Below are 114,497 nucleotides of genomic sequence, written 5' to 3' on the forward strand. Positions count from 1 at the left end.
ACGCGTCGCTCGGCGGCATCAAGGAAATGAACCGCCTGCCCGACGCGATCTTCGTGATCGACATCGGCCATGAAGACATCGCGATCAAGGAAGCCAAGAAGCTCGGCATCCCGGTCATCGCCGTCGTCGACACCAACTACGACCCGGAGCTGGTCGACTACGCGATCCCGGGCAACGACGACGCCATCCGCGCCGTGCAGCTGTACGCCCGCGCCGCCGCCGAAGCCGTGCTGGAAGGCAAGGCTGCCGCTCCGCAGGCCGCTGCGGTCCGCGAGGAAGACTTCGCTGGCGCCGAGGGTGCTGAAGGCGCCGAGGACCGCAAGGGTCCGCGCCGCGCTCCGGCCAAGAAGTCCGCTCCGCGCAAGGCCGATGCCCCGGCCGCTGCAGACGCCGCCGCACCGGCTGCCGCAGCAGCGCCGACCGCGGAGTAAGGCGTTCTACCCGGCGGCCACGCGCGACGTGGCCGCCGCGGTTTCGAGTTTTACGTGACAGCCGCCGTCGGCGCCTGCGCGTCGTCCCGCGTTGCGGGACACCTTCCCCATAAGAATGAGGTTACGTCCATGGCAGAGATCACTGCTTCCCTGGTCAAGGAACTGCGCGAGCGCACCGGCGCCGGCATGATGGAGTGCAAGAAGGCACTCACCGAGAACAACGGCGACATCGAAGCGGCGGCCGACTGGCTCCGCAAGACCGGTCTCGCCAAGGCCGACAAGAAGGCCAGCCGCGTCGCCGCGGAAGGCAAGATCGTCGCCGCGCAGACGGCCAAGACCGCGCTGCTGGTCGAAGTGAACTCGGAGACGGACTTCGTCGCCAAGGACGCGAACTTCCTGACGTTCGTCGACGCCGTCGGCCAGGCGGCCCTCGCCGCCAGCGACGTTGACGCGCTCAAGGCCGCCAAGCTGCCGTCGGGCGAGACCGTCGAGGAAGCGCGCGCAGCCGTCATTTCGAAGGTTGGCGAGAATGTTCAGGTCCGTCGCATGGCCCGCATCGACAGCGACAACACGCTCGCCGCCTACGTCCACGGTGGCCGCATCGGCGTGATCGTCGAGCTCAAGGGCGGCAACGCCGAGCTGGCGCGTGGCATCGCGATGCACGTTGCCGCGATGAACCCGCCGTACATCTCGCCCGCGCACGTTCCGGCCGAGTTCGTCGCGAAGGAGAAGGAAATCGCCCTCGCGCAGGTCAAGGACACCGGCAAGCCGCAGGAAATCCTCGAGAAGATGATCTCCGGCAAGGTCAACAAGACCATCAACGAGATCTGCCTCACCGGTCAGGCCTACGTGCTCGACACGAACCAGACCGTCGAGCAGGCCGTGAAGGCCGCCGGCGCCGAAGTCGTCAACTTCGTCCGCCTCGCCGTCGGCGAAGGCATCGAGAAGCAGACCGACGATTTCGCGGCTGAAGTGATGAAGCAGGCGGGTCTGGCGTAAGCACCATTCGCTGCATGCAGTAACGAAAAGGCCGCGAGCGATCGCGGCCTTTTTCTTTTGGGTGTTGGCGGTCTGATCAGTCCTGCGACTGCAGCGCGCGGATCAGCGGCTGCAGCTGTCGTTCGTACGGCGCCCACTTCGGGATCCCGCGCACCTGGATCCCTTCGCGCACCTGCACGGCGCTCGCCGTTGCGACGCTCCGCTTCGACGCACGCGTATGGGTCATCGACGGATCGAAGTCGAGACCGCAGAAGTGAGCGACCTCGCGCATCACCACTTCAGGCTCTCGCGTGAGCCGTCCGTAGTCGACGTCGAGGATGCGCCCGGGAAACGCGTGGTGCCAATGCGCCATCAGACGCCGGTATTGGCCATGGAAGTGCGCAAGTTCTTCGAGGTCGTACGAATACGGATTCGCGTCGGAAAACAGCTCGCGCAGGTTCGAGAAGCAGGTTTCGACCGGGTCGCGCACCATGTGCAGGATTTTGGCGTGCGGCAGCGCGTTGGCGATGTAGCCGATGTTGAGGAAGTTCGACGGCAGCTTGTCGGTGAACCAGCGCTCCGATCCCAAGCGCCATTCCATTCGTTGGAGATAGTGCACACCGACCGGGGCAAGGTCGATGCTACGCGCGCGTTCGACCAGCGTCGCGTCGATGACGCCGCGACAGTGGTGATCCGTCGCATACCGCATCGCGCTGGTGAAATACGTAGAGTTCGCCGACACCGTGCACATTCGGGTGACCCGCGAGCAATTGCTCGAGCAACGTCGTGCCGGAGCGGTGCATGCCGGTGATGAATACGGGGATGCGGCCGGATTTCGAGGTCGATAACGTCGGGCCGCCGCCGAGCGCGTTTACCTGCATGAGCGACGAAACGAGAGCTTCCGTATCCGCCGGGCGATACGCGAGCGTCGAACGCTTCGCGCGACAAGCGAACTCCAGCGCCTGCCACGCGCGCCCGTAGTCGCCGATCCGATCGAGTTCCGTGTGCAATGCGAAGCCCAGTGTCGCCTGATCTTCGGCGCTTAGCCCGGCGCGTTGCAGTGCCTCGACGATCTTCGGCGCAAGGCGTTCGTCGTTCTGGCCGCCCTTCAGCGTGGAGCGAAGCCAATAGAGCTGCGGCACGCCCGGCGCGCGGCGCTCGCAACGATCCAGATCCGTCGCCGCTTCGGCGAAACGGCCGAGATAGATCAGCACCTGCGCACGGGACAACAATGTAGGGGGATAGTCGGGATCCGCTCGGCGTGCTTCGTCGAGGAACGGCATTGCCCGCTCTGCGAGATTGAGATAGCTGAGCTGTGCAGCGATGGCCAGAAGCACCGGAATCGGCACGCGATCCAGCGGCTTCATCCGCTGCGCGCATTCGAGCAACGCCGCGCCCTCGTTGAACGTTCGCAGCCGTGCGACGAGTTCCTTGACGATTTCCGGCCGTGCGGGCTTCAACGCATTCGCGTCGATGGCGAACGATCGCGCCTGTCGATAGTGCCCCGCCAACGAGTGCATGTACGACAACTGCAGCAGCACGTCGGCGTCGTTCGGACTCAACGCGCGCAGGCGCTCGAACGCATCGATCGCGCCCGTCCAGTCGCGTGCTTCGGCGCACGTTTCCGCATGACGACGGAGCGCCGCGCGGTTCGCAGGTGACACGGTCACAGGGCTACGCCGCGTTCGGCGAGCGCGATTTGCAGCGGCTCCAGCAGCCCGCGATAGCGCGTCCATGCTCCGACACCGCGGGCGTGGATGCCCTCGCGCACCTGCGAACTGCTCGCCGTCGCGACGGGCGTCGTGTTGTTCTCGATACGTTCGCAGCCTTCTTCGTAGTCGAGACCGCAGAACGACAATACCCGCTCCGCATGTTCGGCAGGGTCGGCGACGAGCGCTTCGTAAGACACTGTCATGAAGCGCCCCGGCAGCGCGGCTTCAAAGCTGTTGCGCATGGCGTCGAACCACGCGTACTGCGATGCGACCGTGGCGATGTTGTAGCTGTAACCGTATGCATCGCCGTCGAACAGCTCGCGCAGGTTCGAAAAACACGCATCCATCGGCGAGCGCCGCAGGCAGAGGATGCGTGCCTCAGGGAGTGCGCGCGCGATCGCGGCTGCGTACAGGAAGTTCGCCGGGTTCTTGTCGACAACGACACTCTCCCCGTTAGCGAACGGCGCGATGGCGCGGCGATACAACTCGCCTGCCACGCCTAGATGCGTATCCGGCGGCGGCATCCGCGTGGTGCTCGGCGCGGTAATGAAGGTGTCGTGGCTTTCGCAGAGCGCCGCGTGGAAGGCGTTGAGCTCCCCCGCGGATCGCACGCGGCTGTGGTTGCCGAGGATGCGTTCGAGAACTGTCGTCCCCGTTCGCGGCATGCCGACAATGAAAACGATCGCCGGCTTCGCGGCGTCACTGATCGGCGCATCGACAGGCTTGACCGGAAGCGCGTCCACGGACCACGGCCGCGGGTCGAGGGACTTCGACTTCTTTCGCATACCTGCCGCGAGCCATCGCCACGCGTCGTCGTCGCGCCCTGCCCGTTCGCATTCGCGATACAGGGCGTAGTGAAGATCGATCGCGTCGGCCGACGAAGGCAACGCGCGGTCGAGCGCGGCGCGCACGCGGGCCAGATGGGCTTCACCGACGGGATGATGGAACGCGAGCGACCAGTGCGCCGGCGCGAACGCCGGATCGATCCAGATCGCGCGCTCGAAGTAGGCCGTGGCACGGTCCGCCTCGCCGAGATTGCGCGCAGCGAGCGCTGCGATGTATTCGAGGCGCGCATCCGGTGCCAGCTTCGGCCGCACCGCGTCGCAAAACCGCAGCACGTCCGCATCGGCGCCGGCAAGGGAAAGGTGTTGCGCGAGCACCGGCGCCTGACGCGCGATGTCGTCGGAGTTCCAATCCGACTCGCCGATCAGGCTTCGGACGCGATGGATCTCATCGAAGCTCAGCAGCCCGAGCGTTACGTAGCCGAGTTGCCGACGATCGCCGCTTGCAACCGTTGCATTCGCCGCCTCAAGCGCCGCAGCGCGCGCAAGTCGATAACGACCGCGGTGAATCTCGATGTCACATAGCGCGCGCCACGCCGCCACCGTATGCGGCGCAGTCGAAACGAGCGAGAGAACGGCGACGCGCGCAGCGTCGACGTTTCCGGCTGCGAGGTACCCGTTGATACGTTTCCACTGACGATCGGCGTGCATTTTCCCTCCCCGACGCCGATCGTACCGCGAAAAAAAAAGCGGCCGCTGGTAGCGGCCGCCAAATGTTGCGGATCGAGAGAATCGAGAGCTTAGAAGTCGTACTGGACCATGAAGCGCACGCTACGCGGCGCCTGGAACGAGGTCGGCAGCAGCCAGGTGTCGAGAACCTGACCCGAGCTCGCGTCCTGCTGTACTTCGCTGACGCTGGTCACCTTCTGCGAATTCAGGACGTTGAAGACGTCCATCTTCACCTGCAGCCCCTTCACGAATGCCGGGCGCCACGCGAGATTCAGATCGATGCTGTTGGTCCAGGGCAGACGGCCTGAGGTACCACGCGGCGAGCGGATGACGGTGCTGTCCTGCACGCCGCCGTAGCGCTCGGAGGTCGCGCAACGCATGAACGACGAGCCGTACGGATGCGGTGTGAAGTTCTGCGTGACGACATTGCCGTTCGCAGGGTTCAACACCGGCTCGGCCGGGTTGAGATCAAGCGTACCGAAACAGTTGAGCGGGCGACCCGACTGCACGATCAGGTTCGCGCCCATCGACCACTCGTCGTTGAACTCGTAGTTGCCGAACACCTTCAACGTGTGGCGGCGATCGTTCGGCAGGTAGCCGAACGTGTCGACGGTCAGCACCTTGTAGTCGAAGTCCTGCGTCACGCTGGTGTCGGCCTGGCCGATGTCGGACTTGACGCCGCCCTCGGTGTTGCCGCGGCTCTCGGCCCACGTATACGAGGCCTGCAGGAAGAAGTGCTGGTACGTGAGGTCGGTGAAGAGTTCCAGCGCCTTGTACGTACGGCGGGCCTTCGGGGACAGCACATCGCCGGGCACGGTGGTGCTCTCGAGCGTGCCGTCACCAAAGAAGTCGGTCAGGAACGTCGCGTCGGCACCCGGGTTGAACATGCGGCAGTACGGGAAGCCACCGCCCGGAAGCTCTGCCGTGCGCCCGCCACGGGTCCAACTACCGTCAGACTGCTGCGTAAAGCCGGCGGTGTCGAGAATCGCCGCGTAGTCGCAGTTGTCGTCGATCGCCGTCTTCAAGTTGCGATAGATGCCGCGCGCACCGACGTTCATGTGCGACGACACCGCCTTCTGGAAGCCCAGGATGTATTCGTCCTGGTACATCGGCTCCAGGTTGTTCGAGGCGATCGTAGCCGGGTTCTTCGGCGCACCGAACTCACCGTTGATGTAGCTCAGCTGGCCCGGGCCACCAGCGCGCGGCGTCAGGCCGATCGGGGCACCCGTGACCGGATCGACACCGGTGAAGGTGAACTGCTGACGCGTGAACAGCGACGCGCTTGCACCACGAACGGCGACGCTCGGGGTCAGCGGAAGCGCGTACCGGCCTGCGTTGCCGTAGACCTTGAACGTCGAATCGCCGTTGACGTCCCACGAGAAGCCGAGGCGCGGACCGAACTGGTTGCTGACCTTGACGTAGGTCTCGCCGAATCCGTTGCGGTTCTCGAACGTGTCCCAGCGCCCACCGAAGTACGCCATGAAGTTGTCGGTGATGTGCCAGTTGTCCTCGACGTAAAGCGCGCGCTGCTTGACTTCGACCGTCGAACCCTGGGTCGTAACCTGCTCGCGCACGATGTCCTGACCCGTCGCCAACGTCGAGTAACGCCAGATGCGGCCGCCTTCGATCGACTGACCGGCAATGGACGTGTAGTCGTCGATGTCGATGCCGAAACCGATCTGGTGGTCACCGAGCGTCCAGTCGCCGTCGACGCGGAACTGATCACGCTTGTCACCGGAATCGACGCGATCGATCGACGTGCCAGTGATGTTGCAAGTGCTCGTATACGTCCCCGTTACCGCACGACGAGCCGCAGTGCGGGCGTCGGTGATGACCGGACAGCCCGTGGCGGGCTGGTTGATGTTGCCGTTGTACACAACGTCCAGACCGTTCGCCGTGCGCAGATGCTCGCTACGCGAGAACTCGCCGTGGCCATACAGTGCCGACAAGGTGAAGTTGTCGGTGAAATAGCCCGTATAGCGGAGGACGTAGTTATCGCCGCCCTGTTCGGAGAAGTCCGTACCGATGAGGCTACCGCGCGCAGTCACGCCCAGCGCGTTGCGATAGACGTCAGTCGCGATGTTGCGCTTGTCGGAGAACGTCGTGAACTCGAGGAGGTTCGAGTCGTTGATGTTCCAGTCGAGCTTGACCAGATAGGACGGCTGCGTGCTGTGCTGCGTCGTATTGGTCGACGACGTGATGCTGCCGAAGGTGTCGAAATCCTGGCTGTTGTACTGCACCAGGCCGTAAGCGAACAGGCGGTCCTTGACCAGCGCGCCGCTCGCCCACAGCGAGCCAACGTAGCCGCCGGCGGTGTCGTGCGAGTTGTCTTCGCGGAACGCGCCGTTGCGGTAATACACGTCGCGACGGTCCGCGCGCAGTTCGACGGGCGACCAGAAGACGTTGCCGCCGGCGTGGAAGTCGTTCGTACCGCGCTTCGTCGTCTGGCTGACCACGCCACCGAGCGAGCGGCCGAATTCAGCACCGTAACCGCCGGTCTTGACCTGCTGCTCGGCGATCGCCTCGAACGGCACCGACGAGAAGTTGAGGCTGCGGAACGAGTTGGTGATGTTGAAGCCGTTGACGAAGTACTGGTTTTCCGCGACCGACGAACCGCCGAAGGACGCCAGGTTGCCGAACACAGCGTCACCGCGGACGGTGCCCGGCGCCAGCAGCGCGACGCTGGTGGTATCGCGCGGAACCGGAATCGCCGCGATCTGTTCAGCCGTCAGAATCGTGACGGATTCCGTCGACGACACGTCGATCGGGTTGACCGCACGTGCGCCCACGACGCTCACGGTGCCGAGCGTCGGCGAGCCGCCGTCGCCGGCGTTGGCAGCAGTCGTGCCCACCGAGGTGCCTACGCCCGCGTTTACGACGACATCGCGAGAGGTTGCGGCGCCGTTCGCCCCACGAATCTGGACGTGGTACGTGCCCGGCTGGAGGGAAGTCAGGCGGTACGTTCCGTCAGCGCCAACCGTGACCTCACGATGGAAGCCGGTGGACGCATTGTCGATTACGACGGTAGAGCCAGCGGCGGCGTTGCCGAACACCGAACCGGCGGCCTGCTGGGCCATCACGGGTCCGACGAAGCACATGCCGAGGGCCACGGTCAGCGCGCTGCGACGAAGCGCGCGGTTCATCTGAATTCTCTTTGACACGGAAAACGTCCCCTTGGTATCCCGCCGGACGGCGATCACGGCGACCATGACTTTCGCCACCCAGCGGGGTCAACCGTTAAGGGAACATTTACATCGTTTTGTGATGAACTTCACATTTGATCAACAGGCCGCACTTGCCGACCCGCCGCTTTTTTGTGCAACGCACCACGGCGCGTGAGAAAACCGTTAGCCCTTACAATTCCCGTCGCCCCGCACGGAAAACACCCATGACCGACCTCGCCTATCGCCGCGTCCTCCTCAAACTGTCCGGTGAGGCGCTGATGGGGAGCGAGGACTACGGAATCGACCCGAAGGTCAGTTCGCGGCTGGCGCAGGAGGTCATCGAGGCGCAACAGGCGGGCGCCGAGGTCGCGCTGGTGATCGGCGGCGGGAACATCTTCCGTGGCGCCGGTCTGGCGGCCGCGGGCATGGACCGGGTGACCGGCGACCACATGGGCATGCTGGCCACCATCATTAATGCCCTCGCGATGCAGGACGCCCTGGAGAAGCTCGGCGCGCGCTGCCGTGTCATGAGCGCGCTGAAGATCAACCAGGTCTGCGAGGACTACATCCGTCGCCGGGCCGTGCGTCACCTAGAAAAAGGCCGCTTGGTGATCTGCGCCGCGGGCACGGGCAACCCCTTCTTTACGACCGACTCGGGCGCCGCGCTTCGCGCCATCGAGATCGGCGCGGACGTCCTGCTCAAGGCCACCAAGGTCGACGGCATCTACGACCGCGATCCGAAGAAATTCCCGGACGCGACGCGCTTCGATTCGTTGACTTACGACGACGTGCTGGCCCGCGACATCCAGGTCATGGACACGGCCGCTTTCGCGCTATGCCGCGACGCGTCGCTTCCGATTCGCGTGTTCGACATGGAACAGCCCGGCCAGCTGCTGCGCATCCTGCGCGGCGAGCAGATCGGCACGCTCGTCCGCTCGGCCTGACCGTGGGCGGCAGTCACGCCCATCACGGGCACTCGCACGGGCATTCGCATCACGCCGTTCCCGTCCACGCGACGCGGGCATTCGCGGTCGCGACGCTGCTCAACCTCGCCTACACCGGCGTCGAAGCCTGGTTCGGATTCTCAACCAACTCGCTGGCGCTGCTCTCGGATGCGCTGCACAACCTCGGCGACGTCGCGGGCCTCGCACTCGCCTGGGCCGCGGCGGCGCTGGCTCGACGGGCGCCGACCACGCGTCACACCTATGGATGGCGCCGCGCGACGCTGCTGTCGCCGCTCGCCAACGCACTGCTGCTGGTCGCCTTCGCAGGCGCGCTGATCGGTGAGTCCATCCAGCGGTTCAGCGCGCCACCGCAGATCCCCGGCCTGCCGGTAATGGTGGTGGCCGCGATCGGCATCGTGGTGAACCTGGCGGCGGCCGCGATGATGCATCGCGGCAAGGATCACGACCTCAACCGTCGCGCCGCCTTCGTGCATTTGATGGCCGACGCCGGCGTCTCGCTCGCCGCCGTTCTGGCCGGCCTCGGCATGACGACGCTCGGCTGGGAATGGCTGGACCCGGCGACTGCAGTGCTGGTCAGCGTCGTCGTCGGCATCAGCGCGTTCGGCCTGCTGCGTGAGAGCTTCAATGCGGCGATGGACGCAGTGCCGCGCAGCATCGACCACGGCGAAGTCGAGGCCTTCCTCGCCGGGCTCGACGGCGTTGCCGCCGTGCACCACGTGCACATCTGGCCGATCGGCGCCGGCGAAATCGCGATGACCGCGCACCTGGTCCGTCCGCAGCTGGACGATCACGACGCCTTCCTCGACCGCGTCACCCACGACCTCGATCACCGCTTCGGAATCAACCATCCGACGCTGCAGGTCGAGCACGGCGCGGGTTGCGAGCACGACCTTCACGACCGCGCGCCGCATCACTGACGCCGAAGCGGCCGTCAGCGCGCCTGCCCTATAATCCGCGGCCGACCGAAGACCCGACACGGAGCCCGCGATGCTCAACGAGATCAAGAACGACACCAAGGCGCGCATGGCCAAGAGCGTCGAAGCGTTCCGCCACGACCTCGTCAAGATCCGCACCGGCCGCGCGACGACCTCGATCGTCGACCACATCAAGGTCAACTATTACGGGTCGGAAGTTCCGCTGTCGCAGGTCGCGAGCGTGGCCGTGAGCGACGCGCGTTCCCTGACGATCACGCCGTGGGAAAAGCCGATGGTGAGCGCGGTCGAGAAGGCGATCCTCGGCTCCGACCTTGGCCTGACGCCGAACACCGCCGGCATGGCGATCCGCCTCAACCTGCCGCCGCTCACCGAAGAGCGCCGTCGCGACCTCGCGAAGGTGGTCCATTCGGGTGGCGAAGACGCGAAGGTCGCGATCCGCAACATCCGTCGCGATGCGAACCATCAGGTGAAGGAACTCCTGAAGGACAAGAAGATCACCGAGGACGAGGCAACGCGCGGCGAAGCCGACATCCAGAAGATCACCGACGAGGCGATCAAGAACGTCGACGACGTCGTGAAGGCGAAGGAACAGGAGCTGATGGCGGTCTGACGGCCACGGCGCCTCAGGGGATGCACGAGCGGCCCGCACCTTCATCCGACGACCCGACGTGACCTCTTCCGCACCCGCTGGCGCGAACCGCCTGCCGCGCCACATCGCGATCATCATGGACGGCAACGGCCGCTGGGCGCAGAAGCGCCGGCGTCCGCGCCTGATCGGTCATCGTGCGGGCGCACGCGCGGTCAATCTCTGCATCGACTTCTGCCTCGACCGCGGCGTCGAAGTGCTGACGCTATTCGCGTTCTCGAGCGAGAACTGGGATCGCCCGCAGGACGAAGTCGGCGGGCTGATGAAGCTGTTCACCGGCGCTCTCGAACGCGAGGTGGACGAACTCGATCGACGCGGCGTGCGCGTGCGGTTCATCGGTGATCGTTCGCGATTCACGGACTCCATCCGTGCGCGCATGGCGCAGGCGGAATCGCGCACGACGGGCAATCGCACGCTCGATCTTGTGATCGCCGTCAGCTATGGCGGTCGCTGGGATATCGCGAACGCGGCGCGCTCGCTGGCAGAGGATGTCGCTGCGGGTCGCCTCGATCCATCGGCCATCGACGAAGCCATGCTGGGCTCGCGCATGGTGCTCGCCGACCTGCCCGCGCCCGACCTGTTCATCCGCACCGGTGGCGAGCTGCGCATCAGCAATTTCCTGCTCTGGCAGCTGGCCTACACCGAACTGTGGTTCACCGATTTGTTGTGGCCCGACGTCGATGCGGCGACACTTCAGGCTGCGCTGGACGACTACGCGCGCCGTGAACGCCGATTCGGCCTGACCGGGGCACAGGTCGGCGGCAATCCCGAGACGTCCGAATGACCCGTACCCGCGTTATTGCAGCCCTGGTGATGACCCCCGTCGCGATCGCGGCGATCCTGCTGCTCAAGACGCCGTGGATGATGGTCGCCGCCGCCATCGTGTTCCTTGCCGGCCTGTGGGAATGGTTCGACCTCGCCGACGTCGAGGATTCGCTCGCCAAGTGGGTCCTGCTGATCGCGAATCTCGGCCTGATGGTCGCGATCGTCTGGGCATCGCATTCGCGCGAAGGCGGCACGCTTGTGCTGTATCAGTTGGCGACGATCGTCGGCATCGTCTGGTGGGCCTTTGCACTGTTGTGGCTCGGCCGATACGACTTCGGCAGCAACCACGAGTCGTGGGCACGCGCGTTGAAGCTCGCTGCGGGCACGCTCGCGGTCGTGCCTGCGTGGTGCGCGCTGACGTGGCTGCACGCGGACGGTCTGCACGGCGATCGATGGCTGCTCACCGCACTCGCGACGATCTGGGCCGCGGACACCGGGGCCTACTTCGCGGGTCGCAAGCTCGGCCGACACAAGCTCGCGCCGCGCATCAGCCCTAACAAGACGGTCGAAGGCCTCGCAGGCGGCGTAGTCGTCGGCACGATCACCGCGATGGCGTTTTCGCTCGTTGCCGGTGCGTCGACGCAGGATTTGTGGAAGGTCGCGGTCGTTGCCGCAGCGTCGGTGCTGGTATCGGTGATCGGTGACCTGTTCGAAAGCCTGCTCAAGCGTCACGCGGGCAAGAAGGATTCCGGCACATTGATTCCGGGCCATGGCGGTGCGCTCGATCGCATCGATGCCGTGCTCGCTGCGCTTCCGGTGTTCGCGCTCGGCAAGGCGCTGCTGGCACTGTGATGCGCCGCATCGCCGTCCTCGGCGCAACAGGATCGATCGGCGCTTCCGCCCTCGACGTCATCGCACGACATCCCGATCGTCTCGCCGCGAACGTGCTTGCCGCGGGTCGCAACGTCGATGCATTGGTCGCGCTGTGTCATCAGCATCGGCCGGACCACGCGGTCATCGCGGATCCGGATCTCTTCAGCGAGTTGCGCACCAAATTGGCCGACGCGGGCGTGCCGACGCAGGCGCACGCGGGCATGCAGGCGATCGATGAACTTGCCGCTGGCGAAGCATGCGACACCGTTGTCGCTGCGATTGTTGGCGCGGCCGGCCTCGATTCAACGCTCGCAGCCGTGCGCGCGGGCAAACGTATCGCGCTGGCAAACAAGGAGTCGCTGGTGCTCGCGGGCGAGCTGGTCATGCGCGCAGCACGCGAATCGGGTGCGCAGATCGTGCCGGTCGACAGCGAACACAATGCGATCTTCCAGTGCCTGCCGGCGCGCGACGGTAATGCGGCACGTGATACGCGTGGCCTGCGTCGCCTCGTGCTCACCGCGTCGGGCGGCCCCTTCCGCGGACGCTCGCGCGAATCGCTGCACGACGTCACGCGCGAAGAAGCGATCGCGCATCCGCGCTGGTCGATGGGCCCGAAGATTTCGGTCGACTCCGCAACGCTGATGAACAAGGGCCTCGAAGTCATCGAGGCGCACCATCTGTTCGGCATCTCGCCCGATGCGATCGACGTGCTCGTGCATCCGCAGAGCCTTGTGCATTCGCTGGTCGAGTTCGTCGATGGCTCCACGCTCGCGCAGCTCGGCCTTCCGGACATGCGCACCGCGCTCGCGGTCGGCCTTGGTTGGCCGGAGCGGCTCGAATCCGGCGTCGGCGGGCTGGACCTGCTCGCGCAGGGCGGCCGCCTCGACTTCGAAGCGCCCGATTTCGACGCATTCCCCTGCCTCGCCCTCGCCTACCGCGCACTGCGCGCGGGCGGCGCGGCGCCGGGCGTGCTCAACGCTGCGAACGAGGCGGCGGTCAGCGCGTTCCTGGCCGGTCGCATTGCCTTCCTCGACATCGCCGCACTGGTTGCGTCGGCACTCGATGCGCACGGAACCACACAGGCCGACGACCTCGCCGCACTACGCGACGCCGACCGCCGCGCCCGTGCCCACGTCGCAGAACGGCTCGACCACAACCGATGACCGCACGACGACTGCCGTTCATCGAAGGCGCCTCGGACTCGGCCACCATCGCCGATGGACTGAACCATCGGCCGGTCCTGCGGTCTGCTTCCGCAGCCGCGGCCGGTCGTCGCGGGAGAACGCCTTGAAAGAGTTGCTCGGTTCGATCTGGTGGCTGGCCGTCAGCCTCGGCATCCTCGTGACCTTCCACGAGTTCGGGCACTACTGGGTGGCCCGGCGCTGCGGCGTGCGCGTGCTGCGCTTCTCGATCGGCTTCGGCCGCGCGCTGTGGTCGCGCGTCGGGCGCGATGGCACGGAATACGCAGTCGCGGCCATCCCGCTCGGCGGCTACGTGAAGATGCTCGACGAGCGCGAAGGCGACGTCGCGCCCGCAGACCTGCACCTCGCATTCAATCGCAAGCCGGTGCTCAAGCGCATGGCGATCGTGCTCGCCGGGCCGGTCGCGAACCTCGTGCTCTGCGTGCTCCTGCTCTGGGGCATGTTCGTGATCGGGCGCCCGGATTTCGTTCCCGCGATCGGTAGCTCGACCGGTCTAGCGGCCACCGCCGGGCTACGCGCGGGCGACATCGTGCTCGCCGTGGGCGATCGCCCGACGCCGACTTGGTCGGAAGCCGAACTGGCGCTGATTCCCGCCGCGCTGGACCGTCATGACATCGACGTTCGCGTGCGCACACCCGCAGGCGCCGAAGCGACGCGCCATCTCGATCTTTCGCAGCTCCCCGCGAGCATCGATGAGCTGCGTGCGGTGCAGGCCATGGGCATCGCGCCACGCCACCAGCTTGTTCCGGCGCGCGTCGGCAAGGTGGTCGCGGGCACTCCCGCCAGCGGTGTGTTGCAGCCCGGCGACCTGATCACCGCGGTCGACGGCCAGCCCGTGCGCGCATGGGACGACGTCGCGCCGCTCGTTGGCGCAGTCGGCCGTAGCGGCGAGTCGGCGATGGTGGAGGTCGAGCGCCACGGCGAGCGCCTCGCACTACCGATGAAGCCGGTCCTGCGTACCGACGAAGGTGGCACTCGCTGGATGCTCGGCGCGGGCGTCGCCGAGCCGGGCGATCCCGTGCCCGACGCCGTCCTGCGCTACGGCCCGATCGATGCGATTCCGGCCGCGATCGGGGAAACCGCGCACCAGGCGCATGAGCTCGTGGCCATGCTCGGCCGCGCATTTTCAGGTCGAGTCGACGTTCGCAACACCGTCGCCGGCCCGATCACGATCGCGCGCGCCGCGAACGCATATGCCTCGCACGGCCCGGCCTGGTACCTCTCGATGCTCGCGATGCTCTCGCTGAGCCTGGCCATTCTGAACCTGCTCCCCATCCCGATATTGGATGGCGGTCACCTGCTGTATTACCTTATCGAGCTGATCAAAGGCCGCCCGGTCAGCGATCGCGCCATGGCGGCCGGGCAATTCGTCGGCCTGGCGATCATCGTCGGCCTCATGGGCCTGGCGTTCTACAACGACATCGTGAACAACCTGGTGCGCTGACGGCGGCTTTGGCCGACCTCTCCACCGCGCCGGCCGATTGTCTGCGGCGTTTCCCTGGATTCGATCCAACCGGACTGATGATGACGCGACCCCTGCCCCGCCGCCTGCTTGCCCTCGCCCTCGCGTCCGCGATGGTCGCGGCTCCGGTCACCTCCGCCTTCGCCGACACGTTCGCGCCCTTCACCGTCAGCGACATCCGTGTCGACGGCCTGCAGCGCATCTCGGCGGGCACGGTGTTCACCTACATGCCGATCGAGCGCGGCGACGCCGTCGACCCGAACAAGGTCGCCAACGCGATTCGCGCGCTCTACAAGACCGGCTTCTTCGAGGATGTTCGCGTCGACCGCGAAGGCGACATCCTCGTCGTCCACGTGGTCGAGCGCCCGTCGATCAACAAGCTCACGATCACCGGCAACAAGGACATCAAGACCGAGGACCTGACCAAGGGCCTCACCGAGATCGGTCTGTCCGAAGGCGGCACCTTCGATCGCCTCGCGCTCGACCGCGTGACGCAGGAACTGACGCGCCAGTACAACAACCGCGGCAAGTACAACGTCGAGATCAATCCGACGGTGTCGCGCCTCGACCGCAACCGCGTCGACGTCACCATCGCGATCAAGGAAGGCGGCGCTGCGCGCATCCGCCACATCAACCTGGTCGGCAACGAAAAGTTCGACGAGAAGGACCTGCGCGACACGTGGGAATCGCGCGAGACCAACTGGAAGAGCTGGTACAAGCGCGACGACCAGTACTCGCGCGAGAAGCTCTCCGGCGACCTCGAAAAGCTCAACTCGTTCTATCTCGATCGCGGCTACGTCGACTTCAGCGTCGACAGCACGCAGGTCGAGATCAGCCCGAACCGCCGCGACATGTTCATCACCGCGGGCCTGACCGAGGGTGAGCAGTACAAGGTCGCCAAGGTCGAAGTGACCGGTGACACCGTTCTGCCGAAGTCGGAAGTCGAGCGTCGCGTTTACGTCAAGGAAGGCCAGATCTTCTCGCGTCGCCTGCTCGAGCTGTCGTCGGAAGCGATCTCCGCGACGCTGTCGAACATCGGTTACGCGTTTGCGCAGGTCAACGCGATCCCGGACATCGACAAGGAAAATAAGACGGTCAGCCTGAACATGCAGGTGGTGCCGGGGCCGCGCGTGAGCGTGCGACGCATCATCTTCAAGGGCAATACGCGCACGTCGGACGAAGTGCTTCGCCGCGAAATGCGTCAGTTCGAAGGCAGCTGGTATTCGCAGGCCGCGCTCGACCGATCGAAGATCCGCCTGCAGGGCCTTGGATTCTTCGAAACCGTCGATGTCGACAACCAGCCGGTCTCGGGTTCGCCCGACCAGGTGGACGTGGTCGTTACGGTTAAGGAGACGACGTCGGGCAGCTTCGTGTTCGGCCTCGGTTATTCGCAGCTCAGCGGCCTGACCACCCAGATTCAGCTGTCGCAGAACAACTTCCTCGGCACCGGTAACCGCGTGTCGGTGCAGGCGAACCGCAACTCGTACCTGCAGCGTTACGATTTCTCGTTCGTCAACCCGTACTTCACCGACAGCGGCGTCTCGCTCGGCTACAACCTGTGGTGGCGCGAGTTCGACAACTCGAACTTCAACACCGCGCAGTACAGCTCGACGAGTGGCGCTGCCCAGGCAGTTCTCGGGATTCCGATCTCCGAAACCGATTCGATCACCGCGCTGCTCGGCGTCGACTCCAACGAAGTGTTTGCGTATCCGGGCAGCGCACCGCAGCCATTGGTCGATTACATCGACGCCGTCGGTAACCGCACGTTCCACACGCTGCGCGGACAGATCGGTTGGTCGCGCAACACGCTCGACAACTTCCTGACGCCGAACGTCGGCCTGCTGCAGCGCTTCAACGCCGAGGTCGCCCTGCCCGGCTCGACCGCGCAGTACTACAAGCTCAGCTATGACGTCTCGAAGTTCTGGCATCTGAACCGCCACCTCGTGCTCAACACGCGCGCGGAGTTGGGTTACGGCGACAGCTACGGGAAGGATTTCACCCGCAACGTCTGTTTCACGAACAGCACGGTCATCGACGCGAACGGCGACGGCATCAACGACACCGTTGTCCCGGGTGCTACGCCGAGCGAACCGTGCCTTACGACGTCGACGGATTACGTCAAGACCATCACCGCGACAGGACTCCCGTTCTTCGAGAACTTCTACGCGGGTGGCGTGCGATCCGTCCGCGGTTTCTCGGACAACACGCTCGGCCCGCGCGCGGCGGCGGCAGGTTCGAACTTCCTCCAGCCGATCGGCGGCGCGGTCAAGACGATCGGTTCGGTCGAGATGTTCTTCCCGACGCTGATCAACAGCCCGTCAGCACGCGTGTCGGCATTCGTCGACGTCGGTAACGTTTTCGCCGGTCGCGGCGATTTCGACGCCGGCGAGCTGCGCGCCTCCGGCGGTATCTCCATGCTGTGGCGCTCGCCGATGGGCCCGATCTCCATCAGCTACGCCATCCCCTTCCGCAAGAAGGACGGCGACGAGATCGAGCACCTGCAGTTCACCTTCGGCGGCGTGTTCTGATCAGCGCATGAACTTGGGCCCCGAGCATCGCCCGCAGTACACCGCCGGCGAGCTCGCGGAGCGGTTCGGACTCGAAGTCCATGGCGACGCCGCGACATCCGTTCGCGGCGTCGCCACGATTGCGGACGCCACGGCGGACCGCCTGACGTTTCTCTCGAATTCCAAGTACCGCGCTTCGCTGGCGGCGACGCGCGCCGGCATTGTCGTGCTCGCGGCGGCCGACGCGGATGCGGCGCCTGGCACGGCACTCGTCGCGCGTGATCCTTACGCGGCGTACGCGCGTATCGCTGCGCTGTTCGAAGTGCTGCCTGTTGCGGCGCCCGGTGTCCACCCGACGGCGTTTGTCGATCCAAGCGCGACCGTCGATGCATCTGCCAGCATCGGCCCGCACGTCAGCATCGGCGCGCGAAGCGTGATCGGCGTGGGCGCGACGATCGGGCCGGGCTGCGTGATCGGCGACGACTGCATCGTGGGCGAAGGCTCGTGGCTCGTCGCGCGCGTTACGCTGGTGACGCGCGTCCGCCTCGGTGCACGCGTGCTGGTGCACCCGGGCGCTGTCATCGGCGCGGACGGCTTCGGCATCGCGATGGATCGCGGCGCGTGGCTCAAGGTGCCGCAGCTGGGCGGTGTGGTGATCGGCGACGACTGCGAAATCGGCGCGAACACCACCATCGACCGTGGCGCGATCGACGACACCGTGCTCGAGGACGACGTCCGTCTCGATAACCAGATCCAGATCGGCCACAACGTCCGCATCGGCGCGCATACGGCCATGGCGGGCTGCGTGGCCGTCGCCGGCAGCACGCGCATCGGCCGCTACTGCCTGATCGGCGGTGGCGCGGGGATCGTCGGCCACATCGAAATCGTCGACAAAGTCACCGTGACCGCGATGAGCCTGGTCACCCACTCGCTGCGCGAACCCGGCGACTACTCGTCCGGCACGCCGCTGATGGACAACCGCACCTGGCGGCGCAATGCCGCCCGGTTTCGGCAGCTCGACCGCCTGTTCCGCACCCGCCGGGACTGATCCGGCGCCCGGCCGTATCATGGGCGGCTTCGGCGACGGCCAGCCCGGCCGCTTTGCAGGATCCGAATGAACCAGACCGTGCAGCTCCCCGTCGACGTCCGCGGCATCGAAAAGCTCCTGCCGCACCGCTACCCGTTCCTGCTGGTGGACCGCGTCGTCGAGTTCGAGCCCCGCAAACGCATCCTGGCCTACAAGAACATCACGGTGAACGAGCCGTGCTTCACCGGCCACTTCCCGGGTAACCCTGTGATGCCGGGCGTGCTCATCATCGAGGCGCTCGCACAGGCCGGCGGACTGCTGACCACGCTCACCGCGAAGTCGGAAGGCAACGACAAGGACGGCGACAAGCTCTTCTATCTCGTCAAGGTCGACAACGCGAAGTTCTCGAAGCAGGTTGTCCCCGGCGATCGGCTCGAACTCGATGTCGAACTCAAGCGCGTGATCCGCAACATGGCGATGTACGTGGCGATCGCGCGCGTCGACGGCGAACAGGTCGCGTGCGCGGACATCCTCTGCGCCGAGGCGCAGCGCTGAGCATGGCAACGCGCGTTCATCCGAGCGCAGTGGTCGAACCGGGCGCGCGCCTGGGCGACGATGTCGTGGTCGGCCCGTTCTGCTACATCGGCGATGACGTCGAGATCGGCGACGGCACCGTTTTCGGGCCCCACTGCAGTGTGCTCGGCCCGACGCGCATTGGTCGCGCGAATCATTTCATCGGCCATTGCGCCGTCGGTGGCGAGCCGCAGGACAAGAAGTTCGCGGGCGAGCATGTCGAGCTGGTGATCGGTGATGGCAATACGTTCCGCGAGTTCGTGACGCTCAACCGCGGCACCGGCAACGGCGGCGGCGTCACGCGCATCGGCAACGACAACTGGATGCTGGCGTACGTGCACGTCGCGCACGACTGCGATGTCGGCGACCACTGCATCTTCTCGAACAATGCAACGCTGGCCGGCCACGTCACCGTGGGCGACCACGTGATTCTCAGCGGCTTCGCCGGCATCCACCAGTTCTGCCGTATCGGCGCGCATGCGTTCGTCGGCATGGGCGCCTTCGTCAACGGCGACGTGCCGCCCTTCGTGATGGTCGCGCAGGAAGACTACGGCCGGCCGCGTGGCATCAATGCCGAAGGCCTGAAGCGTCGCGGTTTCGACGCAACGCGCATCGCTGCGATCAAGCGCGCCTACCGTGCGTTGTACGTCGCCGGTGGCTCGCTGGACGAGGCACGCGCGAAGCTTGCAGAAATCGCGGGCGGCAGCGACGACGTGCGCATGCTGCTCGACTTCGTCAACGCCGGCGATCGGCCGCTGCTGCGCTGATCCCGACGCGCTCCGCGCCCGCCGGTTCGAACTCATGTCGACGTCGCAACGTCCACACCGCATCGCGATCGTCGCAGGCGAAGCCTCCGGCGACCTGCTCGGCGCCGGGCTCATCGAAGCGCTGCGTGCACGATGGCCGGATGCGGAGTTCGCCGGCATCGGCGGCGACCGCATGCGCGAGGCGGGCTTCGATGCCTGGCATGACGCCGGCGAACTGGCGGTCATGGGCCTTGCCGAAGTGCTGCGCCACCTGCCCCGTCTTCTGAAGTTGCGACGCGCTCTCCGTGATCGCGTGCTCGCCTGGCAGCCCGACGTGTTCATCGGCATCGACGCGCCCGACTTCAACCTTGGTGTCGAGCGATGGTTGAAGGAACGCGGTGTCGCGACCATCCATTACGTGAGCCCGTCGGTCTGGGCCTGGCGCGAGGGTCGGGCCGCGAAGATCGGTAGGTCAGCCGATCGCGTGCTCTGCCTGTTTACGATGGAGCCGGCGATCTATGCGAAGCACGGCGTCGACGCGCGCTTCGTCGGGCATCCGCTCGCGGACGAGATGCCGCTTCAGCCCGACCGCGCCGCCGCTCGAGCGAAGCTGGGTCTTCCGAGCGACGCGCCCGTGCTTGCGCTGCTGCCGGGTTCACGCACCGGCGAAATCGAACGCCTCGGTGCCGATTTCATCGACGCCGCCGCACGCGTCCGCGACGCCCTGCCCGACCTACGCATCGTCGCGCCGATGTCGGATGCACGTGCACGGCAGACCTTCGAACGTATGGTCGGGCAGTCGCCCGCACGCCATCGGCTTGGCGACGCGCTGTCCATCATCGACGGCAACGCTCGCACGCTGATGATCGCCAGCGACGTCGTATTGCTCGCGTCGGGCACGGCAACGCTGGAGGCAATGCTCGCCAAGCGCCCAATGGTCGTCGCGTACAAGGTCGCGGGCACGACATACCGACTGGTCAAAGGTCTTGGCATGCTCAAGGTCAGCCGCTACGCGCTGCCCAATATCCTCGCCAGCGCCGACGTCGTGCCCGAGCTGATGCAGCAGGACTGCACGCCGGAGAATCTCGCCGCCGCCGTGCTCCGCTGGTTCCGAAGCCCCGAGGCCGTGGCCGAACTCGCGCCGCGATTCACGAACCTGCACGACGAACTGCGTCGCGATGCGTCGTCGCGCGCAGCCGATGCGGTGGTCGAGGTCGTATCCTCGCGACATGGCTGACGCGCCGCTGCAACCCGAACTCGAGATCGCCGTCGACCGCGGCGCGCAGCGCATCGCGGGCGTCGACGAGGCGGGTCGCGGGCCACTAGCCGGGCCGGTGGTGGTGGCCGCGGTGGTGTTTTCGCCGGGCCGCACGCCGATCAACGGGCTCAACGATTCGAAGCAGCTGATCGCCGAGCGTCGTGACGTGCTCGCCGTGCGCATTCGCGAGCGTGCGATCGCGTTCCACATCGCAGTGATCGATGTCGGAACGATCGATCGCATCAACATCTTCCACGCGACCATGCTGGGCATGCGCGAATGCGTCGAGGCCGTGCGTCATGCGGCCGACATCGCACGCATCGACGGCAACGTCGTACCTAAAGGCCTACCCTGCGCGGGAGAGGCATGGATCGGTGGCGACGCGCGTTGCCGGTCGATCATGGCGGCGTCGATCCTCGCGAAGACGCATCGCGACGCGCTGATGGTCGAGATCCACGCGCGCTGGCCGCAGTACGGCTTCGACCAGCACAAGGGCTATTCGACGCCGCAGCATCTCGCCGCGCTGGCGAAGCACGGGCCGTGTCCGGAACATCGTCGGTCGTTCGCGCCTGTGCGTTCGAGCGAGCCCGTCGTCGACGAGCAACGCGCGATGGCGTTGCTCTGAGCGTCTAAGCGTTCGGCGCGACCACGCCCAAGTTCGCGTCTCAGCGAGTGTTCGCTGCAAGTCGCGAATCAAGACGACGACCACATCGCCGTGTCTGACCGCCGCGTTGCGTTAAGACTCCCTTCGCGGCTCGTCCGCGAACGCATTCACAGGCTTCGGTGGCCCGACAACGGGCGTGTTGTTGATCGACGACGAGCCTTCGCGTCGCGGCGCGAGTTCCTCGGTCGGAAGCAGTCGCGAGTCGCGCGGCTGGAACGTCGCGGTCTTGTCGGTTCTGAACGTGAAGGACGGTGACGTCATGGCACACCTCCGGGTCCGCCCGTTGCGGGCGACGCATCATCGCGCTGCGTTAGCTCGCACGTGCAAACAACGCATGAAGGACGAGTGCGCTGGCCGGATGTGGTGAAAAACTCCGTGCATGCAGTGCTGGTCCGCCGGAAAACATGCAGCGCGGTTGCCGACTGACGTAGGCGGAACGCACGGTGCGTCGCCGGGGTGGATAACCGCACAACCGGCGACTTCAATCGGGCATCAGGATCTCGGTCTCGATGCTGATGCCGATTTCGGCGTCCACCGGAAACATCAGTGTCGGCCCCTTCGGTGGCTTCGGCGGGCCCACGACCGGCACGTTCATGCCCAGGTGGAAGCGACAGATGACGATCACGCGCCCGCCGTTGGGCAGCGTGAGTTCGATGCGCTGCTCGTCGGTACCGGTTCCGGTCGGTGGATCGAGCGTGGACGACATGGACATGGCAACTCCGCAGTGCACCCGGGCGGGCGAAATCTTCAGCGCGCAGCGACAAGGCCGCCGCGCGTAAACAGGGGATTGGTGGCGATGCGGCTTTCGGCGATGCCCGCATGCCGCGCGGTTTCGATGCGTCGGCGTGCGCCGTCGGCATCGCCCAACCTCAGCAGCGTTTCCGCGTTGTAGAACGCGACGTCGGCTGTCTGGTCGCCCTTGATTTCCGACTGCCGCACCAGCGCCAGCGCGCGCTCGTTCTCGCCGATGTTCGCGCGATACCAGCCGAGCGCGGCCAGCGTCATGGCGTCGCCGCCGTTGAAGTCGACGTAACGCTGCGCGATCTCCGTGGCTTTGCGGAATGCCTGCGGGGCTTGGCCGGCGGTGCGCGGGTCGGCGAGCAACGCGTCGCCGAGGTTGCCGTAATTGATCGCGGTGTCCGGGCTCAGCGCGACCGCGCGTTGGTAGAGCGCGGCGGCGGATGCGTAGTCGCCGTGCTGGTATTTGACGGTGCCGAGGTTGGCGAGCGCGCGGTCGTCCGGGTCGAGCGCGACCGCGCGTTCCAGCGCCTTTTCTGCTGCATCGGTCCGACCGAGCGTGAGCAACAATGCGCCCTGCAATCCCCAGAAGTCGCCGTTGTCGGGCGCAAGCCGCGTGGCCTGTTCGAGCGACGCGAGTGCGTCCTCAACGCGCCCGGCAAGATATTGCTGGTAGCCGAGTTCGGCATAGATGTGCGCGTCGGACGGGCTGGCGCGCAGCGCTTCCCGGAAATGGGCGAGCGCGTCGTCGATGCGATCACGCGCGACGTCCACCTTCGCCAAGCCGACGAGCGCATCTGCGCGCTGGCCCGGATAGTCGACCACGTGGCGGTAGTACTCGCCCGCCTTCTCGAGGTTACCGTTGACGCGGTAGAGGTCGCCGAACGCGAGCTGCACTTCGCCGATCGCCGGATCCATGTTCTCTGCGGTGCGACATGCGAGACGCGCCGATTCGAATGCGGCCGGATTGCGCTGGCTTTCGAATCGCCAGGCTTCGGTGCGACAGATCGCGGCCTGCGCACGCGCGAAACCTGGATCGCGCGCCAGCGCCGTGCGGAAGTACCCCATCGCGCGCGGGCGATCTCCGCCGGGCGCGAGCAGCTCGTGCAGGCCGCGCAGGTAGGCGTCGAACGCGGCGACGTCATGCGTGGTGGCCAAGCGCCGTCGCAAACCCTCGCCAGCATCGGGCAACGCACCGACGAGCACGGCGGCGACGTCGGACGCCATGTGGCTCTGCAGTTCGAACACGTCGTGCAGGCGGCCGGCGTAGCTGCGGTTCCACAGCAGGTCACCGGACGGAACGCCGATCAGGCGTGCGTCGATGCGTACGCGATCGCCAAGTCGCTGCACTCGCCCGTCGAGCACGCTGGCGACACCGAGGCGGCGACCGAGCGCCAGCGGGTCGATGGCGGCGTCGGGCGCCCATGCCGCGACCTGCAGGCCGTGCACTCCGGAGAGCGCGTTGTGCATTTCGACCGCGAGACCCTCGGCGAAGTAGCGGTCCGCCGGATCGGTCGTTGTTGAAGTGAAAGCGCGCACCGCGACCGAGGGCGCACTGGCGTGCGGCACGGGCGGCGGCCGTCGCAACCAGACGAACGCGACAACGAGCGCGAGCAACGCAGCGCATCCGAATGCGATCGCGAGAAGGCGCCGGCGCGGTTGTTGGAGCGCGGTCGCGGCTGGCGGCTCGGCCTCGGAAATCACGGGCGCCGGTACGACGAGCGCTGAAGCAACGTCCGCATCGTCCACGCGAACCGGCATCGGCTGCGACACCGGCTCGGGCAAGCGCACGGGCTCGGCGTCGGCCACGGTACGCTCGTCCTGCAGCTCGCCAATGAAGCTGTAGCCCAGCGCATGCCGCGTCTGGATATACCGCGGATGTTGCGCATCGTCGTCCAGCGCATGCCGCAGTTGCGCGACTACACGGGTGAGCACGCCCGGCGTCACGTGACGATGGCCCCAGACCGCATCCAGCAACTCGTCACGCGGGATCAGCTCGCCTGCGCGCTCCAGCAGCAGGGCGAGCACCGCGAAAGCTTTCGGCTCGATCGTGCACGGTTCGCCCGCACGCACCAGGGTGTGCGCGCCCAGGTCGACCACGACGTCGTCGAAGCGGTACCGGCTCGCGACTACGGCGGCGCTGGGGGGGACGCCATCGGCCGTCATCGGCGGTTACTCCTGAAAACCTCGCAACCTGCGCAAGGCATCGGACAAACCTCATCTCCCCATCATGACCCAGCGCGCTCCGGCGGGGACTCTGCATGCGCACCGCTCGTCAGGTGCACCCCACTACGGAGAACCGCCATGAACGTCCTGAACTCGCTCGTCCACGCCTTCCATGTGTCGCCGCAGATCGAAGATTCCGCCACTGCCGAACGCCGCGCCCGCTACGCCGAAGCGCTGGACAATGCCCGCCGGCACCCGGTGATCCCGTCGCAGAACCCGGACGCCCACGCGTTCGAAGCGCAGTGCCGCCGGGTGCGGGAATCCCGCTACACCGAGGCAGCGGCCGACCTGTTCCATGTCTGCTGAACGTCCGTTTCCGGCGCGGCCGCCGGGAGGCCTGTCAAGCCTGTGTCGGCACCGGCGCGCCTGCTAGTCTGCAAGGCCGCCGGTAGCCGCGACCGGCACGCCCGACTGCATGACGTCCCGCTTCGTCCATCTGCACCTGCATTCCGAGTATTCGCTCGCCGACTCGACGATCCGTATCGGCGAGCTGATCAAGCGGTGCGCGGACCTCGGCCAGCCGGCAGTCGCGCTGACCGACATCAACAACCTCTTCGCCGCCGTGAAGTTCTACAAGGCGGCCGAAGCGGCGGGCATCAAGCCCATCCTCGGCGCCGACGTGGCGCTGGCTGACGGCAACGAAGCGGCCACCCGCATGACGCTGCTCTGCCGCGATCGACAGGGCTATCTCACGCTGTCGCGCCTGCTCAGCCGCATGTGGATGGAAGGCCATCGCAACGACGGCGTGGCGATGCGCCCGGACTGGCTGCGTGAGGACAACGGCGGCCTGTTCGCACTCGCCGGACGCGACAGCCTCGCCGCGCAGCTTGCCGGCGGCGGTCGCCATGACCTCGCCGAAGCCTGGCTGGTCGACTGGAAGGACGTGCTCGGCGAGCGCCTGCATCTCGAGTTGACCCGCACCGGCCGCAAGGGCGAGGAAGCGTTCAACGCATTCGCGCTGCATGCGTCGTCGCTGCGCGACATTCCGGTGGTCGGTACGAACGATGTTCGCTTCGTCGACGAGGCCGGCTACGAAGCGCACGAAGCGCGCGTCTGCATCGCGACCGGCCGCGTGCTCGACGACCCCAAGCGTCCGCGCGAATACAGCCCGCAGCAGTTCCTGCGCTCCAGCGAGGAAATGATCGACGTCTTCGCCGACGTGCCGGACGCGATCGACAACGCGCTCTCGTTGGCGCTGCGCTGCAACGTCGAGATGAAGCTCGGCGAGTACGCGCTGCCCGCATTCCCGGTGCCGAGCGACCACACGATCGAATCCTGGCTGCGTAACAGTGCGCGCGAAGGATTGGCGAAGCGGCTCGACAAAGTGCCGCCGTCGGACGGCCGCACGGAAGAGGACTACACGTCGCGCCTGGAAACCGAGCTCGACGTCATCATCAAGATGGGGTTCCCCGGTTACTTCCTGATCGTCGCGGACTTCATCAACTGGGGTAAGCAGCAGGGCATTCCGGTCGGTCCGGGCCGCGGTTCCGGTGCGGGCTCGCTGGTCGCGTGGGCGCTCGGCATCACCGATCTCGACCCCCTGCCTTACGACTTGCTGTTCGAGCGATTCCTCAACCCCGAACGCGTGTCGATGCCCGACTTCGACATCGACTTCTGCATGGATCGCCGCGACGAAGTCATCGACTACGTCGCGCGCAAGTACGGGCGTGATCGCGTGTCGCAGATCATCACCTACGGCACGATGGCGGCGAAGGCGGCGGTGCGCGACTGCGGCCGCGTGCTCGGCCATCCGTACGGCATGGTCGACGGCATCGCCAAGCTCATCCCGAACACGCTCGGCATCGGGCTCGAAGACGCGCTCGGGCGCTCGGATGCATCGAAGAAGGATTCGGATCTCGCGTCACAGGAACTGATCACCCGCTACAACGCGGAAGACGACGTCCGCGACCTGCTCGATCTCGCGATGTCGCTCGAAGACCTCACGCGCAACGCGGGCAAGCACGCGGGCGGCGTGGTGATCGCGCCATCGCCGCTGTCGGACTTCTGCCCGCTGTTCGCGGAACACGACGAAGGCGGTCGCGGCCGCAATCCGGTCACGCAGTTCGACAAGGACGACGTCGAAGCGGTCGGCCTGGTCAAGTTCGACTTCCTCGGCCTGCGCACGCTCACGATCATCGATTGGGCGGTGAAGGCGATCAACGTTCGACGCGCGAAGGAAGGCGTCGAAGCGCTCGACATCACCACGCTGCCGCTGGACGACGCGAAGGCGTACGAAGTGTTCGCGCGCGGGCGATACCGTCGCGGTGTTCCAGTTCGAATCGCGTGGCATGCGCGAGCTGCTCAAGCGCGCGCAGCCCGACCGCTTCGACGACCTCATCGCGCTCGTGTCGCTGTACCGGCCGGGCCCGATGGACCTGATCCCGGACTTCATCGAGCGAAAGCACGGGCGGCAGGAAGTCGTGTTCCCTCATGCATTGCTGGAGCCGATCCTCGCACCGACCTACGGCGTGGTCGTCTACCAGGAACAGGTCATGCAGACCGCGCAGATCCTGGGCGGCTATTCGCTGGGCGGCGCCGATCTTCTACGTCGCGCGATGGGCAAGAAGAAGCCCGAGGAAATGGCGAAGGAACGCGTCAAGTTCGAGGCGGGTGCGAAGGAGCACCACGGCATCGAACCGCGTGTGTCCGGTCCGATCTTCGACCTGCTCGAAAAGTTCGCCGGTTACGGCTTCAACAAGTCGCACGCCGCGGCGTACGCGCTGGTCTCGTACCAGACGGCCTGGCTGAAGGCGCACTACCCGGCCGAGTTCATGGCCGCGGTGCTGTCGTCGGACATGGACAACACCGACAAGGTCACCGGCTTCCTCGACGAGACACGCGCGATCGGCATCACCGTGCTGCCGCCGGACGTCAACGAATCCGCCTACATGTTCTGCGCGACCGCACCCGACACCGTGCGTTACGGGCTGGGTGCGGTGAAGGGCGTTGGACGCGGCGTCTGCGAGGCGATCGTGGAAGCGCGTAGCGCCGCGCCGTTCAAGGACCTGCTCGACCTCTGCCAGCGCGCCGACGACGGCAAGCTCAATCGACGCGCGCTCGAAGCGATGGCGCAGGCCGGCGCGCTCGATGCGCTCGGCAAGAATCGCGCGAGCCTGTTCCTGCAGATCCCGGAAGTGCTGCGCGCCACCGACCAACTCGCGAAGGAAACTGCGGCCGGCCAAGTCTCGCTGTTCGGCGGTTTCGACACCGCTGCGCCCGCGCTGCACATGGACCTGCCCGAAGCGGACGAGTGGCCGATCGCGAAATTGCTCGAGCACGAACGCGAGACGCTCGGCCACTACCTCAGCGGCCATCCGTTCGACCCGCATCGCGAGGACGTGCACGCGCTGATCGGATTCGATCTCGGCGACCTCGAACGCATATGGGCGGGACGTCCCGACAGCGGTCGTGGTGGCTGGCGTCCGGAGATGGAGACGACAGTCGCCGGCCTGGTCGTCGGCTTCCGTAAGAAGGGCGACTCGCAGGTCTTCGTGCAGATCGAGGACGGCCGCGGTCGTCTGGAATGCGCGTTCTTCGCCGAGACCTACGCCGAGCACGCGTCGTTGATCGGCCGCGACAGGCTGCTCGTCGTGCAGGGCGGCCTGCGCGAGGACGCATTCTCCGGCGGTTTCGCGCTCAAGGCGACGCGTTGCTGGGAGTTCTCACAGGTCTGCAGCCGCCATGCGCAGCGGCTGTCGGTGCGCGTGGACCTTCGCCAGCCCGGCACGTTGGCGCGCGTCGAGTCTGTCCTTGCCGCACATCGTCCCGGCCCGACGCCGTTGCGCCTCCACCTGCTCATCGACGGCACCCACGGCATGGTCGACTTCGACGGCCCCAAGGGCGTGCGCGTCAGCTCCGATCTCATCGCCGCCCTGCGCGCGACGCCGGGCGTGCTCACCGTCAAGGCCGCGCTGTCAAAGCCCTGGGCGCACTGATCGGCCGACCATACGCCCCCGGCGGGCGGTATTCGCCGCTCACGGGATAAACTGCCCGCCTTTCATCCTGCCGGTCCCGCATGAACCCGAACTACCTCGATTTCGAGCAGCCCATCGCCGATCTTGAAGCGAAGATCGCCGAACTGCGTCAGGCGAGCGACGGCAATTCGATGGACGCCGGCACCGAGATCCGGGCGCTGCAGGACAAGGCACGCAAGCGCACCGCGCAGATCTTCCGCGACCTCACGCCGTGGCAGGTCTCGCAGATGGCGCGCCATCCGCAGCGTCCTTACACGCTCGATTACATCGAGACCATGTGCGACGAGTTCCACGAGCTGCACGGCGACCGCGCGTATTCCGATGACGCTGCCATCGTCGGCGGTCTGGGCCGCATCGACGGCCGCAGCGTCATGATCATCGGCCACCAGAAGGGTCGCGACACCAAGAGCAAGGTGCGCCGCAATTTCGGCATGCCGCGCCCCGAGGGCTACCGCAAGGCGCTGCGCCTGATGAAGATGGCCGAGCGTTTCGGGATCCCGCTGGTCACCTTCATCGACACGCCGGGCGCGTATCCGGGCGTCGGCGCCGAGGAACGCGGCCAGTCCGAGGCCATCGCCCGCAACCTGATGGAAATGGCGGAGCTGAAGACGCCCATCATTTGCACGGTGATCGGCGAAGGCGGCTCCGGCGGCGCGCTCGCCATCGGCGTCGGCGACCGCACGCTGATGCTCGAATACAGCACCTATTCGGTGATCTCGCCCGAAGGTTGCGCGTCGATCCTCTGGAAATCGGCCGACAAGGCGAAGGACGCCGCCGAACAGCTCGGCCTCACCGCGCGACGCCTGCATTCGCTGGGCCTGGTCGACAAGGTGATCCGCGAACCCACCGGCGGCGCACACCGCAATCCGCGTCAGATGGCCAAGCGCCTGAAGAACGTGCTGGTCAACGAGCTGGACGCTCTCGTCGGCATGCCGGCCGACGCGCTGCTCGAGCGTCGCTACCAGCGTCTGCGAGGCTACGGGGCGTACGAAGCGGCGTAAGCCGAGACGCGACGGGTCACCTAAACCCGCGTTCGCGGCACAGAGCGCATGGCCCGTGGCCGACCGCTCGTTCGTGACGGTTCGGCCCCTCCGCCCGCGCAACCCTGAACGCGCCGCAACGGTTCAGGTCTCTAAGCGGCGAATAGCCGCCAAATGTTCAAGTCCTGTGAAGAAGCGCCGACAAGGACGGCTCGCACCTCTGCGAGCCGTCGCTAGACGGCCCTTCCTGTCACGGAGACATTTGTGAAGAAACTGCTGTCTTTGGCCGTCGCGACCGTTCTCGTCGCGCCCGCCGTCCACGCCGAGGTCCGTGTCAGCGGGTTCGGCCAGATCGTTGCCGGCAAGCTAACCGGTGAAAACCAGGCGTTCCCCGACCGCGACTACGACACCGACATCGGTTTCAAGGAATCGCTCGTTGCCGTGCAGGTCGACGCCGACCTCGGCAGCCGCGCCACCGCGACCGCGCAGGTCGTCTCGGACGGCTACAACGATTTCCACCCGCAGCTCGCGTGGGCGTTCGTGAAGGCCAAGCTCGGCGGCGGGTTCTCCGCATCGATCGGTCGTCAGCGCCTTCCGCTGTACCGCTATTCCGACTTCCTGCAGGTCGGCGCGGCGTACCCGTGGGTGCGTCCGCCGTTCGCGATGTACAACCAGCCCTGGTCGAACTTCGAAGGCGTGAGCCTTTCGCACGACGCGTACGTCGGCAAGTGGTACTCGCAGGCGCAGGTGATCGGCGGCCGTTTCAAGGGTGAGATCGACGGCCACGACTCCGGCGTCCATGCGCGCCTGGACAAGCTGCGCGGCGCGAGCTGGGACATGGAATACGACGAGTGGCTGTCGTTCCGCGCGGCCTACATCGTGGGCAACGTCACCGTGACCGGCACCGCGCTCGATCAGGTGACCAACGCGCTCAACGCTTTCGGCCAGCAGGCGCTCGCCGCACGCGTCGACTACAACCATGACCGCGGCACGTTCAAGAGCGTCGGCGCGAAGGTCGACAAGGGCAACTGGCTCGCCGTCGGCGAGTACGCGAAGCTCGATGTCGACGACACCGTGTACGCCGGCACCAACCGCACCGACTGGTACGCCACGCTCGGCTATCGTATTGGCCCGGTCATGCCGAACTTCACCATCGGCCGTCGCGACGCGGGTCGTAGCGAGCAGGTCACCGCGGGCGTGCCGGTGAACAGCCCGCTGTACCCAGCGCTGTACGCCGCGAGCGTCAGCCAGTCGCTCGACGAGTCGTACCGCACCGTCGGCGTGCGCTGGGACCTGACGCCGAAGCTCGCGCTCAAGGGCGACTACACGCGCCTGCGCAGCGACATCCCGGGCACCAAGGACGCGAACCTGGTCTCGACCGCTCTCGCGTTCACGTTCTGAGGCCATCCACGATGAAGTCGATTCGTTTCACTTTTGCGGTGCTCGCGCTCGCCTGTGCTTTCCAGGCCAACGCGGGTTCGGTCGTCGTTTCCGCGTCGAGCAAGGCGACGACGATGGACGCCGAAGCGGTCAAGCGCGCTTTCCTCGGCCGCCAGGACACCATCGGCGGCGCGCAGGCGCTGGTCGTCTACCAGAAGGGCGGCGCCACCCGCGCCGATTTCGATCGCACGGTTCTCGGCAAGTCCGCGGCGGACCTGTCGTCGTACTGGTCGCGCCTCGTGTTCACCGGTAAGGCGCGCGCGCCGGCGGAAGCCGAAGGCGACGCCGCGGTCAAGGCGAAGGTGTCGGCCAACCCCGGCGCCATCGGTTACATCGCCGACGGCGCGGTCGATAGCTCGGTCAAGGTCGTCTACAAGTTCTGAGTTTCTCCCGCCCATGGGAACGCCGGAGCCCGCAGCGATGCGGGCTTCGTCGTTTCCGGGCCTGCACGTGGCAGCATTTCGCCAATGACCGTCGCGCCGCCCATGTTCGCCCCCGCCGTCGACGCCCCGGTGTGCGTCGGCTTGAGTGGCGGCCTCGACTCGACGGCGCTGCTGCATGCGCTCGCTTCCGATGCACGGCAACGCGAGCGTGGACTGCGTGCGCTGCATGTCCACCACGGCCTGCAGGCCGATGCGGATGCGTGGGCGACGCACTGCATCGCCGAGTGCGCGCGCCTCGACGTGCCGATCGACGTGGTGCATGTCGACGTCACCAGTTCGACGCTCGGCCGCGAAGGCGCCGCCCGCGATGCGCGTTACGCCGCGTTCGCGAATAGCCTGCGCGACGGCGAACACCTTGCTCTCGCCCACCATCGCGACGACCAGGCCGAAACATTCCTGTTGCGTGCGCTGCGCGCATCCAGCATCGACGGCCTCGCCGCGATGGCGCCACTGCGCGCGCTTGCGCGAGGCGTGGTGTGGCGCCCTTGGCTCGGCGTCGCGCGCACGGATTTACGCGCATACGCGATCGCAAATGGCCTTCGGTGGATCGAGGATCCGAGCAATGTCGACCATGGTTTCGATCGCAATTTCCTGCGTCTGCGCGTGATGCCGTTGCTGCGCGAACGTTGGCCGGGGGTCGACGATGCGTTCGCGACCGCCGCGCGGCTTGCGGCGGAAACCTCGAATCTTCTGGACGACGACGACGCTGCCGCGCTGGCGCGCTGCACGATTGAAAACGATGCCGATCTTTCGCGCAGCGCGTTGATCGCGCTCGATCCTGCCCGGCGAGCGCGTGTGCTGCGTCGCTGGATCGTGTCACACGAGCTGCCGCCGCTACCGGCGAATGGCATCGAACGAATTACGGACGAGTTGCTCGAAGCACGTGCGGATGCACAGGCGCGCTTCGACTGGCACGGCGCGACGGTGCGCGTGTGGCGCGACCGTCTGCACGCGTCGCGCGCGATTGCGCCAATCGACGCGACGTTCGACGTGGCGTGGGATGGAATGAAACCGCTGTCGCTTCCCAACGGCGGCGAGCTCGTCCTCGCGCCTGCGTTGCCGCTTCCTACTGGCACGCGCGTACGCGCACGCCACGGCGGCGAACGCATCCGCCTGCCCGGTCGCGACCATCGCCACGAGCTCAAAGATGTCCTGCTCGCGTCCGGAATCCCGCCGTGGATCCGCGAACACCTGCCGCTGCTCGTCGCGGGCGATGAGGTGCTGGCCGCGGGCGACCGAGTCGTCAGCGCGACGCTGGCCGCGCTGCTCGAGACGCACGGCGCCCGAATCGTCTGGACCCTGCCCGCGTGACGCCTCACCCGCACGCCACGCGGCTGCGGCAAGACTTCCGTCGCATTGACCCTGCACCGCGACCGCCGCCACACTTCGACCATGCCGCGCAAAGAAGCCATCGAGCAGCCCCAGCCCTCCCCCGTCGCCGACTTCGAGCGCTCCCTCGATTCGCTGGAGCAACTCGTCGAACGGATGGAGAAAGGCGACCTGTCGCTCGACGAGTCGCTCGCCGCCTACGAGGAGGGCGTCGGCCTGTACCGCCGCTGCCAGACGGCACTGGAAGAGGCCGAGATGCGCGTGCGCCTGCTGACCGATCCGCAGGATCCGTCGACCGCCCAGCCCTATCCGGACGCATCCGCGCCCGATGCCTGACAGCCGCCTGGACGCCTGGCGCGGCCGCATCGACGCCGCGCTGGAACAGGCGCTCGACCTGCCCGACGCACCGCCGCGGCTCGTAGCCGCGATGCGCCATGCCGTGCTGCTCGGCGGCAAGCGCATGCGTCCCCTGCTGGTGCTGGCGACCGGCGCGCTGTTCGAGGCCGATGAATCCGCGGCACTCGCGCCCGCTGTCGCCGTCGAACTCATCCACGCGTACTCGCTGGTGCACGACGACCTGCCATCGATGGACGACGACGCGCTGCGTCGCGGCCAACCGACCGTGCATGTCGCGTTCGACGAAGCGGCCGCTGTGCTCGCAGGCGATGCACTGCAATCGCTCGCGTTCGATGTTCTCACTAACGCACCGTCGGACGTTGCCATCGACCTCGTGCGCGAACTCGCACGCGCCTCGGGTGCCATCGGCATGTGCGGCGGCCAGGCGCTCGACCTCGACGCGACCGGACGCAGCGCGGACGTCGACGTCACCGCACTTGAACGCCTGCATGCGATGAAGACGGGCGCACTCATCCGCGCGGCGGTGCGCACGGGCGCGATCTGCGGTCATGCCGACGCTCAGGCCCGCGCGCGGCTCGACACGTTCGCCGATGCTCTGGGCCTCGCGTTTCAGGTCCGCGACGACATCCTCGACGTCGAAGCCGACACCGCCCAGCTCGGAAAAACCGCCGGCAAGGATCTCGCTCAGGACAAGGCGACGTTTCCCGCGCTGATCGGACTCGATGCATCGAAGGCCAAGCTCGCGCACCTGCAGCAGACGATGACCGACGCGCTGGAACCCTTCGGGGAACGCGCGTCCGCTTTGCACGACCTCGCAGCGTTCGCGATCCAACGCGCACACTGATCGCCAAAGAAGAAGCCCGACGTCGCCGCCGGGCTTCCTTGCATCACGTGATACGCGCGGATTACTTCACGAGGCGCAACGCGAACGGATAACGGTAGGCGACGCCTTCGTTTGCCTTGATCGCCGCCATGATCGTGACGACGAGCCACGCGAGGCCGACGATCAGCATCAGCGGGCCGGTCAGCAGGATGCCGATGCCCAGCGTCATGAACGTCAGGATCCACAGCGCCAGGAACATGATGCCGACGGTGATGTTGAAGTTGAGCGCTTCCTTGCCCTGGTCGTCGACGAAGGGCATCGCTTCCTTCTTCATCATCCAGATGACGAGCGGGCCGAGCACGCAGCCCAGGCTCGCGGCCCAGCCTGCAGTCACGATGCCGCCAGCGAGCGCAGCGAGGTGCGCAAACATCGCCCACTGGCGTTCTTCAGCGCTGATGCCGCTGGTGTTCACGGTGCTTGCCACATGAGGCGGGGGCGAAGGCTGCGAATACGGCGGCGGCGTTTCGCCGGTGCCTTCGGGAATATCGTTGACGTCGCTCATTGCGTGCTCCTGCGGAAAACGGTCGACAGCCGCCACTCTCGCCCCGCGTGAAAGCCGCGTCAACCGCCGTCGATCGACTCGCCCGCAACGGTCATGCGCGACACCATCACCGAGCCCATGCGGATGTGCGAGCGCGGGTCGATGTCGGTGCCGACCGCTTCGATTCGCTGGAACATCTCGCGCAGGTTGCCGGCGACGGTGATGCCGTCGACCGGATAGTCGATGCGGCCGTCCTGCACCCAGAAGCCTGCCGCACCGCGCGAGTAATCGCCGGTCGTGGTGTTCGCGCCCTGCCCCATCAGCTCAGTGACCAACAGGCCGTTGCCCATGCCCGCGAGCACGGATTGGAGATCACCGGCATTCGCCTTGACGTCGAGGTTGTGTACGCCGCCCGCGTTCGCCGTCGTCTGCAGCCCGAGCTTGCGCGCCGAATAGCTGCCGAGCACGTAACGCTGGAGCACACCGTTTTCGACGAGCGCCGATTCGCGCGTAGCAACGCCCTCCGCATCGAACGCCGACGAGCGCAGACCGCGCTGCAGGAACGGACGCTCGACGATCGAGAACCACTCCGGAAACAGCTGCGTGCCCTGGCTGTCGATGAGGAAGCTCGCGCCGCGATACAGCGCGCCGCCTGAGACCGCGCCGAGGAGATGGCCGACAAGGGATCGCGCCATTTCCGCAGCGAATACAACTGGATATTCGCCTGTGCGCAACTGGCGCGGCGACAGTCGACCCACCGCGCGTTCCGCGGCACGTCGCCCCACGGAAGTCGGTGACTCGAGATCTTCCGACGCAAGCCCGAACGTGTACCAACCGTCGCGCTGCATCGCATCACCGCGCCCGGCGATCAGCGCGCACCCCAGCGAATGCTGCGTGCCGCGCTCGCGTCCGATGAAGCCGTGGCTGTTCGCGTACACCGACAGGCTGCGTCCACTGCTGAGCGACGCACCGTCGGAATTCTCCACGCGCATGTCCGACTCGCGGCCCGCCTGTTCGCAGGCGAGCGCGAGGTCGATCGCGCGATCCGCATCGATCGCCCACGGATGCCAGGAATCGAACTCCGGCGTGTCACGCGCCATCAGATCCGCATCGGCCAACCCGGCGGCCACGTCGTCCTCCGTGTATTTCGCGATCGCGCAGGCCTGCTCGACCGTCGCGATCAGGCTTTCTTCGCGCAGGTCAGCGGTACTCGCGCTGCCCTTGCGCTGGCCGAAGTACACGGTGACCGCGATGCCGCGATCGCGCGTGGATTCGACCGTCTCGACCTCGCCCATGCGCACGTTGACGCTCAGGCCCGCCTCTTCCGAGCAGCTGACCTCGGCCTGCGTCACGCCGCGGCTGCGGGCCAGGTCGAGCAGTCGCTGCGAGAGGCCCGACAGCGCGTCGAGGCGCTCGATGCTGTCGTCCTGGAGGGCCGGCGAAGTGGTCGTCGCGTTCAATGTCTTATCCTTCCGTTCTCATGTCCGCGCCTCGGCGGACGGCTCAACGCGTGGCGGCAGTCGTCGCGCAGGATTATGACGATGCGCGGTCGCGACGAAGAAACCGGTGAATTCCGCAGCCCCTCCCGCAGCGAGCAGCGCCGCGAAGCATTGGGCGTGCTCGAACTGGCGGAGACGCTGGCCGACCTGACCGACGCGCAGCTCGCGCGCGTGCCGGTGCCGGAATCGATCATTCCGCACATCATGGATACGCGTCGCATCACCGCGAACATCGCGCGCAAGCGGCAGCTCGCCTTCCTCGCCAAGCAGATGCGCAAGCTCGACGACGACGAGATGCAAGCCATGCGCGATGCGCTGGACGAGAAGAGCGACACCGCGCGTGCGGAAGCCGCGGCGATGCATCGCGTGGAAGCATGGCGCGCGAAACTGCTGGAAGGCGGTGACGCCGCACTCGCCGAACTGCTCGACCTGCATCCGGACGCCGACCGCCAGCGCCTGCGCCAGCTGGTGCGCAATGCGCTCGACGAACGCAACCGCAACAAGCCGCCGCGCGCATTCCGCGAGCTCTTCCGCGAGCTGCGCAGCGTGCTGCTGGGCACGACGGACGACACGGGCGACGAAGCGGACGCCGACGACACCGACGAATAACGCGAACGAAGGCTCAGGCCTTCGTCCCGCCGACCGTCAGCCCGTCGATCAACAGCGACGGCTGGCCGACGCCGACCGGCACGCTCTGCCCGTCCTTGCCGCACACGCCGACGCCTTCGTCCAGCGCGAGATCGTTGCCGATCATGCGCACCTTCTGCATCGTCTCCGGGCCGTTGCCGATCAACATCGCGCCCTTCACCGGCGCGGTGACCTTGCCGTCCTCGATCATGTACGCCTCGGTCGCCGAGAACACGTACTTGCCCGACGTGATATCGACCTGGCCGCCGCCGAAATTCACCGCGTACAGGCCGCGCTTGACCGAGCGGATCATCTCCTGCGGATCATGCGGGCCGGCGAGCATGTAGGTATTCGTCATGCGCGGCATGACCAAGTGCGCGAACGATTCGCGACGGCCGTTGCCGGTCGGCGCCATTCCCATCAGGCGCGCGTTGAGCGTGTCCTGCATGTAGCCGACGAGCACGCCGTCTTCGATCAGCGTGGTGCAATTGGTCGGCGTGCCTTCGTCGTCGATGTTGAGCGAACCGCGACGACCCGGCAGCGTGCCGTCGTCGACGATGGTGACGCCCGGCGACGCGACGCGCTGTCCGATTCGGCCCGCATACGTCGACGTGCCCTTGCGGTTGAAGTCGCCTTCCAGGCCGTGACCGACGGCTTCGTGCAGCAGCACGCCCGGCCAGCCGCTCCCGAGCACCACCGGCATTACGCCTGCCGGTGCGTCGACCGCATCGAGATTCACCAGCGCCTGTCGCAGCGCCTCGCGCGCGAGGTGCTCCGGGCGATCGCCACCCAGCAATTCGGCATAGCCAAAACGACCGCCGCCGCCGGCATAGCCCTGCTCGCGACGACCGTTGTGTTCGACGATGACCTGCACGTTGAGTCGCACCAGCGGACGCACATCCGCTGCGAGCACACCGTCGCTGCGTGCGACGAGCACTGTGTCGACGCCTCCCGAAAGGCTCACCGTCACCTGCTTCACCCGCGGGTCCGCGGCGCGCAGCAGGCGGTCGAGGCGACGCAGCGATTCGACTTTTTCCTCGTTCCCCAGGGCATCGATCGGATCGAACGCCGCGTACAGCTCGCGACCGCTGCCGCGCACGAGCGGGCGATCCTTCGATTTCATCTCGCCGGCGACCGTGCCCTTCGCGATCGCACGTGCCGACGTCGATGCTTCGAGCAACGCCTTCGCATCGATCTCGTCCGAATACGCAAAGCCGGTCTTCTCGCCGCTGATCGCGCGCACGCCAACGCCCTGCTCGATCGAATGCGCGCCGTCCTTGACGATGCCGTCCTCCACCGTCCAGCTCTCGCGACGCGCGTGCTGGAAATACAGGTCGCCGAAATCGATGCCGGGCCCGATCAACGCACCGAGCGCGCGATCCAGCGACGCGACGTCGAGGCCTGCGGGCACGAGAAGGCGGGATTCGGCGGTCGAAAGCGAAGTCGTCATCGGAGTTCCATTGAAGAAGGACGCAGCCGCGCGCGGCACGTCCGGACTATATGCGGGCCGATGTGATCGGCCTCAACCGGCTGGTGGCACGAGTGCCATCGCGCGCGTCTGGTCGCGCGTCATCACTTCGACCTTCGGGTCGGCCCACGGACCAGTGACGCGATACGTCTTCGCGCCGAGCTGGCCGAGAGGCTTCTGCATCACCGCACCCGCGGCAGCGCCGATCGCTGCGCCGACCGGGCCGCCGGCGAGTGCACCGACCGCCGTGAGCAGGTTCGCGGATTTCGGATGCACTTCGATGGTCTGGTCGAACGTCTGCGCGCGCATGTTCGCGGCGCCGCGGATGCGGATGTCGGCGGCCGGCCCCTTGATGCCGAAGTCGTCGCTGCGCGCGAGGCCGTCGCCGAAGCGTACGTTGCCGCCGATCTGGTTGAAGCTGAAACCCTTGTTGAAGAAGTCGCGGAAGTCGAGCGTGAGTCGACGCGGCAGTTCCGCGAGGCTCAACAGCCCGAGCACGCGACCCGCACCGGGCTCGACCTCGAGCAGCCGGCCGTTGCGCACGTTGACCGCGAGCGTGCCTTGCAGGTTGCCGAGCGTGAAGTCGGATGGTGCGCCGCTCCAACCCGCGTCGAAATGCGCATCGCCCTTGCCGCCGCCGACGCGACCGCCGAGGCCGAAGCCATCCAGCAGCGCGCCGAAATCGTCGCTGGATACGACAGCGGCGATATGCGTGCGCGTCGCGTTGCCACGGCCGAGCCAGTCGCCACTCGCATCGATGCGCTGGCTGCGGCTGCGCGCGGTGAATTGATCCAGTTGCATGCCGGCCGCGGTGGCGTGCGAGCGCAGTCGCGCGGTGCCGAGCGCGACGCTGCCGATGCGCAGGTCGTCGACATCGATCGACAACGGAGGAACCTTGGTTGGATCGATGCTGTTCGTCGACGCGACTGGTGCGCGGACAGGCGCGGCGCGGCGTGCGGTAGGCGTCATCGGTGCGACGCGCGCGGCGGCCGAGGTCGCCGCGACCGCATTGGCCGACGCCGGAATCGGGCGCCAGTACACACGGCCGAAGCGACCGGTAATCGCGCCGGGGCCGTCGGGAACGGTCACTCCGCCCGCGAGCGTCGCGCCGTCCGCACGCACCGACAGTGCACCGCCCGCGATCGGCTGCACCTGCAGATGCGTTTCGCCGAACACGCCGCCGAGCATGGCGAGCCGCGGCGTCGTGACGTCGATGCGCTGCAGCGACAGGCCGCCGCCCGAACCGCTTCCGCCGCCGCGCGCGAACGCGATCCAGTCGAGCGCATCGAGCTGTGCGGCGCGACCGGTCGCGACAATGCCGGACGCAGGCGCTGCATCGTCGACCGTGCCGCTGCCGAGTACCACGCGCACGCCAGTACGACCACCAACGGTGCGTGCGCGCACGCCGGCCAGCGAGCCGAGGCTTACTTTCACTTCGCCACTGCCCAATGGCAGCGGCGTGTCGACGAACGTCGCGAGCGATTGCAACGCCGGCTTGTGCAGCGGCGCGGGCAGATCGAGTGACGTGCCGGCCAGGTTGCTGCGCAGTTGCAGGCGCGCGCTGCCGCCGGGCTTGGCGATGTCCTTCGGCACGACGACGCCGACGGTCCAGGCGGAACGCCCCGCAACGTACGGCGCCAGCCATTCCATGTCGGAGGCGCGCTTGAGCAGCTCGTCGATATCGAAGTTCGCGGCGACGTCGCCTTCGAATGCATTCGCCGGTGCACGTACGTGGCCATCGCCCGCGCGCAATGACAGCGCGCCGGGTTTGCCCGTCGTGGCGCACGACCAGGTCGGTCGCGGTGAAGCCGCGCAGGTCGTAGTTTGCGCGGCCGTGCACGTCGTCGAAGCGCAGGTCCCAGCGGCGATCGGCGAGTGTCGCGCCGTCGAGATCGACGGTGCCCTTGATCGACATCGGCTCGGGGCGACCGAGCGGCATCGTCAAGCCGAAGTCGACGACTGCGGCGCCGCTCGCCGACAATGCGTCGATCGTCTCCGGTTGCAACTTGCGTAGCCCGCTCGCGCGCACCACGTCGAGCAGCTGCGATGTTTCCGTTGCGCCGCGCGCTTCGACGGTGAGCGCGCCGTGCGAGTAATCGTCGATGGACGCATTGAGTGTTGGCAACGCGACGCGACCGATGCGCCCACTGCCTGCGATGTCGAAACCGGTGCCGTCGAACATCACGTCGGCATTGACGTCTTCGGCGGCGGGCCAGTCCGGCTGGAACTTCACCGTCGCGGCGACTACGCGGCCGCGCGCTTCGAAGCTGCCTTCGTGATGACGGAACGGCCAGTCGTCGAGATCGCCGACCACCACCGCGCGACCCTGTTCGACGCGACCGCCAACCAGCGCGGCATCGAGCCACTGCACGACCTTCGGCGCCATCATGTTGCGCACCCAGAAGCGCTTGGCGACGGGCACCTGCGTGGTGCCGATGTCGGCCGCGATGTCGATGAAGGGACGCGTGCCGTCGCCCTGCCACAGCAGGCCGCCGCGCACGTCGGCCGAGTAGCCCTGACCGGCGATGTGCAGCGCACGCGTGCCGACGCGCCAGCCGGGGCCGTCGCGCCAGACTGCGGCGCGGCCGACGAGATGCACCACGTGATCCGGCCCGAACGCCTGCGGCCACATGAAGCGGATCGCGCTGGCCGGATCGAAGTCGAGTTGCACGCCGTCGATGTCGCCGCTGAGGTGACCGCCGATGCCCTGCAGCCCGGGCGCGGTGCCGGCGCGTTGGAAACCGACGGATGCGAGCGTCGCATCGACGTCGGTGCGGCCGCTCGCGCTGTGCACGTGCACGTCATCGACAAGCCCGGCCGGCGTCGCCGCACGGATCCAACGACGCGTCGCTTCCGGGAGACGATCGGTCAAGGCCGCGGCCTGAAGCAGCGGCGCGACGTCGACGCGGCGTGCAGCGAGCTCGAAGCGACCACCACCCGCAAGCGCGAGTCCATCAAGCACCTGGCCCGAAGGCCCCTGCTGCACGCGCAGGGTCGGCAGCGTCACGTTCCACTTGCCTGACTTGATGCGCCAGACGCCGAGCGCATCGACATGATCGAAGACCACGCGCGGCACGGTGCCGTCGAGTTGCGCGCCTTCGAGCGCGACGCCCGACAACTTGCCCTCACCCGTGACCTGCACCACACGTTCGTCGCGCAGTTCAGCCCATGCACGCGCGCTGCCAGCGCCGCCGGCGACATGCACCCCACCCGCATGCAGCACCGGCGCCCAGTCGCGCAGGTCGACATGATCGGCGCCGACATAGGCGCGGCCATCGCCCGACTGACGATCGAAATCGAGCACGCCGTCGATGGGTGCACCGCCGGCATGCATCCACGCGCGCACGCCAGCACGCACGCGCGAACCGTCGACACGAAGTCTCAGGTCGGCGCGCGGAATCGCGGTATCGATGCCGTATGCCGGCGCCACGATCGCGAGGCGTCCGTCGACGACATGCAGTTCGCCGAGTCGATCCAGCGCGCCGAAGGGATCGGCATTGCGCTTGTCCTTCTGGCCCGGCAGGCCGCGCACGTCCCACGTTCCGTCCGCTGCGCGCTCGAGCGTGAGGTCGAGTCCGCGCAGGCGAAGTTCGGTGAACGCATGGCCGGGTAGAAGACCGAGATAGACCGACGCGAGAAGCTCCGCGTCACCGACCGCGACCGCCCCATCGCCTTCGCCGATGCGCAGGCCCTGCAGTTCGATCAGCGGGCCGACGCGCGTCCAGTGCGTCTGCAGGCCCGTGAACGACACCGGCCGCTTGGTGCGATGTTCCAGCCACGCCTTGACCTGCGCGGGGTGCCCGGCGAGCACCGGCAGCGCGAGGCTGACGACACCGAGCAGCAGCGCGAAGCCGAGCACCGCGATCGCCGCCACGTAGCCGAGGCCGACGTGCGCCCGCTTGGCGTGGCGAAGGATCACGCCGCTCGCGACGCGATGACGCCGGCGTCAGAGCAGAACGACATCGAACTGCTCCTGCGAGTACTGCTCATCGGACTGGAAGCGGATCGACTTGCCGAGGAATTCCTCCAGCTCCGCGACGGCCGCCGACTCTTCGTCGGTAATGCGCGCGACGACTTTCGGCGACGCGATCACCAGCAGCCGCTGCGCATCGAACTGACGCACCTGGCGCACCACGTCGCGAAAGATTTCGTAGGTCACGGTTTCCGGTGTCTTGAGCGAACCCCGCCCGCTGCATTCATGGCACGGCTCCGACAGCTGCCGCTGCAGGCTCTCGGTCGTGCGCTTGCGGGTCATCTCGACGAGACCCAGCGGGGAGAAGTCGTACACGGTCGTCTTGGCGTGGTCGCGGGCGAGCGCCTTCTCGAGCTGACGGAGCACCTGCCGCTTGTGCTCGGCATCCGTCATGTCGATGAAGTCGATGATGATGATGCCGCCTAGATTGCGCAGGCGAAGCTGACGGGCGACCGACTGGGCGGCCTCGAGATTGGTGCGGTACACCGTTTCCTCGAGATTGCGCTGACCGAGGAATGAACCCGTGTTCACGTCCACCGTCGTCATCGCTTCGGTCTGGTCGATGACGAGGTAACCGCCCGATTTCAGCGGCACCTGCTTTTCCAGCGCGCGCTGGATCTCGTCCTCGACGCCGTACATGTCGAAGATCGGCCGGGCACCCGCGTAATGCTCGATCTTCTCATTGAGACCCGGCATGTATTGCGCGGCGAAGGCTTTCAGCCGGTCGCAGGTTTCGCGCGAGTCGACCTTTACTTTCTCGACGTCGCGACGCAGCAGATCGCGCACCGCACGCATCGGCAGCGACAGGTCTTCGTACACGCGCTCGCCCACCTTCGACGACGCCGAGCTCTCCTCGATCAGCGCCCACACGCGGCCGAGGTACGCGATGTCCTCAGCGATCGCTTCGTCCGGCTGGCCTTCCGCATTCGTACGCACGATGTAACCGTGCTGTGCACCGGCGGGCGACTGCGACGACACGATGTGCTTGAGCCGCGCGCGTTCGACTTCGTCCTCGATGCGCGCCGACACGCCCACCACGCGCGTGCGCGGCAGCAGCACGAGATAGCGCGACGGAATGCTGAGCTGCGTCGTCAGGCGCGCGCCCTTGCTGCCGATCGGGTCCTTCACCACCTGCACGATGATGTCCTGACCGTCGCGCAGGAGTTCGGTGATCGGCCGCGTAGGTTGCGGCGGAGGTGGCAGCGGCGTGTCGTCGCCGTTGGCCTCGGTCATCGGTGCCGGCTTGATGATGTCGCCTGCGTGCAGGAATGCGGCACGTTCGAGGCCGATGTCGATGAAGGCGGCCTGCATGCCCGGCATGATCCGCTGCACGCGTCCCTTGTAGACATTGCCGACGACGCCGCGTCGCCAACCGCGCTCGATGTGCAACTCCTGCAGCATGCCGTTCTCGACGACGGCCACGCGCGTTTCGCGCGGCGTGACGTTGACCAGGATCTCCTCGGTCATGCCGCCGCACCTGCGAATGCGTCGATGCCGAACTCGGCGAGCAGTTTCGATGTTTCGTGCACCGGCAACCCCATTACGCCCGAATAGCTGCCGTCGAGACGGGTGACGAACGCTTCCGCGCGACCCTGGATTGCGTACGCGCCGGCCTTGCCCGCCCATTCGCCGCAGGCGATGTAACCGTCGAGCTGTGCGGGCGTGAGCGCTGCGAACGTGACGTCGGACACACTGATCGCCTGCGCTTCGCGGTCTGCGGAGATGATCCATACCACGCTGATGACCTGATGCGTGCGTCCAGACAGTCGCGTCAGCATGTGCACCGCATCATCGGCATCGACGGGCTTGCCGAAGACGTCGTCGTCGAGCACGACTTCGGTGTCGGCCGCGAGCACCAGTGCACCGGGCACGCTGGCGACGGTCAGCAGGCCCGCGCCGGCCTTTTCGCGCGATACGCGTCGCACATAATCGAACGCACCCTCTCCCGGCTGGCGGACTTCCGGGATGTCGATGTCGAGTACACGTGGATCGATGCCGAGGCGGCCGAGAAGCTCGCGACGGCGCGGGGATTTGGAGGCGAGATAGAGCATCGCTCGAAGAATAACCCGCCGCCTGTAACGGCGATCCTGAACCTTCGGCATCGTGTCGCGACCCCGCGACGGCTCACCGGCCGTTCACTCCAACGTACCGACCCTGCCCCCAACCGGAGTTCCCATGTCCTCGATTCGTCCGCTCGTCCGTCCCCTCGCCCTCGCCGCCGCGCTTGCCTTCGGGAGCCTAGCCATGACTGTCGATGCGCAGACCGCGCCCGTCTCCGTGCCGATGGTGGCGTCCGACAGCACGCTGCTCTCCGTCGCCGCGCAGGCCGAAGCGCGACGCGCGCCCGACATCGCGACCGTTTCCGCTGGCGTCGTCACGCAAGCGGCGGACGCGAACAGCGCACTGCGCGAAAACGCCGATCGCATGGCGAAGGTCGTCGCAGCAATTCGCGCCGCGGGCGTTGCCGATCGCGACGTGCAGACCGCCGGCGTCAACCTCAATCCGCAATACCGCTACGCCGAGAACCAGCCGCCCGCGATCACCGGCTACCAGGCGACGAACAACGTCAACGTCGTGGTTCGTGACATCGCCAAGCTCGGCAAGATCCTCGACGCGCTGGTCGCGACAGGTGCGAACCAGATCAACGGCCCGACCTTCGACATCGACCAGAAGGATCCGGTGTACGACGAAGCGCGCCGCGACGCGCTCGGCAAGGCGCAGCAGCGCGCCGAGATGTACGCGAAGACGCTGGGCATGCGCGTGCGCCGCATCGTGAGCATCGACGAGAGCGGCGGCGCGAGCATTCCGCGCCCGATGCCGATGATGGCCATGGCCAAGATGGCGCGCGACGAATCCACGCCGATTTCGCCTGGCGAGAACGTGCTTTCGGTCAACCTCAACGTCGTGTTCGAACTCGGAAAATGACCATGACGACGCCCGACATCCCGCGCGGCCGCGATACCGCCGCCGTCTCCGACCCGCGTCCGGGTGCGAACCCGGGCTATGCGGAGAACCAGCCGCGCGACAAGGCCGACGCGCGCGACCCGCGCACCGGCAAGGTGCCCAACCCCGAAGCCGGCGGCTTGAACCGTCCGCAGGGCGACGACCCGAAGCCGGCGTCGGAATAACGCGACTGTTTTGCGACGAAGAAGCCCGCCTTGTGCGGGCTTTTTCTTTGTCCGCGGTGGAGACGCGGGATGGGATCGCGGGTCGCGACACGTCCCAGTCCGTGCGCGCTTTCCGCGTGCAGAAGACGCCGCTGCTGGCCCGCCCGACAGGCGCGAGAAAATTTTTCTATCGGACTCAACCCCACTGCATCCGCAGGCTCGTTTGTATCGGCACCGACCACCGAGGAGCCGGCCATGCAGACGATCCAAGCACCCCGCGTCCAGCTCGATCCCACCCGCATCGCATCGATCAGCGGTGCGATCGCCGTCAATGGACTGGTTCTGTTGTTGTTGCTGGCGCCGATGTCGCCGGTCGTTCGCGACATCGCGCCTGACAACATCATCGTCGACTACATCACGAAGAAGCAGACGCCGCCCCCGCCTCCGCCTCCGATCGAGCACCCGCCAATCCGCGTCGCGGTAAGTACGCCGGCACCGACAATCCGTCAGCCCACGCATGTCGTCGACCCGCCGCCGCTAGCGCTCGACGACCCGCAACCCGGCGATACCGTCGTTCCGCCGGTTACGTCCGACCAGCACACGTTTGCCGACAGCGGCATCGCTACACCCGCGGACGACGGCAAACCTCTCGCCGGTGCGCATCTGGAATACGCGACCAACCCGGCACCCGCGTATCCATCATCTTCGCTACGTGCGCAGGAACAGGGCACGGTGATGCTGGAGGTGCTGGTCGACGTCGACGGCAAGCCGATCGAGGTCAAGATCGCGCGCAGCAGCGGTTCGCGTGCGCTGGATCTCGCGGCACGGCGCGCAGTGCTGTCGAGCTGGACGTTCCGCCCGGCGATGCGCGACGGGCACGCGGTGCAGGCGATCGGCATGGTGCCGGTCGAATTCCACCTCGACTGACGCGATCGACGAACCCGCATCCCGTTCGCGGGGTGCGGGTTTCGCGCGTCACGCGCGGTGGTATGGATGGTTCGCGAGCAGCGCGGCGGCGCGATAGAGCTGCTCGGCCACCACCAGTCGCACGATCATGTGCGGCAGCGTCAGCGGCCCCAGCGACCACGACTCGTCCGCGCGCTGCAGCACCTCCGGCGGATGACCTTCCGGCCCGCCGATCAGGAATGCGAGATCACGCCCCTGCCCGCGCCAACGCTCGAGTCGCTGCGCGAGTTGCTCGGAGCTGTAGCCGCGACCGCCGCCGTCAAGCGTCACCACCCACGCATTGCGCGGGATCGCGGCCATCACGCGCGCACCCTCGTCGGACTGCGCACGTGCGGCGTCGCGGCCCTTGCCCCGCATGCCGGGCTCGACCTCGACGAGATCGAACGGCAGCGAATGCGAAAGGCGCTTGCGGTATTCGGCGAAACCTTCGGCGACCCAGCCGGGCGCGCGCTCGCCGACGGCGATCAGGCGCGCCTTCATCGGTATTTCGTCAGAGCGACGGGTTAGGTCGACGCTCGACGTCGAACTCGTCCGCGTCGTCTTCGAAGCTCAGCGGTTCTTCGTCCGGAATCGACTTGCCGCCGAGATGGCCGTGCGCGAGATCGTCCATGCGATCCGGCGGCTCGTCGCCGACCGTCCACAGGCGTTCGAGCGCGTAGAACTCGCGAACGCGCGGCAGCATGACGTGCACGATGACGTCGCCGAGATCGACCAGCACCCACTCGGCCTCGCGCTCGCCTTCCACGCCCAGCGGCATGACGTCGAGTCGCTGCTTGGAGAACTTCACCACTTCGTCGGCGATCGACTTGACGTGGCGCGTCGACGTGCCGGACGCGACCACCATGTAGTCAGTGACCGAGCTCTTGCCGCGGACGTCGATCTCGACCACGTCGCGTGCCTTCAACTCTTCGACCGCATCGCGCACGGTGCGGAGCAGGTCATCCACCGACGGTGGCGGGTTCGGCAGGCGGGTCTTGATGACGTGGGCTTCGGTACTCAAGTGGCGCGGCTCCGGGTCGGTGTGGAACAAGTATAGGGACTAGGCTGGAAGTGCCGGTGCATACAGCCGGTGACGGTCGATGTACGCGGCGACGGGCGGCGGAACCTGCGTGCGCCATGTCGCGTCGCCGCTGGCAACTCGTGCGCGGATATCGGTCGACGATTCGGTGCGCGGCGGATCCATCGGCAGCAGCGCCAGGGCGCCGCTTGGCGCGTCGAGCAATGCTGGAAGCGGCCGCAGGCGCGCTTCGATCATCTGCGCGAGTGCCGCGTCGATACCCGCGAAACCCGTGGGATCCAGCGAAAAACCGGGCCGCCCCGCCGCGAGGATGTGCGCCACGTCGAACAGCTCGCGCCATCGATGCCAGCCATGCAGTTGGGCAAGCGAATCGGCGCCGATGACCCAGACGATGGGCGTCGCGTCGCCCGTTTCCGCGCGCACTTCCTGCAGCGTGTCGATGCTGTAGGACGGCGTGTCGCGCGAGAGCTCGCGCCGGTCGATACGCAAGCCGAGTTCGCCCGCCGCGGCGAGCTCGACCATGCGCGAACGATGCGCGGCGTCCGCGTGCGTCGCGTTTTTGTGCGGTGGATCAGCAGCGGGAACCAGCTGTACCTCGACGCCCAGTGCATCGCGAACCGCGCATGCGACGGCGACGTGGCCACGGTGGATCGGGTCGAAGGTGCCGCCGTAGCCGACCCAGGCGCGCATCGTCACCCGGCGGCCAGCAGGCGTGTGGCGCCGCGCTCGGACAGCGCGACCATCAGGCGTTCGAGCGCAACCCATGCGTCGCCGGGCGCGCGGCCCTTTGCGATGCGATCGACCAGCCCCGCCTGCACCAGCATCGCTTCCCATGCCGCGGGCGAATGCCGCTGCAGCGCACGTCGATACATCGGCTGTTTCGCGTCCCACACGCGCTGCGCCTTGAACGCGGCGACGAGGTTGCCGCCCTTGGCGTTGAGCTGCGCAAGCGCGGCGCCGCGCTGCAGTTCCATCACGATCATGCCGAGCAATGCCGGCACCGCGTCGCCTTCCGCACGCAGCCCGGCGAGCACGCGAATGACCTGCGCCGGCTGGCCGTTCATGGCGGCATCGATCAATCGGAACACGTCGTAGCGAGACGCGTCGGCGACCAGCGACTGCAGCGTCTCGAGCGTCAGTGGTCGACCACCGCGCGGCGCGTCGGGCGCGTCGCGAAACAGCAGCGCGAGTTTCTCGATCTCCTGCGCCGCGGCGAGCAGGTTGCCCTCGACGCGCTCGGCCAGATGCTGCACCGCGTCTCGATCCGGCGAAAAACCACGCGCCCGGAGGCGGCGGTCGATCCAGCCCGGCAACTCGTGCAGCTTCACCGGCCACGCAACGGCGACGCGACCGACGCGGTCGATCGCCTGGCTCCAATCGCCGCCGTGGCTGCGGCTCCAGTCTTCGCACGTTACCAACAGCACGACGTCCGCAGGGGGCGTCGCGCAGAACTCGGTGATGACCTTCGCGCCTTCCTTGCCTGGTTTGCCGGTTGGCAGGCGTAGTTCGATCAGGCGCCGCGACGCGAACAGGCTGGGCGCGTTGAACGACGCGGACATGCCGTCCCAGTCGGGCTCGCGCTGGCCGGCGCCGGCCTCGAAGACTTCACGCTCGGCGATGCCATCGCGACGCGCTGCGGCGCGCACGGCATCGGCGGCTTCGAGGACGAGAAGCGGTTCGGCGCCCGCGATCAGGTAGGCCGGCTTGAGCGGCCCGGACTCGAGCTGTGCGACCAGCTGTTCGGGCGAAAGATCCACGTTTTCGGAGATCAGCCGCCGGAGCTGGCGCCGGTCTGGTCCGCCGGGTTCGGCGTCACGGTCGGTGCGGGCACCGGCTGCAGCGACTTGACCGGCACGCCGAGCTTCAGCACCGCCTCGATGCGGCGGAGCATCGAGAACGCCATCTCGCGACGCAGCTCCTTCGCCAGCGTCTCGCGCTCGCCTTCGGAGCCGATCGCATTGGTCGGGTTGGACACATAGTCGCGTGCGAGTTCGATCGTCTGGCGCGGCACGACGACGTTTCCGCCCGAGTCGCGCAACTCGAAGATCACCGCGTAGCGCAGGCTGAATTCCTGCGAGCGACCGAGTGCGTCGACGCTGATCGGCGTATCGCCCCACTGCTCGGCGAGGATGTCGAGAATCGCGCCGTCGCCGCCTTCGCGAACGACGGTGAGGCCGGCGCGCTCGATCGACTGCGCGATTGATTCCGCCAGCGGGCTGTATCGATCGGCCGACACCACCCGAAGCGGGCTCAGTTCGGCCGGAATCGCGACGCGTTCACGCAGATGGAAACCGCAGCCCGTCAGGGCGAGGACAAGGACGGCGGACACGAGGCGTCGGATCATGCGGGGAGTCTGGACGAGGCGGCGGCGGGCGGCAATAGCGGCAGGTCGCGCGTCCACGTGGCGTGCACGTGGACGCGCGCGATCAGCCGGCGACGATGTTGACGATCTTCCCCGGCACGACGATGACCTTGCGCACCGTCTGGCCTTCGAGGAATTTCGCGACGCCCGGCTCGGCGAGCGCCGCGGCTTCCACCGCTTCGCGCGGCGCATTCACCGCCGCCTCGATCGTGCCGCGCAGCTTGCCGTTGACCTGCACCGCGAGCGTCACCGCGTCGCGCACCAGGGCCGACGGGTCGGCCTGCGGGAACGGCACGTCCTCGAGCAGCGTTTCGGGATGACCGAGCGCCTGCCACAGCGCGTGGCAAACATGCGGCGTCACCGGGTTGAGCAGCAGCACCATCGTCTGCAGCGCTTCGTGGCGCACGGCGCGGCCCTGGTCGCTCATGTCGTCGAACTTCGACACCGCGTTGAGCAGCTCCATCAGCGACGCGATCGCCGTGTTGAACGCATGGCGACGACCGTAGTCGTCACCCACCTTCTGGATGGTCTCGTGCAGCTGGCGGCGCAACGTCTTCTGCGCGGCGTTGAGCTGCGACGCGTCGACTTCCGGATGGTCCGGCTGCGACACGTGCGTGATCACCTCGCGCCAGAAACGGCGCAGGAAACGCGCCATGCCTTCGACGCCGGCTTCGTTCCATTCCAGCGACTGCTCGGGCGGCGCGGCGAACATCGAGAACAGGCGCACCGTGTCGGCACCGTACTTGCCGACCATGATCTGCGGATCGACGCCGTTGTTCTTCGATTTCGACATCTTCTCGGTGCCGCCGATCTGCACGCGCCCGCCGTCGACCTTGCTGTGCGCGCCGATGATCTTGCCGCGCTCGTCGCGATCGATCTCGACGTCGGCCGGATTGATCCAGTCCTTCCCGCCGTTGTCGAGCTCGCGATAGAACGTGTCGGCGATGACCATGCCCTGCGTGAGCAGGTTCGTCGCCGGCTCATCGCCGTTGACGAGGCCGGCATCGCGCAGCAGGCGATGATAGAACCGGAAATACAGCAGGTGCAGGATCGCGTGCTCGATGCCGCCGATGTAGTGGTCGACCGGCAGCCAGTACTTCGCGCGTTCGTCGACCTGCGTTTCGGCGCCCGGCGACGTGTAACGCGCGTAGTACCAGCTCGACTCCATGAAGGTGTCGAAGGTATCCGTCTCGCGCTCGGCGCCCGCGCCGCAGTTCGGGCACGTCGTCTTGCGCCACTCGGGATCGGACTTGATCGGCGATGCGACGCCGCTGAACTCGACGTCCTCCGGCAGCACCACCGGCAACTGATCTTCCGGCACCGGCACCGCACCGCAGGAGCTGCAGTAGATGACGGGAATCGGGCAGCCCCAGTAACGCTGGCGGCTTACGCCCCAGTCGCGCAGACGGAAATTGACGCGACGACGCCCGCGGCCTTCGGCTTCGAGACGCTTCGCGAGGTATTCAAACGCTTCCGAGTACTCCATGCCATCGAGGTCGTCGGAATTGACGATCCAGCCCTTCTCGGTCCACGCGCCGGAATCGAGGATGCCGCGCTCGAACGCGTCGACGACTTCCACCGCCGCGCGCGTTTCGTACGGATCGGTGGCGCCGGATTCGCCGAGCGCGACGGTCATGGGATCGTCGTGGCGGACGAGGTGCTTGGCGGCTTCGAAGATCGCATCACGCACTTCGGTCGGCGCGATGACCATGCGGATCGGCAGGTCGTAGGCCTTGGCGAACGCCCAGTCGCGCTCGTCGTGGCCGGGCACGCCCATCACGGCCCCGGTGCCGTAGTTCATCAACACGAAGTTGGCGACGAACACCGGCAGCTCTTCGCCGCTCAGCGGATGCACGGCCCGCAGGCCGGTATCCATGCCGCGCTTTTCCTGCGTTTCGAGCTCAGCTTCGGAGACGCCGCCGCGTCGGAGTTCGGCGATGAACGCGGCGAGGTCACCATTCGACTCGGCGGCCTGCATCGCGAGCGGATGTTCCGCCGCGATGGAAACAAACGTCACGCCCATCAGGGTGTCCGGGCGCGTGGTGAACACGGTCAGCGGTTCGACCGCCGCGCCGTGCGCATCACGCACGTCGAAGCGGATTTCCAGGCCTTCGGAGCGACCGATCCAGTTGCGCTGCATGGTCTTGACCGCGTCCGGCCAGCCCGGAAGCATGTCGAGGCCGTCGAGCAGTTCCTGCGCGTAATCGGTGATCTTGAGGAACCACTGCGGGATCTCGCGCTTCTCCACCACCGCGCCGGTGCGCCAGCCGCGGCCGTCGATCACCTGCTCGTTGGCGAGCACGGTCTGGTCGACCGGGTCCCAGTTCACGACCGAGTTCTTGCGGTACGCCAGGCCCTGCTTCATCAGCCGCACGAACATGCGCTGCTCGTGGACGTAATAGTCCGGGCGGCAGGTGGCGAACTCGCGCGACCAGTCGATCGCATAGCCCATCTGCCGAAGCTGCGCGCGCATGTGCTCGATGTTGGCGTAGGTCCACTTCGCCGGCGCGGTGTTGTTCTTGATCGCCGCGTTCTCGGCCGGCAGGCCGAAGGCGTCCCAGCCCATCGGCTGCATCACGTTGTGGCCGGTCATGCGCTTGTAGCGGCTGATGACGTCGCCGATCGTGTAGTTGCGCACGTGGCCCATATGCAGCGCGCCCGACGGGTACGGCAGCATCGACAGGCAGTAGTACTTGGGCTTGTCCGAGGTCTCGGCGACCTCGAAGGCGCGGGTCCGGTCCCAGAACGACTGCGCGGACGACTCGACGGAGCCGGGCTCGTAGGCGCGCGGCTCGGAGCCGGAAAGTGTGACGTCGTTCGCGTTGGGGGAGGACACGGGGTGCAGTCCGAAACGGGCGGGCGGTCGAAAAGCCTATCGCAGTGCACAAACGGCCGTCACGCCGACGGTCCGTTGGCGCGGCCCCGGCATGCCGCTTGCTAGGGTGGCGACAGACCCGACGCGCCTACCTGAATGCCGCTCAGCACGCTTCGAACCGATCGACGCCGATTCCCGGTGCTCGCCGCCCTTCTGGCGGCGCTGCTGGCCGTGACGGGCGTGATGCTCTGGGGCATCCGCTCGTTCAACGCCAGCACGCAATGGGTCAGCCATACCTACCAGGTGCTCGCGCAGATCGAGTCGGTGCGGTCCGCGCTCGACGCCACCGAGTCGGCCGCGCGCGGGTACCGCCTCGCCGGCGACGAGCGTCTCCAGGCCGAATATGTCGGTAACCGGCCGCAGCCGATCTCGAGCGCTGACGCGTTGGCGCGTCTGGTCGAAGACAACCCGGCGCAGGAGCGCCGCGCGCTGGCGCTTCGCGCGCTCGTGGCGCGACGCCTCGTCGAGATCGAGCGAAGCGTGACCCTTCACCAGACCGGCGCGGCGCAGGCGGCCAACCACGTGATGGTCGAAAGCGGAATCCCGACCAACGAGGCGGTCGATCAGGCGACTGCCGAGATGGCGCGCGTCGAGCGACGCTTGCTCGAGGAGCGCACCGCGGCCAGCGCCCGGGACTCCCTGCGGCTGACGCTGTTCGTGGTGATCGGCATGCTGCTGTCCGTCGGGATGCTCGGTGTGCTGCTGGCGATGATCGGACGCGAGACGCGGCGGTCGAGGAAGCACGCACACGAGGCGCGCACCGCGCTCGCTACACTGGAAGCATCGATCGAACAGCGCGAGCGGCTCGCCGAGCAGCGTCGCGTGCTCGGCGCGTTCGCCGGGCTGCTGCACAGCTGCCAGAACGTCGAGGAAGCGCTCGACGTCGCCGGCAATGCGCTGTCGCAACTCGTGCCGAACGGCGCGGGCGTCTGCTATTCGATGCGCGCATCGCAGAACCTGCTGGAGCTGCGCCCGCTGTTCGGCACGCACGGCACCGAATATCCCGACGCGATGCGACCGGACCAGTGCTGGGGCCTGCGTCGTGGCAGCCCGCATGCGTATGACCCGTCGCGTCCAACCGCGCGTTGCGAGCATCTCGAAGAACTGACGCCGGATCAGGCGTGTGGCGTTTGCATGCCGCTCGCATCGCAAGGCATGACGCTCGGCTTGCTGCACGTCAGCACGCGTCTCGGCGCACAACTGAGCGACCTCGAGCGCGCGGCGGTCGAGTCCGTCGCGGAGCATCTCGGCGTCGTGCTCTACAGCCTGGAACTGCGCGAAAGCCTGCGCGTGCAGTCGCTGCGCGATCCGCTGACCGGGCTGTACAACCGCCGCTATCTCGAAGAAAGCCTGCCGCGCGAGATGGAACGCTGCGAGCGTCGCGTGCGTCCGTTGTCGGTGCTGATGATCGACGTCGACTACTTCAAGCGCTTCAACGATGAGCACGGCCATGGCGCCGGCGACGCGTTGCTGACGAAGATCGGCCAGGTGCTCGCGGCGGTGACGCGTGGCGAGGACATCGCCTGCCGATACGGCGGCGAGGAATTCACCATCGTCATGCCGGAAGCCGGGCTCGAGCAGGCGGCGATGCGCGCCGAGCAGATCCGCCTTGCGATCGCGGAAGCATCGATCACCTACATGCGTCGCGAACTCGGGCCGGTCACGGCGTCGATCGGCGTGCACGAACTGCAGGTCGGGCTGGATACGCCGCAGACGCTGCTCGCCACCGCCGACCGCGCGCTGTACGCCGCGAAGACGCAGGGTCGCAACCGCGTGCTGCGGTCGTCGCTGCCGTCTTCGCGTGGCGATGTCCTGCCCGACAGCCGCCGCGCGTGATTCAATCGCCGGCCGCAGCGCGCGTCGATGCATTCGTTCGACGTAGCGCCCGACGTCCTGATATCCGGAATCGCCTTCGTATGTTCAAGCGCCCTTCCCCGCCACCGACCGCCGCGCAGGCGTCCGCATGACCGGCGAATGGGTCGGCTATGCGGCTGCGGTACTGACCACGTCGTCCTTCATCCCACAGGCCATCAAGACGATCCGCACGCGCGACACCAGCGGCATTTCGCTGGGGATGTACGTCGTGTTTACGGTCGGCGTCGCATGCTGGTTCTTCTACGGCATCGTGCTGATGTCGTGGCCGATGATCGTGTCGAACCTGCTTACGCTGGGCCTGTCGGCGACGATCCTGGTGCTGAAGCTGCGCCACGGCTAGGCGGCGGCGCGCAAAGCACCGTCGCGACGAACCACGCGCCGAACGCGACGCGCTGCGACAGCCCGACGGGAAGCACGCCCGGCAACACCAGCGCGAATGCCAGCGTCACCAACGCGCAACCGGCCACCATCCAGCACCGCCGCGCGTGCCGCGTTCCACGCATGCCGACCGCGAGCATCAACGCGCCGGCGACGAACGCGACCCACCAAAGCGTCCACGTCGCCGCATGCAGCCGGCTGGCGATTGCGAGCAGGTCGGTCGAATCCAGCGGCAGCAGCCCGAGCGCGGCGAACGCGATCGCGGCCAGCGTCAAAGCCTGCACGCCGAGGCGCGCGACGAAGCGCGTGTCCGCCATTCGTGCGCGCAGCGCCTGAGTCGCCAATGCCGCAAGCAACCCGGGCACGATGAACGCAAGCACGTTGAACGCGAGCGCATGGTCGACGCCGCTCGCACCCAGCGCGGCGACCGGATGCCGCAGCTGCGAGAACCCGTCGTGCACCGCGCCGAAAGCCGCCACCGACACGGCGAAAAGGACGACCGCGGCGAGCGCGGCGGCGAGCGGAAGGCTGACGTGTCGTTGCATCGGCCCATGCTAGCGTGCGCGCCTTGCGGAGACCCGGGCACGTCCCCATCTCCCGTGCACTTCCAGGAGCCGCCATGACCGCCGACGCGAATCCGCACGTCTTCGACGCCACCGCCGACAGCTTCCAGGACACCGTGCTGCAGCGCTCGCTGCAGGTGCCGGTGCTGGTCGATTTCTGGGCCGAATGGTGCGGCCCGTGCAAGACGCTCGGCCCGGTACTGGAAAAGCTCGCCGCCGAATACAACGGCGCGTTCCTGCTGGCGAAGGTCGACGTCGACAAGGAACAGCAGCTCGCCGCCGCGTTCCAGGTGCGATCGATCCCGACCGTCTACCTCGTCAAGGACGGCCAGCTCGCCGACGGCTTCCCGGGCGTGATTCCGGAAGGCACGCTGCGCGAATTCCTGAAGACGCACGGCATCGAGCCGCTGGCCGCGACGACGGCACCGGAAGTGGTCGAGGACGCACCGGCGATCGATCCGCACGCCGAGGTGGTTCGCCTGCGTGGCGAAGTGGCCGCCAAGCCCGAAGACGACGCACTCAAGCTCGACCTCGCGCTCGCGCTGCTGGCCACTGGCGCGACGCCCGAAGCGGAGCAGCTGCTGGACGCCCTGCCCGCCAACCTCGCCACCGACGACCGCACCGAGCGCGCCCGCGCGCACCTGCGCCTGCTCGCCGCGGCGAGCAACGCGCCTCCGGCCGACGTGCTGGAAGCCGCCATCGCCGCCGACCCGGCCGACCTGCGCGCACGTCACCTGCTTGCGGTGCAACGCGTGCTCGGCGGCCGCGAAGAAGACGGCCTTGAACACCTCATCGAAATGCTCCGCCGTGATCGCCAGTACGAAGACGGCCTTGCGCGGCGCACGCTCATCGATGCGTTCCGGATCGTCCCCGACGAGGATCTCGTCGGCCGCTACCGCCGCAGGATGTCGTCGCTGCTGTTCTGAGCCGCGACGCATCGCCCGAAGCAGAAATGCCCGTCGCCGGGCCTCCAGCGGAACCGCACCTTGAACCCGCAGAACATCCGTGCCGGCGCATTGCGGCACGCGCTCAACATCTGGCCGCCGTTCCTCGCGACCGGCATCCACGTCACACATCTCGCTGACGACTTTCGCCATGCCCGCGTCGAGCTGCGCCTGCGCCCGTGGAACCGCAACGCGGTCGGCACGCATTTCGGGGGCAGCCTGTTCGCGATGACCGACCCGTTCTGGATGCTGCTGGTGATGCGGAATGTCGGCCGCGACTACTTCGTCTGGGACCGTTCCGGCGCCATCGATTTCGACCGCCCCGGTCGCGGCGTGGTGCACGCCGACTTCGACCTCGACGACGCGACACTCGAGGACATCCGCGCGCAGACGGCCGACGGCGCCAAGCACCTGCGCTGGTTCGAGACGCCCGTCATCGATGCCGACGGCCACACCGTCGCGCGCGTGCGCAAACAGCTCTACGTGCGGCGCAAGCCGGGCCGCTGATCACGTTTCCGCCGGAATCCGGCCTTCGCGGCGCGCGTCCGGCCCTATATGCTCGGGCCGGCATGGACGAGCAAATGCCCGCCGACGCCAACGTCGAGACACTCCCGCAGATCGCCGGGTACCGCCTGCTGCGCCGCCTCGGCCAGGGCGGCATGTCGACCGTCTACCTCGCCGATCAGATCGCGCTGGGGCGCGAAGTCGCGATCAAGATCATGGCGCCGCAGGCGCTGGCCGACGAGGTGAGCCGACGCCGCTTCGAGAACGAGGTCCGCACGATCGCGCGCCTCGAGCATCCGCACATCGTCCGCATCCACGAGCTCGGCCGCACGAAGGACGGGCTGCCCTACTACTCGATGCCGCACCTCGCGCGCGGGCATCTGGGCGACGTCGATTTCACCCGCGACGAAGCCGGCGCCGTCGAGATCGCGACCGCCCTGCTCGCCGCACTCGAATACGCGCATTCGCGCGGGGTCGTGCATCGCGACGTCAAACCCGAAAACGTCCTGTTCGACGACGCCGGCCGTCCGCTGCTGGCGGATTTCGGCATCGCGCTGCGACGCGGTTTCGGCCCGCGGGTCACCACCGCCGGGCTCGCGGTCGGCAGCACCGCGTACATGGCGCCCGAGCAGGCGCGTGGCGAGGATGTCGACGGCCGCGCCGATCTCTACAGCCTCGGTGTCGTGCTCTGGGAAATGCTCGCCGGCCGACTTCCGTACGAAGCCGGCGACGCGCTGTCGATGGCGATCGCGCACGCGCAGCAGCCCATTCCGAAACTGCCTGCGCACCTGCGTCACTGGCAGCGTTTCATGTATCGCGCGCTGTCGAAGTCCGCCGACTCGCGTTTCCAGACCGCCGCCGAAATGCGGGATGCCATGCTCGCCGTGCGTCCACCGCGCTGGTTGCCAGCGTGGGATCGCGTGCGTGACGTCGTAACGAGTCCGGCGATGCGCTGGGGCGCTGCTGCCGTCGCGCTCGCGCTGGTGACCTGGGGCATCGCGTCGATCTGGCCGCGCGGCGGTCGCGATGGTTTTTTCCACGCGGAAAACCCGACGCGTTCGACGCAGGCCAGCACCGCGACGCCTGACCCGACCGACAGCATGCTCGAGCCGCTGCCGGGCGCGGATGTCGAGATGGCCGTGTCGCGCGCACGCACGCAGATCGCGCGCAATGCATTGACCGCGCCCGACGGCGACAACGCGCTCGCAACCGTCATGGCCGCGTGGAACGACAACCCGACCGATGCGCGCGTGCAGGCAGTCGTCGGCGAAGTCGCCACGGCAATTCGCGCGCGCCTCGCGACCGCGGTTCGCACGAACGACGACGTGCGCGCGCGCGACCTGTCGGGCCACCTCGACGAACTCGCACGCGCGCTCGGGCCGCATCCGGAAGCGATCACCGCGACGCCTGACGTGCAGAAAGCGCTGCGTACGCGCTTCGACGACGCGCTCAAGCACAACGATCGCAAGCGTGCGCAGCAGTCGCTCGTGCTCGCACGCGACCTGCGCCTGGCGCCGACCGAACTCGCGCGTTGGACGCGTGAAGCAAACAACATCGAAGGCGCGCCGCGCGCGGTCGTCGGCGATGAAGTCGCGGATCTCGGCCGAGGCAGCGTGTCCGATCGCCCGGTCACCCGCGCCGAGTACCAGCGCTTCGTTGAGGCGACTCATCGCCCGCCGTCGCTGTGTCGCGAGCGTGCGTCGCTGTTGCGCGTGTTCTCGCCGCGCAGCTGGCAGTCGCCCGGCTTCGCGCAGGGTGCGAACGACCCCGTCGTCTGCGTATCGCTGCAGGATGCGGAGGCGTATGCGAACTGGCTGAGCAATCAGGCCGGCGGCCATTTCCGCCTGCCGTCGTCGTCCGAGTCCTCGCGCGTGTCGGCGGATGTCGGAAGCCGCGCCGTGAGCCTTTGGCTGCGCGACTGCGGCAGCAGCTGCGTGCAGCGCACGGTGACAGCACATTCCTGGCGCGGCCGCACCGCGCAGGAAGCACTCGCCGCCAATCGCGGCTACGACGACGTCGGCTTCCGCCTGATGCGCGAGCGCTGACCGCGCCGCCTACAATCGCGGCATGGGCAAAACCAACCTGCAGCGACTCTTCCTCACCGGCCTGCTCACCCTGTTGCCGATCTGGCTGACGTGGGTGGTCGTCAAGTTCGTGTTCGTGCTGCTGTCGGACATCAGCCGACCGCTGATCGGGCCGGGCCTGCAGGGCGTTGCCGACGGAAATCCGTCGTTCGCATGGGTTGCGGCGCCGTGGGTGCAGAACGGGCTCGCATTGCTCGCGACGATCGCGGTGATCCTGATGTCGGGAATGATGGCGCGACGCGTCTTCGGCCAGCGCCTCCTGCGCTGGTTCGAAGCGCTGATCAAGCGCATTCCGTTCGCGAACATCATCTACGGCAGCGCGCGGCAGTTGCTCGACATCCTGCAGACGAAGCCCGACGGCACGCAGCGCGTGGTCTTGGTCGACTTTCCGAATGCGCACATGAAATCGATCGGCTTCGTCACGCGCGTGCTGCGCGAACAGGGCACGGGTCGCGAACTCGCCGCGGTGTACGTGCCGACCACGCCGAACCCGACGTCGGGTTATCTCGAAATCGTGCCGATCGAAAAGATCACGCCGACGGACTGGACGGTCGACCAGGCGATGAGCTTCATCATTTCCGGCGGCGCGGTGTCGCCTGAAACGATTCCCTTCGGCGGAAACCGCTTCGATTCCGCTATCTAGCGCCTATTTATCCTGTGCACCGCTGCGGCCCGCCCTTGGCGCGCGCCAGCTTTTTTATCTAATTGGTAACGCCGGCTGTTGGCAGTCATACCCCCGCCTTTTCGAACACAAGCGGTGCCTTCCGACGCATCTCGTCCAGAGTGAGCGGCTGGAAATTGCGACCGAGCTGCAGCCGCGCAAAGTCATCGGCAGAAAGCCCCCCGCGCCGAAACAGCGTCGCGCGCACTGGCCCTAACGCCTCGTCCTGAAACTCGGCCGGCTGGCGCTTCAGCCAGTCGAAATAACTCAGCCCGGCGTCGACCGGTCCATCGATGCTCGCGCGCTCGCCGCCCGTTAGCTCGGGCATGTCGATGCCGAGTTCCTTCCACGACTTCACCACCGGCACAACGGTGGATCGGCAGTTCGGGTGCGCCGGCGGCATTGGCCCGCCGCCAAGATCGAAGATGCGCCCATCGAGCGATTGGCACACCTCGCTGGTCTTGCTGTCGAGCGTGGAGACCCAGCGATAGCCCTTGATCAAGTCGTCGTTGGCGCGCATGAACTCAGCGCGCGCGACGTGCGCGACGTGCTGCACGCCCGTGTGCGCGACCGTGCGCGCATGCCGACGACTCACCGCAAGCTGCCCGTCGGCGTAATTCGCCGCCTTCGTGCCACGCAGGTCACGAACGATCTCGTCGGTCGTGCGTCCTTCGAAGTAGCCACGGCGAATCGTTCCGACAATGCGCTCGACGTCCGCCTCCCCCCACTTGGCGACAAACGCATCGAGCAGCATGCCGCCGCCCGGACCGCGCACGGATAACGGCGCTGCCGCGACCGCAGCACGCAGGGCAGGCGCCGCTGGCGTGGCCACGTCGACTCCCTCCAGCGCTGCGGCGAGCCCCTTGGACTGCGTGTCGGCGACGGTGTCTGCCATCTCTGCCAGGCGCGCCTGGAACTCGGCGCTGTGCCGGTCGTACAGCGCCTGCAGGGCCGCCTCAACCTCGCCCAGCACCTTCTCTGCGCGCTTACGCTGTCCCGGCGCTAGGTCTGCGCGCACGAGGCGATCGCGCAGCTCTTTGTCGATGTCGCGGAGGAAGCCGTCGATCTTGTCGGACTCGCCGGCCTTGACTCGCTCAAGCAGGACTTGCAGGCGGATGGATTGATCTAAGAGGTCGGTCACTGCCTTCTCCTGCTATGTTCGGCTCGCCCAACCAACGGAGAGCGATATGCAGCCTGGTGACGTGGTCGTCCTGAAGAGCGGAAGCGATCCCATGACCATCGTGGATCGCAACAGCGGGGGAGATGAGTGGAAATGCATTTGGTGGACATCGAAAACCGACAGTTTCAACTACCAGTACTTCCCCGAAGCCGCTCTGCAGACGTACAACGGCTAGTTCCTAAGCCGCCTCATTGAGATCGAGGGGCACTCCCTGCCCCTCGATCTCGCCGGCGAGCTGCGTATCCGTCTTGCCCTGGTCGATGACGCCGAGACGGCGCAGGACGGCCCATGCGTCGCTCTGCGGGACCAAGCCCGCCTGCCACGCGGCAACCACTTCGCGGATCGCGTTGGCGTCGAGCATGAGGTCGCTGAAGCGCGTATCGATTGCGAACGACGCCTTCTGCGCGCCGCCGACGAGCTTCTGCGCGTGCTGCACGGCGCGTGTGTAGGCGAGGCTTACGTTGTCGCAGGCCAGCGACAGCATGCTGTACGCCGCTTTGGTCTCCGCAGCGCTTTGTGTGGCTGTTTTGGTGGCGCTTCCCTGCGACAGTAGCCGCGCACCGAGCGTCTGCATCTGCGCTTCTTTCGCGACCATCGCTTCGCGCGCAAGAATGTTCGGCGAGACTTGCAGCAAGCCGCACTCACCGCCCGGCGGGAGGGCGATTGCAGTGCGGGATCCGAACGAAATGCGCTGCTGCAGTTCATCGAAACCGCTAACCCACAACTGCGGCTGACCCATCAGGAACGCGCTTTCCTCGTAATCCGCGCTATTGCGGTAGTGAGCGAGGTTGAGCGTCGCCAGATCGAGCAGCGGTGCCGGGTCCGGGCAGGCATCGTTGTTGACGGCGCCAACGAAGGTGAACGGGATAATCGGAGACGCGGTGTCCCAACTGTCCGCGCGAACGAAGTCACCTTTGTCGCGGTATTTGCGCCAGATCTCGACGTGGCACTTGCCCTCGATGAGGGTCAGCTCGCGCAACTGCGGCAGATATTGGACCTCGCCGCCTTCGTACGTCGCATGCTGCTCGCGCAGCACGAGCCGGGAGAGCGCGGTGCCGTCCAGCTCCCAAGTGAGGATGTCCTCGGCGGCGTAGGGCACGACGTACGAGCGTACGCCCGCTGCGTGCTCATCTCCGACGGTACGCACGCGCCTTGCGACACTCGGATCAAGCCGGGTGCGGTCCGCCAGCAGACCGCCGCGCCCCGTCTGAAGCACCTGTGCGAGCATCCACTGCGCCTGGCCGACCAGTCCGACGCCCGAGCCGTCGGCGTCATCCAGCAGATACTTCTCGGACGTCTCGATCGCGGGCCAGTTGGCGAAAGCGACGCCCACGAGTCCCGCGAGCGTGCGGCCCGTAACGTTGTAGTAGACCGCGCGGCGCAGGTACGACGCATAGCGGTCGGCAGTCCAGCCCGAGGCATCCTCGTCCGGCGCCGGTAGGTAGTCGCGACCGGCGTCCTTGACCACATCCTCGCCAGCGACGGCATCTCGCACGCGGCGCCATTTCTTCTCGTTCGCCCTGTATTCGGGATGGGTGTATTCAGTCGTCACGTCAGAATCCTTACATCGATGGAGGCAGGTGCCCGCGCGCGCAGCGCGCCGAACACCGCGAGCGCGAGTGCCAACACGAGGTCGTCGTGCTGTCCCTCGCGGGCGTTGAAGGTCATGTTTCCGGCGGCCGTCTGTGTCATGCGGAAGTCGCGCAGCTCGGCAGCGAGCTTGTCCGCGTCTCGCACGCGACGGCCGAAACGGAGCCGACCGGTCTGCATCTCGACCTGGACTTTCGTCACCAGCTCCGTCTTGCCGACGTTCCAGCCGTAGTCGTGCGGCGTCGCTTCACCACGGGCGCCCGTGATCATCACACCCGACAAGCGCGGTACTTGCGCGGCACGAAACATGTCGAACACCGGTCGGCCGCAGCCCGTCATGTCGAGAAACGAACGGACGTCGCCTAGTTGCGGACGCCGTAGAAGTTCCTTCACGTGGTCGACTTGCTGCGGGTACTTCGTACCGAGCGGGAGGCGTTCGAGATGAACTAGGTCGAGGCGAACGCCGGCCTCTTTCGATTCGCGCTGCGCCTCGGGCAGTTCCTTCGGCCAGATACCGGCCCGTGGCACGCGGCGCGAGCGTTCGACGATCGCAATCGCCGTCCAGTCGTTGACTTGTCCCACGTCAATGCCGGCAACGAAGTCGCGCTCGAGTGTCGTCAGGCTCATGCCGCTAACCTTTCGAGCAACGGCACGATGTCGTCGCACATCGCGGCTTCGATCGTCTCGGTCGGGAAAAACTGTTGAGTTCCGTCGAGCCACTCGAGCAGGAACTCTTGGCGAAATTCGGTCGGCGTGAGGATGTCGCGCTGTCGCGCCACCTCTTTCTTCGTGAGGCGCGGCAGTTCGTCGATCGATACCGTGAGCTTTGCCCAGCTGTTGTCGCCGTGCCAAGCTTCATAGAACCAGCCAGACGCGCCGTTCGGTGTGCTCGGGCAGATGATTCGACCCCCCGTGGCCGCCAGCATGGGCATGACCTTCGCGAGCGTTCCGTCCGCGGTGAACGCGGCCTCGTCGATAAGTACCAGCTTCGCGGCATAACCTCGGATTGATTCAACCGTCGACGGCAGGGCGAGCACTCGCGACCCGTTCGAGAAGCGGAGCTCGTCGTCTACCTTTTCGACGGAAGGAAGCTCGCCCGTTTCGGCGAGGATCCGGTGCATGTCGAACGCCTTGCACCAGACCTCCTTCGCCTGCTTCTGTTTCTCGCCCGCGAGAATCACGACGTCGCCTGGGTCGAAGCACGCCTGGTGAAGGACCCTCGTCGCGCAAGTTCGTGACTTACCGCTCTGCCGCGGCCACAGCACAAGCACGTCGTCGTCGCGGTGCTCAAGTAGCGCGATCTGATGCGGATCGGGCTCGAAGCCCGCATCGCGCATCATTTGCGCGGGATCCAAACGCCATGCCAAGGCGCGGCGGAGCCTGTCCTGGCGCAGGCTCAAGCAGCCTCCCGGAACTCGGCGTCGATCACTGTGCCGGGCAACTGCGTGAGACCCTGCGCGAACGCGCGCCGCGCCTCCGGCCACGGGCCGAGCACGCTTTCGGCGAGACGGGCGATCGCGTCGAACTCGGCAAAGACCAGGTTGTTGTTGGTGACCTGTTTGAGGCCGGGATATAGGGCCGCGATCTTCATCTGCTCGCGGTAGATCTTGAACTCGAGGTCCCGGTACTTCGCGGCAACGGCGTATTCGCCCATGCCGTCCAGCTTCTTCGTGATCTCGACCAGCTCCGCGTTGAGCCGCTTCAGGCCGAGCATCGCGTCTTCACCGCCGCGACGCGTCAGCTCTGCGATGTCAACCTCGACGTCCGCCGGCACCAGCCCGCGCAGGCGTGCAATCTGCTCCTGCGTCATGTGATCAGCACGGTGGCGATTGAGCGACCGGCGCTCGATGCCCCAGCGATCGGCGACGTCCTGCATCGACCGCGCAATCGCGATCTCCTGCTCGATCCGTTCTCGCTCGGGATGGGAGCACGTCTTGCAACGCTGGTGCACGTTACGCGGCATGCCTCACCAGCTCGCACAGGTCCATCGTGCGGGTCGTGATCCGCGTCGGCTCGATCTCGGCGATCACAAGCCTGCCGCCGGTCGCTGCGTCCGGGTGGTGTGCGCGCATGAAGCGCACCTGCTCGCGTGCGATGACCTCAACCTCGGCGGCGCACGCAGGGGGTTCCGGCGCCTGGTGCCAACCTGCATTCGGGCCGATGCGCCACGGCGCGATCTCGGCGCATTCGAAGTCGGCCGCCTTAGCCGCGCGTGTCCACGCCCACCCGGCCATGCACTGGCGATCGTTGGACCAGCCGACGAGTGCGATCTCAGCCTCCTCGCTTGCGTATCCCTCAGCAGCGCGCATCCCGTCGACCGTGACTGCCAGCGCCGGGAGCATTGCCGACATGCTGCCCCGCATGCCGCCCAGCGTATCGAGGTCGCCTCCGGTGCCGTGGACGAACGCGGCGACATGGTTGAGCAGTGTGATGTCACCGCGTGCGCCGAGGGCCAAGCCCATCGCGGGCAGGATGATCAGCTTTGCGGCGTGCACGAGGTCGCCGCCCGTGACCATGACGGCTGAGTCGGCCGCAAGGATCGCGCGCCGTGGAGTGATCCACGCGTTGAGAATGCTCATTTGATCTCCGGGACAAGTGCGGGGACGCGAAGCGCGCCGACCATGTAGATGGCGCCCATCGCAGCTGCGATGCCGGACGCGGTGGTAACGCCGAACGCGCCCGCAAGCGCGGGAGCCGCGTACCAAGCAACGATCATTACGACGATCATGAGAATGGTTCGGATCCACTTCGAACCGTTGCCGCCGCCGGCAGGCATGCGTGTGATATGGATCGGCGTTCCTTGTTTTGGGCGAACGCTCGCCCAGAAAGATCGCGGCACTTCCGCGCCTCCGATCTCGACGCGAATGGTCGACGCGATCGGCTCGCCGTCGGTCACCTGCATCAGCATCGCTTCCAGCGTTTGGCCTTCGCGCACGCGAACGATGCCGTGGTCGACGCTGAAGGGATGCGGTCGCAGGACGAGTGCAGTGCCACTGCTGTCAGCCACGGGGCACCGCCGCCGGCGAGACGCCGAATCGAGCTTGGATTGAGCGACCCGTCGAGCCCATCGTGCCAATTCGGCGGTCGACCTCGCTGACTGCTGCCTCGACAATGACCCTGATCATCCGACCACCGTCAGGCCCGGTGGTCTCTTCGGTGCGCGCTTGGCCACCGCTGTGGTTCTCGACGAGGACTTGAACAGCCGGAGCGCCACGGCTGCTGCCGACCGGGGCCGCGAACTGACCCGCGATCCCGCCGTTGGCGTAGCCGCCGCCGTGGATTGCGCGCCGTAGCGAATGGAACCCGCTCGGGCCGCCGATAGCAGCAATGTCCTCCTGCGATAGGACGCCCTCACCCTTGTGCACGACGCCAGCAGGTTGGTATTTGCCGCCGGTGCCGGTGTAGCCACCGGAGGAAAAGCCGGAGCCACCGCCCCAGAACCCGGCGAACGTGCCTCCGGCCGACGCTGCCCCGCCGCCGCCCATGAAGCTGCTCAGCAGCCACTCGACGGCCTTCTGCGCGAGCAGGCGAGCGGCAATGCGCTGAAGGTTCTTGGCGAAATCCTCAAACGCGTCGCCGGCAGAACGGGAACCGTCGATGAAACTGGCAAACATGTCTTCTGCGGAGCCGCGGACGTCGTCGAGCACGCGCTGCTGTTGCGCCGCTTCGTCGATCCGCTTGAGGTAGTCGCGAATCGCGTCGTCCTCGTTGTTGATCCCTTCGGCGTGCGCGTTTCGAATCGCGATCGCTGCATTCTTCTCCTGGTTCGTCATGCGCGTCAGGTCGAGCTCGAACTGCATGTCGCCCAGCAATTGCGTGCGCGACTCGCGCTCGCGATCGAGTCGCTGCCCTTCCTCGTCGGCCAGCCGCGCAGACTCGCGCATCGCGTCCTGCTCGCGCTCGAGCGAATCCAAATATTCAGCGCGCTGCACGAGCTGATCCTTCAGCGCGGGCGGCAGCTTGGAAAGCTCACCGCTCTCAGTCGCGTATCGAAGCCGGGCGGCTTCGCCGGTCTTTCCGAAGAGCGCGATCTGCTCTGCGAGCTGCTTGTTGATGCGCTGGTACGCCTGCTCGACAGCGTTGGCCTCCGACACGGACGGTCGGGCGGCGGATTTTGAGTCCGTGCTGCCAAGCGTCCCCTTAGGAGGGGGACGGCTGGGCGACGTACCCCCGACGACGTTGTCGAACATGCTCGCGCTGCTGCGCTGCGCCTGAAGGGCCTCAATCCCGGCGAGCTCCTTGCGGAGCGCATCAACCTTGTCCTGCCCGGTTGGAATGCCAAGCAGTTTCGAGATCGGATCGGGGGCAGTGCCGTACAGCCCAGGACGCTTCACATCGCCTTGGGCTTTCGGGATTTCGACCGCCCACAACTCCTGGCGTCGGTTCTCGAGCGCTGCGTCGCTCTTCTTGCTGTTTTCCGCAAAGAAGTCGCGCAATGCAGCCGTCGCCTCGCCGACTTTCGCCGCAACTGTTACCGCCATATCGGCCACGCGCAGCATGCCGTCGACCAGGTCGCCGACGCCGGATTTGATGCCCGGGTCGTTCAACGTGTTGTTGAGTGATTCGATCGCGTCGCGCGCACCATGTACGCCACTCGTGCCGCCGTCGCCCTCGAGCAAGTTGTCGAAGCTGTTTTTGAGCGATTCGAGCGCGCCGCCGAGCGTGTCGCGGGCGGCACGCGCGGAGCCTCCCATTTGGCTCTCGAGCTCCTTCAGCACGATCGCCTGCGCTTCCGCGAGGCGGTTGGTTTCGACGAGCTTCTGGATCATGTCCTTCTGCTTGTCGGTGAACTGCACACCGGCTCGCGAGAGCGCCGTGACGCCCTCAACAGGGTCGTTCAGCGCCTTGCCGAGCTGCACCGCGGCACCTTTCAAGTCGCCGCCCAGCGCGATGGACATGTCGAGCACGGCTTCGGTGGCGCGCGGAAACACATCGCGCCCGATCTTGGTGAAGGTCAGCAGCAGTGACTCGACGCCCGCGATGCTTTCGTCGTCGAACGTCGTGACACGTTGCAAGCCGTCCGCCAGGCGATTGAGGTCCGCCAGTGCCAGGCCGGCTGCGCCGTTCGTGCTCTTCAGCCGCGCGACGAGTTGCGCCTGCGCCTTCTCCGCCTCGATCGTGTTTTGCACGTACCGCGTCATCGCCAGTCCGAGCACGCCGATGCCCGCGGCTGCGCCGGCGAACACTGCAGGCGCCCACGCCTTCGCAATTTCCTTCGCCGAGTTCGCGGTCTTGGCACCGGTGCGCGTTAGGCTGCTGAGCTCCTGCTCGGCCTTGGCGACGCCATCGGTCGTGACCTTGATGCCGAGCGAGGCGATATCCATGGCTTAGCGGCCCTGCAGCTGACGCAGGTATTCGTTGACGATCGCGAACGCAGCGCCCGGATAGCTGTTGCACAGCTTGCGCACGTTGGCTTCGTTGAAGTCGTCGTCGAGTTCCCAGCCCTCGACCGCATGGAGGACCGCCTCGGCGTCGCCGTGCATCTCGCCGACGAACTGCCGCAGCGCCTCGCGATCGCGGTATTTGAACGTGAAGTCGACAGCGACGGCGCGACTGCCGGCGACAGGAATCTCGACGCGACTCTTGAACGCCGACGGCGGATTGAGCGAAAGCTTGGTCACGAGTTGAGCCTCGCGATGTTGAAGTTGATGTCGTCCTTCCACGAGTCAACGCGCACTTCGACGTTGACGTTGTAGGGGCCGATCGTCGTGGTAGTGCCGGATGTGATGGCGACGTTCGTTTTGACGACGCCAGTGCCCGGCTCCCGCACGTTCAAGAAGCCGTTGCCGGTCGCCGACACGATGACGTCAAGGATCTCGCCGGGTTCCAACGAACAGCTGAAACGGCCCTGGTGCCGGATGCCGGACAGCGCAACGACGGGGCGATACATCCACGCGACCAACGGGTCGATGGTCATTCGGGGTTCCTCTCGGAGTGTTCGGGGATGACGTCGTCGCCGATCTCGCGGGCGAGGCGTTCGAGGTGGTCACGGTTTGCCGCAAGTGCGGCCTCAAACTCGCGCCGCGCACGCTCGACGGCAGGCGTCGTGTCCACGGGCGGCATCGTCAGGGTCTTCATCGCGTTCCTCATGTGGCTCCCTTGGTGCGCTTCGTCTCGCGCTCATGCAGGCCCTTCGCACGCTTGAAGTCGATGAACTTGTTGGCCTTCGCGTCGAGCGCGCTGAGGGCTTGCGTGGTGATCGACCGTGCGTGCTGCAGGGCTTCCTTGCGACGCACGTGAACCGAGGCCTTGATCTGGGCAATGCGCTGGCGCGCGAGCTGGTGCACGTCCTCGCCCGCGGCGCCCTGCAGGCCGCAGAGGTATGGCGAGGCAGTGGCGACCGCCTGGATGCCCGCGACGTCCCATCGCTCGAGCATCCGATACACCTCGGCCATAGCCTTGGCCGGACCGAGGGATCGCAGGTGGCTGCGGATCTCCGGGAACAGCCCGATGTCGATGGGGTCCGCCCTCCGGCTCTCGCGCCCGATCGTGTCCTGCTCCGCGGCAATGGCGGCGTCGATGCGTTCGAACTCGCTCTGTGCGACCGCGGCCAGCTCTTCGAGCTTGGGCGCGACCATGCGTGCCGCCACCTTCAGGCGGCCGGCGTCGTTGAGGCTCGGGTCGTCATCCTTCGCGATGGTGTGCAACGCCGTGACCAGGTCGCGGAACTGGGTGAGCGCTCGGCTGTGTAGCTCCCGCAGCGCGCCGACTTCCTCGTCGCCATCGAATTCCGGCATCTCCGGAAACTCGCCGAACGCCGCGTGGACCACGGGCTCAATGACGACGCCGGTCCGCACATCAAAGCCGTCACCGAACGTCGGCTGGGTTGCCATGAAGGCGGTCGTCGTCTCAGCCATGACGGCGCGCTCCGGCCGACGTCCAAAGCCGGGACGGACAAGCGCTGCCGCTACCAAAGCGATGCGAACTGCGGACTTCGAGGCTGACGAACATAGTGAACTCCTTATCTATCAACGGGATATTCGACTCAAGACCCAGCGCCGCCGGAGATGTAGCATCTCGTCGCTTCCTGAAAATGGGCTTGAGCGAGGGTGGAAAACCGGGTCGGCAAGCGATGCGCCGAGAGCGTCGACCAATGCGAGATGCGCCCTGTTGCAACCTGTTGCATTGCGTTGCGTTGCACTTGTTGCGCCCCTTGTTGCGTTGTTGCGTTGCATCCGGGGTCTTTAGACCCGGTGCAATGCAACGTGCAACGGCGTCGGTCAGTCTTTTAGCCATCGGCTCACCGTGGACTTGTCCTTCCCGACCGCCTCGCCGATCTGCTCGAGGGTCATGCCCTTACTCTTCAGGTCGCGCGCATGCGCCTTGAGGTCCCGCACGCCGTCTGTCTTGTCCCGATCGGCCTGCATCGACGCGACCATGTCCGCCGCGGGCGCGCGTATGACCAGGCTTGTCTCCGGCTCTCCGTCGTCGTCGACGAGCCCCGGGATCTGGATGCTCTCGGTGGTGAGGAAGATGCACGCGTGCTTCTTGCCGTCCTTCTGCTTGGGGTTTGACAGCTCGAGCGCGGCATCTTTCGCTTTCAGGTAGAGCTGCACGTCCACGCCGGCCGGCATAGAGCTGTGCCCGCGCGCGTCCTCGCCCTGCTTGCCGGTGTGGTGCACAGCCATGACCGCGCAGCGAAAGCGCTGACGAAGCCGCTTCATGGCCGCGAACACTTGCCCCATGTCGCGACCGCTGTTTTCGTCACCGCCATTGAGCGCGGTGAACAGCGTGTCCAGGACGATCAGGCGGGGCTCACCTCGCTCCGCGGCGAGGCTATCGATGCGCGTCGCGAGCAGATCGAGTTGCGCCGGGTCGCGCACCTCGGGCATCTCACGGAATGCGATGTTGGCCGTGGACGCGTTGTTTGCCGTCTCCCAAGCCGCCAGACGCCGGGCGAATCCGCCTTCGCCTTCGCCAGCGAGATAGAACACCGTCCCCTGACGTGTCGCCTTGCCGTGCCAATCCAAGCCGTTGGCAATGCACCCTGCCATATCGATTGCGGTGAACGTCTTGCACGTGCCCCACCCGCCGTAGAGCAGCGCCGTGCATTCCGTGGGCAGCACCCTGCGGATCGCCCATTCGGACGGCCGCAGATTCTTGCGGTCCGTCATTGCGTCGCCCCACTGGAAGTCGACGGCCGCAGCTGGTGCCTTGTCCGGCATGGCCACCGATTTGCCCAGCGCGCCATCCAACGCGCGCTCGATCTCGTCGTCGGGTACATCCCGCGTGTAGCGACCGGCGGCGCGACGCGCGTCCATGATCGCGAGCGCTTCCGCACGCGTCATGTGGCCGCGGCGGATGTCGTCCGCCAGGAACGTCGTTTCCTTCAAGATCGCGGCGTGCCGACCGACCGTGACGACATCCGCAAGCGCAGGCACGGCGGAAACCGTCGCCGCCTGCTCGGCGGCAGTAAAACGCTCCAGCACGCGCTGCGCCGTATACGGCGGCGCACCGGACTCGTGGATCACGCGAACACGAAACGGCTTGCCCTTCTGGTGCAGCGATCCCGGCAGCCGCATGACGCGCGGTAGGTCGCAGATCGAACGGTCGGTCCCGAACTCGGAGGCGATCGCGTGCTGCACGCTGCGGAAGCGATCGAGCGGCAGGTCGTCGACTAGCCAGTACACGTGCCATTTGCCCGGGCTCGATTCAACGATCAGGTGCGGCTCTAGGTCGCAAGCCAGCAACGGCCCAAGGTCTGCTCCGTCGGTGTCAGCGAACACCGCACGAATGCGACAGATGCTGTCCGCCTCCTGGCCGCCTTGATTCACGACCACGAACACGCCGCGACGCTCGAGTCCTGCAGCAGTCAATGACGCGCCGACCGCATCGAGCGAGCCGTCGAACTTTCGCGCGCCGCGTGAGTCGTTGCGCGCGGCGTCGTCGTCGAAGACGCGGAAGCAAAACTCCTCCGCTTCCTCGTCAAGGATGGTCAGAAACCGTTGAGCTTCTGCGAGGTCGAGCACGTCGTTCACGCGTTCCCCCGCAGCCCCGCCCGCTCCGCGTGATACGTGGCGACGGTGCGTCGCAGCTCGTGCGTATCGGCTTCGGGAAACCTGTCGGCGAGCGTCGGCAGCAGCGCCACAGGCATCCGCGCGATCGGCTCGCCGTCGTACAGGACGAGCGCCTCGTCGTCGATCGCGCCGCGGGCGTTGAGGCCGAACACGACGGCAAGGCCGCTTTGATTGCGTGCGGCCGCGGCGACACGATGCGGCTCGTGGCAGATGAAGGGCGCCATCACCGGATCCCCTCTTCGCGCATCGCGCGCTGCATATGCCGCGCAGCCTCGATCGCCTGTTCCGGCGCGCTGTGCGTGGCTGTGCCAGCGTAGCCATTCGACAGCAACGCATGCCAAGCGATGAGGACGAGATCGCGGAACGTGGGCTCCATGCCCGGCGCAGGTAGCGGCGTGCTCATGCGGCACCTCGCGACAGGCCGACCCACTGCTTGAGGTCACCGAGCCGGTAGCGGATCGAAAAGCCGTTCGGCATGACCAGCCAAGTCGGGCCTTCGTTCGCCGAGCGCAGTTTGCGCATGTGCGGGCCGGTGTAGCCGAGGAAGCGCGCGGCATCGCGGGTGCTGAGCAGTCGATCGTCGAGCTCGTCGACCCATGACTGCGCGGCAACGGGTGCGGGCTTGGCGCGCTTCATGACGCGCCTCGCGCCGAGTTGAGCGCGCTACGGGGCGTGAAGATTCGACGCCCGACGTACACCTTAGGGATGTCGGCGCGACGGTCGTACGTGCGCTCGCTAATACCCGCGGCCGCGCAGAAATCTTTCCGCGGCAGGTATTCGTCGACATCAACTACCGACTGGACGACGTCGCGAAGCGTGACGGGTTGATGGGCGGAAACTGCAAGCCGATCTTTCAAAGTGGCGACTCAACGCTGTGTTGAGTGCCACTCTTGTCTAGTCGTAATCCTGTGTACTCGCCGATTACTCGGGATTGCTCTCTTCTCGGTTGCGCCTGCTATCGGTGCATGCATTCTGGATGCGCCGCAAAGACAGCCGGACCTCGCCCGGAAAGTAGCGATCCCAAACCTTCAAGTTAGTTGCTAGCCGCTTCTTGGCGGCTGCCGCGGATGCGTCGAGCCCGTGCTGCCGGGCGCGATCGCGTTCCTTCTCTACGGCGGCCGCGATGTCGTGCTCTCGCCCAAGGCCCGGGTTTCCCCTGCGAAGTTTCACGATGCATGCCGTATTCGCGTCTTCCCCAATCGATATCCGAAGGTGCATCTCGGAAAGGATGCGGCGCCATGGCTCGGCGATGTTGCTGCGCTCGATAGCGTCGGCGAGCATTGCATGAGCCTTGCGACCTTGGTTTACGTCTCCGCGTTTCGACGCCTGGAGCATCACCTCAACAATGTCTGGCAACTGCGCCATTACCCCCACCCTCCTGCAATCAGATGCGTCAACGCGAACGAATACAGGCTGCGAATCTGGTGATCGCTCACGTTCTGGTAACCCCCGCCGAGCTTCCGCACGTCCCGCACGAAGTCGTGGACGGTCGTTCTCGGCTGTTCACGAGGGCGGGAATCGAACGAAGCGCGGGACGCAGGAAACTGGATAATGGTTGCCGCCATGGTCGTCTCTCCTAAAGACGGTTGTGGAAGTCGTCGGCCTGGCGGTTGCCGCCGCCAGTGCCGGCGCGTTATCCGGCTTTTCGCCGGGTATTGCTCAGTGTCTCCGTCGCGAACGAGTCCATCATTCCCGCCAGAGCGCGCTTCCTCTCCTCGAGAAGGTGCGCGTAACGCAATGTCGTCTGCGCTTGGCTGTGAGCCAGTTGCGAGCCGACGTCATGCAGGGTGGCGCCAGAGCTGATGAGCACGCTCGCCGCCGTGTGGCGCAGGTCGTGAATGCGGACGTCCGGGATCCCCAGCTTTTCGCGAATGCGGCCCCATAGCTCGTGCACGTCGAGCACATGCGTGCCTTCGTTGGCCTTGGGGATTCGACCCTGCTGCAGCACGTCCATGCGGACCTTCCCCGGGAACACCCATATTGGGTCCGAGTGCGCTGCCTGGAGGCGACGCAGGCTCGCAACCGCCATCTCCGGCAGCGCAATCTCATGCTCATGCCCGGCCTTCATCGTCTCCCGCGGCTTGCGCCACCAGCCCGCCCGCAAGTCCACGTCGACCCACCGCATCCGGTACACCTCGCCCTTGCGTGCGCCCGTCAAGAGCGCGATACGCAGCGCCTCGCAGCTCACCAGCTGGCGCACCGCTGGCTCTTGGAGCCGCACCGTTTTTGTCCCGCGCCCGAACGCACCTCGTCGAGCCCAGTACGGCCACTCGTCGAGCTCGGCCATTACCGCGATCCACTCGTCACGCGTCAGGTAGCGCCGTCGAGCGACTTCGGCGGCGAGCACGTCACCCAAGTCGACCTTTTTGACCACGTTCTCCGCCACGATTTCTTGCTTCACAGCCCAGCTCAGGAACGCGCGCAGGTGCGCGACCGCCAAGTTCGCTGCACGAGGTCCCCCGACCCTTCGGCCGCGCAAGGTGCGGGCAGTCTCGATCGACGTGGCAAGCATCCGGACATCGTCGCCAGAAACGCTCGAGATATAGCGGCCGCCGACCCGCGGCAGGATGTGGTTTTCGAAACTGCCGCGCACTTTCTCGAAAGATGAGTCCTTCATGGGCGTCCGGCGTGACCGGATCGCGTCGCTGTAGCGCGCGAAGGCGTCGGACACGGTCACTAACCCAGCCGCGGCTTTCGTCTGCGCTGCGTCGCGAAGCTTCGCCTCGACCGCTGGATTCGACCCGCGGTCCACTTGCCCGCGCAGCTCTGCAGCGATGCGCCGTGCCTGCCCTGCTGTCAGGCCGCGCTTCGCCGTTTCCGCCAACGTGTCGGCGCGTGCGTTGGTTTCCTTGCCGTCGCGCCAGCGACCGATCTTGACGGAGTGCCACTTGCCGCCCTTGCGGTAGCGCAGACGGAACGTGCGCGTTCCGGTGTAGGTCACCTGGCAACAGAACCCGGGGACCTCATCGTCCAGAACCAGGCGGCTCCCTTGCTCGCGCGTCGGGACGCTCAGCCCGCGCACGCGCGCTTGGTCGAGATGTACGCTGCTCTCGCCCGGTCGCGCACGCTTCGGCGGCTCGGTTTGAACGGGGGGCTCGTTTCGCATCGTTTTGGTATCCATCCGTCCGCTACGGTTGGCTACTAGATGATACGAGAAGCTACAACATGATATCCGGTGGTGCAATGGAGATCCGCATGAGAAAAGGCCATTTCCGACTAGCGGAGCCATATGGGACAAGCATTCTGGCATCCGTGCCTCCCCAATCTCCCCGGAGCTTCATCATTTCCGGCGGCGCGGTGTCGCCGGAAACGATTCCCTTCAGCGCACCAGCCAAGGACGCCTGATGAAACGCGCATTCCTCGCATTGCTGGCCTTTGCGCTGGCGCCCGCGTTCGCCGCGCAGCCGAAACTCGTCGCGCAGCGCGTTGCGCTAGCCGACGGTTCGTCGTTCCAGCTGCGCGTTCCGGCGGGTTACCGGCTCGACCCGGTGCTGCAGGGTCTGCACCGCGTGCGTTTCTTCGCGCGGGATCCGCGCGGTCGGCTGCTCGTCACCGACATGCACGATCTCACTGACAACCGCAAAGGCCAGCTGCTGATGCTCGGCCAAGCGGACGCTGTGACCGGCCGGTTCGCAGCGCCGACGGTGATGCTAGACGGCTTGCGCAACCCGAACAGCATCGCGTTCCACACCGACGCGAAGTCGCGCACATGGCTCTACCTCGCGCTCACTCAGGCGCTGCTGCGTTATCCATACGACGTCGCCACGGGCCGCATTTCCGGCGCGCCAGAAACCCTCGCCACGTTTCCCGATTACGGCCTCAGCTACAAGTACGGCGGCTGGCATCTGACGCGCACCGTGCTGGTCGAGCCGGACGGCACCGCGCTCGTGTCTGTCGGCAGCAGTTGCAATGCCTGCATCGAGAAGGAAGCGGTGCGTGCGAGCATCGTTGCGATCTCTCCCGACGGAAAGCAGCGCACCATCGCGCGTGGCCTGCGCAATGCCGTCGGGCTGGTGCGCGACGGCGACGCGCTGATCGCGACGAATCAGGGCGCGGACCACCTCGGCCTCAACCGTCCCGACGAAACGATGTACCGCATCGTCGACGGCATGGACGCGGGCTGGCCGTATTGCTACAGCGCAGCGGGGCGCGTCACGGCTGATCCGAAGTTCCCGCGCGCAGCGGGCTGCGCACATGTCGCGACGCCGTTCGCGCAGTTCCCCGCGCATGCGTCGGCGCTCGGCGTGCTGCCGATGCCCGCGAGCCGCGACGCATCCGACGTACTCGCCAACCACTACATCGTCGCGCTGCACGGCTCCACCAATGAACGCATCGGCCATGGTTACATGCTCGTGCGCGTGAGCCGCGACGGACGCACTGTCGAGCCGCTGATCACCGGTTTCCGCGACGGCACGAAGGTCAATGGTCGACCCGCCGGCCTCATCGACGATGGCAGCGGCGGGCTTTATTTCAGCGACGACCGCAAGGGCGTCGTCTACCACCTGCGGAAAGCCCAATGAGCGCGACATCGGTCGATGACATGCCCGCGCTGCAACCTGTTGCGCCGACCGATAGCACGCCGCACGTCCTCGCCGACCGCGCCGTGCGCTTGTTCATCGGCCTCGCGGCGCTGTTCTGCGTCAACACCGTGCTGGCCGAGTTCATCGGCGTAAAGATCTTCGCGCTGGAGGACACGCTCGGGATCAATCCATTCGAATGGCACCTGTTCGGACAGAACGGCTCACTGAGTTTTACGGCCGGCACATTGCTGTGGCCGATCGTGTTCCTGATGACCGACGTCATCAACGAGTTCTACGGCCATCGGGGCGTGCGCATCATTTCGCTGCTGGCTGCCGCGCTCATCGTCTACGGCTTCGCGTTCGCGTTCGCCGCAATCTCGCTGGCGCCGGCGGGCTGGTGGATCGGCGCAGCGAAATCGCAGGGTGTCGACAATTACCAGGCCGCGTTTTCGGCCGTGTTCGGGCAAGGCATGTGGACGATCGCGGGCTCGCTGGTCGCGTTCCTGCTCGGGCAGTTCATCGACGTCGCGGTCTTCCATCGCATCCGCCGCGCGACCGGTGCGCGTGCGATCTGGCTGCGCTCGACCGGCTCGACCGCGGTGTCGCAGCTCGTCGACAGTTTCGTCGTCTTGTACATCGCGTTCGTGCTCGGCCCGCAGCATTGGCCGATGGGCCTGTTCCTCGCGGTGAGCACCGTCAACTACGTCTACAAGATGGTTGCAGCGGTGGCGATGATCCCGCTGATCTACATCATGAAGAACGCGATGATCCGCTTCCTCGGCGTCGAACGCGCCGACCAACTGCGCGCGCAGGCTGCGGCGGACTGACGGAAGGCGGCCATTGCATGACTTCCGACCGGCGATAGCGCAGGCGGAAGCCCGCATGCTCCGGGGGTCCCCAGCCGGAGCCCGCCATGCATCTGCGTCCCATCACCCTTGCCGTCGCCCTCGCGTTCGGCATTGCCGCCCTGCCCTCCATCGCCGCACCGGCAAAGGCGCCCGCTGCGGCGTCCAGCACGCAATCGACCAAGGGCCAGAAGCTGTCGGCCATGTACGACCAGTACTGGGAGGAGCTGCTCAAGCTCAACCCGCTGCAGGCCACGTTCCAGGGTGACCCGCGCTACAACGACCAGATGCCCGACTTCGGCACGGCCGAGTACCGCAAGAAGCAGCACGACTTCACCACCAAGTGGCTCAATGCAGTTCAGAAGGTCGGCAGCGACGGCCTGACCGGCCAGGACCTGCTGAGCTACGAGATCTTCGTCGACGGCGCCAAGCGCTCGCTCGAAGGCGAGCAGTTCCCCGACTGGATGATGCCGGTCAACCAGATGGGCAGCATCGCGAGCTACGGCGCGATGTTCGGTTCGGGCACCGGTCCGCAGCCGTTCAAGACCGTCAAGGATTACGACAACTGGCTCAAGCGCGCGAACCAGCTGCCGAAGCTGTTCGACACGTCGATCTCGAACATGCGCGAAGGCGTCAAGGCCGGCGTCGTGCAGCCGCGCGTGCTCATGGTCAAGGTGGTGCCGCAGCTCGACGCGCTGATCAACGACGACCCGACCAAGACGCTGTTCTGGGGCCCGATCGCGAAGATGCCGAAGGATTTCTCGGCAGCCGATCGCGAGCGCCTCACGAACCAGTATCGCGACATGATCAGCAAGCAGGTGATGCCGGCCTACAAGCGCCTTCGTGCCTACATCAATGACGAATACCTGCCGAAGACGCGCGAGACGATCGGCCTGGATTCGCTGCCGAACGGCAAGGCGTGGTACGCCTACGACGTGCGCAACAGCACCACCACAAGCCGCACGCCGGAGCAGATCCACGAACTCGGCCTGAGTGAAGTCGCGCGCATCCATGGCGAGATGCAGCAGGTGATGCAGCAGGTCGGCTTCAAGGGCTCGCTGCAGGACTTCTTCCAGTTCATGCGCACCGACCCGCGCTTCCAGTTCAAGACCGAGGACGAGCTGCTCACGTTCTATCGCAGCCTCGAGAAGACGATCATGGCCGGCGTGCCGACCGAGTTCTCGCTGACGCCGAAGACCCCGTTCGAAATCCGTCCGGTCGAGGCCTTCCGCGCGAAGTCGGCCGCGGGTGGTGAGTACCAGAGCGGCAGCGAGGACCGCACGCGTCCGGGCATCTTCTACGTCAACACCTACGACCTGCCGAGCCGCAAGACGTGGGACGCGGAAGACCTGTTCCTGCACGAGGCGATTCCCGGCCATCACTTCCAGATCTCGTTGCAGCAGGAGCTGACGACGATGCCGAAGTTCCGTCGTTTCGGCGGCGAAACGGCGTTCGCCGAAGGCTGGGGCCTGTACGCGGAATCGCTCGGTCGCGACGTAGGCGTCTACAAGGATCCGTACAGCTACTTCGGCTACCTGCAGAACGAGCTGTGGCGCGCGATCCGCCTCGTCGTCGACACCGGCATCCACAGCAAGGGCTGGAGCCGCGACCAGGTCATCAAGTACATGCTCGACAACTCCGCGGCGAGCGAGACCGACGCCACTGCCGAAGCCGAGCGCTACATCGCGTGGCCGAGCCAGGCGCTGGCGTACAAGTCGGGCGAACTCAAGATCAAGGAGCTGCGCGCGCGTGCACAGCAGGCGCTCGGCCCGAAGTTCGACATCCGCGAGTTCCATGCCGAAGTGCTGAGGGACGGCGCGGTGCCGCTGGACGTGCTCGATGCCAAGATCGACCGGTGGATCGAGGCGAAGAAGGCCTCCTGATCCACGCAAATGCCTCACCGAACGGGCCGCGAAAGCGGCCCGTTCGCGTTCCGGCCACCCACGAGCGACCGCCTGCCCGCCGGCCCCGACCGTGCATCGGGCGGAGTCAACCGCGCGCATACATCGAGCGTTCGCGGCTCCGATTATTCGCGAGCCGCCATGGACCGTCGCCTTCCGTTTCGCTGCGTCGCATATCCGCCTTGCGTTTGCGCGCAGGCGGTCGGGCGACGCGCGCGCCGACCGACGCGAACCATCGCACCCCGCATTGCACGGATCGCATGCCGATGACGCAGGACGCTCGACCCACCCGCCGCTACGCCGCATTTCGCGACGCGCTCGCGATCGCGGCCGGCATCGCGTTCGGCGTCGCCCTGCTCGCCCTCGCCTTCCTGCTCGCGGCACGACCGATCGAGCCGCAACGGCCGCTGGACGCCTGCGAATCGGCGCAACGCGGCGCCCCACTCACGCGCGCATGCGCCAAACCTGTCAACCGCGAACTTCCCCGGGCGTTTCCACCCGGGGAGGGCGTGAGATGACAGACGACCAACAACGACGACTCGCCAGCACGCATAACCGGTTCGGACTGGGCGCACGCCCCGGCGATCTCCATCGTGCCGACGACCCGCATGCGCTGCTCGTGCGTCAACTCACGGGAAACGCGGGAGCGAACGATTTCGGCGCGCTGCCGTCGAGCCGCGATTACCTGCATCTCGAAGCGACCGTGCTCGCGAACGCGCGTCAGGCCAAGCGCATGCGGGACGACACGATGTCGCCGATGCAGGACGACGCGACGCCGCAGCCAGGCAATCGAAAGCGTGGCGGACGCGGCGCGCTGAGGGAATCCGTGCGCGCCGAACTCGACGCACGCTACCGCCACGCCGCGACCACGCCCGACGGTTTCGCGGAACGTCTGGTGCGCTTCTGGTCGAATCACTTCGCCGTATCGATCGACAAGCGACAGGCCCTGCTCTACGCGGCGCCGATGGAGCGCGAAGCGATTCGCCCGAACGCCTTCGGCCGATTCGGCGACCTGCTCGTCGCCGTCGAGCAGCATCCGGCGATGCTGCGCTACCTCGACAACGTGCGCTCGATCGGCGATGACTCACGCGTCGCACAGCGTGCCATGGGCAAGCGCCAGCTCGGACTCAACGAGAATCTCGCGCGCGAAATCCTCGAGCTGCACACGCTCGGCGTCGACGGCGGCTACTCGCAGGTCGACGTCACCGAACTCGCGCGTGCGATCACCGGCTGGAGCACGCCCGCACCGCGCGAAATGCTCGAGAGCGTGCCGACCTCCGCTTTCGTGTTTCGCCCGAACGCGCACGAAGGTGGCGCGCGCAGCGTGATCGGCCGTCGCTATGCGGAAAGCGGCATCGACCAGGGACGCGCCATCCTCCGCGACCTCGCAGTGCATCCGTCGACGGCGCGTCACGTGTCGACCAAGCTCGCGCGTCATTTCATTTCCGACGATCCGCCGAAAGCCGTGGTCGACCGCATGGCGCAGGCCTGGACGCGCAGCAACGGGCAACTCGTCGACGTCTATCGCGCGCTGATCGACAGCCCGGAAGCCTGGGACGTGACTGCACGCAAGTTCCGCACGCCGGATGATTTCGTTGTCGCTGCGCTGCGTTCGCTGGATACCGAGGAGTCGATTGCTCGCCTCCAGCCCGTGTTGACGCAACTTGGCGAGCCCGCATTCACTCCCCGCTCTCCGGCGGGTTTTCCGGATATCACCACCGCATGGAGCGGCGGGGACGCACTCTTCAAGCGCGTGCAGGCCGCGCAGCGCCTCGCAACGCTCGCATCGACGCCCGACCCGCTGGCGACCGCGCGCGTCGCGCTAGGCCCGCATCTCGACGACGCGACGGCGACCACGCTGCGTCGCGCCGAATCCGCACGTTCGGGTCTCGCGCTGCTATTCGCGAGCCCGGCGTTTCAATGGAGGACCTGACATGGACCCCAGCCGACGCCGTTTCCTCGCCGTCGCCGGTGCCAGCGCATCGCTCGCGCTGTGGCCGCGGCTTCCCTCGTTCGCCGGCGCACTGCGCGCCAATGACGACGCACGCTTCGTCGTCGTGCTGTTGCGCGGCGGGCTCGACGCGCTGCATGCGCTGCCGCCGGTCGACGATCCCGATTACCTGCGCCTGCGTCGCGATCTCGCGGTGACCGACGCGTTGCCTCTCGGCGGCGGCTTCGGGCTGCATCCGTCGCTGTCGTTCGCATCGCAGCTGTACGCGTCGAAACAGTTCATGCCGGTCGTCGCGATCGCGCCGCCGTATCGCGGACGTTCGCACTTCGAAGCGCAGGACAACGTGGAAAGCGGCGGCGACGCGAGCGCGCATCTGCAGACGGGTTGGTTGAGCCGCACGAGCGCGGCGATGACGGGCGCCGATGCGCTGGCGGTCGCGGCAGTCGCGCCGTTGTCTGCGCGCGGGCCCGGGCGCGTGCGTACGTGGTCGCCGCCATTCGCCGACGACGTCGATCCGATGATGTTGCAGCGCCTGCAGGCGCTGTATGCGAACGATCACGAACTCGCACCGTCGTTCGCCGAAGCGATGCGCAACGGCGACATGGGCAGCACAGGCGCATTGCGATTGCCGGAAGCGATGCAGGCGGCCGCGACGTTCATGCGCGCAGCCGACGGCCCGCGCATCGCCTTCGTCGAGGACGCCGGCTGGGACAGCCACGGCGGCCAGGCGTATCAACTCAAGCGCAAGCTCGGCGAACTCGATGCGGGCCTGCGCGCGTTCCACGACAACGCGCAGCCGATCTGGCCGAAGACGGTGGTCGCGATCGTGACGGAATTCGGTCGCACTGCCGCGGCCAACGGCACCGGCGGCACCGATCACGGCACGGGCGGCGTCGCATTCCTCGCGGGTGGTGCGGTACGCGGTGGACGCGTCGCCGGCGATTGGCCGGGGCTGTCCTCGTCCGCGCTATTTGAAGGCCGCGATCTGCACGCGACCAACGACCTGCGCGCCCTGTTCAAGGGCGTGCTGGTCGAACACATGGGTCTTGATCGCACGGCGGTCGAGCGTCAGGTGTTCCCCGACAGCACGACCGCACGTGTGATGAGCGGCCTCGTGGCTTAAGCGTCTTGCGCCTTAGCGCGCGGGACGTGCCGCACGGCTGGTCGCGCTACGCGGCTTGCCGGTGTGCGCATGGGCATGCGCGGTGCGAGCAGCCGGCTTGCCATGCGGACGATGCGCCGGACGCGGCGTGCGCTGCGCCTGCACCGGCTTCATGTCCATGCGGAGCGGACGCGTCGGCACGAAGCCTTCGACCGTTTCCTGCTGCACATTCTGGCCGAGCATCTTCTGCACCTGCGCGAGCAGGCCGCCTTCGTCGACGCCGACCAGCGAGATCGCCTCGCCCGTTGCGCCGTTGCGACCGGTGCGACCGATGCGGTGCACGTAGTCCTCGGCGACCATCGGAAGGTCGAAGTTGATGACCAGCGGCAGGTCCGGAATATCGAGACCACGCGCGGCGACGTCGGTCGCGACCAGCACGCGAGCGCGGCCGGCCTTGAACGCGTCGAGCGCCTTCTGACGCTGACCTTGGCTCTTGTTGCCATGGATGGCGACAGCCTTCAGGCCTGCGTCTTCCAGCTGCTCGGCGAGGCGGTTGCAACCATGCTTGGTGCGGCCGAAGACGAGCACGCGATCCTGGAAGCGCGTAGCCAGCAGGTGCACCAGCAGGTCCTTCTTGCGGCTGCCATCGACCGGATGCGCGATGTGCTTGATCGTCGACGCAACGGTGTTGCGCGCGGCGACTTCGACTTCGACCGGGTTACGCATGAAGTCCATGGCGAGGCCACGGATGCGCGGCTCGAACGTCGCCGAGAACAGCAGCGTCTGGCGCGCCTTCGGCACGGTGTTGACGATGCGCTTGATCGCCGGCATGAAGCCCATGTCGAGCATGCGGTCGGCTTCGTCGAGCACGAGGATCTCGATCGAATCGAGCTTGGCGGTGCCGCGCTCGAGGTGATCGATCAGGCGGCCCGGCGTGGCGACCATGATGTCGACGCCGCGACGCAGCACGTCCATCTGCGGGCCCATGCCGACGCCGCCGAAGATCATGCAGGTGTGCAGCTGCAGGTGCCGGGCGTAGGAACGCAGGCTCTCGTTGACCTGCACCGCGAGTTCGCGGGTCGGCACGAGGATGAGCGCACGCGGACGGCGCGGGCCCTGGGCAGCGGTGGTCTTGGACAGACGCGCAAGCAGCGGCAGCGCGAACGCGCCGGTCTTGCCGGTGCCCGTCTGCGCGGCGCCGAGCACGTCACGGCCGGCGAGAACCGCCGGAATCGCGGCCTGCTGGATCGGCGTCGGGGTGTTGTAGTTGAGGACAGCGAGCGCGCGCAGCACGGCGGGCGGCAGGCCGAGCGCCTCGAAGGTCGAGGGTTCAGTCATGGTGGTGCTCCAATGGAAATACGCCGCGGGAATAACCGCGGGTCCACTCGGAGCCTTCCAAACCGCGCTGCGAGTAAAGGGGTGACGCGCCGGAAAGGCCCGGAACGTGTCGGCGTCGAGAATGCGTGCGGATGACATCGCGATGCCGCATGGGGCGGCAAAGGCCCGAGGGGCCTGCGAGAACCGTGGAAAACGCGCCCGAGGGCGGATGCAAGACGGCGAACGACGTGGATGCTACGTGAAAACGCTCCAGCCTGCCCGGCCGCTCCGCCGAGCGGTTCAGTCTGGTCCGCCCGCCATGACCTCCGGCACGCTTCCGCCTGCCGGCCCCCGCGTAACGTCCGGCCAGCATGCCAACCGGCGTGTCGCCCGTGGCCATGTCCCGGGCCGACCCCCAATGCCCCGGCTCCGGAGCCTTACGTGACCTCGAAGAACCGCACTCTCCCGCTCGCCCTCGCCGTCGTGGCCGTACTGGCTGGTGGCGTCGCCGCCTACGCCGCGCCGAAGGCGTCCAACGACCTCAGCATCGACGCCGCCAAGCTGCCGCCGGTCAACCGCTTCGCCAAGGCCGACCTCGACCCCGCCAAGGACCCGTGCAAGGACTTCGGCGGCTACGTCAACGGCAAGTGGCTGGCCTCGCACCCGATTCCGTCCGACCGCACCTCGTGGGGCGCGTTCGAAATGCTCGACGAGCGCAGCAACGCCGCGCAGCGCCAGATCGCGGAAAAGGTCGCCGCCGACAAGAACGCCACCGGCGTGCAGAAGATCGTTGGTGACTTCTGGGCGACCGGCATGGACACCAAGACCATCAACGCGCAGGGCATCGCGCCGCTGAAGGGTCACCTCGACGCGATCGACAAGCTGTCGAACAAGGATCAGATCGCCGACTACCTGCGCGAGAGCGCGGCCAAGGGCGAGAACCTGCTGTTCGGTTTCGGCTCGACGCCGGACTACAAGAACTCGTCGGTCAACATCGGCGTCGCGTTCCAGGGCGGCCTCGGCCTGCCGGACACGAGCTTCTACAGCGACCCGACCAAGGCGGGCGTGCTGAAGGCGTACGAAGCGCACATCGCCAAGGTGCTCACGCTGTCGGGCACTCCGGCCGCCGACGCCGCCAAGCAGGCGAAGGACGTGGTCGCGTTCGAAACGCGCCTCGCGAAGGCGTCGAAGTCGCGTTCGGAGCTGTCGCGTGACGCCGAACTCTTCTACAACCCGATCAGCCCGGCCGCGGCCGACAAGCTGACGCCGAACTTCCCGTGGACGACGTTCTTCAAGTCGCAGGGTCTGGAAGTGCCGGCGATGTTCTCGCTCGCGATTCCGTCGTTCCATCAGGAAGTCAGCAAGATGCTGGGCGACGTGCCGGCATCCGCATGGCGCAGCTACCTGCGCTTCCACACCGTCGACGAAGCGTCGCCGTACCTGTCGGACGCGTTCGTCAACGAGAACTTCGACTTCTACAGCAAGACGCTGCGCGGTCAGAAGCAGATCAAGGAGCGCGGCAAGCGCGTGCTCGGTGCGCTGAACGGCGCCGCCGGCGAAGCGATGGGCCAGCTGTACGTCAAGACGGCGTTCTCGCCGGAATCGAAGGCGCGCATGGAAACGCTCGTGCAGAACCTGCGCGACGCACAGAAAGCGCGCATCGAGAAGCTCGACTGGATGACCGCCGAAACCAAGCAGAAGGCGCTCGCCAAGTGGGCCGCGTTCACGCCGAAGATCGGTTACCCGGACAAGTGGCGTGACTGGTCGGGCCTGCGCACCTCGCGCGACAGCTATCTCGGCAACGCGATGGCCGCGAACGAGTTCAACTACAAGTGGGACATCTCGAAGATCGGCAAGCCGGTCGATCGCACCGAATGGGGCATGAGCCCGCAGACGGTCAACGCGTACTACAACCCGTCGATGAACGAGATCGTGTTCCCGGCCGCGATCCTGCAGCCGCCGTTCTTCGACCCGAAGGCGCCCGACGAGATGAACTACGGCGGCATCGGCGCGGTGATCGGCCACGAGATGACGCACGGCTACGACGACCAGGGCAGCCGTTTCGGGCCGACCGGCAACTTCGAGAACTGGTGGACGGATGCCGACTCGAAGGGCTTCGCGTCGCGCACCGATAAGCTCGTCAACCAGTTCAACGGTTACGAAGCCGCGCCGGGCCTGAAGGTCGACGGCAAGCACACGCTCGGCGAGAACATCGCGGACCTGGGCGGCCTCAACACCGCGTACGACGCGATGCAGAAGGCGACCGCCGGCAAGCCGGATACGGTCAAAGACGGGCTGACGCGCGACCAGCGCTTCTTCGTCAACTTCGCGACCGTGTGGCGCCGCAACTTCACGCCGGACGAGCTGAAGCTGCGCATCACCACCGACGAGCACGCACCGGCGAACTTCCGCGCGATCGGCGCGCCGTCGAACATGCCGGCGTTCGCGAACGCGTTCCAATGCAAGGTCGGCAGCCCGATGGTGCGTGGCAGCGACCAGCAGGTCGTGATCTGGTAAGTCGTCGCGACATGCAGTGATCGAAAGGCCCGGGGCGACCCGGGCCTTTCCTTTTGCGGCCGCATGCACGAAGGCGTGAGGGAATCGTTCATTGCACGCACGACGCCGTTGCTAGACTCCAGCCGGTTTCCACAAGGACGCCCCGCAATGACCGCACGCCCCATCGTCGCCGCACTGGCCGTTGCCCTGCTCGCCCTCACATCCGTCCCCGATTCGTCCGCGGCGACGAAGAAGAAGTCGTCCACCGCGTCCTCGCGCAGCGCCAAGCCGGCCGCGCCGACGGCATGCACCGACTTCTACACCTACGCCAACCAGTCATGGCTGACGTCCAATCCCGCGACGCCCGGCGTGCCGGCCGTGTCCGCGCTCGACCAGTTGCGTCAGCACGCGTACCAGCAGCAGATCGACCTGCTCAACAGCGCGATGACCGCGCCGTCCAACGACGTGCAGAAGCTGCTCGGCGACTTCTGGGCGAGCGGCATTGACGAAGCCGCGGTCGAACGCGACGCCGCGAACCCGATCGCACCGTTGCTCGGCCGCATCAATGCGATCAAGAAGGCCAAGGACATTCCGGCCGCGATCGCCGCGCTGCATCAGGTCGGCATCCCGGTCGCGTTCAATTTCAGCGCGGACGTCGACCTTGCGGACACCAGCCGCCACATCGGTTACTTCACCGGCGGCGGCATTGGCCTGCAGGACCCCGCGTTCTATTCGCGCACCGACGCCGAAACGCGCGAGGTGATGGATCGCTACCGCACCTACGTGCAGAAGATCCTGCTGCTGACCGGTACGCAGCAGGCACAGATGCCGCAGGAACTCGCCTACGTCATGGACGTGGAAACGCGCATCGCGGCCGCCATGCGCCCGATGGCGTCGCAGCGTGATCCGCGCGCGAACTACGCCGCCGTGCCGACCGCGAACCTAGCGCAGCAGTTCAAGCGCCTGCAGCTCGCCGACTTCCTGAAGGCGCAGGGCGTCACCGACGACCAGGTGTCGATGGCGAACGCCGAGCTGTTCACCACGCTCGACAACCTCGTCGCCGGCCTGCCGGTCGAGGAATGGAAGACGTTCCTGCGCTGGCGCGTGGGTGATGCCATGGCGCCCTACCTGACGCGTTCGTGGCGCGATGCGAACTTCGAGTTCCGCGGCCACCTGCTCAACGGACAGGTCTCGGCGCCATCGCGCCAGCAGAGCGTGCTCGATGCGATCAATCTCGCCGCGGGCCCGATGCTCGGTCGCGAATACGTGGCGCGTTACCTGCCGGCCGCGTCGCGTACGCAGGCCGAAACCATCGCGACGCAGGTGCGTGATGCACTGTCATCGATGATCGATCGCGACACGCGCCTCGGCGACACGGCCAAGACCGAGGCGAAGGCCAAGCTCGCCGCGCTCAAGATCGAAGTCGGCGCGCCGCATCGCGACCTCGACTACACCGTGCAGCCGATGGGCCGCGGCAGCTTCGGCAGCAACATGCTGATCGCGTCCACCTGGCGTCATCGCGAAGAAATGCGCCGCATCGGGCGCGGCAATGCCGACCGTCGCTGGGACGTGCTGCCGCAGCAGCCCGCGCTCACCTATGACGTCCCGCAGAACCGCCTGATCGTCACGGCCGCGATGCTGCAGCCGCCGGTGTTCGATGCGACGCAGCCGGTTGCGTCGCAGTACGGCGCGTACGGCGCGCTCGTCGGTCATGAGCTGATCCATGCGATCGATACGCAGGGCCGCCTGATCGATGCGAAGGGCCAGGCGCGCGACTGGTGGACGCCGACCGAAACGGCGGCGTGGTCGTCGCTTGGCGATCGCATCGCATCGCAGGCCAGCGCGTTCGACTATCCACAGCTGACGGGCGTGCGCGTCAATGGCTCGCTCGTGCGCGACCAGCTCGTCGCGGACGAAGCCGGCGTGGAACTCGCGCAGGCCGCGTTGCAGGCCGCGCAGCCGGGCGCAGCGAAGGAAACGATGCAGGCGTTCTACAACGGCTGGGCGCATCTGTGGCCCGAGCAGGTGTCGGTCGACGAAGCGACGGCGCGGGCAGCGTCGAGCGCGTATCCACCGGGGCGCTGGCGCACGAACGTGCCGCTGATGAACCAGCCGGCGTTCGGTACCGCGTTCACCTGCAAGGCCGGCAACGCGATGCAGCCGAAGCCCGAGCAGCTGGTGCGCCTCTGGCCCTGAGCCGACGCAACGTCGCACATGAAAACGCCCGCAGATGCGGGCGTTTTCTTTAGTGCACCACGCGCATATGCGGCGGGCGCGGACGGTTGCCGCGCGACGGCGGTCGGCGTCGCCAGTACAGGATCAGCAACCAGCCGAACAACATGCCGCCGAGATGCGCGAAGTGCGCCACGCCGGGCATCGTGCCGGTCACGCCCATGAAGAGTTCGAGCACGCCATAGACGATGACGAGCGTGCGTGCCTTCATCGGCACCGGCGGGATCAGCAGCATGACGCGCTGGTTCGGGAACAACATGCCGTAGGCCAGCAACAGGCCGAAGATGGCGCCGGACGCACCGACGGTTGGATACGCCTCGCCACCCATCGACATGGTCGCGTAGCCGACGGCGAGCTGGCACAAGGCCGCGCCGATCACGCAGGTCATGTAGTAGCCGAAATAGCGTCGCGCGCCCCATGCGTGCTCGACCTGCGAGCCGAACATCACGAGCGCCAGCATGTTGAAGAACAGGTGCTGGAAGCTGCCGTGCATGAAGCCGTACGTCACCAGCTGCCACGGCATGAACGGCGGCGCGCCGTACTGGTCGCCCGAGCCGATCGGCCACAACTGCATCATCTCGAGCACGTCGCCGAACGCGGATGCGCCTGCCAGCCATTGCAGCAGGAAGACGACGACATTGGCGATCAACAGGGCCCTCGTGACGGGCGGCAGTTTGGAAAACATCGCGGCTCCTCGGGAACCGTCATGTTAACTGCTGCACTGCAGTACGGGCTCACGGCCGCCATGCGAAGCGGCCGTAGCATTCATCCCGGCGGGCCCCAAAGCGCTTCGTCGAGAGTGCGCGCCTTGCGTAGGCCCAGCACGCGCCCCGCTTCGACGCGTACGCCTTCCGCGCGCAGGCGTGCGCTCTGCTCGCGGAAACGTTCCGAACCGTCGGGGAACGCGATGCGGCCATCCGATCGCAGCACGCGATGCCACGGAAGGTCGGGCTCGGATGCGGTGCTCAGCAATCGCGCCACCATGCGTGCACGGCCGGGAAGCCCGGCACGACGCGCGACTTCACCGTAGCCCGCGACCTCGCCCGCGGGGATCGCGCGGATCGCCGCATAGATGCGATGTGCGGCATCGTTCGTGTCCGGGGTCGACATGGCGATAGCATAGTCGCCACAAGGAGGTTCCCCCCATGCGCCACTTCAACGATATCCGCGACTACCTCGACGGCGCCGGCCACGACGTGACCGTGCACGACGACGGCCTCGTCTGTATCGAGCTGTCGCTCGAGAACGGTCAGCGCCACCAGGCGATCTTCCTGACCCGCATTCCCGACGAGGACGGCCGCAGCTATCTGCGCGTCAGCACCGTCGTCGCGCCGATGACGGGCGTCGATCCGCGTCGCGCACTGGCGTTCAACTGGGACAGCCAGGTCGGCCATCTTGCCGTCGGCGATCTCGACGGCGTGCCGCACCTGCAGTTGTGCGAGAACCGCCCGCTCGACGGACTCGACCTTGCGGAAGTGCATCGCCTGGTGCTCGAGATCGGCGGCGTTGGCGATCGCATGGAACGCACGCTTTCCGCGGGCGGCGACCTGTTTTGATTTACGCAATTCGACGGCGCGCGACGAATCGCCGCCGTCGCGTAACGGCCTGTTGACGTCTGCCTAACCGCGCAAGGCGGATCGTCGACACCGCGACGGCAACCCCGTCGTGCACTCACCGAAGCGAGTGCGTCTCCCGCTCGGGAGGTGGAACCCCGGTGGTCGGAGCCCCACCGGGGTTCCTTTACGTCAGGCCCAGCCGAGCGCGCGCAGCGCTTCGTACGACAGCCATGCGATGCCGCCCGCGGCGGGAATCGTGAGGATCCACGCCCAGACCATGCGTTCGACGACGGTCCAGCGGATCGAGTTCGAACGCTTCGCCGTGCCCACGCCCATGATGGTCGCGGAGATGTTGTGCGTGGTCGACACCGGAATGCCCAGCGCCGACGCGGTGAGGATCACGCTGGCCGCGCTCGCTTCCGCCGCGAAACCGTTGATGGGCTGAAGCTTCACCAGCTTGTGGCCCAGCGTCTTGATGATGCGCCAGCCGCCCGCCGCAGTGCCGGCTGCCATGACGAGCGCGCACGACACCTTGATCCACGTGTCGATGTCCTTGGTCGCCATCGCGTTCGCGGTCGGATGCAGGAACGCGAGCCACGAAGGCAACTCGTTCAACGTACCGGCCGACTGCGCACCGAGCAGCGTGATCGCGATGATGCCCATCGTCTTCTGCGCGTCGTTGGAGCCATGCGCGAAGCCCATCGCCGCGGCGCTGACGACCTGCGCCTTGCCGAAGAACCAGTTGACCGGGCGTGGACGCGCGAGGCGACGCAGCGGGCCGCCCGCGGACGCCATGCCGGAAATGATCGCGTACAGCAGGCCCATGATCAGGAAGCCGACGATGAAGCCGATCAGTGGCGACGTCACCATCGGGATCACCACCTTCCACAGCACGCCGCCGCTCTTGAACCACGGGTCCTTGTGCTCGGCCCAGATGATCGCGTGCCAGTTGCCGCGCGCAGCGGCAAGCGCGGCGCCGCAGAGTCCGCCGATCAGCGCATGCGACGACGACGACGGCAGGCCCATCGCCCAGGTGATCAGGTTCCAGACGATGCCGCCCATCAGCGCGCACAGCACGAGCTGCGACGAGATCTCGATCACATGCGCATCGACGATGCCCGAGGTGATCGTCTTCGCGACGGCGGTGCCCCACAACGCGCCGAACAGGTTGGTGCCGGCGGCGAGCATCACCGCCTGCATGGGCGAAAGCACCTTGGTCGCGACGACGGTCGCGATCGAGTTGGCGGTGTCGTGGAAACCGTTGATGTACTCGAATACGAGCGCAACGGCCACGACGACCAGCACGAGGGTCAGCATCGGCGTCGCCTCAGGAGTTCTTCAGCACGATTTCGTACGCGACGACGCCGGCTTCTTGGCAGCGGTCGATGGCCTTCTCGAGGATCTCGAAGAATTCCTTCAGCAGGAACATCTGCTGCGCATCGAGGCGGCCGGAATAGATGTCGCGATACAGCTCGAGCATCAGGCGGTCGGCTTCGTTCTCGATGGAACGCAGGCGGTCGCTGAGGCCCTTCATCGCCTCGAGCTTCATCGTCGGAAGCGCATGCACCATTTCGACGACGACGCCCGCGGCTTTTTCGAGCATCGCGGCACGCGGCGCGAAGTCGATGCCCTGCAGGTTGCGGAGTGCCATCGAATAGCGGTCGGCGAACTTCTCGACCTGCTTCGGGATCTTGTAAAGCGCCGAACCCAGCGCCTCGATGTCCTCGCGCTCGATCGGCGTGATGAAGCTGTTCACCAGCTCCTGCCGGATCTTGTCGGACGCGGCACGCTCACGCTGGCGCGCAAGCTTGAAAGCGTCGAGCGCCGGGTTGCCGCTGGTCTCGCGCAGCATCGAATGCAGCGCCTTGGTGCTGTCGTGCGCGGCGACGGCGGCTTCCTCGAGCAGCGCGTAGAACTGCTTGCCTTGGCCGAAGATCGTCTGGAGGGAGAACATGCGGGGCGTCCGGGGCGTCGAATTGCGGAATTATGACAACGGATCGCGCCCAAAAGAGCGCCGCCCGCTTGTTCACGGAGGCCGCGTCTCTTCACCTGCTAAGATCGCGCCCGCTTTGAACCCTCCCCCGCGCCAATCCGTACCGTGGACCGCGTCGCCCTCCCCGGGCTGGCACGGCCCGACGCAGGCATCGCGACCTCTCCCCCCGGGAACCTGTCCGTGCGCGACCTGCTGATCGTCTTCCTGCTGATGGTCTGCAACGCCTTCTTCGCCATGTCGGAGATGGCGGTGATGACGTCGCGCAAGTCGCGCCTGCGTCACATGGCCAGCACTAGCCCGCGCGCGCAGAAGGCGCTGGAACTCTCCGAATCGCCCGAGAGTTTCCTGTCCGCCGTCCAGCTGTGGATCACCCTTCTCAGCCTGCTCACCGGCTACTTCGGCGGCGAATCCATGGGCGAGAAGATCGCCGCGCCGCTGCGCGACATGCCCGCGCTGGCGCCGTATGCGACCTACATCGGGCGCGGCACCGGCTTCATCGTCGTGCTGTTCTTCTTCGGGCTGATCGGCGAACTCGTACCCAAGCGCATCGGCACGCTGCGGCCGGAAGCGATCGCGACGCTCGTCGCGTATCCGATGGACTTCTTCGCGAAGATCGCCAAGCCCTTCGTGATCCTGCTGTCGACATCCACGCGTGTGCTGCTTCGCCTGCTGCGCCTCAGTGGCGGCAGCGACGAAGCGGTGACCGAAGAAGAGATCCGCATGCTCGTGAGCGAAGGCCACGAGCAGGGCGTGATCGACGCCGACGAACGCAAGATGATGAATCGCGTGCTGAGCCTCGGCGACCGCACGACCGAAAGCCTAATGACGCCGCGCATGCGCATCGTCTGGCTCGACGCCTCCGCGGAAACCGCCGAGAACCTCGAAGCGCTGCACGCCGCGCCGTTCTCGCGCTTTCCCGTGTATCGCGGCAGCGACCAGGACGTGGTCGGCATCCTCGAAGCCAAATCGTTGCTGCGCGCGGTCGGACGCGGCGAACTGCCGTCGCTGTTCGAAAGCCTGCGCGAGCCGTTGTTCGTCTCCGAGTCGACGCCCGCGCTCAAGTTGCTCGAGATTTTCCGCGAGGAGCAGCAGTCGCTCGCACTCGTCGTCGACGAATACGGCGACATCAGCGGCCTGGTCACCGTCAACGACCTGATGGGCGCGGTGATCGGCCGCATCCAGGGCGACAACGACGACAGCGCGACCGGCGTGGTCGTGCGCGACGACGGCTCGCTGCTGGTCGACGGCTCATTGGGCGTCGAGGAACTGCGCGAACTACTCGGCGCGGCGACACTGCCCGGCGAGGACGAGCACGACTTCCACACCGCCGCCGGCATGGTGATCGCGCAGTTCGGCCGCATCCCGCACGCCGGCGAGCACTTCGACTGGAACGGCTGGCGCATCGAAGTCGTCGACCTCGACGGCCCGCGCGTCGACAAACTGCTGATGCAGCGCGTGCCCGCGACCGAAGGCGACGATGATGCGCGGACGGCCTGACGTCGAGGACCTCGGCACGCGCGGCCTGCTCGACGGATTCGCAAACGCCGCACCGGATGCCACGCCGACCTTCGCCGAACTGTTCGCCGGGCTGGGCGACCGCGCGTTCGGCATGCTGCTGATCGCCGCGGCGGCACCCGCGTTCATTCCGGTTCCCGGGCTCGCGGGCGGGCTCAGCGGCCCGCTCGTAATGCTCGTCGGCGCGCAGCTGGTGATGCGCCTGCATCGCCCTTGGCTGCCGCGCTTCATCGGGCGGCGCAGCCCGCGTGCGTCCGCGCTCGTGCGCCTGCGCGACCATCTGGACCCATGGCTTGCTCGCTTGGAGCGCGTCGTGCGTCCGCGTGCCGCCGTGCTCCTCGATCACTGGGCGCCGGGCATTGTCACCGGCCTGCTGGTGCTGACGACGGGCGCGCTGCTGACGCTGCCGATTCCGTTCACCAACTACGTGCTCGGCCTGCTGGTCGTGCTGTTCGCCCTCGCCTTCCTCGAACGCGATGGCGTGCTGATGGGCATCGCATGGGCCGCCGCGATCGCCGCGCTCGTCGTGTTCGGCCTGCTCTCGGGCAGCATCGCCCGCGCCATCGCGCACTACTTCTGAATCAGGCGGCGACTTCGTCCGCGAGCAGCGCGAGGAACTCGTCCATCTCGAGCGGATGGCCCAGCCAATAACCTTGGGCGAGGTCGCAGCGACGCTCGCGCAGCAGCGCGTACTGACCTTCCTTCTCGACGCCCTCCGCCACCACGGTGATGCCCAGCGAATGCGCCATTGCGATGATCGCGGTGGTGAGCGCAAGGTCGTCCGGATCGCGCAATACGTCGGCGATGAAGCTGCGATCGATCTTGACTCCGTCGACCGGCACGCGGCGCAGATGGCTGAGCCCGGAGAAGCCCGTGCCGAAGTCGTCGAGCCAGACCTTGACGCCCAGCGAGCGCAGGCGCGTCAGCAGCTGGCTCGCATGTGCTTCGTCGCTGATGACGGCGGTTTCGGTGAGTTCGATATGCAGCTGATCTGCGGGAAGCCCGGCATCGCGCAGGCTCGCCTCGACCATGCGCGCGAGATCGCCGCTGCGCAGCTGTCGCGGTGACACGTTCACCGACACGAACAGCGGCACCGCGTCGGAACCGCGCACGTGTTCCCAGCGCATCGCATCGCCGCAGGCCGCGCGCATGACCTGCGGGCCGATGATGTCGATCAGGCCGCTCTGCTCGGCGACGTCGATGAACACCGACGGCGCGATGACGCCGTGTTCGTGGTGCCGCCAGCGCAGCAGCGCTTCGGCGCCGACAAGGCGCTGGTCGGCAAGCCGGTACACGGGCTGGTAGACGATGCGCAGCTCGCCGCGATCCCATGCGCCGCGCAGCTCGTTCTCCAGGTGCACGCGACGTTCGACCGCCTCGTTCATCGCGCGGCTGTAGAAGCGGTAGCAGTTCTTGCCCGCGACCTTCGCCTGGTACATCGCGATGTCGCCGTTCTTGAGCAGCGACGTGCCGCCGTCGGCGTCGCCCGGGAACAGCGTTACGCCGATCGACGTTCCGAGGAAGACCTGCCGGCCCTGCACCACCAGCGGTTCGGACAGCACTTCGACGAGGCGTTCGGCGAGCTGCGTCGCGATGCCGCGTACGTCGGCGTCCTCTACGAGGATCACGAACTCGTCGCCACCGAAACGCGCGACGCGTGCATCGATACCGCCGACTTCGGCGACCGTGTCGGAAATGCGATGCGCGAACTGCAGCAGCACTTCGTCGCCGGCATCGTGGCCGAGCGTGTCATTGATGCGCTTGAAGTCGTCGGCATCGGCGAACAGCAGCGCGAGTTCGCGGCCGGCGCCCTTGAGCTGCATCAGGCGCGCGTCGAGCATTTCGCGGAACGCGAGACGGTTCGCGAGGCCGGTCAGCGCGTCGGTGTACGCCATGCGGCGGATCTCGCGATCGTGCCGCGCCACGCTCTGGCTCATGCGGCCGAACGCACGCACCAGGTCGCCGAGCTCGTCCTTGCGACTACTCACCGGCAGCCCGGTGTCGAAATGCCCGGCTTCGATCGCGCGCGCGGAATCCGCGAGCTGGCTGATCGGCCGCACCATCGTGCGCTGGATGATCGCCAACACCACGCCGCCGAGTGCGAGCAATGCTGTGCTCAGCAAGAGGATGGCGAGCAGCTGCCGATGACCGAGGTCGCGGATCTGCGTGCCCAGTTGCAGCATCGCGACCTGCTGGAAGTCGCGCCCTTCTGTGCGATCGAAACCGATGCGCACGCCGCCGAGACGCGAGCCGCCGATGAGGATCGGAGCCGACACGTCGAGCATGTCGCGCGTCATCTGCGCATGCAGCTCACGCGCGCCGATGGCCTCGAACGCGAGCGCGTCGTCCATGCGACGTCCGTAGGTCGGGATGTCGGGGGTGCCGTCGTGCAGGATGTTGCCGTCGGCGTCGTACACCAGCACGTAGCGCACGCCCGGCTGGCGGAGCGTGCCCTTGGCGAGGTCGCCGACGGCATCGAGGTCGAAGTAATAGAGCGGATTGACCAGCGACTTCGCGAGCTGCTGGGTGGTGCCTTCGGCGCGACGACGAAGGTTCGCATCCAGCACCTGGTCGGTGGCGCGGCGCGACAGGCTTTCGACGCTGGTCTGCACTTCCTGCTGGCGCATCCAGAACAGCATCATCAGCGCGCTCGCCGCGAGGATGGCGAAGCCGACCATCGCGAAGAACTGCGCCTGCAGGCCGATGCGGAACCTCATTCCACGTCTGCCTTGATGCGCGCGACGCCGCGGCCGATGCCGGCCAGCGAACGTTCCGACGCCGCATCGAGCGGCAGGAAACGCGTCGTGCCGAAGAACGCGAGCAGCGCGTCACGGCCGGCCGGATCGTTCGCGGCCTGCAACAGCACTTCGCGCAGTCGCGCGGCGACGCGCGGGTCGAGATCGCCACGCACCACTTCGATCGCGCGCGGGTAATCGGGCGTCTGTCCGATCAGCACAAAGTCGCGCCGGAACGTCGACGGCACGCGCGCTGGATTTTCCCAGTCGACGTTGCTCATGACGCCCGCGTCGACCAGGCCCTTGTGCACCCAGGTCGCGATGTTGAGTTCGGATCGCGCGAACAGGTAACCGACGGCGCCGGGCGCGGGCTGGTCGTCCGGCGAAAGCAGGATTTCGAGGTGCAGGCCGCGGTCGAGCAGCGTTCCCGCCGGCACGTAATACGCACTGGTGGACGACGGCCGCTGGAACGCGATGCGATGGCCGCGCAGATCGTCGATCGACGACAGCCCACGATCGCGGCGCGCGAAGAAGACGCTGTGGTATCGGCTGACACCGTCGCGCTCGGTCAGCAGCAGCGGACGCGCGGCGACGCGCTGCTGAAGCAGCATCGCGGTACCGGCGGTCTCGGTGACCCAGTCGACGCGCCCACGGCGCATGTAGCTCGCCATCTGCTGCGGGTCGCGCGCCATCAGGATGCGGCCTTCCCGGATGCCGACGTCGGCCATGCGCGGCACGACATAGTCGAGCAGCGGCTTGAGCTGGTCGTAATGCGCGGCGGGGTCGTCGCTGACGCGGCCGAGCACGAGCACGCCCGACGAGGAATCGCCCGCCGCCGCGAGCGGCGCAGGCGCCACGGCGAAAGCCAGCAGCAGTAAGCAGGCGTAGCGGAGGACGCGGGTGATCAAGGCGAACAACCGGAGGGCCCTCGCGGAGCCTAAAGCAAAACCACCCGGTTTGGGACGCCGGTCGCGATCCGCGCCATTTTCATCACACCGCTCGAGGCTGCTCAGCCGTGGCCGCGCTCGGTCGCGATGCGGGCCATGCGCTGCGCGTCGGCCAACACGCCGCGGAGGATGCGGACGTCGCGATCGTCGAGCGATGCGCGGTTGAAGATGCGTCGCAGCTTGCGCATCGCGCTGTCCGGGGCGCGGCCCTTGTGGAAGTCGATGAGGTCCAGCGTCTCCGCGAGCTGGCTGTAGAAGCTCTCCAGCTGCTCGTGCGATGCCGGCGGGTCGCGCGGCTCGACGGATTCGCCGGACGCGACGCGATCCAGCAACGCCATCCGCACTTCGTACGACACCACCTGCACCGCCGCTGCGAGATTGAGCGAGCTGTAGTCGGGATTGGCCGGGATGTGCACGGCCTGATGGCAGAGATGCAGCTCGTCATTGGTCAGGCCCGTGCGCTCGCGACCGAACACGAGCGCGACCTCGCCACCGGCCGCGCCGTCGACGACCGCCGCCGCGGCCTCGCGCGGGGTCAACTCCGGCAGTGCAACGCGGCGGCTGCGCGCGGTGCAGCCGAGCACGCGCGTGCAGCCCGCCAGCGCCGACGCGAGGTCGTCGTGGAACTCGGCGGTATCGAGGACGTCGTGCGCGCCGGCCGACAGTGCGAACGACTCGGCATCCGGCGCCTTTTCCGGCGCGACCAGCAGCAGGCGGCGAAGGCCCATGGTTTTCATCGCGCGGGCGGCGGAACCGATGTTGCCGGGGTGTTGCGTGCCCACCAGCACGATCCGGATGCGGTCGGCGGCGAGCGTCATGAAATCGTGGGTCATGCCTGCAATGGTAAGCTTCGCGACCGCCGACGATGGCGGAATCGCTCTTTTCCACGGCCAGCGCGCCCGGACATCCCCATGCAAAAACCCGCCATCACCTTGATGATCAAGGCCGCGCGCGCCGCCGGCAACGTGCTCCTCCGCCACATGCACAAGCTCGACTCGCTGAATGTCGTCGAGAAGGGCCGCATGGACTTCGCGAGCGAAGTCGACAGCCTGGCCGAGAAGGAAATCATCAAGGAATTCCGCCGCGCCACGCCGGACTACGCGATCCTTGGCGAGGAAAGCGGCCCGCTCAACAGTGGCCCGCGTGCGCGCTACACATGGGTCATCGACCCGCTCGACGGCACCAGCAACTACCTGCGCGGCATCCCGCATTTCTGCGTGTCGATCGCGCTGGTCGAGAACGGCGAGCCGATCAACGGCGTGATCTTCGACCCGCTGCGCAACGAGATCTTCCACGCCACGCGCGGGTCGGGCGCGGTGCTCAACGACAAGCGCATCCGCGTGTCGGACCGCAAGGATCTGGACGGCGCGATGCTGATCACCGGCTTCCCGCCGCGCGAACGCGAACGCGCCAGCGCGCAGCTCAAGTGCGTGGATTCGCTGCTGGTGCAGGCCGAGGACATCCGCCGGACGGGTTCCGCGGCGCTCGACCTCGCGTACGTCGCCTGCGGCCGTGCCGACGGCTACTTCGAGGCGGGCGTGAAGCCTTGGGACATCGCAGCCGGCGCGCTGATGGTGCGCGAGGCCGGCGGCAAGGTCGTCGACTACCGCGGCCGCACGACTGGCCCGATGGACAATCGCGGGCTGATGGGCCGCCCGCTCGTGGCCGGCAACCTCAAGGTCTGCGACGAGCTGCAGAAGCGCATCGTCGACACGGGCTATGCGTCGGCGTTCGACGAAGGCTGATCGCTTCGCCACACGATCGATCGAAGGGCCGCAGCGACGCGGCCCTTTTTCGTTCCGGCGCGTCGAGGCGGTGGGCCACAAGCCGAAACAAAAAAAGCCGCATCGCTGCGGCCTTTTTCGTGAGGCTGAAACCTCTGCTTACGGGCGACGCGCGAGCGCCGCGTCGTCCTTCGCCTTCGGCATCAGGTCCTGCTTGCTCACGCCCTGCCAGAGCAGCAGCGGGCAGGCAATGAAGATCGACGACAGCGTACCGATCACGGTACCGATGATCTGCGCCTCGGCCAGGCCGCGCAGCGACTCGCCGCCGAACAGGTAGAGCGCGAGCATCGACAGGAACGCCACGAACGAGACGATGACGGTACGCGACAGCGTCTGGTTGATCGCCTTGTTCATGACCTCGCGTGGCGAGACGCGCATGCTGCGGAAGTTCTCGCGCACGCGGTCGAAGACGACGATCGTGTCGTTGATCGAGAAGCCCATGACCGCGAGCAGGCCGGCAAGCACCGTCAGGTCGAACTCATGGCGCGTGATCGCGAACCAGCCGGCGACGATGCTGACGTCGTGCACGGTCGCGATGATCGCGCCGATCGCGAACTTCAGTTCGAATCGGAACGAGATGTAGATCAGCAGGCCGGCGAGCACGAAGATGAAGGCGTACAGCGACTTCCACGCCAGCTCCTGACCGACCTGCGGGCCCACGAAATCGCTGCGCACCACGTGCGCCGGGTTGTCCGGCGTACCTGCGGCCTGCACCACCGCCGCGGCGGTGCGGTCCTTCGCCTGCGCGCCTTCGGCCTGCATGCGGACCATCATCTCGCGACCGGTGCCAAGGCCCTGCACCTGCGCGCCGTGGAAGCCGGCCGCAGTGAGGCGATTACGCACCTGGTCGGTGTCGACCGGACGATCGAAACGCAGTTCGACCACCGAACCGCCGGTGAAATCCAGTGCGAAGTTAAAGGTCTTATCCAGACCGCCCTGCGAGGCGTGGAAGATCATCGCGCCGAACGACGCCAGCATCAGCAGGCCGGCGATGGTCAGCGAGACCCACCGCAGGCGCATGAAGTCGATGTTGCTGTCGTACGGGAAAACATTGAAAGGCTTCATGAATCGTCTTCCCTTAGATCGCGATCGACTGCAGCTTGCGGCGGCGGCCGTAGATCAACGTCGCGATGGCGCGCGACACCGAAACCGCCGTGTACATCGACGTCAGGATGCCGACGATGAGCGTCACCGCGAAGCCCTTGATAGGGCCCGTGCCGAATGCGAACAGCGCGAGGCCGGCGAGGATCGTCGTCAGGTTGGCGTCGGCGATCGTGCCCTTGGCGCGTTCGTAGCCTTCCGAGATCGATGTCTGTGGTGGCAACCCGAGTCGTAACTCTTCCCGGATTCGTTCGTTGATGAGCACGTTGGCGTCGACGGACATACCGACCGTCAACGCCACGCCCGCGAGGCCCGGCAGGCTCAGCGTTGCGTGGAAGACCGACAGGATGGCGATCACCATCAGCAGGTTCATCAGCAGCGCGAGGCTCGTGATGATGCCGAACATGCGGTAGTAGACGAGGAAGAACACCAGCGTGAAGCAGAACGACGCGGCGACGGCGGTGAGGCCGCGCTCGACGTTCTGGCGACCGAGGCTCGGGCCGACGATGCGCTCTTCGACGAAGTCCATCGGCGCCGCAAGCGAACCCGAACGCATCAGCAGCGCAAGGTCGGAGGCTTCATTCGCGCTCGACAGGCCGGTCGTCTGGAATTCCTTGCTGAAGACGCCCTGGATGGTCGCGACCGAGATCACTTCCTCGCTGATGCGCGTGGTGCGTACTTCCTTTCCGTCGACCGTCTTCACCTCCGGCACGCGCTCGATGTAAACCACCGCCATCGGCTTGCCGACGTTCTCGCTGGTGAAGTCGAACATGCGCTGGCCGCCGACGCTGTTGAGGCGGACGCTCACGGCCGGCGTACCCGACTGGCCGTCGGTGGTGGCGGTTGCGCCGACGAGCTGGTCGCCCGACACGATCACGCGCTTGCTCAGCAGCACCGGAATGCGCGGCGCATTCGGCGTCATCTGGCGGCGGTAGTAGACGCGCGCTTCCGGCGGAACGTTGCCGGTGGTCAAGGCGTCCTGCGCGTCACCTTCGATGACCGCGCGATATTCGAGCGTCGCGGTCGCGCCGATGATGCGCTTGGCCTGCGCCGTGTCCTGCACGCCCGGAAGCTCGACGACGATGCGGTCGGTGCCCTGGCGCTGGATGATCGGCTCGCCGACGCCGATCGCGTTGACGCGGTTGCGCAGCGTGCTGACGTTCTGCTCGACCGCCTCGAGCGCGAGGCGCTGCTGTTCGGCCGGGTTGACGCGCACGGTGATCGTGCCGCCGACGGCCGACACGTCCAGCGTGGTCTGGCCCTTGAGGATGAGCTGCTGCGCGCGCGCGACATCCTGCGGCGCAAGCGTGGCGATGACGCTGCCATCGGGGCGACGCTCGACGGACTCGTAGCGGATGCCGGCGTCGCGCAGCTGCACGCGCACGTCTTCGGCCAGCGCGTCGAGGCGCTTCTCCATCGCCGCCTTCTGGTCGACCTGCATCATGAAATGCACGCCGCCCTGGAGGTCGAGGCCGAGCAGCATCGGCTTGGCACCGATGCCCGCCAGCCATTCCGGCGCGGTCGACGCGAGGTTCAGCGCGACGACGTAATCGTTACCCAGCGGATCGCGCAGCGTGTCCGCGGCCTTGACCTGCAGGTCCGGGTTCGCGAAGCGCACGAGCAGGCTGCCGTTCTTGATCTCGCTGCCCTTCTCCGGCACGCCGGCCTTCGCCAGCACGTCGGCGACGCGCGTACGAAGCGCAGCGTCGACGGTGCCGCCGCGGTTGGCGCTCACCTGCACGGAAGGATCCTGCGGGAACACGTTGGGCAGCGCGTACAGCGCGCTCAACAGCAGCAGGATGACGGCGAGGGCGTATTTCCAGCGCGGGTAGGTCAGCATCAGAAGTCCAGGCGGCTCCCCGCCGCGTACAAGGCGTAAGGGCGGCCGTAGCCGCCTTCAAGTGCTCGCGGCTTACGCCGCCTTCAAGGTGCCCTTAGGCAGGACGTTGCCGATCGCGGACTTCTGCACGCGAACGCGAACGCCATCGGCGACCTCGATCGTGACGAAGTTCTCGCCGATATCGGTAACGGTGCCGGCGAGACCGCCAGCAGCCAGCACCTCGTCGCCCTTGGCGAGCTTGGCGAGCATGCCGGTGTGTTCCTTCGCGCGCTTCATCTGCGGACGGATCATCAGGAAGTACATCACCGCGACGACGACGAGGATCGGCAGGAAGCCGAGCACGCCGCTGGCGCCGCCGGGAGCGGCACCCGTGGCCTGGGCGTGGGCGGCGGGAATTACGAGATCGAGCAGGGACATGGTGGGGTCCGGCGAAAGCGACCCGGGATTATGCCACCCGCCGGTGGCCCGCAGCGCCGCGCGTGAAGGCCAGCCCGATTCAGCTGCCCTCGCCCGCCCGCCTCGCGGCGTAGAACTCGTCACGGAATTCGCCGAACCGCCCCTGCTCGATCGCCTCGCGCATGCCGGCCATCAGGCGCTGGTAGTAGCGCAGGTTGTGAAGCGTGCCGAGCATCGGCCCGAGCATCTCGTTGCAGCGGTCGAGATGGCGCAGGTAGCTGCGCGTGTAGCCGTTGCGGCAGGTGTAGCAGTCGCAACCCTCCTCGATTGGGCGCAGGTCGCGCTCGTATTTGGAATTGCGGACGCGGATGACGCCGGTCGCGGTGAAGTAATGGCCGTTGCGGGCGTTCCGCGTCGGCATCACGCAGTCGAACATGTCGACGCCGCGTGCGACGGCCTCGACCAGGTCTTCGGGCCGGCCGACGCCCATCAGGTAACGCGGGCGATCGGTCGGAAGCTGCGGCGCGGTGTGGTCGAGCATCGCGTTGCGCTCGTCCTCGGTCTCGCCCACCGCCAGCCCGCCGATCGCATAACCGTCGAAACCGATCGCCTGCAGCGCTTCGGCCGACTTCGTGCGCAGGTCGCGATGCACGCCGCCCTGCACGATGCCGAACAGCGCGGCGTCGTTGCCCTCGTGCGCGCGCTTGCTGCGCTCGGCCCAGCGCAGCGACAGCTCCATCGAGCGACGGATCACGTCGGGCGACACCGGCACGCCGTCGACATGCACCGGCGGGCACTCGTCGAAGATCATCACGATGTCCGAGTCGAGCACCTTCTGGATGCGCATGCTTTCCTCGGGGCCGAGGAACACCTTGCTGCCGTCGGTAGGCGCCGCGAACGTCACGCCTTCTTCGGTGATCTTTCGCTTGTGCGCGAGCGAGAAGACCTGGAAACCGCCGGAATCCGTGAGGATCGGGCCGTTCCATCGCGCGAATCCATGCAGCCCGCCGTGATCGCCGATCACGTCAAGGCCGGGACGCAGGAATAGATGGAATGTGTTGCCGAGAATGATTTCGGCGCCGAGCTCGCGCACCTGATCGGGCGTTACGCCCTTGACCGAGCCATACGTGCCGACCGGCATGAACGCCGGCGTCTCCACCGTGCCGCGCGGAAACGTGAGCCGACCGCGACGGGCGGCGCCGTCGGTGCCGAGCAATTCGAAGGACATGCGGCTCATGGGACGTTGGACCTGGGTGCGTGATTACGGAGAAATCGGAAGTCGCGAATGAGACTTCTCACTGTATTTGCCGACAACAGTCAGATGGCCTCGTCAGCCATCGCTGCGCTTCCACAACATCATGGCGTCGCCATAGGAAAAGAAGCGGTAGCGCGCGACGATGGCATGGCGATATGCGGCGAAGATGCGTTCGCGACCCGCAAACGCCGACACCATCATCAGCAACGTGCTCTGCGGCAGATGGAAGTTGGTGACCATCGCGTCGACGCTGGTCATGCGGTAACCCGGCAGGATGAAGAGCCGCGTTTCACCCGCGAATGGCGCAAGTTCGACGCGGCCGTCGTCGTGGTGCCGCGTCGCGCTTTCGAGCGCGCGCACTACCGTCGTGCCCACGCCGATGACACGACCGCCGGCCTCGCGTGTTCGACGGATCTGCTCGACCAGCGTCGCACCAACGTTGATCCACTCGCTGTGCATGACGTGCTGGCTGAGGTCGTCGACGCGCACAGGCTGGAACGTGCCGGCGCCGACGTGCAGCGTGACGTGGCCGAAGTCGACGCCCATCTCGCGCAGCTGCGCCAGCAGCGCTTCGTCGAAATGCAGGCCCGCCGTCGGTGCGGCAACGGCGCCGACTTCCTTGGCGAACACGGTCTGGTAGCGCTCGGCGTCGTCCTGGCCGGGTTCGCGCTGGATGTAGGGCGGCAACGGCAGCCGGCCGGCGTGCAGCAGCCACGACTCGAGCGGTTCGTCGACCTCGAACCGCAGAAGGTAGAACTCGCCTTCGCGACCGAGCACGCGCGCAACGCCGCCCGCATCGAGTTCGATAACCGCGCCCTCCTTCGGCGACTTGCTGACGCCGAGCTGCGCACGCGCACGATCCGCACCGAGCAGGCGCTCGATCATGATTTCGACGCGGCCACCGGTGCTCTTCTGCCCGAACAGTCGCGCCGGGATCACGCGCGTGTCGTTGAACACTACAAGGTCGCCGGCGCGCAGCAGGTCGGGAAGATCACGGAACACGCGATCCTCGAACGGCGCATCGCCGGGCGGCACCACCAGAAGGCGGCTCGCCGAACGCTCCGCGAGGGGCGCCTGCGCGATCAGCTCGGGCGGAAGTTCGTAGTCGAAATCGGACTTCTTCAAGGCGGACGGAACCATCGTCGACCGTTGATCCGCGGCGCGGACGGCCGCGTAGTGTACCGGCGCGCCGGGGGTTATCGGCGCAAAACCCGCGTGATAGCATGGCTGCAACCTTTTGAATGGAAACGGAAAACGCCTCGCGCGCGCTTCCGCGCCCGCCTGTTTCCCGCGTTTTTCGTCTTGTCCCAGGACTGCTCGGAGCCGCTGTCATGTCGAACCCAAACGCCAACGTCGTCGCCCTCCTCGCCCCGCTGCGCGCCCGTGGCGGACGCCGCCGGACGATCGGCCTGGACGACGCGACCGTCGAGCGTTTCGCGGCGTCGCATGCCGAGCTGCGCGAAGCCATCGAAGCCGCGGTGGTCGAGTTCGATGCGATCCAGGCCGAGGCTGCCGACATCCTCGATCTCGACGAGGACGCGCAGATCGACGCGGTGCAGGCCGGCTTCGTCAATTTCTATCCGGATGACGGCGTCAATCCGTACGTCGCGCTGGTCGCACGCGGCCCGTGGGTCGTCACGCTCAAGGGCGCGGTGCTCCACGATTCCGGCGGCTACGGCATGCTCGGCTTCGGCCACGCGCCGCAGGCGATCATCGATGCGATGTCGAAGCCGCAGGTGATGGCCAACATCATGACGCCGTCGCTTGCGCAGCGCCGTTTCGATCGCGCGATCCGCGCCGTGATCGGCGCGTCGGGCGGTTGTCCGTACGAGCGCTTTTTCTGCCTGAATTCCGGTTCCGAATCGGTGTCGCTCGCCGCGCGCATCGCCGACGCGAACGCCAAGCTGATGACGGACACCGGCGCACGCCATGCGGGCCGCACCATCAAGCGTCTCGTCGTGAAGGGCAGCTTCCACGGCCGCACCGAGCGCCCGGCGCTGTACTCCGATTCGTCGCGCAAGACCTACATGCAGCACCTCGCGAGCTTCCGCGGCGAGGATTCGGTGATCACCGTCGAGCCGTACGACGTCGATGCGCTGCGTCGCGCGTTCGCCGATGCCGATGCGAACGGCTGGTTCATCGAAGCGATGTTCCTCGAGCCGGTGATGGGCGAAGGTGATCCCGGCCGTCGCGTGCCGCGCGCGTTCTACGAGGCGGCGCGTGAACTCACGCGTTCGCACGGTGGCCTGCTGCTGATCGATTCGATCCAGGCCGGCCTGCGCGCGACCGGCGTGCTGTCCATCGTCGACTACCCGGGCTTCGAAGGCGTCGAAGCGCCGGACATGGAGACGTACTCCAAGGCGCTCAACGCCGGTCAGTACCCGCTGTCGGTGCTCGCGGTGAATGCACGCGCCGCGGCGCTGTATCGCAAGGGCCTGTACGGCAACACGATGACGACCAACCCGCGTGCGCTCGACGTCGCATGCGCCGTGCTGGCGCAGGTCACGCCGGCGGTGCGCGAGAACATCGTCGCGCGTGGCCAGGAAGCGCTGCAGCGTCTCGAAGCGCTGGCCAACGAACTCGGCGGAATGATCACCAAGGTGCAAGGCACCGGCCTGCTGTTCTCGTGCGAGCTGTCGCCCAAGTTCAAGTGCTACGGCGCGGGTTCGACCGAGGAATGGCTGCGCGAGCGCGGCATCGGCGTGATCCACGGCGGCGCGAACTCGCTGCGGTTCACCCCGACGTTCACCATCACCAGCGACGAACTGGAGATGGTCGTCGCGATGGTCGGCCGTGCATTGAAGGAAGGCCCGAGCATCGAGCAGGCCGCTGCCGCCTGACGACAGGCGCACCGCTGAAAGAAAAAGGCCGGCTGATTGCCGGCCTTTTTCATGCGCGATCGGTCAGTGCATCGATAGCATCATGCCGCTGCGCACGACGGCAAGCAGCGACGCGGAAACGATGACGGACCACGTCAGGAACGTGCCCCAGAATCGTCCAAACGAATAACCCGCCGAACGCGACAGACCCGCCGCGTGCAACACGCGCGCAAGCAACAACACGCCACCCAGAACAGCGACCCACCAGCGGTCGAGACCGCCCAGCTCCAACAGCGCGAGAAGCAGGAGCGCGAACGGAACGTTCTCGATAAAGTTCGCATGCACGCGAATTCGCTGCAGAAGCTGCGGGTCGCCGCCATCACCGAGGCCGACCTTGCGACCGCGGCGCAACGCCACGATCGGCAACAGCAACACCATCAACAGAAGGCCGTGGAGGCCGGCGACGAGCAACGTGACGACGGGCATCAGGACTTGCCTCCGGTGATGGCACGAGTAAGGAACCAGAGGCCGACGAGCGCCGCAGCAGCGATCGCGATCAGCCAGGGACGAAGCTTCATCGCGGGCTTGCGCGTCGCGGCGGTGATGTCCACGGCCGGACGGACGACCGCGGGTGCCGCAGCGGCCTTCGCGCTCAATTGCCACGCGCCGTCGCGCAGCGCGACCTTGCCGGCGAGTGGCGGCAACACGAACTCGTGCCAGGTGATACGTACGTCGCCGATGGCGGGCGCGAGCGGGTTGTAGCTGCTCGCGAGTCCATCGCCTTCCGGCTGGAAACTCGCGCCGAGATTGCCCGGAAGCCGCGAGAAGTTCGGTCGCAGCGCCTGCCACTGGCCGAGCAGGCGCACGACTTCGATCGGCAACGGGCGACCGTCCATGGACACCGAATCGACCCACCATTCGCGGTTGCGAACCGGAAGACGATCGGGATTGCGATGCGACGCGTCGAAGTCGTCGGAGTCGATCGGCCCCGCGGTCCACACCGTGCTGTAGCTGCCGTCGTCGTCGCGGCGCCACTGGAACATCTCGACACGTCGCTCCAGCCCGAACTGCTTGGACGAGACGTGGAAATCCGGGTCTTCCAGCGCGTTGGACGGCGCCGGATCGTTTTCCGGAACCGCGTCGGCATGTGCTGCGCCCGCAAACAGCAGCGCAGCCAGTGCGAGCGTCGCGATTGGCTTCATGCGGCGAGCGGTCGCGCCTGCAGCGCCGGAACCTCGTTCGACGTGCCGAATCGTCCGTCGGCGGACTTCACCACGCGCGCGAGTGCGCACGTCGGGTCGTGCGTGAAGTAGAGATGGACGTCGCGCGCGAGCATGTCGTCGAGGAACGCGCGCTTCTCGTCGATCAGCAGTTCGGCGTTGCGGTCGTAGCCCATGGTGATCGGCACGTGCACCCACGGACGACCAGGAATCAGATCCGCGCAGAACACGACGCCGCCATGCGCATGGCCGTGCGCATCCGGCGCGCCGACGATTTCCGCGAGCATCAGGCCCGGCGTGTGGCCGTCGCTGAAGTGGAAGCGCACGGCGTTGCCGAGCGTGTGGGAGTGCTCGCTGTCGACGAGTTCGAGGCGACCGGTCGACTGTAGAAGGCCCGGCAGCGCAGGAATGAAGCTCGCGCGGTCGCGATCGTGCGGGTCGAGCGCGCGCTCGAAATGGCGGCGCCCGACGATGTACTGCGCGTTCGGGAACACCAGCGACGGTTCGCTGCCGTCCTGCCACGCAGTCAGCAGGCCGCCCGCGTGGTCGAAATGAAGATGCGAGAGGACGACGACGTCGATGTCCCCGGGCTGGAAGCCGGCGTGCGCGAGCGATTCGAGCAGCACGTGGCGATCGTCGACCACGCCGTAGCGGTCGCGCAGCTTGGGCTCGAAGAACGCGCCGATGCCGGCTTCGAAGAGTACGGTCTTGCCGGCGAGTGGCGTGGCCAGCAGCGCGCGACAGGCGAGATCGATGCGCCCCTGCTCGTCCGGCGCGGCCCAGCGCGACCACAGCGCGCGTGGTGCGTTGCCGAACATGGCGCCGCCGTCGAGCTTCTGGGTATTGCCGTCGATGGACCAGAGCTTCATGCCGACCTCCGCGTTTCCACCATTCGACCGCCTGCGCCGCGCGGGGTCAAGGCGGATTTCCGGCAACAAAAAAGCCCGCAGGCAACTGCGGGCTTTCTTGATTCGAATCGTGGTGGCCGGGGAGGGAATCGAACCCCCGACACGGGGGATTTTCAATCCCCAAACCGCGCTGCACAACCCTTTGATTGGTAAGGTGTCCCCACCCTTTCAAAGCCTTGCTGTGCTTGACTAACAGCCATATTGAGCCTACAAAGGTACTACACGGGGACAACACGATTTGTTGACCACGCGTTGACCATACGTTGACCATGAAACCCGGGGATACCCGCACGGGGACACGTCGACCATGCGTTGACCATAAGTTTCGAGGCCCGAATGAAGTTCCGTTTCACCGACGCGACGCTCGCCGAACTGACCACGGCCAAACCGAACGAAATTCACTACGACCTCGGGGACGTGCGCGGCTTCGCCATCCGCGTGACGCCTTCGCGGGAGCGGACCTTCCTACTGGTCTACAAGTCGCCCGTGACCGGCGAACTGCGGCGGCTGGTGCTCGGCAAGTTCGGCAAGGCGCCCAACCTGTCGGCGGCGGCCGCGCGGTCGGTCGCAGCCGAGAAGCGCGCCCTGGTCGACGCCGGGCGCGACCCCTACAAGGAAGCCAAAGATCGGGTCGCGACCGCCACGGCCGCGAAGGTGCGGAACCGGGCGACGCTTGGCGCCCTGCTCGCCGCGTACGTCTCGCACCTGCAGCTCGCCGGCAAGCCGAGTCACGGCGAGGTCGCCGCATCGGTCGAACGGAACATCACGAAGCCGCATCCGAAGATCGCCGCGATGCCGGTCGACGCCGTCACCGTTGACGCGGTGATGCCCGTCTTCCGCACCCTGACGCGCGCGGGAAAGTGGCGGGCTGCAGAAAAGCTGGCCGCTCACCTGCGCGCGGCATTCAATGCCGCGAAGGCATCGCGGCTCGACGCGGGCGTCGTCTCGTTCGCCGACTTCGACGTCCGTAGCAATCCGTTAGCCGAACTCAAAGTCACTCGCCCTGACGAGGGCGCGCATAGCCGCGTCACCGAGCCCGACGACGAAGGCGACACGCTGACCGAAGCGGAACTGCGCCACTACTGGCAGCACATCGCGAGCCTGGACACGCCGCACGGGGCGATGATGCGGCTTCACCTGCTTAGCGGCGCACAGCGGATGGAACAGCTATCGCGCCTGACATTGCGCGATTGGGACCGGGACGTCTGCGCGTTGAAACTGCTCGACACGAAAGGCCGACGCAAAAAGGCGCGTCTGCACGTCGTGCCGCTGCTGCCCGAGGCGCAACAAGCGCTCGAAGCAATGCGCACGCCCTCCCCTGCTGGGCCGCATCTTTTCACGGTAAGCGCGGGCGCTAGCCCGGCTGTACCGCACACGCTCGCGAGTGCAGTGCGCGAAGCGTCGGCGAGCCTGCGCGAGCGTGAGCTTGTGTCGCGCTCGATCACGCCTGGCACGCTGAGACGAACCGTCGAGACACGCCTCGCCGCCGCGCGCGTGCCGAAAGACATTCGCGGTCACCTGCAGTCACATGGCCTCGGCGGATTGCAAGACCGGCACTACGACTTCTATCGCTACTTCAACGAAAAACGCGAAGCGCTCGAAACGCTGCGCGCGATGCTCGACGATCCGACGAAGACGGGCAAAGTCGTTCCCCTGCGCAAAAAGGGCTGATCGCCGCAAATCGTCGGGTGCCGTTTGTCGGATGGCGCCTTGCGCACGCATGCCTGCTGTCGATGGCTGGTAGGCGTTGTCCTCGTCTGTCATGCGCTGTCTATCAGAGCGCGAATGTGGCCGACACGACTTGTTTTTTTTTGTGATGTAGCGGCGTAGGTTCCGTGACACCCTGCTTTTGCCGGTGCGTGTCATGGATTTGCTCGATACCGTCGAAATGGCGAAGCGCCTTAAGCGCTGCCCGGAAACGTTGATTCGCTGGCGGCGGGAACGCATTGGGCCGCCGTACCAACGCTTAAACGGCCGCGTGCTCTACGACACGGCGAAAGTGAGCGCTTGGCTGGACGGCGAAACAATACCGCCCGCGCGCGCCGCGTTACCGCCCAGACGCGGCCGCCCGATCAAGACGTTCCCCCATGCGCACGCTGGAGCGTGAATCGTGGACAGCGCACCGGAAGTCGTGCGGCTCGCGAAGCTAACGCCGCTTGAGTACGACAGCCAGCGGTCTGCATCGGCGAAGCTTTTAAAGGTGCGGCCTGCAACACTCGACAAGGTCGTAGCGGCAGAGCGCGCGAAGGGCGCACCGCCGGCGGGCGGCGGACGCCGCTTGCCGTTCAATGACGTCGACCCGTGGCCCTTTCGCGTCAATGCGGCGGACGTGCTCGACGAAATGCTCGCAACGATGCGCCGATATGTCGTCGCGGACGCCTGCACACTTCGTGCGGCGGTTCTGTGGTGCGCGATGACGTGGTTTGTCGCCCACGCGACGGTGCTACCAATCGCCTTAATTACCGCGCCGGAACGCGAGTGCGGCAAGACGACGCTGCTCGACGTTATGGGGCGGTTTGCGTTCCGTGCGTTGCTTGCCGCGAATATTTCATCGGCCGCGCTGTTCCGATGCGTCGAGGCGTGGAGCCCGACGTTGATGATCGACGAAGCCGATGCGTTTCTTCGCGAATCCGAAGAGTTGAGGGGCATTGTCAATTCTGGTCACACGTTGCAAAGCGCGAAGGTCGTCCGAACGGTCGAAGTCAACGGCAACCACGAGCCCCGCGTCTTTCCGACTTTTTGCCCGCGCGCCATCGCGACTATCGGCCGCCAACACGGAACTATTGAATCGCGGTCGATCGTGCTCGGCTTGCGACGCGCCCTGCCCGGCGAAGTTGCCGAGCGGCTGCGCCACGCTGATCCGGCCGTATTTGTCGACGTACAGCGCAAGCTGGCGCGCTGGGCACGTGACGACGGCCTCGCATTCGCTAAAGCGCGCCCCACGTTGCAGGGTCTTTCGAACCGCGATGCCGACAACGTCGAGCCGTTGCTCGCGCTGGCGGACCTGGCCGGCGGCGATTGGCCGCGCCTCGCGCGCGATGCGCTCCTCGCCATAACTGGCAACGTCCGGGCGACCCCGAGCGTCAATGAAGAACTGCTCGCCGACGTACGTGCGGTATTCGCCGCAAACGGCGTCGACCGACTTTCGTCCGAAGGCCTGGTCGAAGCGTTGACCGCCGACGTCGAAGGCCGCTGGGCCACGCTCAACAACGGGCGCCCGATCACGCCACGGCAGCTGTCGCAGCGGCTGCAAACCTTCAAGGTCGCCCCGAAGACCGTCCGAATCGGCGAACGCACGCTTCGTGGCTATCTCGCCGTGCAGTTTGCCGACGCATTCCGGCGCTATCTGCGCCCGTCGGGGGGTGCCGAAGGCGCAACACCGCAACAAGCCTTGTCGGGCGAGGCTTTCGGCGACTCAGCCCGCGCAACACACGCTGCGACTGTTGCGGATGAAAGAGTGCGGGAACCCTTGCAATACAAGGGCTGTGGCGGTGTTGCGGATTCGGACCCCTCCTGGGAGGCCATCGAATGAATGTCGCCGCGCAGCTACTCGCCGACCTCGAACGGCACGCCGTGCATATCGAACGCCACGGCGACCGGCTGTGGATGCGTGCTCCGTCGGCGCCGCCGGGCGAACTGCGCGCCCAAGTGGCCGCGCACAAGCCGTCGCTGCTCGCCGCCTTGCCGGATCTCGACGCACGGCCGGTCGTGCATTTCCGGCTGCCGGGGCACGACGCCAACGCTTGGGCGACCTATCTAGGCCGGCCTGGGGAGTCGCGCGATGAAGTGACCGTCCACCTGCGCGAACGTTGGCCGGCGGCCGTGCTGTTGGCGGTGGGCACGCTAGACGCGCGCGTGACCACGGGAGCGCAGAAATGAAGCGCACAAGCCGCGGGCCGGGCACGCCCGCACAACGCCCGTGCGCGCACCAGGCGCGCGCCTCGTGAGCGTCCGCAGCGCGACCCCGACGCCCTGACGTACCGCCAACGGATCGCGGTTGCGTGCGCCTCGCACGTGATCGTGAAGGCCGGCACCGTCGCGTCGGCGGCCGTCTCGCACCAGCGCGGATGCCGGAAGCCGAAGGGCGGTGGCTGCACGTGCATCCCCGACGTCGAGATCGTGAGCGCCGGAACCGTTTTCACCGTCGACGCGAAGGGCGTGCTTCACGCCACGACGCGCTGCCATTAATTTGAGGTTCGACCTTTGCGCGGTGGAAACGGCCAGCGAACCCGCTATCGATTGGAACACGCGAGCGGGCGAGCGGTTAAGGTTTCCAACACAATACCTGCCGTTAGACTGCAGGCGCGGGACCCGCGCCGCAGTCTTCGGCAGCGAGCCGCCGCCGGCACACCACCCCGCCGTTCCTCGCGCTCACCTGCAACGATCAGGACTCACCGGGACAAAGGCAGAGCGGGTTCGCCAGCGAGTAAAGGCTCGCCTGGTAGGCCCATCGCCTTCTAGCTTCACGATGGAACGAACTGCCCGGACGGCCGCGGTGTCGCCGAACGATCACCCTCGACGCCAAGCAAATTGCTGAGACTCCAGCCACGCGAAAGCAACCGCGTGGCCGACGCTAGCGACTGTCCCACGTACCTCGTGCTATCCGGCAGGCGCTGCGCGAAACCCGTCGCGACTAGAAGTTCCCCGCTTCTCCGCAGTCCGGCCCGTTAGAGCAAACCGCCCAACGGACCCGACCTCGCTTCGGTCCATTCCCTTGATCGAGATTCTTGTCGTCTGCGGCGCAAGCGACCGTAAGTCGCGTTTGTCGCTGCACCTTTTCACCCTGTAGCCACTCGCCAGTGAAGTCTTGCTCCGAACCAGCGACGGCGCAGTTGGAATACCTCGACGTCCCGCATCCGTTCAGGCACAGCAATACGAGTAGGGCCAAACATGTCTTCATCACGGGCATCCACACTTCTTGAGAGCTGGCGCCATAATTTGCGCCAATGATTTATCGCCTTGGAGCCACTCAGCCATCACAAAAGGCGCACGCTCATTTTCGGGGCTAAACACCGAGTCGTACTCAAGACGATACGTGTCGCCCATCGCCCTGAATGTATTCCAGTAAAATTTGCCAACCCGATAATCGAGCCAGGCTCCGAAACGCCCAACCTCGCCATTAGCCGCAAAACCAAAATCACTCACCCTGAACATCCAGTCCATATCTACGTCACCGTAAATGCTTTCGGCCGGGTCATTAAGCGGGATGAGCAAGTCGCTATTGAGGGGGTTGTAATGGCGAACGGTTGCCTGTTTCCCATGATCCATTTCGTACTGGACGAGATCCTTTAGCGCATCACAATCGACGAGGCCCGTTAAATCGAACCCCGAGACGGGATTCCCGTTGACATAGACGTACGTATTCGTGCCGGCCGCCAAGCCTGTGGGGTCACTCTGCAGATAACGCCCCGTCAGACTGTCGTAGGCTCTTGCGCCGTTGTGCCAAAGTCCCGTCTCGGAGTCAAAGTACTGACCGGGAAAACCAATGTTCAAGCCGCCGATCTGATCTGCAATGACGGATCGCCCCCAAGCGTCGTTATGAGCACGCCAAGAGGACGTTTGCGCGGCCGTCGTAACCACCTCCGGCCGCCCGAGGTGATCGTTATGAACGAAATAGAGCTGACGATCAGGCTTAACGACTCCTATGAGTTCGCCGCCCAACCAAATGTAGTCCGTCCACCCCGAAGCAGTAGCCTCTCCGATGAGCTGGTTTTGACCGCTATACGCGAATCGCACGGCTGGGGTCGCGGAACTCAACTTCGCCGAACGTTGGCCAGCTCCGTTCGTAAGGTAATTGGTAACAATGCCATTGACGGTGGCACTGCGTAGGTCGCCGTAAGCATCGTATGTATAAGCCGCAGTCCTGCCAGGTGCGGTTTCGCTATTTCGCGAGCCCGTGGCGTCATAGCGGTACGTGTAATCCCCCGCTGCGCCGCTAGCGGCGAGCAGCCGGTTGCTCTGCGCATCGATCGCATAGTCAGTGCGTGTTGCACCAACGACAACAGCTGTTCGGTTGCCGTTGCGGTCGTACGACCATATGCGAGCCCGCGCATCATCCGCGATTAAACGGCCCGCGCCGTCGTAACGATAGCTTCGATTCTGACCCGCATCGACCCCATTGGTTAGCCCAACAATTTCGCTGGCGGCGTTAAAGCCGTAGGTCAAGCTTTGTGCGAGAGTGCTGGATGCTCCCGCACTGATGCCATAGGGTCGGCCATTGACGTCGAAGTCGACACGCCTCTGGAGATTGTTGCCATAAATCCAGCCATTCGAGGGGCCGAAAGGCTGATAGGTTAGGCCCGACGCAACAGTCCGAGTTACTCCGTTGATGGTGGCCTGCACCAGTTGAACGCGGCCGTCGAGGTAGCCATATCCAACGGTAATACCATCGGGGTATGTAACCCCGATGACCTGACCCATTCCGTTGTACGCATACGCCGTAACGTCATTCGTCCCAAGTGTCGAACTGATTTCCTGCCGCGTATCGATCCAACCCTGCGGCGTATAGGAAAAAAGCGTCGTAACACCGTCTCCGCTCGAGCTGCATAGACGCGCCTTGCCATTAGAGCAGCTGTCGTAAGAGAACGTGCGCGAATCAGAGCCGTCCACGCGAGAAGTGGATAGCGGCCGTCCTAGGGCGTCGTAATGAAGCGATAGGACAGAGCCGTCGTTACGAGTAATCGTAGTGACAAGCCCCGCAGCGTCATGCGCGAAACTCGTCGTACCCGTATCGGGACTTTGTTGCCTCCAGATTTCACCGAAGCCGTCCCGCGAATAGGTCGTGACTAAGCCTCGCGGGTCCTCGACAGAAATGACTTTATCGCCGGCGTCGTAGTTGAATGTAGTTTTGTTGCCCGCGTAATCGGTCTTGGTCGTCACACGGTCGAGAGCGTCGTATACAAAAGACGTAGTCCGGCCGGCGCCGTCTGTTGAAGTCAGGACGTTACCGTTTACATCGTACGTATAGGATTGAACGGTCGTGTTCGTACTGTCGCGAACCCGAATGACCCGCCCCAACTCATCGTAGTCGGTGTACTGCGCAAATGCGGGAACAGCGACCGGTTGAGATGTCGCACCCGCCATGCGAGGAATCAACGCAGTCG

The 114,497-nt window shown here is 66.6% G+C and carries 105 protein-coding genes and 3 pseudogenes (2 of these 108 cut by a window edge); 51 read left to right on the forward strand and 57 right to left on the reverse strand.

Annotation, left to right across the window (positions count from 1 at the left end):
• Together rpsB and tsf are read left to right on the forward strand one after the other, a co-directional pair.
• Window positions 1-431: the final stretch of a 30S ribosomal protein S2 gene (rpsB, locus tag ACVWZN_RS06050; RefSeq protein WP_027083548.1), read on the forward strand. The gene continues 433 nt to the left of window position 1, outside the view; the window shows 431 of its 864 coding nt (coding positions 434-864); the start codon falls outside the window, past its left edge; its stop codon occupies window positions 429-431.
• Window positions 432-560: 129 nt separating this feature from the next.
• Complete coding sequence (gene tsf / locus ACVWZN_RS06055) at window positions 561-1,430, forward strand: translation elongation factor Ts (protein WP_456953032.1); 870 nt, start codon at window positions 561-563, stop codon at window positions 1,428-1,430.
• Between the two features lie 76 nt (window positions 1,431-1,506).
• On the opposite strand, the gene ACVWZN_RS06060 is transcribed toward tsf, so the two are convergent.
• The 4 genes from ACVWZN_RS06060 to ACVWZN_RS06075 form a co-directional block, all read right to left on the reverse strand.
• Entirely contained in the window at window positions 1,507-2,151 is a 645-nt protein-coding gene (locus ACVWZN_RS06060; protein WP_456953033.1) for a sulfotransferase family protein, read from the reverse strand.
• A complete protein-coding gene (locus ACVWZN_RS06065) occupies window positions 2,051-3,073 on the reverse strand; it encodes a sulfotransferase (RefSeq protein WP_456953034.1) in 1,023 nt (340 codons plus the stop codon). Before ACVWZN_RS06065 ends, ACVWZN_RS06060 begins: the two co-directional genes overlap by 101 nt.
• Window positions 3,074-3,075: 2 nt before the next feature.
• Window positions 3,076-4,614, reverse strand: a complete 1,539-nt coding sequence (locus tag ACVWZN_RS06070) for a tetratricopeptide repeat-containing sulfotransferase family protein (RefSeq protein ID WP_456953035.1) — start codon at window positions 4,612-4,614, stop codon at window positions 3,076-3,078.
• A gap of 89 nt (window positions 4,615-4,703) precedes the next feature.
• Window positions 4,704-7,775 (reverse strand): TonB-dependent receptor, encoded by a 3,072-nt coding sequence (locus ACVWZN_RS06075; protein WP_456953036.1) that lies wholly within the window; start codon window positions 7,773-7,775, stop codon window positions 4,704-4,706.
• 245 nt (window positions 7,776-8,020) lie between these two features.
• On the opposite strand from ACVWZN_RS06075, the gene pyrH reads away from it, so the two are divergent.
• The 13 genes from pyrH (at window position 8,021) to ACVWZN_RS06140 (ending at window position 21,380) form a co-directional block, all read left to right on the forward strand.
• Entirely contained in the window at window positions 8,021-8,740 is a 720-nt protein-coding gene (gene pyrH / locus ACVWZN_RS06080; protein ID WP_456953037.1) for a UMP kinase, read from the forward strand.
• Window positions 8,741-8,742: 2 nt separating this feature from the next.
• Window positions 8,743-9,678: a cation diffusion facilitator family transporter gene (locus ACVWZN_RS06085; RefSeq protein WP_456953038.1), complete on the forward strand. Its 936-nt coding sequence runs from the start codon at window positions 8,743-8,745 to the stop codon at window positions 9,676-9,678.
• A gap of 70 nt (window positions 9,679-9,748) precedes the next feature.
• Entirely contained in the window at window positions 9,749-10,306 is a 558-nt protein-coding gene (frr, locus tag ACVWZN_RS06090) for a ribosome recycling factor (protein WP_027083543.1), read from the forward strand.
• A 91-nt stretch (window positions 10,307-10,397) separates the two neighbouring features.
• Window positions 10,398-11,126 (forward strand): polyprenyl diphosphate synthase, encoded by a 729-nt coding sequence (gene uppS / locus ACVWZN_RS06095; protein WP_456954725.1) that lies wholly within the window; start codon window positions 10,398-10,400, stop codon window positions 11,124-11,126.
• Entirely contained in the window at window positions 11,123-11,959 is an 837-nt protein-coding gene (locus ACVWZN_RS06100; RefSeq protein WP_456953039.1) for a phosphatidate cytidylyltransferase, read from the forward strand. Before uppS ends, ACVWZN_RS06100 begins: the two co-directional genes overlap by 4 nt.
• Entirely contained in the window at window positions 11,959-13,143 is a 1,185-nt protein-coding gene (locus ACVWZN_RS06105) for a 1-deoxy-D-xylulose-5-phosphate reductoisomerase (protein WP_456953040.1), read from the forward strand. Before ACVWZN_RS06100 ends, ACVWZN_RS06105 begins: the two co-directional genes overlap by 1 nt.
• Window positions 13,144-13,267: 124 nt before the next feature.
• Window positions 13,268-14,626 (forward strand): RIP metalloprotease RseP, encoded by a 1,359-nt coding sequence (gene rseP, locus ACVWZN_RS06110; protein WP_456953041.1) that lies wholly within the window; start codon window positions 13,268-13,270, stop codon window positions 14,624-14,626.
• An 80-nt stretch (window positions 14,627-14,706) separates the two neighbouring features.
• Entirely contained in the window at window positions 14,707-17,172 is a 2,466-nt protein-coding gene (gene bamA / locus ACVWZN_RS06115) for an outer membrane protein assembly factor BamA (RefSeq protein ID WP_456953042.1), read from the forward strand.
• Between the two features lie 7 nt (window positions 17,173-17,179).
• Window positions 17,180-18,199: a UDP-3-O-(3-hydroxymyristoyl)glucosamine N-acyltransferase gene (lpxD, locus tag ACVWZN_RS06120; protein WP_456953043.1), complete on the forward strand. Its 1,020-nt coding sequence runs from the start codon at window positions 17,180-17,182 to the stop codon at window positions 18,197-18,199.
• Window positions 18,200-18,265: 66 nt separating this feature from the next.
• A complete protein-coding gene (fabZ, locus tag ACVWZN_RS06125; RefSeq protein ID WP_027083537.1) occupies window positions 18,266-18,733 on the forward strand; it encodes a 3-hydroxyacyl-ACP dehydratase FabZ in 468 nt (155 codons plus the stop codon).
• Window positions 18,734-18,735: 2 nt separating this feature from the next.
• Window positions 18,736-19,518 (forward strand): acyl-ACP--UDP-N-acetylglucosamine O-acyltransferase, encoded by a 783-nt coding sequence (gene lpxA, locus ACVWZN_RS06130; protein WP_456953044.1) that lies wholly within the window; start codon window positions 18,736-18,738, stop codon window positions 19,516-19,518.
• A 34-nt stretch (window positions 19,519-19,552) separates the two neighbouring features.
• Window positions 19,553-20,734, forward strand: a complete 1,182-nt coding sequence (gene lpxB / locus ACVWZN_RS06135; RefSeq protein ID WP_456953045.1) for a lipid-A-disaccharide synthase — start codon at window positions 19,553-19,555, stop codon at window positions 20,732-20,734.
• Window positions 20,727-21,380, forward strand: coding sequence for a ribonuclease HII (locus tag ACVWZN_RS06140; RefSeq protein ID WP_456953046.1), 654 nt, complete (start codon window positions 20,727-20,729; stop codon window positions 21,378-21,380). The genes lpxB and ACVWZN_RS06140 overlap by 8 nt, the downstream gene beginning before the upstream one ends.
• 111 nt (window positions 21,381-21,491) lie before the next feature.
• Here the strand turns inward: ACVWZN_RS06140 and ACVWZN_RS06145 are convergent, their stop codons facing one another.
• The 3 genes from ACVWZN_RS06145 to ACVWZN_RS06155 form a co-directional block, all read right to left on the reverse strand.
• Window positions 21,492-21,680 (reverse strand): hypothetical protein, encoded by a 189-nt coding sequence (locus tag ACVWZN_RS06145; protein WP_456953047.1) that lies wholly within the window; start codon window positions 21,678-21,680, stop codon window positions 21,492-21,494.
• Between the two features lie 220 nt (window positions 21,681-21,900).
• Window positions 21,901-22,131 carry a hypothetical protein gene (locus ACVWZN_RS06150; RefSeq protein ID WP_456953048.1) on the reverse strand — a complete coding sequence of 77 codons (231 nt, stop codon included), beginning with the start codon at window positions 22,129-22,131 and terminating at the stop codon, window positions 21,901-21,903.
• A 35-nt stretch (window positions 22,132-22,166) separates the two neighbouring features.
• Window positions 22,167-24,323 carry a tetratricopeptide repeat protein gene (locus ACVWZN_RS06155; protein ID WP_456953049.1) on the reverse strand — a complete coding sequence of 719 codons (2,157 nt, stop codon included), beginning with the start codon at window positions 24,321-24,323 and terminating at the stop codon, window positions 22,167-22,169.
• A 138-nt stretch (window positions 24,324-24,461) separates the two neighbouring features.
• Here ACVWZN_RS06155 and ACVWZN_RS06160 point away from each other — a divergent pair, with 138 nt between their 5' ends.
• From ACVWZN_RS06160 to ACVWZN_RS06195, 8 genes and pseudogenes are all read left to right on the forward strand, one after another.
• On the forward strand, window positions 24,462-24,689 hold the full coding sequence (locus ACVWZN_RS06160; protein WP_456953050.1) for a hypothetical protein: 228 nt from the start codon (window positions 24,462-24,464) through the stop codon (window positions 24,687-24,689).
• A 109-nt stretch (window positions 24,690-24,798) separates the two neighbouring features.
• Window positions 24,799-28,318, forward strand: a pseudogene (gene dnaE / locus ACVWZN_RS06165) (DNA polymerase III subunit alpha).
• Window positions 28,319-28,398: 80 nt separating this feature from the next.
• The gene (locus ACVWZN_RS06170) at window positions 28,399-29,358 is read left to right on the forward strand and encodes an acetyl-CoA carboxylase carboxyltransferase subunit alpha (protein WP_456953051.1); all 960 of its coding nucleotides are present in this window, start codon (window positions 28,399-28,401) and stop codon (window positions 29,356-29,358) included.
• 243 nt (window positions 29,359-29,601) lie between these two features.
• Window positions 29,602-30,738, forward strand: a complete 1,137-nt coding sequence (locus ACVWZN_RS06175) for a hypothetical protein (protein ID WP_456953052.1) — start codon at window positions 29,602-29,604, stop codon at window positions 30,736-30,738.
• Window positions 30,739-30,749: 11 nt separating this feature from the next.
• Entirely contained in the window at window positions 30,750-31,160 is a 411-nt protein-coding gene (locus ACVWZN_RS06180) for a hypothetical protein (protein ID WP_027083528.1), read from the forward strand.
• Between the two features lie 84 nt (window positions 31,161-31,244).
• Window positions 31,245-32,531, forward strand: a complete 1,287-nt coding sequence (tilS, locus tag ACVWZN_RS06185) for a tRNA lysidine(34) synthetase TilS (RefSeq protein WP_456953053.1) — start codon at window positions 31,245-31,247, stop codon at window positions 32,529-32,531.
• Window positions 32,532-32,612: 81 nt separating this feature from the next.
• On the forward strand, window positions 32,613-32,885 hold the full coding sequence (locus tag ACVWZN_RS06190) for an exodeoxyribonuclease VII small subunit (RefSeq protein ID WP_456954726.1): 273 nt from the start codon (window positions 32,613-32,615) through the stop codon (window positions 32,883-32,885).
• Window positions 32,878-33,750: a polyprenyl synthetase family protein gene (locus ACVWZN_RS06195; RefSeq protein WP_456953054.1), complete on the forward strand. Its 873-nt coding sequence runs from the start codon at window positions 32,878-32,880 to the stop codon at window positions 33,748-33,750. The genes ACVWZN_RS06190 and ACVWZN_RS06195 overlap by 8 nt, the downstream gene beginning before the upstream one ends.
• Before the next feature lie 61 nt (window positions 33,751-33,811).
• Here ACVWZN_RS06195 and ACVWZN_RS06200 read toward each other — a convergent pair whose 3' ends face one another.
• Entirely contained in the window at window positions 33,812-34,291 is a 480-nt protein-coding gene (locus ACVWZN_RS06200) for a DUF4870 domain-containing protein (protein WP_456953055.1), read from the reverse strand.
• Window positions 34,292-34,350: 59 nt separating this feature from the next.
• On the reverse strand, window positions 34,351-35,730 hold the full coding sequence (gene pmbA / locus ACVWZN_RS06205) for a metalloprotease PmbA (protein ID WP_456953056.1): 1,380 nt from the start codon (window positions 35,728-35,730) through the stop codon (window positions 34,351-34,353).
• 81 nt (window positions 35,731-35,811) lie between these two features.
• On the opposite strand from pmbA, the gene yjgA reads away from it, so the two are divergent.
• Window positions 35,812-36,378: a ribosome biogenesis factor YjgA gene (gene yjgA, locus ACVWZN_RS06210; RefSeq protein WP_456953057.1), complete on the forward strand. Its 567-nt coding sequence runs from the start codon at window positions 35,812-35,814 to the stop codon at window positions 36,376-36,378.
• 13 nt (window positions 36,379-36,391) lie between these two features.
• Here yjgA and tldD read toward each other — a convergent pair whose 3' ends face one another.
• From tldD to ACVWZN_RS06235, 5 genes and pseudogenes are all read right to left on the reverse strand, one after another.
• Window positions 36,392-37,846 carry a metalloprotease TldD gene (tldD, locus tag ACVWZN_RS06215; RefSeq protein WP_456953058.1) on the reverse strand — a complete coding sequence of 485 codons (1,455 nt, stop codon included), beginning with the start codon at window positions 37,844-37,846 and terminating at the stop codon, window positions 36,392-36,394.
• Window positions 37,847-37,918: 72 nt separating this feature from the next.
• Window positions 37,919-39,616 carry a YhdP family phospholipid transporter gene (locus ACVWZN_RS06220; RefSeq protein WP_456953059.1) on the reverse strand — a complete coding sequence of 566 codons (1,698 nt, stop codon included), beginning with the start codon at window positions 39,614-39,616 and terminating at the stop codon, window positions 37,919-37,921.
• A gap of 76 nt (window positions 39,617-39,692) precedes the next feature.
• Window positions 39,693-41,783, reverse strand: a pseudogene (locus tag ACVWZN_RS06225) (YhdP family phospholipid transporter); the annotation flags it as partial.
• Between the two features lie 27 nt (window positions 41,784-41,810).
• Complete coding sequence (rng, locus tag ACVWZN_RS06230; protein ID WP_456953060.1) at window positions 41,811-43,304, reverse strand: ribonuclease G; 1,494 nt, start codon at window positions 43,302-43,304, stop codon at window positions 41,811-41,813.
• Window positions 43,301-43,888: a Maf family nucleotide pyrophosphatase gene (locus ACVWZN_RS06235; protein WP_027083519.1), complete on the reverse strand. Its 588-nt coding sequence runs from the start codon at window positions 43,886-43,888 to the stop codon at window positions 43,301-43,303. The genes rng and ACVWZN_RS06235 overlap by 4 nt, the downstream gene beginning before the upstream one ends.
• 133 nt (window positions 43,889-44,021) lie before the next feature.
• Between ACVWZN_RS06235 and ACVWZN_RS06240 the strand changes: the two genes are divergently transcribed.
• From ACVWZN_RS06240 to ACVWZN_RS06250, 3 genes are all read left to right on the forward strand, one after another.
• Complete coding sequence (locus ACVWZN_RS06240) at window positions 44,022-44,762, forward strand: SIMPL domain-containing protein (RefSeq protein WP_456954727.1); 741 nt, start codon at window positions 44,022-44,024, stop codon at window positions 44,760-44,762.
• 2 nt (window positions 44,763-44,764) lie between these two features.
• Window positions 44,765-44,965: a hypothetical protein gene (locus tag ACVWZN_RS06245; protein WP_155914363.1), complete on the forward strand. Its 201-nt coding sequence runs from the start codon at window positions 44,765-44,767 to the stop codon at window positions 44,963-44,965.
• A gap of 234 nt (window positions 44,966-45,199) precedes the next feature.
• Window positions 45,200-45,871 carry an energy transducer TonB gene (locus ACVWZN_RS06250; RefSeq protein ID WP_456953061.1) on the forward strand — a complete coding sequence of 224 codons (672 nt, stop codon included), beginning with the start codon at window positions 45,200-45,202 and terminating at the stop codon, window positions 45,869-45,871.
• A 48-nt stretch (window positions 45,872-45,919) separates the two neighbouring features.
• On the opposite strand, the gene rlmH is transcribed toward ACVWZN_RS06250, so the two are convergent.
• The 6 genes and pseudogenes from rlmH to leuS form a co-directional block, all read right to left on the reverse strand.
• The gene (gene rlmH / locus ACVWZN_RS06255) at window positions 45,920-46,390 is read right to left on the reverse strand and encodes a 23S rRNA (pseudouridine(1915)-N(3))-methyltransferase RlmH (protein ID WP_456953062.1); all 471 of its coding nucleotides are present in this window, start codon (window positions 46,388-46,390) and stop codon (window positions 45,920-45,922) included.
• 121 nt (window positions 46,391-46,511) lie between these two features.
• Window positions 46,512-46,910 (reverse strand): annotated as a pseudogene (gene rsfS, locus ACVWZN_RS06260) (ribosome silencing factor); the annotation flags it as partial.
• Between the two features lie 39 nt (window positions 46,911-46,949).
• The gene (nadD, locus tag ACVWZN_RS06265; protein WP_456953063.1) at window positions 46,950-47,618 is read right to left on the reverse strand and encodes a nicotinate-nucleotide adenylyltransferase; all 669 of its coding nucleotides are present in this window, start codon (window positions 47,616-47,618) and stop codon (window positions 46,950-46,952) included.
• 2 nt (window positions 47,619-47,620) lie between these two features.
• Complete coding sequence (gene holA, locus ACVWZN_RS06270; RefSeq protein WP_456953064.1) at window positions 47,621-48,685, reverse strand: DNA polymerase III subunit delta; 1,065 nt, start codon at window positions 48,683-48,685, stop codon at window positions 47,621-47,623.
• A gap of 11 nt (window positions 48,686-48,696) precedes the next feature.
• A complete protein-coding gene (locus ACVWZN_RS06275; protein ID WP_456953065.1) occupies window positions 48,697-49,272 on the reverse strand; it encodes an LPS-assembly lipoprotein LptE in 576 nt (191 codons plus the stop codon).
• Window positions 49,273-49,354: 82 nt separating this feature from the next.
• Entirely contained in the window at window positions 49,355-52,126 is a 2,772-nt protein-coding gene (leuS, locus tag ACVWZN_RS06280) for a leucine--tRNA ligase (protein WP_456953066.1), read from the reverse strand.
• A 177-nt stretch (window positions 52,127-52,303) separates the two neighbouring features.
• Between leuS and ACVWZN_RS06285 the strand changes: the two genes are divergently transcribed.
• Window positions 52,304-54,001, forward strand: coding sequence for a diguanylate cyclase (locus ACVWZN_RS06285; RefSeq protein WP_456953067.1), 1,698 nt, complete (start codon window positions 52,304-52,306; stop codon window positions 53,999-54,001).
• Window positions 54,002-54,128: 127 nt separating this feature from the next.
• Window positions 54,129-54,380, forward strand: a complete 252-nt coding sequence (locus tag ACVWZN_RS06290; RefSeq protein WP_027083512.1) for a SemiSWEET transporter — start codon at window positions 54,129-54,131, stop codon at window positions 54,378-54,380.
• Here the strand turns inward: ACVWZN_RS06290 and ACVWZN_RS06295 are convergent.
• A complete protein-coding gene (locus tag ACVWZN_RS06295) occupies window positions 54,328-54,963 on the reverse strand; it encodes a DUF998 domain-containing protein (protein WP_456953068.1) in 636 nt (211 codons plus the stop codon). The two genes, ACVWZN_RS06290 and ACVWZN_RS06295, sit on opposite strands and share 53 nt — an antisense overlap.
• Window positions 54,964-55,037: 74 nt before the next feature.
• Between ACVWZN_RS06295 and trxA the strand changes: the two genes are divergently transcribed.
• The 4 genes from trxA (at window position 55,038) to ACVWZN_RS06315 (ending at window position 59,156) form a co-directional block, all read left to right on the forward strand.
• Window positions 55,038-55,907, forward strand: coding sequence for a thioredoxin (gene trxA, locus ACVWZN_RS06300; protein WP_456953069.1), 870 nt, complete (start codon window positions 55,038-55,040; stop codon window positions 55,905-55,907).
• A 75-nt stretch (window positions 55,908-55,982) separates the two neighbouring features.
• Entirely contained in the window at window positions 55,983-56,432 is a 450-nt protein-coding gene (locus ACVWZN_RS06305) for a DUF4442 domain-containing protein (RefSeq protein ID WP_456954728.1), read from the forward strand.
• A 74-nt stretch (window positions 56,433-56,506) separates the two neighbouring features.
• A complete protein-coding gene (locus ACVWZN_RS06310) occupies window positions 56,507-58,474 on the forward strand; it encodes a bifunctional serine/threonine-protein kinase/formylglycine-generating enzyme family protein (protein ID WP_456953070.1) in 1,968 nt (655 codons plus the stop codon).
• A 22-nt stretch (window positions 58,475-58,496) separates the two neighbouring features.
• Window positions 58,497-59,156, forward strand: coding sequence for a DUF502 domain-containing protein (locus ACVWZN_RS06315; protein ID WP_456953071.1), 660 nt, complete (start codon window positions 58,497-58,499; stop codon window positions 59,154-59,156).
• An 85-nt stretch (window positions 59,157-59,241) separates the two neighbouring features.
• On the opposite strand, the gene ACVWZN_RS06320 is transcribed toward ACVWZN_RS06315, so the two are convergent.
• The gene (locus ACVWZN_RS06320) at window positions 59,242-60,315 is read right to left on the reverse strand and encodes a phage head morphogenesis protein (RefSeq protein WP_456953072.1); all 1,074 of its coding nucleotides are present in this window, start codon (window positions 60,313-60,315) and stop codon (window positions 59,242-59,244) included.
• A 46-nt stretch (window positions 60,316-60,361) separates the two neighbouring features.
• Here ACVWZN_RS06320 and ACVWZN_RS06325 point away from each other — a divergent pair, with 46 nt between their 5' ends.
• On the forward strand, window positions 60,362-60,529 hold the full coding sequence (locus ACVWZN_RS06325) for a DUF2158 domain-containing protein (protein WP_456953073.1): 168 nt from the start codon (window positions 60,362-60,364) through the stop codon (window positions 60,527-60,529).
• Between the two features lie 3 nt (window positions 60,530-60,532).
• Here ACVWZN_RS06325 and ACVWZN_RS06330 read toward each other — a convergent pair whose 3' ends face one another.
• From ACVWZN_RS06330 to ACVWZN_RS06415, 18 genes are all read right to left on the reverse strand, one after another.
• Complete coding sequence (locus ACVWZN_RS06330; RefSeq protein WP_456953074.1) at window positions 60,533-61,906, reverse strand: DUF4055 domain-containing protein; 1,374 nt, start codon at window positions 61,904-61,906, stop codon at window positions 60,533-60,535.
• Window positions 61,903-62,571 carry a hypothetical protein gene (locus ACVWZN_RS06335; RefSeq protein WP_456953075.1) on the reverse strand — a complete coding sequence of 223 codons (669 nt, stop codon included), beginning with the start codon at window positions 62,569-62,571 and terminating at the stop codon, window positions 61,903-61,905. Before ACVWZN_RS06335 ends, ACVWZN_RS06330 begins: the two co-directional genes overlap by 4 nt.
• Entirely contained in the window at window positions 62,568-63,344 is a 777-nt protein-coding gene (locus tag ACVWZN_RS06340) for a terminase large subunit domain-containing protein (protein ID WP_456953076.1), read from the reverse strand. Before ACVWZN_RS06340 ends, ACVWZN_RS06335 begins: the two co-directional genes overlap by 4 nt.
• On the reverse strand, window positions 63,341-63,907 hold the full coding sequence (locus ACVWZN_RS06345; RefSeq protein WP_456953077.1) for a hypothetical protein: 567 nt from the start codon (window positions 63,905-63,907) through the stop codon (window positions 63,341-63,343). Before ACVWZN_RS06345 ends, ACVWZN_RS06340 begins: the two co-directional genes overlap by 4 nt.
• Complete coding sequence (locus ACVWZN_RS06350; RefSeq protein WP_456953078.1) at window positions 63,897-64,460, reverse strand: hypothetical protein; 564 nt, start codon at window positions 64,458-64,460, stop codon at window positions 63,897-63,899. Before ACVWZN_RS06350 ends, ACVWZN_RS06345 begins: the two co-directional genes overlap by 11 nt.
• Window positions 64,461-64,519: 59 nt before the next feature.
• Window positions 64,520-64,846, reverse strand: a complete 327-nt coding sequence (locus tag ACVWZN_RS06355; protein ID WP_456953079.1) for a hypothetical protein — start codon at window positions 64,844-64,846, stop codon at window positions 64,520-64,522.
• A gap of 97 nt (window positions 64,847-64,943) precedes the next feature.
• Entirely contained in the window at window positions 64,944-67,268 is a 2,325-nt protein-coding gene (locus tag ACVWZN_RS06360; RefSeq protein WP_456953080.1) for a hypothetical protein, read from the reverse strand.
• Between the two features lie 3 nt (window positions 67,269-67,271).
• Window positions 67,272-67,565 (reverse strand): phage tail assembly chaperone, encoded by a 294-nt coding sequence (locus tag ACVWZN_RS06365; protein WP_456953081.1) that lies wholly within the window; start codon window positions 67,563-67,565, stop codon window positions 67,272-67,274.
• The gene (locus ACVWZN_RS06370; RefSeq protein WP_456953082.1) at window positions 67,562-67,861 is read right to left on the reverse strand and encodes a hypothetical protein; all 300 of its coding nucleotides are present in this window, start codon (window positions 67,859-67,861) and stop codon (window positions 67,562-67,564) included. Before ACVWZN_RS06370 ends, ACVWZN_RS06365 begins: the two co-directional genes overlap by 4 nt.
• Window positions 67,858-68,022: a hypothetical protein gene (locus tag ACVWZN_RS06375; RefSeq protein ID WP_456953083.1), complete on the reverse strand. Its 165-nt coding sequence runs from the start codon at window positions 68,020-68,022 to the stop codon at window positions 67,858-67,860. Before ACVWZN_RS06375 ends, ACVWZN_RS06370 begins: the two co-directional genes overlap by 4 nt.
• Window positions 68,023-68,030: 8 nt before the next feature.
• The gene (locus ACVWZN_RS06380) at window positions 68,031-68,801 is read right to left on the reverse strand and encodes a hypothetical protein (protein ID WP_456953084.1); all 771 of its coding nucleotides are present in this window, start codon (window positions 68,799-68,801) and stop codon (window positions 68,031-68,033) included.
• Between the two features lie 363 nt (window positions 68,802-69,164).
• Window positions 69,165-70,922: an AAA family ATPase gene (locus tag ACVWZN_RS06385; RefSeq protein WP_456953085.1), complete on the reverse strand. Its 1,758-nt coding sequence runs from the start codon at window positions 70,920-70,922 to the stop codon at window positions 69,165-69,167.
• Window positions 70,919-71,185, reverse strand: a complete 267-nt coding sequence (locus ACVWZN_RS06390) for a hypothetical protein (RefSeq protein ID WP_456953086.1) — start codon at window positions 71,183-71,185, stop codon at window positions 70,919-70,921. Before ACVWZN_RS06390 ends, ACVWZN_RS06385 begins: the two co-directional genes overlap by 4 nt.
• Window positions 71,185-71,364 carry a hypothetical protein gene (locus ACVWZN_RS06395; RefSeq protein WP_456953087.1) on the reverse strand — a complete coding sequence of 60 codons (180 nt, stop codon included), beginning with the start codon at window positions 71,362-71,364 and terminating at the stop codon, window positions 71,185-71,187. Before ACVWZN_RS06395 ends, ACVWZN_RS06390 begins: the two co-directional genes overlap by 1 nt.
• Window positions 71,361-71,597 (reverse strand): hypothetical protein, encoded by a 237-nt coding sequence (locus tag ACVWZN_RS06400; RefSeq protein ID WP_456953088.1) that lies wholly within the window; start codon window positions 71,595-71,597, stop codon window positions 71,361-71,363. The genes ACVWZN_RS06395 and ACVWZN_RS06400 overlap by 4 nt, the downstream gene beginning before the upstream one ends.
• A gap of 285 nt (window positions 71,598-71,882) precedes the next feature.
• Complete coding sequence (locus ACVWZN_RS06405) at window positions 71,883-72,326, reverse strand: hypothetical protein (RefSeq protein WP_456953089.1); 444 nt, start codon at window positions 72,324-72,326, stop codon at window positions 71,883-71,885.
• The gene (locus ACVWZN_RS06410; protein WP_456953090.1) at window positions 72,326-72,526 is read right to left on the reverse strand and encodes a hypothetical protein; all 201 of its coding nucleotides are present in this window, start codon (window positions 72,524-72,526) and stop codon (window positions 72,326-72,328) included. Before ACVWZN_RS06410 ends, ACVWZN_RS06405 begins: the two co-directional genes overlap by 1 nt.
• Before the next feature lie 68 nt (window positions 72,527-72,594).
• Window positions 72,595-74,082 carry a tyrosine-type recombinase/integrase gene (locus tag ACVWZN_RS06415; RefSeq protein WP_456953091.1) on the reverse strand — a complete coding sequence of 496 codons (1,488 nt, stop codon included), beginning with the start codon at window positions 74,080-74,082 and terminating at the stop codon, window positions 72,595-72,597.
• A 223-nt stretch (window positions 74,083-74,305) separates the two neighbouring features.
• Here ACVWZN_RS06415 and ACVWZN_RS06420 point away from each other — a divergent pair, with 223 nt between their 5' ends.
• The 6 genes from ACVWZN_RS06420 to ACVWZN_RS06445 all read left to right on the forward strand — a co-directional run bounded on the left by ACVWZN_RS06420 (window position 74,306) and on the right by ACVWZN_RS06445 (window position 81,301).
• Complete coding sequence (locus ACVWZN_RS06420) at window positions 74,306-75,481, forward strand: PQQ-dependent sugar dehydrogenase (protein WP_456953092.1); 1,176 nt, start codon at window positions 74,306-74,308, stop codon at window positions 75,479-75,481.
• Between the two features lie 20 nt (window positions 75,482-75,501).
• On the forward strand, window positions 75,502-76,308 hold the full coding sequence (locus ACVWZN_RS06425) for a queuosine precursor transporter (protein WP_456954729.1): 807 nt from the start codon (window positions 75,502-75,504) through the stop codon (window positions 76,306-76,308).
• An 86-nt stretch (window positions 76,309-76,394) separates the two neighbouring features.
• Window positions 76,395-78,209 (forward strand): DUF885 domain-containing protein, encoded by a 1,815-nt coding sequence (locus tag ACVWZN_RS06430; protein WP_456953093.1) that lies wholly within the window; start codon window positions 76,395-76,397, stop codon window positions 78,207-78,209.
• Between the two features lie 284 nt (window positions 78,210-78,493).
• Window positions 78,494-78,745 (forward strand): hypothetical protein, encoded by a 252-nt coding sequence (locus ACVWZN_RS06435; RefSeq protein WP_456953094.1) that lies wholly within the window; start codon window positions 78,494-78,496, stop codon window positions 78,743-78,745.
• Window positions 78,742-80,160 carry a DUF1800 domain-containing protein gene (locus tag ACVWZN_RS06440; RefSeq protein ID WP_456953095.1) on the forward strand — a complete coding sequence of 473 codons (1,419 nt, stop codon included), beginning with the start codon at window positions 78,742-78,744 and terminating at the stop codon, window positions 80,158-80,160. Before ACVWZN_RS06435 ends, ACVWZN_RS06440 begins: the two co-directional genes overlap by 4 nt.
• A 1-nt stretch (window position 80,161) precedes the next feature.
• Window positions 80,162-81,301, forward strand: a complete 1,140-nt coding sequence (locus tag ACVWZN_RS06445) for a DUF1501 domain-containing protein (protein WP_456953096.1) — start codon at window positions 80,162-80,164, stop codon at window positions 81,299-81,301.
• A gap of 12 nt (window positions 81,302-81,313) precedes the next feature.
• Here the strand turns inward: ACVWZN_RS06445 and ACVWZN_RS06450 are convergent, their stop codons facing one another.
• The gene (locus tag ACVWZN_RS06450; protein ID WP_456953097.1) at window positions 81,314-82,618 is read right to left on the reverse strand and encodes a DEAD/DEAH box helicase; all 1,305 of its coding nucleotides are present in this window, start codon (window positions 82,616-82,618) and stop codon (window positions 81,314-81,316) included.
• Between the two features lie 420 nt (window positions 82,619-83,038).
• Between ACVWZN_RS06450 and ACVWZN_RS06455 the strand changes: the two genes are divergently transcribed.
• On the forward strand, window positions 83,039-85,114 hold the full coding sequence (locus ACVWZN_RS06455; protein WP_456953098.1) for a M13 family metallopeptidase: 2,076 nt from the start codon (window positions 83,039-83,041) through the stop codon (window positions 85,112-85,114).
• Between the two features lie 147 nt (window positions 85,115-85,261).
• Window positions 85,262-87,289 (forward strand): M13-type metalloendopeptidase, encoded by a 2,028-nt coding sequence (locus ACVWZN_RS06460; RefSeq protein ID WP_456953099.1) that lies wholly within the window; start codon window positions 85,262-85,264, stop codon window positions 87,287-87,289.
• Between the two features lie 49 nt (window positions 87,290-87,338).
• Here the strand turns inward: ACVWZN_RS06460 and ACVWZN_RS06465 are convergent, their stop codons facing one another.
• Both ACVWZN_RS06465 and ACVWZN_RS06470 read right to left on the reverse strand, forming a co-directional pair.
• A complete protein-coding gene (locus ACVWZN_RS06465) occupies window positions 87,339-88,010 on the reverse strand; it encodes a rhomboid family intramembrane serine protease (protein ID WP_456953100.1) in 672 nt (223 codons plus the stop codon).
• An 80-nt stretch (window positions 88,011-88,090) separates the two neighbouring features.
• The gene (locus ACVWZN_RS06470; RefSeq protein ID WP_456953101.1) at window positions 88,091-88,435 is read right to left on the reverse strand and encodes an MGMT family protein; all 345 of its coding nucleotides are present in this window, start codon (window positions 88,433-88,435) and stop codon (window positions 88,091-88,093) included.
• 35 nt (window positions 88,436-88,470) lie between these two features.
• Between ACVWZN_RS06470 and ACVWZN_RS06475 the strand changes: the two genes are divergently transcribed.
• The gene (locus ACVWZN_RS06475; protein WP_027083496.1) at window positions 88,471-88,881 is read left to right on the forward strand and encodes a hypothetical protein; all 411 of its coding nucleotides are present in this window, start codon (window positions 88,471-88,473) and stop codon (window positions 88,879-88,881) included.
• 189 nt (window positions 88,882-89,070) lie between these two features.
• Here ACVWZN_RS06475 and ACVWZN_RS06480 read toward each other — a convergent pair whose 3' ends face one another.
• Complete coding sequence (locus tag ACVWZN_RS06480) at window positions 89,071-90,198, reverse strand: anion permease (RefSeq protein ID WP_456953102.1); 1,128 nt, start codon at window positions 90,196-90,198, stop codon at window positions 89,071-89,073.
• Window positions 90,199-90,208: 10 nt separating this feature from the next.
• Window positions 90,209-90,835, reverse strand: coding sequence for a DUF47 family protein (locus ACVWZN_RS06485; RefSeq protein WP_027083494.1), 627 nt, complete (start codon window positions 90,833-90,835; stop codon window positions 90,209-90,211).
• Between the two features lie 219 nt (window positions 90,836-91,054).
• On the opposite strand from ACVWZN_RS06485, the gene ACVWZN_RS06490 reads away from it, so the two are divergent.
• Both ACVWZN_RS06490 and ACVWZN_RS06495 read left to right on the forward strand, forming a co-directional pair.
• Window positions 91,055-92,371, forward strand: a complete 1,317-nt coding sequence (locus ACVWZN_RS06490) for a hemolysin family protein (RefSeq protein WP_027083493.1) — start codon at window positions 91,055-91,057, stop codon at window positions 92,369-92,371.
• Entirely contained in the window at window positions 92,355-92,969 is a 615-nt protein-coding gene (locus ACVWZN_RS06495; RefSeq protein ID WP_456953103.1) for an exopolysaccharide biosynthesis protein, read from the forward strand. Before ACVWZN_RS06490 ends, ACVWZN_RS06495 begins: the two co-directional genes overlap by 17 nt.
• A 1-nt stretch (window position 92,970) precedes the next feature.
• Here ACVWZN_RS06495 and ACVWZN_RS06500 read toward each other — a convergent pair whose 3' ends face one another.
• From ACVWZN_RS06500 to ACVWZN_RS06510, 3 genes are all read right to left on the reverse strand, one after another.
• Entirely contained in the window at window positions 92,971-95,106 is a 2,136-nt protein-coding gene (locus tag ACVWZN_RS06500; protein ID WP_456953104.1) for a putative bifunctional diguanylate cyclase/phosphodiesterase, read from the reverse strand.
• A complete protein-coding gene (locus ACVWZN_RS06505) occupies window positions 95,103-96,032 on the reverse strand; it encodes a phosphate/phosphite/phosphonate ABC transporter substrate-binding protein (RefSeq protein ID WP_196804382.1) in 930 nt (309 codons plus the stop codon). Before ACVWZN_RS06505 ends, ACVWZN_RS06500 begins: the two co-directional genes overlap by 4 nt.
• 101 nt (window positions 96,033-96,133) lie before the next feature.
• Window positions 96,134-96,904 (reverse strand): RNA methyltransferase, encoded by a 771-nt coding sequence (locus ACVWZN_RS06510; protein ID WP_456953105.1) that lies wholly within the window; start codon window positions 96,902-96,904, stop codon window positions 96,134-96,136.
• 78 nt (window positions 96,905-96,982) lie between these two features.
• Here ACVWZN_RS06510 and ACVWZN_RS06515 point away from each other — a divergent pair, with 78 nt between their 5' ends.
• A complete protein-coding gene (locus tag ACVWZN_RS06515; protein ID WP_456953106.1) occupies window positions 96,983-97,816 on the forward strand; it encodes an inositol monophosphatase family protein in 834 nt (277 codons plus the stop codon).
• A gap of 138 nt (window positions 97,817-97,954) precedes the next feature.
• On the opposite strand, the gene secF is transcribed toward ACVWZN_RS06515, so the two are convergent.
• The 5 genes from secF to queA all read right to left on the reverse strand — a co-directional run bounded on the left by secF (window position 97,955) and on the right by queA (window position 103,572).
• Window positions 97,955-98,920 (reverse strand): protein translocase subunit SecF, encoded by a 966-nt coding sequence (gene secF / locus ACVWZN_RS06520; RefSeq protein WP_456953107.1) that lies wholly within the window; start codon window positions 98,918-98,920, stop codon window positions 97,955-97,957.
• Window positions 98,921-98,933: 13 nt separating this feature from the next.
• Entirely contained in the window at window positions 98,934-100,796 is a 1,863-nt protein-coding gene (gene secD, locus ACVWZN_RS06525) for a protein translocase subunit SecD (protein ID WP_456953108.1), read from the reverse strand.
• Between the two features lie 72 nt (window positions 100,797-100,868).
• Complete coding sequence (yajC, locus tag ACVWZN_RS06530; protein WP_027083486.1) at window positions 100,869-101,213, reverse strand: preprotein translocase subunit YajC; 345 nt, start codon at window positions 101,211-101,213, stop codon at window positions 100,869-100,871.
• A gap of 79 nt (window positions 101,214-101,292) precedes the next feature.
• A complete protein-coding gene (gene tgt, locus ACVWZN_RS06535) occupies window positions 101,293-102,429 on the reverse strand; it encodes a tRNA guanosine(34) transglycosylase Tgt (protein ID WP_456953109.1) in 1,137 nt (378 codons plus the stop codon).
• Window positions 102,430-102,522: 93 nt separating this feature from the next.
• Window positions 102,523-103,572 (reverse strand): tRNA preQ1(34) S-adenosylmethionine ribosyltransferase-isomerase QueA, encoded by a 1,050-nt coding sequence (gene queA, locus ACVWZN_RS06540; RefSeq protein ID WP_456953110.1) that lies wholly within the window; start codon window positions 103,570-103,572, stop codon window positions 102,523-102,525.
• Window positions 103,573-103,778: 206 nt separating this feature from the next.
• On the opposite strand from queA, the gene ACVWZN_RS06545 reads away from it, so the two are divergent.
• Window positions 103,779-105,287, forward strand: coding sequence for an aminotransferase class III-fold pyridoxal phosphate-dependent enzyme (locus ACVWZN_RS06545; RefSeq protein ID WP_456953111.1), 1,509 nt, complete (start codon window positions 103,779-103,781; stop codon window positions 105,285-105,287).
• A gap of 63 nt (window positions 105,288-105,350) precedes the next feature.
• Here the strand turns inward: ACVWZN_RS06545 and ACVWZN_RS06550 are convergent, their stop codons facing one another.
• The 3 genes from ACVWZN_RS06550 to ACVWZN_RS06560 are packed head-to-tail and all read right to left on the reverse strand — an operon-like array spanning window position 105,351 to window position 107,355.
• A complete protein-coding gene (locus ACVWZN_RS06550; RefSeq protein ID WP_456953112.1) occupies window positions 105,351-105,752 on the reverse strand; it encodes an MAPEG family protein in 402 nt (133 codons plus the stop codon).
• A complete protein-coding gene (locus ACVWZN_RS06555) occupies window positions 105,752-106,468 on the reverse strand; it encodes a TMEM43 family protein (protein ID WP_456953113.1) in 717 nt (238 codons plus the stop codon). Before ACVWZN_RS06555 ends, ACVWZN_RS06550 begins: the two co-directional genes overlap by 1 nt.
• Window positions 106,465-107,355, reverse strand: coding sequence for an MBL fold metallo-hydrolase (locus ACVWZN_RS06560; RefSeq protein ID WP_456953114.1), 891 nt, complete (start codon window positions 107,353-107,355; stop codon window positions 106,465-106,467). The genes ACVWZN_RS06555 and ACVWZN_RS06560 overlap by 4 nt, the downstream gene beginning before the upstream one ends.
• Before the next feature lie 375 nt (window positions 107,356-107,730).
• On the opposite strand from ACVWZN_RS06560, the gene ACVWZN_RS06565 reads away from it, so the two are divergent.
• The 4 genes from ACVWZN_RS06565 to ACVWZN_RS06580 all read left to right on the forward strand — a co-directional run bounded on the left by ACVWZN_RS06565 (window position 107,731) and on the right by ACVWZN_RS06580 (window position 111,273).
• Window positions 107,731-109,065 (forward strand): tyrosine-type recombinase/integrase, encoded by a 1,335-nt coding sequence (locus ACVWZN_RS06565; RefSeq protein WP_456953115.1) that lies wholly within the window; start codon window positions 107,731-107,733, stop codon window positions 109,063-109,065.
• A 193-nt stretch (window positions 109,066-109,258) separates the two neighbouring features.
• Window positions 109,259-109,501: a helix-turn-helix domain-containing protein gene (locus tag ACVWZN_RS06570; protein WP_456953116.1), complete on the forward strand. Its 243-nt coding sequence runs from the start codon at window positions 109,259-109,261 to the stop codon at window positions 109,499-109,501.
• 24 nt (window positions 109,502-109,525) lie between these two features.
• On the forward strand, window positions 109,526-110,926 hold the full coding sequence (locus tag ACVWZN_RS06575; protein WP_456953117.1) for a DUF3631 domain-containing protein: 1,401 nt from the start codon (window positions 109,526-109,528) through the stop codon (window positions 110,924-110,926).
• Window positions 110,923-111,273: a hypothetical protein gene (locus tag ACVWZN_RS06580; protein WP_456953118.1), complete on the forward strand. Its 351-nt coding sequence runs from the start codon at window positions 110,923-110,925 to the stop codon at window positions 111,271-111,273. The genes ACVWZN_RS06575 and ACVWZN_RS06580 overlap by 4 nt, the downstream gene beginning before the upstream one ends.
• Before the next feature lie 1,020 nt (window positions 111,274-112,293).
• On the opposite strand, the gene ACVWZN_RS06585 is transcribed toward ACVWZN_RS06580, so the two are convergent.
• Window positions 112,294-114,497, reverse strand: partial view of an RHS repeat-associated core domain-containing protein gene (locus ACVWZN_RS06585; RefSeq protein WP_456953119.1) — the 3' portion only. It continues 70 nt past the right edge of the window; the window shows 2,204 of its 2,274 coding nt (coding positions 71-2,274); its start codon lies beyond the right edge, outside the window — the gene reads right to left on this strand; its stop codon occupies window positions 112,294-112,296.

The sequence above is a fragment of the Lysobacter sp. HA35 genome (assembly GCF_054061195.1).

Coding starts and splice junctions, on each gene's coding strand:
- ACVWZN_RS06160 (WP_456953050.1), top strand. CDS start 24,462: ATGAACGTCCTGAACTCGCTCGTCCACGCCTTCCATGTGTCGCCGCAG.
- ACVWZN_RS06355 (WP_456953079.1), bottom strand. CDS start 64,846: ATGCAGGTGACCGACGGCGAGCCGATCGCGTCGACCATTCGCGTCGAG.
- rng (WP_456953060.1), bottom strand. CDS start 43,304: ATGACCGAGGAGATCCTGGTCAACGTCACGCCGCGCGAAACGCGCGTG.
- ACVWZN_RS06140 (WP_456953046.1), top strand. CDS start 20,727: ATGGCTGACGCGCCGCTGCAACCCGAACTCGAGATCGCCGTCGACCGC.
- ACVWZN_RS06410 (WP_456953090.1), bottom strand. CDS start 72,526: ATGGCGGCAACCATTATCCAGTTTCCTGCGTCCCGCGCTTCGTTCGAT.
- yajC (WP_027083486.1), bottom strand. CDS start 101,213: ATGTCCCTGCTCGATCTCGTAATTCCCGCCGCCCACGCCCAGGCCACG.
- ACVWZN_RS06580 (WP_456953118.1), top strand. CDS start 110,923: ATGAATGTCGCCGCGCAGCTACTCGCCGACCTCGAACGGCACGCCGTG.
- ACVWZN_RS06465 (WP_456953100.1), bottom strand. CDS start 88,010: ATGTTTTCCAAACTGCCGCCCGTCACGAGGGCCCTGTTGATCGCCAAT.
- ACVWZN_RS06440 (WP_456953095.1), top strand. CDS start 78,742: ATGACAGACGACCAACAACGACGACTCGCCAGCACGCATAACCGGTTC.
- ACVWZN_RS06360 (WP_456953080.1), bottom strand. CDS start 67,268: ATGGATATCGCCTCGCTCGGCATCAAGGTCACGACCGATGGCGTCGCC.
- ACVWZN_RS06450 (WP_456953097.1), bottom strand. CDS start 82,618: ATGACTGAACCCTCGACCTTCGAGGCGCTCGGCCTGCCGCCCGCCGTG.
- secD (WP_456953108.1), bottom strand. CDS start 100,796: ATGCTGACCTACCCGCGCTGGAAATACGCCCTCGCCGTCATCCTGCTG.
- tgt (WP_456953109.1), bottom strand. CDS start 102,429: ATGAGCCGCATGTCCTTCGAATTGCTCGGCACCGACGGCGCCGCCCGT.
- nadD (WP_456953063.1), bottom strand. CDS start 47,618: ATGCGCGCCTGGGTCGGCTACGGCGGCACCTTCGACCCGATCCACCGT.
- ACVWZN_RS06380 (WP_456953084.1), bottom strand. CDS start 68,801: ATGGCTGAGACGACGACCGCCTTCATGGCAACCCAGCCGACGTTCGGT.
- ACVWZN_RS06560 (WP_456953114.1), bottom strand. CDS start 107,355: ATGAAGCTCTGGTCCATCGACGGCAATACCCAGAAGCTCGACGGCGGC.
- ACVWZN_RS06250 (WP_456953061.1), top strand. CDS start 45,200: ATGCAGACGATCCAAGCACCCCGCGTCCAGCTCGATCCCACCCGCATC.
- ACVWZN_RS06390 (WP_456953086.1), bottom strand. CDS start 71,185: ATGGCGCCCTTCATCTGCCACGAGCCGCATCGTGTCGCCGCGGCCGCA.
- ACVWZN_RS06075 (WP_456953036.1), bottom strand. CDS start 7,775: ATGAACCGCGCGCTTCGTCGCAGCGCGCTGACCGTGGCCCTCGGCATG.
- ACVWZN_RS06565 (WP_456953115.1), top strand. CDS start 107,731: ATGAAGTTCCGTTTCACCGACGCGACGCTCGCCGAACTGACCACGGCC.
- ACVWZN_RS06445 (WP_456953096.1), top strand. CDS start 80,162: ATGGACCCCAGCCGACGCCGTTTCCTCGCCGTCGCCGGTGCCAGCGCA.
- lpxA (WP_456953044.1), top strand. CDS start 18,736: ATGGCAACGCGCGTTCATCCGAGCGCAGTGGTCGAACCGGGCGCGCGC.
- lpxD (WP_456953043.1), top strand. CDS start 17,180: ATGAACTTGGGCCCCGAGCATCGCCCGCAGTACACCGCCGGCGAGCTC.
- ACVWZN_RS06190 (WP_456954726.1), top strand. CDS start 32,613: ATGCCGCGCAAAGAAGCCATCGAGCAGCCCCAGCCCTCCCCCGTCGCC.
- bamA (WP_456953042.1), top strand. CDS start 14,707: ATGACGCGACCCCTGCCCCGCCGCCTGCTTGCCCTCGCCCTCGCGTCC.
- ACVWZN_RS06100 (WP_456953039.1), top strand. CDS start 11,123: ATGACCCGTACCCGCGTTATTGCAGCCCTGGTGATGACCCCCGTCGCG.
- ACVWZN_RS06460 (WP_456953099.1), top strand. CDS start 85,262: ATGACCGCACGCCCCATCGTCGCCGCACTGGCCGTTGCCCTGCTCGCC.
- ACVWZN_RS06235 (WP_027083519.1), bottom strand. CDS start 43,888: ATGCTCTATCTCGCCTCCAAATCCCCGCGCCGTCGCGAGCTTCTCGGC.
- ACVWZN_RS06500 (WP_456953104.1), bottom strand. CDS start 95,106: ATGAGGTTCCGCATCGGCCTGCAGGCGCAGTTCTTCGCGATGGTCGGC.
- rlmH (WP_456953062.1), bottom strand. CDS start 46,390: ATGAAGGCGCGCCTGATCGCCGTCGGCGAGCGCGCGCCCGGCTGGGTC.
- trxA (WP_456953069.1), top strand. CDS start 55,038: ATGACCGCCGACGCGAATCCGCACGTCTTCGACGCCACCGCCGACAGC.
- ACVWZN_RS06245 (WP_155914363.1), top strand. CDS start 44,765: ATGACGACGCCCGACATCCCGCGCGGCCGCGATACCGCCGCCGTCTCC.
- ACVWZN_RS06405 (WP_456953089.1), bottom strand. CDS start 72,326: ATGGCGCAGTTGCCAGACATTGTTGAGGTGATGCTCCAGGCGTCGAAA.
- ACVWZN_RS06155 (WP_456953049.1), bottom strand. CDS start 24,323: ATGACGGCCGATGGCGTCCCCCCCAGCGCCGCCGTAGTCGCGAGCCGG.
- ACVWZN_RS06425 (WP_456954729.1), top strand. CDS start 75,502: ATGCCCGCGCTGCAACCTGTTGCGCCGACCGATAGCACGCCGCACGTC.
- frr (WP_027083543.1), top strand. CDS start 9,749: ATGCTCAACGAGATCAAGAACGACACCAAGGCGCGCATGGCCAAGAGC.
- lpxB (WP_456953045.1), top strand. CDS start 19,553: ATGTCGACGTCGCAACGTCCACACCGCATCGCGATCGTCGCAGGCGAA.
- ACVWZN_RS06150 (WP_456953048.1), bottom strand. CDS start 22,131: ATGTCCATGTCGTCCACGCTCGATCCACCGACCGGAACCGGTACCGAC.
- ACVWZN_RS06555 (WP_456953113.1), bottom strand. CDS start 106,468: ATGAAGCCAATCGCGACGCTCGCACTGGCTGCGCTGCTGTTTGCGGGC.
- ACVWZN_RS06545 (WP_456953111.1), top strand. CDS start 103,779: ATGTCGAACCCAAACGCCAACGTCGTCGCCCTCCTCGCCCCGCTGCGC.
- ACVWZN_RS06395 (WP_456953087.1), bottom strand. CDS start 71,364: ATGAGCACGCCGCTACCTGCGCCGGGCATGGAGCCCACGTTCCGCGAT.
- tilS (WP_456953053.1), top strand. CDS start 31,245: ATGACCGTCGCGCCGCCCATGTTCGCCCCCGCCGTCGACGCCCCGGTG.
- ACVWZN_RS06325 (WP_456953073.1), top strand. CDS start 60,362: ATGCAGCCTGGTGACGTGGTCGTCCTGAAGAGCGGAAGCGATCCCATG.
- ACVWZN_RS06180 (WP_027083528.1), top strand. CDS start 30,750: ATGAAGTCGATTCGTTTCACTTTTGCGGTGCTCGCGCTCGCCTGTGCT.
- ACVWZN_RS06435 (WP_456953094.1), top strand. CDS start 78,494: ATGACGCAGGACGCTCGACCCACCCGCCGCTACGCCGCATTTCGCGAC.
- yjgA (WP_456953057.1), top strand. CDS start 35,812: ATGCGCGGTCGCGACGAAGAAACCGGTGAATTCCGCAGCCCCTCCCGC.
- ACVWZN_RS06145 (WP_456953047.1), bottom strand. CDS start 21,680: ATGACGTCACCGTCCTTCACGTTCAGAACCGACAAGACCGCGACGTTC.
- ACVWZN_RS06070 (WP_456953035.1), bottom strand. CDS start 4,614: ATGCACGCCGATCGTCAGTGGAAACGTATCAACGGGTACCTCGCAGCC.
- ACVWZN_RS06550 (WP_456953112.1), bottom strand. CDS start 105,752: ATGCCCGTCGTCACGTTGCTCGTCGCCGGCCTCCACGGCCTTCTGTTG.
- fabZ (WP_027083537.1), top strand. CDS start 18,266: ATGAACCAGACCGTGCAGCTCCCCGTCGACGTCCGCGGCATCGAAAAG.
- ACVWZN_RS06345 (WP_456953077.1), bottom strand. CDS start 63,907: ATGCCGCGTAACGTGCACCAGCGTTGCAAGACGTGCTCCCATCCCGAG.
- tsf (WP_456953032.1), top strand. CDS start 561: ATGGCAGAGATCACTGCTTCCCTGGTCAAGGAACTGCGCGAGCGCACC.
- ACVWZN_RS06170 (WP_456953051.1), top strand. CDS start 28,399: ATGAACCCGAACTACCTCGATTTCGAGCAGCCCATCGCCGATCTTGAA.
- ACVWZN_RS06430 (WP_456953093.1), top strand. CDS start 76,395: ATGCATCTGCGTCCCATCACCCTTGCCGTCGCCCTCGCGTTCGGCATT.
- ACVWZN_RS06515 (WP_456953106.1), top strand. CDS start 96,983: ATGCAAAAACCCGCCATCACCTTGATGATCAAGGCCGCGCGCGCCGCC.
- ACVWZN_RS06475 (WP_027083496.1), top strand. CDS start 88,471: ATGCGCCACTTCAACGATATCCGCGACTACCTCGACGGCGCCGGCCAC.
- ACVWZN_RS06375 (WP_456953083.1), bottom strand. CDS start 68,022: ATGAAGACCCTGACGATGCCGCCCGTGGACACGACGCCTGCCGTCGAG.
- secF (WP_456953107.1), bottom strand. CDS start 98,920: ATGAAGCCTTTCAATGTTTTCCCGTACGACAGCAACATCGACTTCATG.
- ACVWZN_RS06370 (WP_456953082.1), bottom strand. CDS start 67,861: ATGACCATCGACCCGTTGGTCGCGTGGATGTATCGCCCCGTCGTTGCG.
- tldD (WP_456953058.1), bottom strand. CDS start 37,846: ATGACGACTTCGCTTTCGACCGCCGAATCCCGCCTTCTCGTGCCCGCA.
- ACVWZN_RS06335 (WP_456953075.1), bottom strand. CDS start 62,571: ATGAGCCTGACGACACTCGAGCGCGACTTCGTTGCCGGCATTGACGTG.
- ACVWZN_RS06200 (WP_456953055.1), bottom strand. CDS start 34,291: ATGAGCGACGTCAACGATATTCCCGAAGGCACCGGCGAAACGCCGCCG.
- ACVWZN_RS06275 (WP_456953065.1), bottom strand. CDS start 49,272: ATGATCCGACGCCTCGTGTCCGCCGTCCTTGTCCTCGCCCTGACGGGC.
- ACVWZN_RS06570 (WP_456953116.1), top strand. CDS start 109,259: ATGGATTTGCTCGATACCGTCGAAATGGCGAAGCGCCTTAAGCGCTGC.
- ACVWZN_RS06420 (WP_456953092.1), top strand. CDS start 74,306: ATGAAACGCGCATTCCTCGCATTGCTGGCCTTTGCGCTGGCGCCCGCG.
- ACVWZN_RS06400 (WP_456953088.1), bottom strand. CDS start 71,597: ATGAAGCGCGCCAAGCCCGCACCCGTTGCCGCGCAGTCATGGGTCGAC.
- ACVWZN_RS06195 (WP_456953054.1), top strand. CDS start 32,878: ATGCCTGACAGCCGCCTGGACGCCTGGCGCGGCCGCATCGACGCCGCG.
- ACVWZN_RS06470 (WP_456953101.1), bottom strand. CDS start 88,435: ATGTCGACCCCGGACACGAACGATGCCGCACATCGCATCTATGCGGCG.
- ACVWZN_RS06315 (WP_456953071.1), top strand. CDS start 58,497: ATGGGCAAAACCAACCTGCAGCGACTCTTCCTCACCGGCCTGCTCACC.
- ACVWZN_RS06105 (WP_456953040.1), top strand. CDS start 11,959: ATGCGCCGCATCGCCGTCCTCGGCGCAACAGGATCGATCGGCGCTTCC.
- pyrH (WP_456953037.1), top strand. CDS start 8,021: ATGACCGACCTCGCCTATCGCCGCGTCCTCCTCAAACTGTCCGGTGAG.
- ACVWZN_RS06295 (WP_456953068.1), bottom strand. CDS start 54,963: ATGCAACGACACGTCAGCCTTCCGCTCGCCGCCGCGCTCGCCGCGGTC.
- ACVWZN_RS06310 (WP_456953070.1), top strand. CDS start 56,507: ATGCCCGCCGACGCCAACGTCGAGACACTCCCGCAGATCGCCGGGTAC.
- ACVWZN_RS06510 (WP_456953105.1), bottom strand. CDS start 96,904: ATGACCCACGATTTCATGACGCTCGCCGCCGACCGCATCCGGATCGTG.
- ACVWZN_RS06350 (WP_456953078.1), bottom strand. CDS start 64,460: ATGGTCACGGGCGGCGACCTCGTGCACGCCGCAAAGCTGATCATCCTG.
- ACVWZN_RS06290 (WP_027083512.1), top strand. CDS start 54,129: ATGACCGGCGAATGGGTCGGCTATGCGGCTGCGGTACTGACCACGTCG.
- ACVWZN_RS06495 (WP_456953103.1), top strand. CDS start 92,355: ATGCGCGGACGGCCTGACGTCGAGGACCTCGGCACGCGCGGCCTGCTC.
- ACVWZN_RS06485 (WP_027083494.1), bottom strand. CDS start 90,835: ATGTTCTCCCTCCAGACGATCTTCGGCCAAGGCAAGCAGTTCTACGCG.
- ACVWZN_RS06480 (WP_456953102.1), bottom strand. CDS start 90,198: ATGCTGACCCTCGTGCTGGTCGTCGTGGCCGTTGCGCTCGTATTCGAG.
- ACVWZN_RS06415 (WP_456953091.1), bottom strand. CDS start 74,082: ATGGATACCAAAACGATGCGAAACGAGCCCCCCGTTCAAACCGAGCCG.